This window comes from Microbacterium sp. 1S1 (assembly GCF_008271365.1).
In the GTDB taxonomy this organism is placed as follows: Bacteria; Actinomycetota; Actinomycetes; order Actinomycetales; family Microbacteriaceae; genus Microbacterium.
Genome location: NZ_CP043430.1, coordinates 1 through 113,193 on the forward strand (window position 1 = coordinate 1; position 113,193 = coordinate 113,193).

The following is a 113,193-nucleotide window of genomic DNA, read 5'->3' on the forward strand; positions in this document are numbered from 1 at the left end:
CGGCGGGTCCTACTCTCCCACAGGGTCCCCCTGCAGTACCATCGGCGCTGTGAGGCTTAGCTTCCGGGTTCGGAATGTGACCGGGCGTTTCCCTCACGCTATGGCCGCCGAAACACTATTGATGTTTCAATCAAACCTAAAGCAATGATGAATCATTGTTGAAGGTAGTTCTCGACCGTACATCGAGAACCACTCAGTGGACGCAAGCACCAACAAACGGTGTGTTATCAAGTCATCGGCTTATTAGTACCAGTCAGCTGCACACGTTACCGTGCTTCCACATCTGGCCTATCAACCCAGTAGTCTGGCTGGGAGCCTCTCACCCGAAGGTATGGAAGTCTCATCTTGAGGCCGGCTTCCCGCTTAGATGCTTTCAGCGGTTATCCATCCCGAACGTAGCTAATCAGCGGTGCTCCTGGCGGAACAACTGACACACCAGAGGTTCGTCCAACCCGGTCCTCTCGTACTAGGGTCAGATCCTCTCAAACTTCCTACGCGCGCAGCGGATAGGGGACCGAACTGTCTCACGACGTTCTAAACCCAGCTCGCGTACCGCTTTTAATGGGCGAACAGCCCAACCCTTGGGACCTACTCCAGCCCCAGGATGCGACGAGCCGACATCGAGGTGCCAAACCATGCCGTCGATATGGACTCTTGGGCAAGATCAGCCTGTTATCCCCGAGGTACCTTTTATCCGTTGAGCGACAGCGCTTCCACAAGCCACTGCCGGATCACTAGTCCCGACTTTCGTCCCTGCTCGACCTGTCAGTCTCACAGTCAAGCTCCCTTGTGCACTTACACTCGCCACCTGATTGCCAACCAGGTTGAGGGAACCTTTGGGCGCCTCCGTTACTTTTTGGGAGGCAACCGCCCCAGTTAAACTACCCACCAGGCACTGTCCCCTGAACCGGATTACGGTTCGAAGTTAGATATCCAGAGTGACCAGAGTGGTATTTCAACAATGACTCCACGGTAACTGGCGTCACCGCTTCAAAGTCTCCCACCTATCCTACACAAGCCACACCGAACACCAATACCAAGCTGTAGTAAAGGTCACGGGGTCTTTCCGTCCTGCTGCGCGTAACGAGCATCTTTACTCGTAATGCAATTTCGCCGAGTTCGCGGTTGAGACAGTTGGGAAGTCGTTACGCCATTCGTGCAGGTCGGAACTTACCCGACAAGGAATTTCGCTACCTTAGGATGGTTATAGTTACCACCGCCGTTTACTGGGGCTTAAATTCTCAGCTTCGCCTTGCGGCTAACCGGTCCTCTTAACCTTCCAGCACCGGGCAGGCGTCAGTCCGTATACATCGTCTTGCGACTTGGCACGGACCTGTGTTTTTAGTAAACAGTCGCTACCCACTAGTCTCTGCGGCCTCCAAACGCTTTCGGAGCAAGTCCTAATACGTCGAAGGCCCCCCTTCTCCCGAAGTTACGGGGGCATTTTGCCGAGTTCCTTAACCACGATTCTCTCGATCTCCTTGGTATTCTCTACCTGACCACCTGAGTCGGTTTGGGGTACGGGCAGCTAGAACCTCGCGTCGATGCTTTTCTCGGCAGCATAGGATCATCCACTTTTTATCCGCATCGTGTCTCAGCCTGTATGAGTCGCGGATTTGCCTACGACTCGGCCTACGCACTTGCACCAGGACAACCATCGCCTGGCTTGGACTACCTTCCTGCGTCACACCTGTTAATACGCTAACCGCACCAGCATGGGGTCACGTGCTCCCCTCCACGGTGTCACCCGAAGGCAACGATGTGAAGGCTCGGACGTTTAGCACCACTGGATTAGCTTGGGCGGTTCTTCGCCGGTACGGGAATATCAACCCGTTGTCCATCGACTACGCCTGTCGGCCTCGCCTTAGGTCCCGACTTACCCAGGGAAGATTAGCTTGACCCTGGAACCCTTGGTCTTTCGGAGGACGTGTTTCTCACACGTCATTCGCTACTCATGCCTGCATTCTCACTCGTGTAGCCTCCACGGCTGGTTTCCACCGCCGCTTCGCTGGCCACACGACGCTCTCCTACCCATCAACACGGCTGGACCACGAAGGCCTACCAATAATGTCAATGCCACAACTTCGGTGGCGTGCTTGAGCCCCGTTACATTGTCGGCGCGGAATCACTTGACCAGTGAGCTATTACGCACTCTTTCAAGGGTGGCTGCTTCTAAGCCAACCTCCTGGTTGTCAGAGCAACTCCACATCCTTTCCCACTTAGCACGCGCTTTGGGACCTTAGTTGGTGGTCTGGGTTGTTTCCCTCTCGACTATGAAGCTTATCCCCCACAGTCTCACTGCTGCGCTCTCACTTACCGGCATTCGGAGTTTGGCTGACGTCAGTAACCTTGTAGGGCCCATCGGCCATCCAGTAGCTCTACCTCCGGCAAGAAACACGCAACGCTGCACCTAAATGCATTTCGGAGAGAACCAGCTATCACGAAGTTTGATTGGCCTTTCACCCCTATCCACAGCTCATCCCCTCAGTTTTCAACCTAAGTGGGTTCGGTCCTCCACGACGTCTTACCGTCGCTTCAACCTGGCCATGGATAGATCACTTCGCTTCGGGTCTAGGACATGCGACTGAATCGCCCTATTCAGACTCGCTTTCGCTACGGCTACCCCACACGGGTTAACCTCGCCACATATCGCTAACTCGCAGGCTCATTCTTCAAAAGGCACGCTGTCACACCTACCAGGGGTGCTCCAACGGTTTGTAAGCAAACGGTTTCAGGTACTATTTCACTCCCCTCCCGGGGTACTTTTCACCTTTCCCTCACGGTACTTGTCCGCTATCGGTCATCTGGGAGTATTTAGGCTTATCAGGTGGTCCTGACAGATTCACACGGGATTTCACGGGCCCCGTGCTACTTGGGATACTCTCCACGCCAGAACACGCATTTCGACTACGGGGTTGGCACCCTCTATGACCGGCCTTTCAAGACCGTTCGTCTATACGCTTCTGTAACGTCGCCAGCTCGGCAGAACTGACTGGTGAGTCCCACAACCCCGAATATGCAACTCCTGCCGGATATCACACACACTCGGTTTAGCCTGATCCGGTTTCGCTCGCCACTACTAACGGAATCGCGGTTGCTTTCTCTTCCTGTGGGTACTGAGATGTTTCACTTCCCCACGTTCCCTCTACCCGCCCTATATATTCAGGCGGGAGTCACTAGGTCGGCACGCCGCCCAGCGGGGTTTTCCCCATTCGGACACCCTCGGATCAAAACTTGCTTATCAGTTCCCCGAGGGCTTATCGCAGATTGCTACGTCCTTCTTCGGCTCCAGATGCCAAGGCATCCACCGTTTGCTCTTAAAGACTTGAAATCACATGAGTTTGAATCAAAAACCCGACCAGTCCGAAGACTGAATCAGAAATTGACTAATGATCTTTAAGATCATCTTGCGCAACCAATCCGAAGATCAGTTGCAAGATGCTCGCGTCCACTGTGTAGTTCTCAAAGTACGGGCGGAACCCCCATCCACCTGCCCCCAACAGGGACAAACAGAAAGAGGTCCAGAGGTTCAGACCAGATCCCGAAAGATCCGCATCCGGTCCCTCAGGACCCAACAGCGTGCCGGCACCGAAACCCATCCCCCCAACGTTCCTGCAGCAAGCTGCGTACTAATCAGAGAAACAATCTCGATTCCATGTCAAATGTTCCACCCATGAGCTCCCAGCGAAGAACGTGCGCCTTCGATCTGGGTTCTGGACGCCGAAGCGTCAGATGCTCCTTAGAAAGGAGGTGATCCAGCCGCACCTTCCGGTACGGCTACCTTGTTACGACTTAGTCCTAATTACCGATCCCACCTTCGACGGCTCCCTCCACAAGGGTTAGGCCACCGGCTTCAGGTGTTACCGACTTTCATGACTTGACGGGCGGTGTGTACAAGACCCGGGAACGTATTCACCGCAGCGTTGCTGATCTGCGATTACTAGCGACTCCGACTTCATGAGGTCGAGTTGCAGACCTCAATCCGAACTGGGACCGGCTTTTTGGGATTCGCTCCACCTCACGGTATTGCAGCCCTTTGTACCGGCCATTGTAGCATGCGTGAAGCCCAAGACATAAGGGGCATGATGATTTGACGTCATCCCCACCTTCCTCCGAGTTGACCCCGGCAGTATCCCATGAGTTCCCACCATTACGTGCTGGCAACATAGAACGAGGGTTGCGCTCGTTGCGGGACTTAACCCAACATCTCACGACACGAGCTGACGACAACCATGCACCACCTGTTTACGAGTGTCCAAAGAGTTGACCATTTCTGGCCCGTTCTCGTATATGTCAAGCCTTGGTAAGGTTCTTCGCGTTGCATCGAATTAATCCGCATGCTCCGCCGCTTGTGCGGGTCCCCGTCAATTCCTTTGAGTTTTAGCCTTGCGGCCGTACTCCCCAGGCGGGGAACTTAATGCGTTAGCTGCGTCACGGAATCCGTGGAATGGACCCCACAACTAGTTCCCAACGTTTACGGGGTGGACTACCAGGGTATCTAAGCCTGTTTGCTCCCCACCCTTTCGCTCCTCAGCGTCAGTTACGGCCCAGAGATCTGCCTTCGCCATCGGTGTTCCTCCTGATATCTGCGCATTCCACCGCTACACCAGGAATTCCAATCTCCCCTACCGCACTCTAGTCTGCCCGTACCCACTGCAGGCCCGAGGTTGAGCCTCGGGATTTCACAGCAGACGCGACAAACCGCCTACGAGCTCTTTACGCCCAATAATTCCGGATAACGCTTGCGCCCTACGTATTACCGCGGCTGCTGGCACGTAGTTAGCCGGCGCTTTTTCTGCAGGTACCGTCACTTTCGCTTCTTCCCTGCTAAAAGAGGTTTACAACCCGAAGGCCGTCATCCCTCACGCGGCGTTGCTGCATCAGGCTTGCGCCCATTGTGCAATATTCCCCACTGCTGCCTCCCGTAGGAGTCTGGGCCGTGTCTCAGTCCCAGTGTGGCCGGTCACCCTCTCAGGCCGGCTACCCGTCGACGCCTTGGTGAGCCATTACCTCACCAACAAGCTGATAGGCCGCGAGCCCATCCCCAACCGAAAAATCTTTCCAAACGCAGACCATGCGGTCACGTCACATATCCAGTATTAGACGCCGTTTCCAGCGCTTATCCCAGAGTCAGGGGCAGGTTGCTCACGTGTTACTCACCCGTTCGCCACTGATCCCACAGAGCAAGCTCCGTGTTCACCGTTCGACTTGCATGTGTTAAGCACGCCGCCAGCGTTCATCCTGAGCCAGGATCAAACTCTCCGTAAAAAGAAATTGCATACGAACCGGGGAAAAACCGGAACGCAGCGAGTTTGATGCTGACCAAAGAGATAAATCATTGCTGACTATCCGTTGCCAACCCCACAAGGAGGTTGGTCTTTGATCCAAAGGAATCTCATCCAGCCGAAGCTGAATCGAGGTTACTTGGCATTTGACAAGTGCACGCTGTTGAGTTCTCAAGGATCGGATGCTCCCACGACCCAGCCATCACAACCAGGCCCGCAGGGCAACTTCTCTATCTTACCGATCTCGCTTCCTTTGTCAAATCGCCGTTCGGCGACCTGCTCGAGGGAACGAGTCAGCACCTTCGTCCGGATCGCTCTGCTGAGCTTCTCTGGATTCGGGAGGTGTTCGATGCTTGACGGGAGCCGGTCCGAGGACCTCCGCTCAACCGTTTGGGGCGAACAGGTAATAACTTACGTGGGTTCCGGGCATCGGGCAAATCACCGGCGACTCCCGGGCGTGTCGCGCCCTGTCCCCGATCTGTGCCCGCTGGCGAGGAGCGCAACGGCGCCGGATACGACGAAAGCCCCGGGTACATGACCCGGGGCTTTCGTGTTCTGTGGACCTAAGGGGATTCGAACCCCTGACCTCCTCGATGCGAACGAGGCGCGCTACCAACTGCGCCATAGGCCCGTGAACGACATCTACGTTATCACGCCGCGGGACGTGCTCTCACCGCGGGGCTCACCCGGCGGCGCGTCGCGCGAGAAGCTCCCGCACATGCGCCTCGATCTCGGCGTCGTCGACGAATCCCATCCGTGCATAGGGGGATTCCGCGGATGCCGCAGGAAGGCTGACCGGCGCTGCCGGCGCCATCTCTTCGGCGCGCGCGCGAAGGGCGGCGACACGGGCGGCCTTGCGGCGCTCCTCCTGCGCGTCGATCTCGGCACGGGCGGCCTGGGCGCGAGAGCCGGCCACCGACACCATGGGCTCGGGAAGCGGGCGAGGGGTCCACGTCGCGGGGCCCTGATCGTGAAGCGCAGGCGCGACGCGCTCCCCCACTGGCTCAGCGACCGCTGCGCTCGGACGGCGTGCGGCGCGGACGGCGACCGACGCCATGCGCTGGAGGATCATCGTCGCGACCAGCGCCGCGGTGCCACCACTCCAGAGGAGCACCGCGCCACCCGTGGCGAGGAGCTGCCAGATGCCGAGCCCCACGGCCACGAGACCCAGCAGCAGCATGGCGGTGGCCGCCATGCGCACGCGGCGGCGGGCACGGGCCTGGCGGACGACGGGGTCAGCGCGCGTGGCGGCGAGTTCCTGGCGCAGCGCCTCGAGCTCGGCGGCCTCGCGCTGGGCCTGCAGCCTCTTCGCGAGCTTCTGCTGCGCGACCACGGTTCGGGCGTTGAGCTCCATGTGCACCTCGCCGGGCGTCTCGCTCGTCTCGGCGAGGACGCGCAAGGCCTGGTTGAGGCGGACCGCATTGCGCTCGGCCGCGTTGTATTGGAAGCGTCCGCGCCACGAGGGCAGCAGATACAGCATCCAGAGGAGCACGGCGACGAGCACGATCACTCCCCCGCTCAGCACCGGCCCGTCCATAGGTCAACGGTAACGGGGCCGGAGCGGGCGCGCCGTGCAGTCGGGGCGCGTGTCGCGGCGAGTCTCCCGGCGGGTGGGGTTCAGAGGGCGAGGCGGTCGGCGGGAGGGATGGCCGCCGCATTCGGCGGAACCTGTCCGTGGACCCAACGGGCGAGGACGCCCTGCGGGACCTCCTCCTGCGTCAGCGCGAAGGCGTAGTGATCGCGCCAGTCCCCGTCGATGTGGATGTACCTGCGACGCAGCCCCTCGTAGCGGAAGCCCAGCTTCTGCACCACCCGCAGGCTCGCGGCGTTCTCGGGACGGATGCAGATCTCCATCCGGTGCAGCCCGTACTCCGTGAAGCAGGCGTCAGTGGCGAGGGCGACCGCGGTCGGGGTGATCCCCCGACCCGCGAACCGCTCGCTCACCCAGTAGCCGATCGTCGCGGAGCAGAGCGAACCGCGCGCTACACCCCACACGTTGAGTTGCCCCGCGATCTCACCGTCGTACTCCATGACGAACGGGTACCCGCCGCCGTCGCGGTACTGCTGGAGCAGCCGACGGATACCGACACGCATGTCGAAGGAGACGGCCCCGTGCGGGACCGTCGCCTCCCACGGCTGCAACCAGGAACGGTTCGCGAGCAGCTCCTGCTGGAGGGGCCGCGCGTCCTTCGTCCGGATGAGGCGCAGTTCGACCGGCCCGTGCTGCATTCCCGCCAACAGCTCCACGCCGTCCCTCCGCTGCCCGCGAGACGCCTAGAGGCGCTCCGCGAAGTCCTTGAGCCAGGGGCGCAGCTCGTCGCCCAGGTCGTCTCGGTCCGCCGCGAGCTGCACGATCGCCTTGATGTAGTCCACCCGGTCGCCGGTGTCGTAGCGGCGTCCACGGAAGATGACGCCGACCACGCCGGGTCCGCCGTCGGCGGTCGCGAGCTCCTGCAGCGCATCCGTGAGCTGGATCTCTCCGCCCTTCCCGGGTTCCGTGCGCTCGAGGATGTCGAACACGGAGGCCGGGAGCACGTAGCGACCGATGATCGCGAGGTTGGACGGGGCGTCCTCCTTCGCGGGCTTCTCGACGAGGTCCGTGACGCGCACGGCCGCGGATCCCTCGATCTCCTCCACCGCCGCGGCACCGTACATGTGGATGTTGTCCGGGTCGACCTCCATGAGGGCGATGACGGCCGCGCCGGTGCGCTCGTGCTCCGCGATCATCTCGGTGAGCAGCGGGTCGCGCTCGTCGATCAGGTCGTCCCCGAGCAGCACCGCGAAAGAACTGTCGCCGACGTGCGTCCTGGCACGGAGGACCGCGTGGCCGAGCCCCTTGGGCTCGCCCTGGCGGACGAAGTGGATGTCGGCGAGGTCGCTCGACTTCATCACGCGCTCCAGGCGGCCCGTGTCGCCCTTCTCCATGAGCTTCACCTCGAGCTCCGGCACCGAGTCGAAGTGGTTGGAGATGGCGTTCTTGTTGCGTCCGATGATCACGAGGATGTCCTCGATGCCGGCGTCCGCCGCCTCCTCGACGACGTACTGGATCGCCGGCTTGTCGACGACGGGGAGCATCTCCTTCGGCATCGCCTTCGTCGCGGGCAGGAATCGTGTCCCCAACCCTGCAGCGGGAATGACAGCCTTGATCTTCTCGTGAGCCATTCCCACAGCCTACCCGTGGGTGCCGCCCTAGACTCGGACCATGGCTACCGACGTCGAGCACGCCAAGCGAGCCCTCCGCGCGGAGCTGCGCGAGCGGCGTCAGCTTCTGTCCGATACGCAGCGCGAATCCGCTGCCGCCGCGATCGGAGAACGGCTCGACGCCCTGGTGGACGAGCTCGGTGCCCGCTCGGTCTCCTGCTTTCTCTCCACCACCACGGAGCCCGGCACGCGCGAGTTCGTGACGAGGGCCGTCCGGCGCGGGATCAGGGTGCTCCTCCCGGTCACCCGCTCGGACGGGCTGCTGGACTGGGCCGTCGCCGACGACACCGACGAGGTCTCCGAGGGACTGCACGGTCTGCCCGAGCCGACCGGCGAGGTGCTCGGGCCCATCGCAGTGAACGACGTGGACCTGATGATCGTGCCCGCCGCCGCCGTCGACCGCTCGGGCATGCGGATGGGCTGGGGCCGCGGCTACTTCGACAAGACCATCGGCTCCATGGAGAAATGCCCTCCGGTGTACGCGGTGATCTATGATTCCGAGGTACTCGACGAACTGCCGCGTGAGGTGCACGATCAGCCGGTCGACGGCATCGTGACCCCGTCGCAGACTCTGCACCTGTCGCCACGGCGACGCTGACCCGCAAGGACCGCCATGCCCACCTACGCCTATGCCTGCACCGCGTGCGGGCACCAGTTCGATGCCGTCCAGAGCTTCTCCGACGATGCGCTCACGGTCTGCCCCGAATGCGGCGGCGCGCTGCGCAAGCAGTACGGCTCCATCGGCGTGACGTTCAACGGCTCCGGCTTCTATCGCACGGACTCGCGCGCCAAATCCGGAGGTTCGAAAGAGGCTTCGGCATCATCGAAGTCGGATTCGACGACGAGCGCCAAACCGGCCGCTGCGTCGACTCCCGCCTCGAACTGAGGCGCCGTCGACTTGGGGGTTTCCATGCTCAAAGGTTTCAAGGACTTCCTGCTCCGCGGGAACGTCATCGATCTGGCCGTCGCGGTCGTCATCGGCACCGCCTTCACGGCCGTCGTGACGGCGGTGGTGAACAGCGTCATCAACCCGCTGATCGCGCTCTTCCTCAAAGCCGACGCCGCCGGCAAGTTCGGCATCCCCGTCACGAACATCTATGGCGAGACGGTCGTCTTCCCGATCGGCGACCTCATCTCGGCGATCATCAGCTTCCTCGCGGTCGCCGCGGTGGTCTACTTCGTGTTCGTGCTGCCGATGAACACCTTCAAGGCGCACGTCGAAGCGCGCAAGGGAACGCCGGCCGAGGAGCCGCAGGAGGAGCCGGCGGCCGCGACCGAGGCCGAGCTGCTCGTCGAGATCCGCGATCTGCTCAAGGCCCAGCAGGGGCCGCGCGGCGCCTGACCGCACCGAACTCACGACCCACGGCTCTCCTCGGAGGGCCGTGGGTCTTTCTCGTCGCGGACGCGGGCGCGTCAGTAATGCGGGGGCACGTCACGGAGGAGCTGATCGTCGTTGGGACCCTTCCGGCCGCCCGGGACGGATCGGCGCGGCGGCTCGGCCGCTGGGGCCTCGGGCGCCGGGTCGCTGCCGGGAACCGCGGTCAGTCGTGCGCGCCGCGAACCCGGCACCCGGACGACGCGCTGACGCGCCTCGTCCCGGTCCTCAGTCATTCCGGTGGTCGCCGAGGTCGAGAGGCTGCGTGTCGTTCTCCGCGCGCGGGGCCGTCTCTGAGATCCCGAGGACCGTCGCGATCCGCGACGCGACGGTGCGCGGGTCGCTGTAGAGGTCGAACGCGTGGACGCGGACGTAGTGCCAGCCGAGGCGGCGGAGGACGTGCGGACGCAGGCGCAGGGTCTCGCGCAACGACTCCCCGCGGGATTCCGGGTCGGGCTCGATCACCACGGCCTTGCCGTTGTGCTGTGCCACGAGGGGCAGGAGCCCCCGGTAGTCGACGTCGACGGAGGCACCAAGACGACGCAGCTCCCTGGCCAGCGCCAGGGTGAGCGGATCGGCCAGGTCCTCCAGTCGCGCGTCGCGGGCCCGCGCCGCGAGACCGCCGAGGATCGACATGAGCGTCGCCGCACCGTGCTCGAGACGACCGTCGTCGAACGCCGAGGGCCGGATCGACGACACGATCACCATCGAGCGCCGCGCGCGGGTCATGCTCACGGTCAGCAGTCGCTCGCCGTCGGGGGTCGACAGGTCACCGAAGTCGCTGAGCACCCGTCCGTGCTTCGTGAGCCCGAAGCCGAGGGAGAAGATCACCCGGTCACGGCTCTCCGCCACCGACTCCTCGAGCGTGAGCACGGCGAAGGGTTCCGCGGTGTCGCGGGAGACGAAGTCCGCCACATCGGAGCGCCCGGCGAAGGCGGCGGTCACCGCCGCGCGCACGCGCTCCGCGTGCCGCGCGCTCGCGGTCACGACCATGAGCGACTCGGCCGGACGATGTACCGCGTGCTCCACCACCAGGGTCACGACGCGAGCGACCTCGGCGTCGGGGCTCTCGACCGCCCCGGAGACCGGGTCCGGCGTTCCCGTCCCGCCCTCGACGTAGTCGACGGTCAGGCTGCCGCGCCCGAGGTAGGAGCCGGCCCAGGGCAAAGAGACGATCTCGCCGCCGTAGAACGCGTCGTTGATGAGTTCCGCGAGGTCCTCGCCCCCCGCCCGGTAGCTCCGGGTGAGGGTCATGACCGGGAGGAGCTCCGACAGCCGCTCGAAGACGGACACGTCGTCGAACGGGACCTCGGCCTCCCACTCCTCACCCGGGTCGACGGCGATGCGGAAGGGGGTGGGGCGCTGAGTCACCGGATCGCCGAAGGCGACGACTTGGCGAGCTCGCCGGATGGCCGGGGCCGCCTCGGCGAGGTTGATCGCAGCCGCGTCGACGAGCAGCACGGTGTCGAACTCCACCGCGTCCGGGATCTCGGGTACGCGATACGGCGACGAGATCCAGACCGGAGCCAGCACGTCCACGAGGGCGGGAGCGGCGCTCACGATCTCGGCGGCCGTCGTTGACGTCTGGGTGAGCGCACGGCGCAGGTGCTGCGACTGCTCAGGCTCGTCGACGATGGCGATGCGCCACTGGTTCGCGAGCTGCCACGCCAGCAGCGGTCCCGCCATCGCCGCGTGCGCCTCGTCCACGAGCCGGAAGTCACGCTCCAAGCGGTCGACCACGGCGGTGTTCGCGCCCAGCAACGCCCTGTTGTCCTGGAGCGCGCGCTCGAGGAGGGACTGCCACCAGGCGAACTCGAGCTCCTCCCCCACGCGCGCCTCGGACACGTGACGGACGGAGAGCTCGGTGAGCAGGGGCTCCAGGCCCAGCAGTGCGAGCTTGTCGCGCAGCTGCGCACGTTCGACGAGGTTCTCGAAGACGTCCGACTTCGCGGCGAGGCCGGCCAGCATCCGCACGAGTCGCGCAACGGGCAGCGACGACAGGGGCTCTCGGCGACCGAGTGCCGCATCCAGCTCCGCGAGCTCCGCTTCGACCCGCTGCCAGGCGGCGGAAACGTCGGCGAGGCCGAGGGGGATCTCCGGCGCGACGCCGGCGTCCACGTAGCGCTGCCACTGGGTGCGCTGCGTCTGGATGCGCAGCAGCGCCTCGTGCATCTCGGTCACGTGCACCCCGGGGCGCACGTACTCCTTCGCCAGCCGGCGGAGCCGTCGGCGGTTGGCCCCGGACATCCCGGGCGCATCGCGCCGCGAGCCGTGGGCCTGGATGAGCTCCCCGAGGGGGCGCTCGAAGACGGTAGGGCTGAAGCGGTCGAGGGTGTCCCGGATCCCCTGCAGCAGCCGGAGATACTCGCCGAGCTCGTCGATGGTGGAGAACGGCCGCATGTGCGTCTGCGCGATGAGTTCGTAACCGCGCTCCAGCAGGGCGGGCACGCTGTCGGCGTGGAGGCGTCCGGCGAGCTCGTGCGCAGCCCGCGCGGCTTCCGTGCTCCCGAAGCTGACTCCGTACCAGGGCGAGTCGTTCGGCCCGACGCGGAACTCGCCGAGCCGCGCAGCCTGCGCCAGCGTCGCCGCCGCCTCCGTCCGGTCCTTCGCCAGACGCCGCAGCGCGTCGACACTCAGCCGCGCCGTGGTCGACGGGGGGACCGGAAGCGAGGCGAGTCGGGTGAGCTCTCTGGTGGCGTCGAGGACGGAGGCGTCCAGGCCCGGGACCGGCACCGTCAGCGCGTCCCGGTAGTCGCGCAGCACCGTGCGCAGTCGGACGAGCGCGTCGTCGACCTCGCCGACCTTCGGAGCCGTCGCCTTCTCGTTCCGGCCGATCGCGCGGACGAGGTCGCGCCGCAGGCTCGTCGGGGACACGGCGAGACTGTCGAGGCCGATGCCGGCGAGGCGGTGGCGCACACCGTCCAACGTGGACCGGCGCGCGGAGACGACGAGCACCTTCTTGCCTGCGCGGACCAGCTCACCCAGGGCGTTGATGACGGTCTGCGTCCCTCCGGTCCCCGGGAGCGTCGCAACGGTGAGCGAATGCCCGGCGGCGACGCGGGCGAGAACCGCCTCCTGCTCCGCGTCGGCGTCGAGGAGCAGGTTGTCCGACGCGGGCGCGCGGTCGTCGGGACCCACATGGTGCGGGATCGCGCGGGCCGCCGTGACCTGCTCCCGATCGCCGACATGACCACCGAGCGCGTTCAGCATCACGTGGTCGAGTCCGCTCCCGTCGCGGGACATCGCGCCGGCGACGTCCGCGAACGTGGAGACGACGAGCCGGGGCTCGACGGAGAACGTGTCGATGGAGCGGGTGAGGGCACGCAGGCTGTCGATCACCGGCTGCGGCTTGAAGATGCCCCCGTCGTACGCGAGGGCAGCGAGCGCCGCTGCGTCGAGGGACAGCCCGAAATGCTCGCGAGTGATCCGGACGAGCTCGGGGTTGACTTCGAAAGTGCCCTGCAGCTTCAGCTCGAAATCGGTGTGATGGCGCCGGATCGCCAATGGCCGGAGCAGGACGGGCGCGGCGAACCCCGCTCCACCGATGCGCCAGCGGGCGACGCCGACGGCGAGGTGCACGGCTTCGATGCCGCGGACCGTGCGCAGTTCGGTGTTCTTGGCGGTGATCCGCTCGGCGGCCAGCCGTGCCGTGCGTAGTCCCACCTCGTCCCGGAAGAGGTTGGACAGGAGCGTCGACTTGCCGGTGATGAACTGAGGAAGGCTGCCGGGGTGCGCCTTGGAGATGTCGATGCCCGACTCCGGACCGTCACGGAAGCTGCTCAGCGGCGAGGGACCGCCGAGATCGGCCGCCTCCGCGCGCAGCCGTGTCCGCTCGGCCTCGGCCGCATGCGCGATGCCGACACCGGTGGATGCGTCGTGCAGGTCGCCGAGGGACACAGCGCTGTCCACCGCCGTGTCGTCCGCAGACCTGCTTTCCCGTCGCCACACACTCACACCCTAGGCGCGACACGGCCGGAGACCGGTATCCCCGGCGGGTTTCCGGTGAAAAACCGCACGTCGCACACGTCAGACTGCTCCTCCCCTTCTCGCCACCCATGCTCGTTGTCCACCGGACACGCGCAGAGCACCCCCGACGACGCCTTCCCTCTCGGTAAGGGCGGTCAGGATGGGGGCATGACCTTCCGCTACGACTTCGCTCCGACCCCGTTCGGTGACGCCCTCGCCGTGTTCTCCGACGACGGCATCGTGCGCTTCGACCTGTCCGAATCCGCCGATCCGCAGGTGCCGTGGCTGCTCGAAGGGGTGTCGCGGCAGCTCGGTGCCGTCCCGGACCCCGAGCCCGGCGCCGCCGACGACCTCGTTCGGCTCCTGGCCGCGTACTTCGAGGGTGAAGCCGTGCGCTTTGACGAGCACATCGCCCTCGACTGGCGCCTCGTCGACGGCTTCCACCGCGCGGCGCTGCGCACGGTGTGCGACATCCCGTGGGGCCAGACGATGAGCTACGGCGAGGTCGCCGCCATCGCCGGCCACCCCGGCGCGGCTCGCGCTGTCGGAACCGCGTGCCGGCTCACGCCTTTCTCGATCATCGTCCCCGTGCACCGCGTGGTGCGCTCCGACGGCTCCCCCGGCCACTACGGCGGCCACCCCGAACGGAAGCGGTTCCTGCTCGACCTCGAATCCGTCTGAGTCGCGAGTGTGCCACGCCTGGGGTGGGGGTCCGGCGAGTAGGCCGCCGGACCCGCACCCGAGGGAGGAGGCATCAGTGGTCGACGGCCTTCTCCGCGCCGAAGCCAGTGAGCGAACGCACCTCCATCTCGGCCGCGAGCTGCGGCGACTCCCTCCGCGTACTCGTGATGGTGCCGAGCCAGCCGAGGGCGAACCCGAGCGGGATCGAGACGATGCCAGGGTTGTTCAACGGCCAGACGGCGATGTCGATCCCCGGGATCATCGACGTCGGCGTACCGGAGAACACCGGCGACAGGACGATGAGGATGATCGCGGATCCGAGTCCGCCGTACATGCTCCACACCGCGCCGCGTGTCGTGAACCGGCGCCAGAACAGCGAGTAGAGGATCGTCGGGAGGTTGGCGGACGCCGCCACCGCGAACGCGAGGGCCACGAGGAAGGCGATGTTCTGCCCCTGCGCTCCGATGCCGCCGAGGATCGCCAGGATGCCGATCACGATCACGGTCCGCCGCGCCACCTTCACCTCGCCGTTGGGATCCGGGTCGACCGGCTTCCCTGCCGCGTCCTTCCGCCCCTTCTGGATGACGTTCGCATAGATGTCGTGGGCGAACGAGGCGGCGGCGGTGATGGTGAGTCCGGCGACGACCGCGAGGATCGTCGCGAAGGCGACGGCGGAGATGAACCCGAGGAGCACCGGCCCGCCGAGTTTCAGCGCCAACAGGGGCGCGGCGGAGTTCACGCCACCGGGCGCCGCAGCGATCACGTCCGCGCCGACGAGGGCCCCCGCGCCGTACCCGAGCACGAGCGTCAGCAGGTAGAAACCGCCGATCAGCCAGATCGCCCACACCACCGAACGGCGCGCCTCCTTGGCGGTGGGCACCGTGTAGAAGCGCATGAGCACGTGGGGCAGGCCCGCGGTGCCCAGAACCAGCGCCATCCCCAGCGAGAGGAAGTCCCACGGGTTGGCGCCGTACTGCAGACCGGGCGCGAGCACCGCCTCCCCCTTGTCGGAGTTCGCCACGGCAGCCTCCAGCAGGGTGTTCAGACTGAAGCCGTTGATCGCGAGGACCCAGATGGTCATGGCCAGCGCCCCGCCGATGAGGAGCACCGCCTTCACGATCTGCACCCATGTCGTGCCCTTCATGCCGCCGATCAGCACGTACACGATCATGAGGATGCCGACGACGGCGATCACGACCGATTGCCCGACGCGCCCATCGATTCCGAGGAGCAAGGACACGAGGCCACCCGCGCCGGCCATCTGCGCCAGGAGGTAGAAGAAGCACACCGCCAGCGTGGTGATGGCGGCCGCCATCCGCACGGGGCGCTGCTTCAGCCGGAAGGACAGCACGTCGGCCATCGTGAACTTGCCGGTGTTCCGCATGAGCTCCGCCACCAGGAGCAGTGCCACCAGCCAGGCGACGAGGAACCCGATCGAGTAGAGGAAACCGTCGTACCCGTTGATGGCGATCGCCCCGCAGATGCCGAGGAAGGAGGCCGCCGAGAGGTAGTCGCCGGCGATCGCGAACCCGTTCTGCGGCCCGGTGAAGGAACGACCGGCCGCGTAGTAGTCGGCGGCCGTCTTGTTGTTCCTGCTGGCGCGGATGACGATGAACAGCGTCACGGCGACGAACGCCAGGAAGATCGAGATGTTGAACACCGGGTTGATGTCGAGTGCGACATCTTCGGTGACCGTGCGGATGATGGTCATGCGTCGCCCTGCGCTTTCTCGAGTTCATCGCGGATCTCCGACGCCAAGGGGTCGAGTTTCCGATTCGCGAAGGCGACGTATGCCATGGTGATCGCGAATGTCGTCACGAATTGGCCGAGCCCGAACAGCAGCCCGACGGTGATATCCCCCCACACGCGCTGCGCCATGAAGTCACGGGCGAATGCCGCCAGCAGGACGTAGACGAAATACCAGACGAGGAAGAATGCGGCGAGGGGGAAGATGAATGATCGCTGCGTTCGTTTCAAACGCAGGAATCGAGGGGATCGCTCGACGGCGATGTAATCGATCGCGTCGCTGTGAGGGGTCGGAACCTGTTCGCTCATGGGGCCTCCTTGCCACATGTCCGCTGCACGCGCGGCCGTCGCCGCCCGAGTGGTAGGGTCGACGCTACGAAACGGGGAACGGCGCCGTCACCCCCGAAAGTAGGTATTCGTGAGCTCTCCGATCACCGTCGAATCCGAGGCGGAGCTCGTCGCCAACGCGGTGCGCGAGCTCGCGCGTCGCACGCGCTTCCCGGTCGCGTTCGGCGGGCTGATCGAGGAGGGCGTCGTGAGCGTCACGAGCATCGTCGGGGCTCGCACCCGTGCGCTCGACGGTCTTCGCGTACGACCGGAGCGGGGCCTGGGCGGTCGGGCCATGATGGAGTTGCGTCCCCGGATGACCAGCGACTACGGCTCCTCCCGTCAGATCACCCACGACTACGACGTCTTCGTCCTCGGGGAGGGCCTGCGGACGCTTCTCGCTCTGCCGATCGTGGTCCAGGGGCGCCCGCGTGGCGTCCTCTATGCGGGCGCCTGGGCGGAGGAGAGGATCGGCGGTGTCACGACCGCTCCGGCGATGCAGGTCGCCCAGTCCGTGGCCGATGAGCTGCGCATCAGGGACGAGGTGCAGCGCCGCCTCCGCACGGCTCCGCCGCCGGCGCCGACGGTCGCGCCGGCGCAGCGCGAGGAACTGCGGGAGAGCTTCGCCGAACTCCGCAGCATCGCCGCCACCGTCGACGACGTCGCTATCCGGGCGCGCCTCGCGCAGGTGGAGCGGCGCCTGCTGACCTTGGCGGGAGACGACCTCCCCGCGGCCACCGGCCCGGTCCCGGTCGTCCACCTCTCGCCGCGCGAGACCGACGTCCTCGCGTGCGCCGCCCTGGGATCCACGAACGCGGAGATCGCCTCGCACCTCGGTCTACGCGAAGGCACTGTCAAGGCCTATCTCGGGACGGCGATGTCGAAACTGGATGCCTCAACGCGGCATGCGGCCGTGACGAAAGCGCGGCGCGCGGGGCTTCTTCCCTGAGTTCCGGTTCTGCGGGCGGGGCGCTATTCGAAAACCCGCCGATCCTCATTGTTGTACGAATTGCATTGCGCGCGATAAAGTCGCCGTCATGGCGAGACGAATTGTGCACCAGCTGGTCGACGACATCGATGGCACCGTCCTGGAGGTCGGCGAGGGCGAGACCGTTCATTTCTCCCTCAACGGCACGTCCTACGAGATCGACCTGAATTCCGCACACGCCGAGGAATTGCGGCAGGCCCTCGAGCCGTACATCACGGCCGGCCGTCGGGCCGGCACGTCCACCTCCGCCGGAGGCCGGTCGTCGTCATCGTCATCCCGCAAGCGGCCGTCCCGCAACCCGGAGGTCGCGGCGATCCGCGCCTGGGCGAAGGAGAACGGCTACACGCTCTCCGAGCGGGGACGGGTCCCCGCCCCCATCCTCGACGCCTATCGCGCGGCACATTGATCCGGCCCCGCCCCTCCTCACGGTCGGGCGGGGTCTTTTTCTGCTCCCGGAGCCGCCCACGGCTCGTCACGCAGGGTGATCTCTTCCGTCATGTCGCGGAGGAAACGGATCACCACTTCGCGCTCCGCCGCCGAGAGTCGAGCGGCCGCATAGAAGCGCTTGGCCTGCTGACGCCCGACGGTCTCCATGGCGGCATGCCTGGTCTCCGGCGTGATGGTGATCGCGAGCGCCCGGCGATCCGTCGGATGCGGCGAGCGCCGGATGTGGCCACCCTTCTCCAGCCGGTCGAGGAGCTTCGTCGTCGCGGCGGTCGAGACCCCGAGATGATGGGCGATCCCGCTGGGAGTCGCCACCAACGAGCGGTTGGCGCACACGATCAGGTAGTGCAGCGCCCGCATGTCGGTCTCGTTCAGCTGCATGTATCGCCGGGAGGCCTGCGAGAGGCGCTGCTCAGCATCTCGAAGCCCCCCGAGCGCCTCCATGACGCGGGCGATCTGGCGCAGGTCCTCCGGCGCGACGCCGGAGCGATCGATCAGGGTGCTGCGCGGATCACTGGCCTCGACGTCGTAGATCGCGCCATGGGTCAGGGCGTCCGGCCCCGCGGTCGCCGGCGCAGGGGCGACCGGGGTGGTGCGGGGCTCTGTGGGCATGCGATCATGTTACACACCATGAGCTTCATGCTAAGTTGATATTTCGCCAGGTTAGCTAAAAGACGAGAGGACGCCATGGAGCACGTCACCCTCCTCGCCGAAGACGGGACGGCCGTCGGCGTCCTGCCCAAGAGCGAAGTCCACACGACCGACACACCTCTCCATCTGGCGTTCTCCTGCTATGTGCAGGACCGCGAGGGGCGGCTGCTCGTCACGCGACGCGCCCTCGGCAAGCGCACGTGGCCGGGCGTGTGGACCAACAGCTTCTGCGGCCACCCGCAACCGGGTGAGGACATGATCCAGGCGGTGACCCGTCGGGGGTTCGATGAATTGGGCCTGCGGATCACCGATATCCGGCTCGCCCTCCCCGACTACCGCTATCGCGCCGTCGATGCGAGCGGCATCGTGGAGAACGAGATCTGCCCGGTGCACGTCGCCGTGGTCGACGAACAACCCACGGCGAACCCCGACGAGGTGGCCGAGTGGGCGTGGGCCGACGTCGACGGTCTGCTCGAGGCGGTCGCGCGCGCCCCCTTCGCCTTCAGCCCCTGGCTCGCCGAACAGCTTCCGCTCCTTCGCCGACACGGAGAGGTCTGACCCATGGCCGTCACAGCGACAGAAGAGGACCTCGGCACCGGAGTCGAGGCGGTGCTGCGACGACGTTTCGCCGAGCGCACGGTCGCCGCCGAGCACTACGGTCCGGAGTTCGCCGCACTCTGGCACACCGCCGCGGAGCACGCGCTGGGCGGGAAGCTCCTCCGCCCCCGCATGCTGATGGACCTCCTTCCCGTACTCTCGTCGAATCCACTCACGGAGGCGGACACCGCCCGCGCGATCGACGTGGCAGCCCACGTGGAGCTGCTTCACTTCGCCTTCCTCCTTCACGACGACGTCATCGACGGCGACCTGACCCGCCGCGGCCGCCCGAATCTCATCGGTTCGCTGGTGGCGCGCCGACCCGAAGAGGCTGACGAGGCCGCCCTTCATTGGGCGCGGTCCAGCGCGATCCTTCTCGGTGACCTCCTCCTGTCCACCGCGGTGCTCGGGTTCGCGCGTGCCGACGTCGCCGCTGCGCAGCGAGAGCGACTGCTGTCACTGCTGGAGACGACCGTTTTCGAGACGGTGGCGGGCGAGCACTCCGATGTCGCGCTCAGCGACGGGATCCTCACGGCGGACCTCCGCACGATCCTCGCCACGAGCGCCTCCAAGACCGCCACGTACTCCTTCGTCCTCCCCCTGCGCGCAGCGGCGATCCTCGCGGATGCCACCCCCACTGCTGAGGACCATCTGACCGAGATCGGCAGCCACCTGGGCCTCGCCTACCAGCTTCAGGACGACCTGCTGTCCGTGTTCGGCGACCCGGACGCCCATGGTAAGGACCCCTTCTCCGACCTCCGTGAGGGCAAGGAGACCGCGATCATCGCCTACGCGCGGATGACCAGTCACTGGCCCAGCATCGAGCTCCGATTCGGCGAGACCGACCTCAGCATGGGCGACGCGGCCGAGATGCGGGACCGCCTGCGCGAGTGCGGCGCGGAGGGCTTCGTCCGCGGGCTCGTGGAGGAGCAGCTCGCCGCCGTGTCCGCCGTCCTCGCCGAGGCCGAGGAGGCCGGCACGCTCTCCGCGGACGCAGGACGCATCATCCTCGCGCTCGCCGACCGGATCGAGGGCCGCAGCCGATGACCGCGACCCCCGCCGAGCACCGCGGAGACGCGGCGCTGCGCCGCTTCAGCCGGACAGCAGAGATCGCCACCTCCGACGTGATCCGCACCTACTCGACGTCGTTCGGCCTGGCGACGCGACTCCTCGGGCGCCGCCATCGCCAGCATGTGCGCAACATCTACGCCATGGTGCGGATCGCCGACGAGATCGTCGACGGAGTCGCCGCCGAGGCGGGTCTCGACGCCGGCGCCCAGGCCGCCGCCCTCGACTCCTACATCGCGGAGACCCATCGGTCGATGCGCACCGGATACAGCAGCGACCTCATCCTGCACGCGTTCGCCCGGACGGCACGGGAGTGCCGGATCGGCGAGGACCTGACCCAGCCCTTCTTCGACTCGATGCGGGCTGACATCGCCGGCGAGTCCGGCTTCACCGCCTACGACGCGGACGCGCATGCTGCCTACGTGTACGGGTCGGCAGAGGTGGTCGGCCTCATGTGCCTGCAGGTCTTCCTCCGGGGCGCCACCCGAACGCCCGCGGAACTCGAGACCCTGCGCCGCGGCGCGCGGCGGCTGGGCGCCGCGTTCCAGAACGTGAACTTCCTGCGCGACCTCGCCGACGACACCGATCGGCTGCAGCGCGGGTACCTGGGCGGCTCCGCCCGCCTCACGGACGCCGACCGCGACGCCTGGGTCGACACCGTCCACCGCCAGCTCGCAGACGCCGCCGCGGCGATCCCGCTGCTCCCGAAGGACGCCAGAGCCGCCGTGCGCAGTGCGCTCGCCCTCTTCGCCGCGCTGACCCGGAAAGTCGCGCGGACTCCCGCCGCCGAGCTGTACCGGCGCCGCGTCCGCGTGCCGGATCCTCTCAAGGCACTGCTCGCGGCCCGAGCCGTCGTGGTCACCGCACTGGAGCGGGACCGATGAGCCGCGTCGTGATCATCGGTGCGGGCGTCGCCGGCTTGGCCACGGCGGGGCTGCTCGCCCGCGACGGGCATGACGTGGTGGTCCTGGAGAAGAACGACCGTGTGGGAGGACGGGCAGGGACCATCGAGCGCGACGGCTTCCGGTTCGACTCCGGCCCCTCGTGGTACCTCATGCCCGAGGTCTTCGACCACTACTTCCGGATGATGGGGACGACCACCGAGGAGCAGCTCGACCTGACCTTGCTCGACCCCGGATATCGGGTGTTCCGGTCCCCGGAGTCCGGCGACGCCCCGGTCACGGTGCCCGCCGGCCGTGAGGCGGTGGGGCGGCTGTTCGAATCGATGGAGCCGGGCTCCGCCGCTGCACTCGGCGCCTACCTCGCCTCCGCCCACGATGCCGGGGCGATGGCGCGGCGGTACTTCCTCTACAACCCGTTCACCCGGACCCGGACCCTGGCCGCCCCCGAGGTCGTGCGCGCCCTGCCGCGGTTGTTCTCGCTGCTCGGTACGCGCCTCCAGGCCTTCGCCGCCCGACGCTTCCGGCACCCGGTGCTGCGGCAGATCCTCGGCTACCCCGCGGTCTTCCTCGGAACCGACCCACGGACGGCCCCGGCGATGTACCACCTGATGAGCGCTCTCGACCTCGACCAGGGCGTGCTCTACCCCCAGGGCGGCTTCTGGCGCGTGGTCGAGCGACTGGAAGCGCTGAGCACGGCGGCCGGCGCACGGATCGTCACCGGTGCGGACGTCACCGGAATCCGCACCCAGGACGCCGACGGCGCGACGAGCGCGACGGGCGTCGGCTGGACGGACCGCGACGGCCATCAGCACGTGGAGGAGGCCGACATCGTCGTCTCCGCGGCGGATCTCCACCACACCGAGACGGCGCTGCTGCCACCGACTCTGCAGTCCTACCCGGAGTCCTGGTGGGCGCGGCGCACGAGCGGACCAGGTGGCGTCCTCGTGATGCTGGGGGTGCGCGGGACCCTGCCCGAGCTCCCGCATCACTCGCTGTTCTTCACCGACGACTGGGATGCGAACTTCGACGCGATCTTCGGCCGCACCCCCGCCGTTCCGACGCCCGCATCCACCTATGTCTGCCGGCCCAGTGCGACGGACGGGGACGTCGCCCCGGAGGGGCACGAGAACCTGTTCGTGCTGGTGCCCGTGCCGGCCGACGTCGCGCTCGGTCACGGCGGAAGCGACGGCGACGGCTCCCCGGAGGTCGAGCGAGCCGCGGACGCCGCGATCGACATGATCGCGACCTGGGCCGCGATTCCCGACCTCCGAGAGCGCATCGTCGTGCGGGAGACCATCGGCCCCGCCGACTTCCGCGACGACTACCACTCGTGGCGCGGCGGCATGCTGGGACCGGCACACATCCTCTCGCAGAGCGCGATGTTCCGCGCGCAGAACGCCTCGCGCCGCGTGCAGGGGCTGTACTACGCCGGGGCGACCACAGCACCGGGAGTCGGCGTCCCGATGTGCCTCATCAGCGCCGAGATCGTGCTCAAGCGCATCCGTGGCGACCACTCCCCCGGTCCGTTGCCGGAGCCGGCGACCCGACCGGCGAGCGCGGAGAAGGCGTGATGGGCGCGATCTACCTGACCGCCCTCCTCGTCTCCCTCGGCTGCATGCTGCTGCTGGACTGGCGGTTCCGGCTCTTCTTCTGGCGCGACGCCGTGGCCGCGGCCGTCGTCACCGTGGTCGGCCTCCTCTTCTTCCTGGCCTGGGACGTCGCCGGGATCGCGGCGGGGATCTTCTTCCGCGGTGAGGCGGCGATCGCCACGGGCATCGTCCTGGCGCCCGAACTTCCCCTCGAAGAACCGATCTTCCTGGTCTTCCTGGTCGTCTGCACGATGGTGATCTACGGCGGCGCCGTCCGCCTCCTGGAGCGACGGCGTGGGACTGCGGACGCGGAAGGAGCACTGCCGTGACCTACCTCCAGCTCTCGGCCGTCTTCCTCGCCGCCGCCGCTCTGATCGCGGTCGCCGTCGCCGTCACGGTGCGGCGTACTCCGCACCTCGGCGCCTTGACGCTGACGGCCCTCGCCCTCCTCGTGCTGACGGCCGTGTTCGACACCGTCATGATCGCCACCGGGCTCTTCCACTACGCCCCCGGCCCGCTCGCCGGCGTACACATCGGACTCGCCCCGATCGAGGACTTCGCCTATCCGCTGGCCGGGGTGCTGCTGCTGCCCGCGCTGTGGACCGCGCTGCGCGCGCGTCGATCCCGCACGAACCTGCCGCGGCAGGAGGAACGCCCATGACCGGCCAGACATCCCGCCGTGCTGGCGGCCTCGGCCGCGACATCGCTCAGATCGTCCTCTCCTCCCGGCCGATCAGCTGGATCAACACGGCCTTCCCGTTTGCCGCCGCGTACCTGCTGAGCACCAGGGAGGTCGACGCGACGTTCGTGATCGGGACCCTGTACTTCCTCGTGCCCTACAACCTCGCCATGTACGGCATCAACGACGTCTTCGACTACGCCTCGGATCTCGCCAACCCGCGCAAGGGCGGAATCGAGGGGGCGCTGCTGTCCCCGCGCATCCATCGCGCGACCCTGTGGGCGGCGGCGGCGACGAACGTTCCGTTCCTCGTCTACCTCTTCGCCGTGGGCACACCGGCGTCGTGGCTGTGGCTCGCCGTCAGCGTCTTCGCCGTCCTCGCCTACTCGGCACCGGTGCTGCGCTTCAAGGAGCGTCCTTTCCTGGACTCCGTGACCTCGAGCACGCACTTCGTGAGCCCCGCCCTCGTCGGCCTCACTCTGGCGGGTGCGCCGATCACCACGACCGGCGTCCTAGTCCTCGGCGCTTTCTTCCTGTGGGGCATGGCCGCCCACGCGTTCGGCGCGGTCCAAGACATCGGGCCCGATCGCGAGGGCGGGATCTCGTCCATCGCGACGGTGATCGGCGCGCGGGCGACCGTGCGCCTCTCTCTCGTGCTGTGGGTGATCGCCGGATGCGCGATGCTGCTGACCCCGTGGCCCGGCCCGCTCGCCGCCGTGCTGGCTCTGCCCTACATCGTCAACGCCGCGCCGTGGTGGAACGTCACGGATGAGACGTCGGCCACCACCAACCGCGCCTGGCGCCGGTTCATCGCGCTGAACTACATCGCCGGTTTCCTCGCCACGATGATCCTCATCCTCGCCTGGGTCTCCTGACCCGTCGAGCCCACCGTCCGACCGCCCTCCCGAAAGGACCTCGATGTCCCGCCCCGACACCGCATCGACGCCGCCGACCCGCGAGCGCACCCGTCGCCGTTCCTGGTTGCGTGTGTTCCTTCCCGTCGCCCTCATCCTGGTGTGGTTGGCGGGCGCCTCCTTCGGCGGTCCGCTCTTCGGCAAGGTCGACGAGGTGTCGTCGAACGACCAGACCACGTACCTGCCGGAGTCCGCGGACGCGACCACCGTGCAGCAGCTCCTCGGCGAGTTCACGGACAGCGACGCCATCCCGGCGATCGCGGTCTTCACCTCGGACGAGGAGCTGACGCCGTCCGAGCTCGAAGCCATCTCGGAGGCCGTCGCCGACGCACCCGACGTCGAGGGCGTCGCCGACGACGTCTCCCCGGCGCTCCCGTCCGAGGACGGCCGCGCCGTGCAGGCCTTCATCCCCATCGACGGAGACGCCGAGCTCAGCGACGCGACGACCGCCCTCGGCGACGAGCTGCGCGCCGCCGTACCCGACGGCATCACGGTCTACATCACCGGACCCGCGGGCTTCACCGCCGACCTCGCTGCCGGATTCGCGGGCATCGACGGCCTGCTCCTCGGCGTCGCCCTGCTCGCCGTGCTCGTGATCCTCGTGCTTGTGTATCGGTCGTTCCTGCTGCCGCTCGTGGTGCTCTCCACGAGCCTGTTCGCGCTGTGCGTCGCGCTCCTCGTGGTGTGGTGGCTGGCGAAGTGGGAGATCCTCCTGCTCAGCGGGCAGACCCAGGGCATCCTCTTCATCCTCGTGATCGGCGCCGCCACCGACTACGCGCTGCTCTTCGTCGCGCGCTTCCGGGAGGAGCTGCGGGTCGCGCAGGACAAGGGCGTCGCGCTCCTGGCCGCGTGGAAGGGGTCCGTCGAGCCGATCGTCGCCTCCGGCGGCACGGTGATCGCCGGCCTCCTGTGCCTCCTGCTCAGCGACCTGAAGTCGAACAGCACCCTGGGACCCGTCGCCGCGATCGGCATCGTGTTCGCCATGCTCTCCGCCCTCACGCTGCTGCCCGCGCTGCTGCTCCTGTTCGGACGGGCGGCCTTCTGGCCCCGGCGGCCCCGCTTCGAGCCGGACGTGGTCGCGGAGGAGCACGGCATGCGCACCACCGGTCTCTGGGCACGTCTCTCGGGTCTCATCAAGAAGCGCCCCCGTGTCATCTGGATCGTCACCACCCTGGTCCTCCTCGCCGGAGCAGCGGGCGTGACGCAGCTCGATGCGCAGGGGGTACCGCAGTCGGACCTCGTGCTGGGAGCCTCGGAGGCGCGCGACGGCCAGGTCGCGCTCGGCGAGCACTTCCCCGGCGGCTCGGGGAGCCCCGTCTCCGTGGTGGTGGACGAGGACCGGCTGCAGGACGCCGCCGACGTGCTCCTCGCGAACGACGGGGTCGACGGGGTGACCGTCACCGCGGCCGACGCTCCGAGCGGCTCCGCGCCGGTCACCGAAGACGGCATCGCCGCCGTGGGTCCGCCCGGTACTCCGGCGCCGGAGCCGACGACGGTCGACGGCCAGGTGCTCCTGCAGGGGACTCTGACGGACGCCGCCGACTCCGCTGCTGCGGCATCCACCGTGCGCGAGCTGCGCGGGGAACTCGACGACATCGGAGCCGTGGTGGGCGGGGTGACGGCCACTTCGATCGACACGAACGACGCGTCCATCCACGACCGCAACCTCATCATCCCGGTGATCCTCGTCGTGATCATGGTGATCCTGATGCTGCTGCTGCGTTCGATCCTCGCACCGGTGCTGCTGATCCTCACCACGGTGCTGTCGTTCGGCACGGCCATGGGCGTCTCGGCGCTCGTGTTCAACGGCGTCTTCGACTTCCCCGGCGCCGACCCTGCCGTCCCGCTCTACGGCTTCGTGTTCCTCGTCGCCCTCGGCATCGACTACAACATCTTCCTCATGACGCGCGTGCGCGAGGAGTCGAAGCAGCACGGCACCAGGGAGGGCATCCTCCGAGGGCTCTCCATCACGGGCGGCGTCATCACCTCCGCCGGGCTGGTGCTCGCGGCGACGTTCGCCGCGCTGTCCGTGATCCCGATCCTGTTCCTCGTGCAGCTCGCGTTCATCGTGGCGTTCGGTGTGCTGCTGGACACCTTCGTGGTGCGCTCGCTGCTCGTCCCCGCGCTGACGTACGACATCGGTAAGGCCATCTGGTGGCCGTCGAAGCTCTGGCGGAACGGCAAGAGCTGAGGCTTGCGGAAGCGGGGTGCCCTCGACAGGATTCGAACCTGCGACCTGCCCTTTAGGAGAGGGCTGCTCTATCCTGCTGAGCTACGAGGGCGCGCTGCCAGTCTACGGGACCACGGCCGCGCACCCTCGCGCCGGCACGGGTCAGGCGGCGAGAGCGAGGTAGGGCTCCCAGCGCGGGTCGCTGCGCTCCACGCCGCGCACCGTCCACGCCGTCCCGTGCGGCGGTCGCGGCGTGAACCGCAGCTGCCACCGCATCTCCTGCGGGGTCCGGTTGCTCTTGAGATTGTTGCAGCGCAGACAGCAGGCGACGAGGTTCTCCCAGGAGTCCGCACCTCCCCGAGAACGTGGAAGGACGTGGTCGATGGTCGCCGCGGTCTTGCCGCAGTAGCCGCAGCGATGCCCGTCCCGCCGCAGCACCCCGCGACGGGTCACCGGCACGCGCCGACTCGTGGGCACGCGCACGTAGCGGGAGAGGATGATCACCGCCGGGCGATCGTACGCGCCGTGGGTGCCCCAGACGGGGTCATCCTCGACGCGTTCGATGACCGTCGCCTTGTCGTTCATGACCAGGACGAGGGCCCGCTTGAAGGACACGATCGCCAGGGGCTCGTATCCGGCGTTCAGGACCAGTGTGCGCATTCGTCATCCTCTCGATCCGCCGGGACGGCTTCCCGGCACTCTCGACTCACACGACGTCGTGCAGGAGGAAGAGCGTTCGAAGGGACGAAAAAAGGCGCCGTCTACAGACGGCGCCTTTCGCGCGCGGCAGCGCGGCCTCCCTGCGGGCAATGCCGAAGGACGTGACGACCGAGAGCGTCCATGGTTCGGATGCTCGGTGTTCGCTCCATCAGCCTCTCCCGCCTGTATGACGACGGGTTCAGGCTAACCCATCCCGCGGGGACCGAGGCGGAACGGGAGATGAATGCTCGAGAACGTGTCCGGTCTCAGCCCGCGTTGACGGAGAGCCAGGACATCGGCTCGACGAGACCGCCGTTGATCCAGACCTCGAAGTGGAGGTGGTTCGCGGTCGAGCGCCCGGTGCTGCCCACGTAGCCGATCAGCTGGCCCGCGGCGACGGTCTGCCCGGCCTGCACCTGACGCGACCCGTAGAGCATGTGACCGTAGGTGGTCTGCACGCGCTGCCCGCCCACGACACTGTCCAGCATCACGGCGACGCCGTAGCCACCGATGCTCTCGGCGGATGCCCGGACGACGCCGGCGGCGGCGGCGTAGATCGGAGTGCCGGCCGGTGCGAGCATGTCGGCGCCGTTGTGACCGCCGCCGATGGTGCGGCTGACGTTCCACGAACCGAGCGGCAGCGGATAGCGGACCTGGCCGGAGCCGGGGGCCACGAGGGCGTAACCGGCGGTGTTGAAGTTGCCGGAGGACGGTGCGGAGGCGGACGCGGCGGCCGCGGCGGCGCGGGCCGCAGCAGCGGCTGCCTCTTCAGCCTTCTTCTTCTCGATCTCCTCGGGCGTCGTCGCGGTGAAGGTCCCGCGGACGAGCGGAGCGGCCGTGGCTTCGGAGGCGACGACGAGCGACTGCGCATCGACCGCGGCGAGCTGCTGGACCGTCTGCGCGGTCGCGTCGGTCGGCTTGGACGCCGCGTACGCGGGCAGGGCGACTGCGGCGACGAGGGCGCCGACGGCGCCGAAGATCGCCACCGACCGGAGAGGGGCTGCGATCTTCCGAGCGTTCACTCGTGCACCGGTGCGACGGGCGGGTACTCGATCTTCAGATGTCTTCGCGGTCGGTTCGATGTCTGCGGCCAAAACGTGGTCCTCCTGAGCCTTCGCACCTCGGGCGGCGCTGGCCCGTCGACATTCTCCCCAGGGCAGGGGTGCACTGCTCGGGTTCGAGTGCGTCCCTTTCGGGAAGACGACGAGCCGGAAGGCGGATCTTCGCGGTTCGCCCCCAGCGGGCTTCTTCGCTGAGGACCTGACCGAGGTTACCGGAAGATAACGATCGTGTCACCCTGAGAAACTGACAATCCCCGGTGAGGCCGTTCAGGCAGGCTCGCCGACGAGGAAGATGTGGGACGCCAGCTCCACGGGGAGCTCGAGGCCCTCGTCCTTTCCGTCCATCTGGATGAGCACGTAGCCCTCGTTGAAACGGAAGTCGCCGCGGGCGCCGGGGACGACGCCCGCGTCACGCAACTGCTCCAGGAGTTCGGGGTCGACCTGCGCCGGCTCCGCGAGGCGGCGGACCGTCCCCTCGACGGGCTCACCGGCGGCGTTCAGGCGCTGGACGAGCCCGACGACCCCCTCGTCGAAGGTGCGCGCAGGAAGGTCGCCGAGCTGGTCGAGGCCGGGGATGGGGTTGCCGTACGGCGACTCCGTAGGGTGCCCGAGCAATTCGACGAGACGGCGCTCCACCTGCTCGCTCATGACGTGCTCCCAGCGGCAGGCCTCTTCGTGCACGAATGCCCAGTCGAGTCCGATCACGTCGGACAGCAGCCGCTCGGCGAGGCGGTGCTTGCGCATCACGTCGACCGCCTTGCGACGGCCGGCGTCGGTGAGCTCGAGCGTGCGGTCCTCGGACACCACGACCAGACCGTCCCGCTCCATGCGTCCGACGGTCTGCGAGACGGTGGGCCCCGAGTGGCCGAGGCGCTCCGAGATCCGCGCCCGCAGCGGCACGATGTTCTCCTCCTCGAGTTCGAGGATGGTGCGGAGATACATCTCCGTGGTGTCGATCAGATCGGTCATGTGGGCCCTCCGAAGTTCTTAGGCAAGCCTACATTCCTCCGCGGACATCGGATCGGCGCCCCGACGAAGGAGGTCCGGCGCTCCCCTAGAATCAACCCATGGCGATCGAGATTCCCCGTGACCTCCTGCCCGCTGACGGCCGCTTCGGCTGCGGTCCTTCGAAGGTGCGCGGTGCGCAGCTCGAGTCGCTCGTCACGACGGGAGCCTCCATCCTCGGGACCTCGCACCGCCAGGCACCGGTGAAGAACCTCGTCGGGAGCGTCCGTGAGCAGCTCGCGGCGCTCTTCCGCCTGCCCGAGGGATACGAGATCATCCTGGGCAACGGCGGGTCGACCGCGTTCTGGGATGCGGCCGCCTTCGGCCTCATCGAGCACCGCAGCCAGAACCTCGTCTTCGGCGAGTTCGGCGGCAAGTTCGCCAAGGCCGCGGGAGCCCCCTGGCTCGAGGCTCCGGACGTGCGCTCCGCCGAGCCCGGCTCGCGGGTCGCGCCGGAGATCGTCGAGGGCGTCGATGTCTACGCCTGGCCGCACAACGAGACCTCCACAGGGGTCGCGGCGCCGATCGAGCGGGTCCGCGCGGAGGGCGCTCTCACGGTGATCGACGCGACGAGCGCCGCGGGCGGAATCGACTTCGACGTGACGCAGGCCGACGTCTACTACTTCGCCCCGCAGAAGAACCTCGGGTCGGACGGGGGCCTCTGGTTCGCCGCCGTCTCCCCTGCCGCGATCGACCGCATCGAGCGGATCGCGGCCTCCGGCCGATACATCCCGGAGTTCCTGAGCCTGAAGCACGCGGTGGACAACTCGCGGCTCAACCAGACCCTCAACACCCCGGCTCTGACGACGCTGCTCCTCCTGGACAGTCAGCTCCAGTGGATCATCGACAACGGCGGACTCGCGTGGGCGGCCGCGCGGACGGCCGAGTCGTCTTCGGTGCTGTACGACTGGGCAGAGGCCTCCGCGGTGGCGACGCCCTTCGTCGGCGATCCCGCCCACCGCTCCCCCGTGGTCGCCACGATCGACTTCGACGAGAGCGTCGACGCGGCGGCGATCGCCAAGGCGCTGCGCGCCAACGGGATCGTGGACACCGAGCCCTACCGCAAGCTCGGCCGCAACCAGCTCCGCGTGGCGACGTTCGTCTCGATCGAGCCGGACGACGTCCGTCAGCTCACCCGCGCCATCGACTTCGTGCAGGGGAATCTGGGCGGCTGACCGCCCGGATCACTCCTCCTCGTCGCCGGCGTCCGCATCGCGGGCGTCGGCGTCGTCGTCCTCAGCGTCGTCGTCCTCATCGGCGTCGACCTCAGCGTCGTCGTCCTCATCGGCGTCGACCTGGGCGGAGTCGTCCAGTTCGTCGATGTCGACGCCGTCGAGGTCACCTGCGTGGAGGATGTCGGACGTGTCGTCGTCCAGGTCGTCCTCGTCGAGGGAGTCCTCGTCCGTGAGCTCGTCGTCGTCGCTCTCCGCGGGCTCGCCGTCGTCCGCCGCGGCGGCCGCTTCGGCCAGCTCGGCCTGGTGCGCGCGGTATTCGGCGAGTCGCTCCGCCCACGGGACCCACTCCGGGGCGAGCAACGCGCCCTCGCCCGGCAGCAGTTCGACCTCCAGGACCGTGGGCTCCGCGTCCTCGACTCGGGCGACCGTCACGGTCCAGTACCAGCCCGGATAGCCGGGAAGGCGATTCACGAACCGGAGGGAGACGGACCCGTCGTCCTCCGGAAGGAAGCCGGCGGCCGGCCCGATGGTCGACGCAGGAGTGATCTCGCGCAGGGCGGCCAGCGCGAGATCGTGCGCCTCGACGAGACGGGCGTCGGCCTCAGGCTTCGAGGTCATCGGCGACCTTGCGAAGAACGGCGGCGATCTTGCGGCCGTGGCTGGAGGAGGGATAACGGCCGCGACGCAGATCGCCGCCGATGCCGTCGAGGAGCTTCACGAGGTCTTCGACGATGATGGCCATGTCGTCGGCCGGCTTGCGCTTCGCCTTCGCCAGGCTCGGCGGGGCTTCCAGCACCCGCACGGACAGCGCCTGCAGTCCGCGCTTGCCGTCGGCGACACCGAACTCCACGCGCGCGCCCGCCTTCACAGCGGTACCGGCCGGCATCGCGGAGGCGTGCAGGAAGACATCCTGGCCGTCATCGCTGGCGATGAAGCCGAAACCCTTGTCTTCGTCGTAGAACCTGACCTTGCCGGTGGGCATGGGAGAACCTCGCTGGGATCGAATGCAGAACGGAGCGCGCTCATGCGCGTGCCTCCAGCCTACCGCTCGCGGGCGGGTCGGAACCGCTGCCGCGCGTGCGAGTAGGCTGGGGCGGATGAGCACGAAGAGCCCCGGACCGGAGGTCCCCATCCGCCGGATCGACCGCATCCTGGCGTTCACCGCGCTCGGCATCGCCGCCGCCGCGGTGATCTGCTTCTTCATCATCATCATCGGCACGGCGCTCGGTATGGACCGGGCCGCGTTCGGCGAAGGACTGTGGCCGGTGATCGCGGCGATCCCCTACTGGGGCCTTCCGCTCGCGTTCGTGATGATCATCGTGCTGCTGGTGATGAGCTTCGTGCGGAAGGGGCGCGCCGAGTCGCGTCGCTGAGGCCGCACCCATGAGCACGCACGCACGACCGCTGGCCGATCACCTGGCCGCGGCGAGCGATGCCGAGCTGGCCGCGCTGTTCGCCGCCCGCGGTGTGCGCCCGGACGCCGGATGGCAGGACTTCTTCGACGCGGCCGAGTCGTTGCTCGATGTTGCCTCGGTGGCCCGCGCCCTTCCCTCGCTCACGGCATCCGAGGCGGCCGCGTTGGTCGATGCCGTCGCGGGGCACGACGCCGGCGCCGAGCGGGAAGCCCTCACGGCGCTCGGCCTGCTGCGCCACGACGGTGCACCGCACCCGCCCGTCGCGGAGGCCGCCGCGGGGAGGAGCCGCCCCACACCGCTCGACGAGGCGCCCGCGCCGACCGCGACGGAGACGGTGGCCGCCCACGCCGCGGAGCGCGCCTTCACCACCGTGGGTGTGCTCGCCGACATCCTGCTCCTCGCCAGGGAGCAGCCCTTCGCGCTGCTGATGGGCGGCGCGGTGAGCGCCGGGCAGAAGCGGCAGCTCGCTGAGGCCGGTGTGGACGTCGACGACGTGGACGCGCTCGTCGCGCTCGCGCTCCGCGCCGATCTGGCCACCCCCGTCGACCGGCTCCTGCGAACGACCCCTGTCGCCGAGGGATGGCTCCGCTCCTCCGCGGCCGAGCGCTGGGCGCACCTGGCGACGGCGTTCCGTGACACCCTCCCCCGTGGCGTGCGCTCGTCCGCGGGAGGCTGGGTGCCCCCGGCGGCGTGGCCACGCGCCCACCCGTGGGATCCGTCCTGGCCGGAGGAGGCAGCACGGCAGGTCGAGGCCGCCCGCCTCCTCGGACTCGTCGCCGAGGACGGCTCGGAGCCTCCCTGGGCGCACGCGCTCGGGCGCGGCGGCACCGCGGAGCCCTCCGCCCTGTCCGCCCTCCTGCCCGCGGAGGTCGACCGGATCTTCCTCCAGAACGACCTGACCGCGATCGCGCCCGGCCCGCTGCTGCCGTCGCTCGACGTGCGCCTGCGCACCATGGCTCGTCGCGAGTCCGCCGCGCAGGCCTCGTCGTATCGGTTCACCGCGGAGTCGGTGGCCCACGCTTTCGCGGCCGGAGAGGATGAGGGGTCGATCCTGGAGTTCCTCGGCGGCATCTCGCTCACGGGCATCCCGCAGCCGCTCGGCTACCTCGTCGCGCAGACCGCCCAGCGTCATGGCCTCGTGCGCGTCTCGGTGGACGAGGAGACCGGGCGCACACGGGTGGAGAGCTCGGACCCGCATCTCCTCGAGGCCATGGCCGTCGACCAGTCGCTGCGCCCGCTCGGGCTCACCGCGCACGTCGGTTCATTGACGACGAAGGTCGGACAGGACACCGTCTACTGGGCCCTCACCGACGCTCGTTACCCCGCGACGCTGGTCGACCGCGACGGCGCCGTCACCATACGGACACGCCATCCGGCGGCCTCCCCGGATCCCGTTGCGGCTCCCGATTACGGGCCGCTGATCGCCCGGCTCCGCGCGCACCAGGGCCCCGACGCCGATGCCGCGTGGCTCGGCCGCGAGCTGGAGGCGGCCGTCCGGGCGAAAGCGGTGCTCCGGGTGACGGTCGGCATGCCAGACGGGTCCACCAGGGATCTCCTGCTCGAGGCCACCGGTCTCGGCGGCGGACGGCTGCGCGGGAGGGACAGGGCGGCCGACGTCGAGCGCACCCTGCCCGTGTCGAGCATCAGGGCCGCGACCGTCGTCCCGACCTAGGCCCCGTGGCATCGAGGGCCGGTAGACTGGTCTGCTATGTCTGATGGCCCCCTGATCGTCCAGAGCGACCGCACCGTGCTGCTCGAGGTCGCCCACGCCGACGCCGAGAGCGCCCGGCACGAGCTCGCGATCTTCGCAGAGCTGGAGCGCGCCCCCGAGCACATCCACACCTACCGGATCACGCGGCTCGGGCTGTGGAACGCCCGTGCCGCCGGGCACACCGCCGAGGACATGCTCGAGACACTCGACCGCTGGTCCCGTTTCCCGGTCCCGCCCTCGGTCGCCGTCGACCTGCGCGAGACGGTCAATCGCTATGGGCGCCTCGTCATCGAGCGCGACGAGGAGGGCGTGCTCATCCTGCGCTCCTCCGACCCCGCGGTGCTGGCGCAGGTCGCGAACAACAAGCGCATCCAGCCGCTGCTCATCGGGCACCCGACGCCGGAGACCTTCGTCGTGGATGCGTGGGCTCGCGGTCAGATCAAACAGGAGCTGCTGAAGATCGGATGGCCGGCCGAGGACCTGGCCGGCTACACCCCGGGTACTCCGCACGAGATCGAGCTGGCGGAGGACGGTTGGGCCATCCGCCCGTACCAGCAGGATGCCGTCGACGCCTTCGCCAAGGACGGGTCCGGCGTGGTGGTGCTCCCCTGCGGTGCGGGCAAGACGATCGTCGGTGCGGGGGCCATGGCCGCCACCAAGACCACGACACTGATCCTCGTGACGAACACGGTCTCCGCGCGACAGTGGCGGGACGAGCTCCTCAAGCGCACGAGCCTGACCCCCGAGGAGATCGGCGAGTACTCCGGGCAGGCCAAGGAGGTCAAGCCCGTCACGATCGCGACCTATCAGATCCTCACGGCGAAGCGGAAGGGCGAGTACGCCCACCTCGCCCTCCTGGATGCCCTCGACTGGGGGCTCATCGTGTACGACGAGGTCCACCTGCTCCCGGCGCCGGTGTTCAAGCTCACGGCCGATCTGCAGGCGCGGCGCCGGATCGGACTGACCGCGACCCTGGTCCGCGAGGACGGGCGTGAGGGCGACGTGTTCAGCCTCATCGGCCCGAAGCGCTTCGACGCGCCCTGGAAGCAGATCGAGGCACAGGGCTTCATCTCGCCGGCGGCCTGCTTCGAGGTGCGGGTCGACCTGCCCCCGGCCGACCGGCTGGAGTACGCCGCCGCGACGGACGACGAACGCTACCGCCTGGCGGCCTCGGCGCCCGCGAAGATCGAAGCGGTGCGCGAACTGATCGCCGCCCACCAGGGTGAGCAGATCCTCGTGATCGGTCAGTACCTCGACCAGCTCGACGCGCTCTCCCAAGCGCTCGACGCCCCGCAGATCACCGGGTCCACCCCGGTCGAGGAGCGGGAGGAGCTGTACCGGGCCTTCCGCGAGGGCGACATCTCCCTGCTCGTGGTGTCGAAGGTCGCGAACTTCTCCATCGACCTCCCCGAGGCGTCGGTCGCCATCCAGGTATCCGGCTCGTTCGGCTCCCGGCAGGAGGAGGCCCAGCGGCTCGGGCGGCTGCTCCGTCCCAAGCAGTCCGGCCACACCGCGAGCTTCTACACGCTCGTGGCCCGCGACACGATCGACCAGGACTACGCGCAGAACCGGCAGCGGTTCCTCGCGGAGCAGGGGTACAGCTACACGATCATGGACGCCGAGGCGATCGCCGCCTGACGCACGAGGCGGCGCTCAGCCGCGCAGCACCCGCGGAAGTCGATGCGTCCCCGGCGCGCGCTCCGTGAGCGGCGCGGTCCGGGCGATCCCGCGGCGACGCGCCCAGCGGTCCGCGACGACGGCGAAGACGATCATCGCGAGGGCGGAGCCGAGCAGGTCGACCGGCGTTCCGGAGGTCGCGTTCGCGTCGACCAAGGCGACGGAGCCCAGCAGGAAGATGAGCAGATTGTTCACGATGTGCAGCGCGATCGCCGCCTCCAGGCCGCCCGTGCGCCACGTGAGCCAGGCGGCGACGACGGCGAAGAGCCCGACGCTCGCCGCGCCCCACACGTCGTAGCCGTGCCCCAGGACGAACAACGGGACGGGAAGCAGGATCGCGAAGGCCGGATGGCGCAGCCAGCTCCCGACGAGCTGCATCAGATACCCCCGGAAGACGTACTCCTCAGCGGCCGCCTGGAACGGGATGAGCACGAGCAGGAGCACCACCATGAGGAGGAGCCCGGGGTGGGAGAAGTCCGGCCGCACCGGGTCCCCCGTCGCCGCCGACCAGCCCAGCACCACGGCGAAGTACACGACGAACACCCCGAACGCCAGTCCGAGGGACCGCCAGAGCCACCCCATGCGCAGCCGGCCCGTGACCGACGACAGGAAGCCGACGCCCCGTCCCTGTACCACCCGCGAGGCCAGCAGCAGGGCGGGGATCATGAGGATGAGCGGCAGCACCAGCGCCACGAGGAGCCACGGTCGATCCAACTGGAAATACGCGGTGGTCCGGAACAGCATCTGCAGCTCGGCACCCCACCCCGGGACGAGGGCCGCCACCATCGCGAGCGGCGCGATGACGAGCACGAGGATCGCGAGGTAGAAGGCGATGCCGAGAAGACCGGTGAGAAGCGGCTTCCACCACCGAGGGCGGGGGCGGAGCGACGCGAGGCGGTGGTACTCGAGCCCGGCGTCCGGGGCCGGGGACGGCGGGGCGGACGGGGGGACGGGGGCGGCGACGGCGTCCTCGATCGAGCTCATACCTCGATCCTCCCCTGCGCGGCTCTGCGGCGCATCCACCCGTCGACGGACTGCCGACTCGGCGCCGTTCCGCAGGATAATCAGCCCGCGCATGGCCGGAGTCACCATAATGGGGTCATGACTGCTGCGCGCATCCTGGTCGTCGACGACGAACCCAACATCCGCGACCTGCTCTCCACGGGTCTCAGCTTCGCCGGGTTCCAGGTGAAGACGGTGGCCAACGGCGCCGCCACGATCTCGGCCGTCCTCGAGGAGGAGCCGGACCTCATCATCCTCGACGTCATGCTCCCCGACATGAACGGGTTCAGCGTGACCAAGCGCCTCCGCGGCGCCGGGTTCACCGCGCCCATCCTCTTCCTCACGGCGAAGGACGGCACCGAGGACAAGATCGAGGGGCTGAACGCCGGCGGCGACGACTACGTCACGAAGCCCTTCAGCCTGGACGAGATCGTCGCGAGAGCCCAGGCCATCCTCCGCCGCACGATGCAGGCCGACGAGGAGTCGATCATCCGCGCCGGAGAGCTCTCGATGGACCAGGACACGCACGACGTCCACGTCGGCAAGGAGCCCATCGACCTGAGCCCCACCGAGTTCAAGCTGCTCCGTTACCTCATGCTCAACCCGAACCGGGTGCTGTCGAAGGCGCAGATCCTCGATCACGTCTGGGAATACGACTTCAACGGCGATGCCGGCATCGTCGAGAGCTACATCTCGTACCTGCGCCGCAAGATCGACCCGCACACCGAGGAGTCGCTGATCCAGACGAAGCGCGGCTTCGGGTACATGCTCAAGGTGGGCAAGACGGTCTGAGACCGCCCCACCACCGCCGTTCGTCGACGGCACCGCCGCCGCAGCAGGGAGGACCGCATGGCGCACAAGCCGGATGCGGTCACCGCGTGGTGGCGGCGCATCAGCCTGCGCGCCAAGGTCACCGGGGTCACCGTGGCGGTGCTCGCGCTCGGCCTCCTCGTCGCCGGCATCGGCACCGTACCGCTCCTGCGGAACGCGCTCGTCGAGAACATCAACGCGCAGCTCCCTGCGCTCGTGACCAGCGACCTCGTCAACCGCTACTTCGACACGACGACGATCGACGGCGTCACGACCTACACCCCGCGCGACGAGAAGCCCCGTGACTTCTCCTTCGCCGTCTACGACGCCGAGGGCTCCCTCCGCGCGACCGCTCCCAGCGCGTCCGGCCGGGCACCGGTCTTCCCCGCGGAGTACTCGCTGTCGGACGCGCAGGCCAACGAGGATCAGGTGCTCGCGCTCGAGGACGCGAACGGCGGCGTGTACCACGCGGCCGCCGCGGTGGTGCAGCAGGAGGGCGACCCGCTCAGCATCCAGATGGTCGCGCTCCCCCTCGCTGAGGCGGACCGCATCATCAGCCAGTACTTCGGGATCTACATCACCATCGCGCTGATCACGATCTTCGTCGCCGCTCTGCTCACCCGAGGTCTCGTGACACTGACCTTCCGCCGGCTCGGACAGGTGGAGCAGACCGCCATGTCGATCGCCGCCGGCGACTTCCGCCAGAGGCTCACCGACCTCGAGCCGACGACGGAGGTCGGCCGGCTGAACGCGGCCATCAACACGATGCTGGACCGCGTCGATCGATCGTTGGCTCAGCGCGACCGTACGGTGCAGCACATGCGGCGGTTCATCGGCGATGCCAGCCATGAGCTGCGGACGCCCCTCGTCAGTGTTCGCGGGTACGCGGAGCTCTACCGCATGGGCGCGATCAAGGGCGAGGAGGACACCGCGCGGGCGATGGAGCGCATCGAGAAGGAGGCGATCCGGATGGGCGTCCTCGTCGAGGACCTGCTCGCCCTGGCCCGGCTCGACGAGGAGCGGGAGCCGCAGATCGTCCCCCTCGACCTACGCCCCATCGCCCGCGACGCCGCCCTGGACGTGCGTGCCGCCGCACCGGGACGCACGATCTCCGTCATCGACAGAACGCTGGAGAGCGTGCCGACCGCCCCCATCCGGACGACCGTCGTGCCGATCGAGCCCGAGCCCGCCCCGAAGGCCCGCCCGCGGGCCACTCTGTCGCGGCTGCGCCGCCGCGCCCGCCAGCCGGAGCAGCCCCCGGCGATCGACTTCAGCGAGGTGCCCGACATCCCCGTCCGCACGCCGCCGATCGTGCTCGGCGAGGAGAACAAGGTCCGCCAGGTCGTCACGAACCTCCTCGGCAACGCGCGACGCTTCTCCCCCGAGGACAGCCCCATCGAGATCGTCGTGGACTCGGATCGCGTCGCGGGCACCGCGAGCATCTCCATCGTCGACCACGGCGAAGGGGTCCCCCCGCAGATCCGCGAGCAGATCTTCGAGCGATTCTGGCGTGCCGACACCTCGCGTGCTCGCGAGACCGGAGGCTCTGGCCTCGGACTGGCGATCGTCGCCTCCATCCTGAAGGCGCTGAACGGCGACATCGCGGTGTCGGAGAGTCCCGGTGGCGGAGCGACCTTCACCGTGACGTTGCCCCTCGCGCCGGCTCGGTCGACGCCGGAGCACCTGCTGGAGGACACGCAGCCGCTGTACCCTCTCGACCTGCCGTAGGCAGCGCTCCTGCACCGAAGCTGCGACCGCGACCTTCTCCCCTGCATGCGGGACATCGTGCCGGCATCTCTCCGGCCGCACCCGCGCGGGACGTAGCCTCGAAGCTCCTCGGAAGGAGTTCCCATGACCGTCTTCACCGTCGACACCGACGCCGTCCACGCGGCAGAGGCCGCCACCCGTGCCACGATCGAGCGGCTGCGCACGGAGTCCGCCACTCTCATGTCGCAGCTCAGGCAGCTGCAGACCGTGTGGGTCGGTACCGCCTCCACCGCGTTCCAGGGGTGCGCTGAGCAGTGGCAGGGTGCCCAGCAGCACGTCGAGCTCGTCCTCGACGGGATCGGTACCTCGCTCGGGGCAGTAGCCACCCAGTACGCCGAAGCGGACCAATACTCGGCGAGCCTGTTCCGCTGACGGCACGCAGAAAGCCCCCGGCCGGAGCCGGGGGGCTTTCTGTGCGGAGACCGGAGTCCCTGATCCTGTCGAAGGATCAGAAGTCCATGCCACCCGTGGGGTCACCAGCGGGAGCAGCGGCCTTCTCCGGCTTGTCCGCGACGACGGCCTCCGTCGTCAGGAACAGGCCGGCGATCGACGCGGCGTTCTGCAGCGCGGAGCGCGTGACCTTGGCCGGGTCGATGATGCCCTGTGCGAACATGTCGCCGTACTCGCCGCTCGCGGCGTTCAGGCCCTGGCCCGCGGGGAGCTCGGAGACCTTGTTCGCCACGACACCCGGCTCGAGACCGGCGTTCAGAGCGATCTGCTTCAGCGGAGCCTCGATCGCGACGCGGACGATGTTCGCACCGGTCGCCTCGTCGCCCTCGAGCGACAGGGCGTCGAGCGCCTTCGTGCCGGACTGGATGAGCGCGACGCCACCACCGGGGACGATGCCCTCCTCGACGGCCGCCTTCGCGTTGCGGACGGCGTCCTCGATGCGGTGCTTGCGCTCCTTGAGCTCGACCTCGGTCGCGGCGCCCGCCTTGATGACGGCGACGCCACCGGCGAGCTTCGCCAGGCGCTCCTGCAGCTTCTCGCGGTCGTAGTCGCTGTCGGTGTTCTCGATCTCACGACGGATCTGCGTGACGCGACCCTCGATCTGGTCGGCCTCACCCGCACCCTCGACGATCGTGGTCTCGTCCTTGGTGACGATGACCTTGCGCGCACGACCGAGGAGGTCGAGCGTGGCGTTCTCGAGCTTGAGGCCCACCTCTTCGGTGATGACCTGGCCGCCCGTGAGGATCGCGATGTCCTGCAGCTGCGCCTTGCGGCGGTCGCCGAAGCCGGGGGCCTTGACGGCGACCGACTTGAAGATGCCCTTGAGCTTGTTCAGCACGAGCGTCGCGAGGGCCTCGCCCTCCACGTCCTCGGCGATGATGACGAGCTCCTTGCCGTCCTGGATCACCTTGTCGACGATGGGCAGCAGGTCCTTGATGTTCGAGACCTTCTGGTTCGCGATGAGGATGTACGGGTCCTCGAAGACGGCTTCCTGGCGCTCCGGGTCCGTGACGAAGTACGGGTTGAGGTAGCCCTTGTCGAAGCGCATGCCCTCGGTGAGCTCGAGCTCGGTGCCGAACGTCTGCGACTCCTCGACGGTGACGACGCCTTCCTTGCCGACCTTGTCGATCGCCTCGGCGATGAGCTCGCCGATCGCGGGGTCAGCGGCGGAGATGGACGCGGTCGCGGCGATCTGCTCCTTGGAGTCGATCTCCTTCGCGGTGCTCAGCAGCTCCTCGGTGATCGCGGCGACGGCCTTCTCGATGCCGCGCTTGAGCGAGATGGGGTCGGCGCCGGCAGCGACGTTGCGCAGACCTTCGCGGACCAGGGCCTGGGCGAGCACCGTGGCGGTCGTCGTGCCGTCACCGGCGACGTCGTCGGTCTTCTTGGCGACCTCCTTGACGAGCTCCGCACCGATCTTCTCGTACGGGTCGTCCAGCTCGATCTCCTTGGCGATGGAGACACCGTCGTTCGTGATCGTGGGGGCGCCCCACTTCTTCTCGAGCACGACGTTGCGACCACGCGGGCCGAGGGTCACCTTGACCGCGTCGGCGAGGATGTTGAGGCCACGCTCGAGGCCGCGGCGGGCCTCCTCATCGAAGGCGATGATCTTTGCCATGAGTTTTGTCGTCCCTCCTGGACGTAGACGGTGGGTTTAGCACTCAGAGTGAGAGAGTGCTAACGCCATTCTGGCACTCGACACCATCGAGTGCAAGCCGCGCGATCCGTCGGGGAGAGAGGCGTCAGGGCGCCGGAGTCTCGGGTGCCGACGCGGAGCGGTCGAGGCCGATGACGACGGTGAGCTGCTTCTGCCCATCGTCCGTCTGCCCCTCGTAGTAGTCGCTCTGCTGCACCTGGGCACCGCCGATGACGCCCGCCAGCCCCATCGCCGCCTCCTCGTCCTCGGCGCTGACGTAGTAGACGGTCGTCGTCTCGAAGTCATTGCTGGCGCTGTCGCTGGCGAGCACGGCTTCGGCCGGCCACCCGGCATTGACGAGGGTGTCCCGCATCTGCTCGTCCAGTCCGCTGTCCGGGGTCGCGTTGAGGATCAGCACGGAGTAGGCGGTATCGACCACGCCCGTCTCCTCCGGCGTCGGGGCCGCCGACGGGGCGGCCTCAGGGAAGAGCTCGATGCGACCCATCACGGCCAGAGAGCCGAAGATGCCGGCCACGATGAGCACGAGCGCGGCGACGAAAGACCACAGCAGCACGATCCAGCCGTTCATGCCCGGGGCTTCCGCGCGGTGTGCTCCTACGCGTCCGGTGGAACGGGGGACCTCGTCGAAACGGTCACGGGGGGGCTTGGACACCCCTCGATGCTAGCGGCACGTCCCTGGCAATCCGTTCCGCATGCCCCGCTTCCCGTCGCGCGGAGTCCGCTCACCCGGTGAAGCCGGGGATCCGCGCGGCGCGCCTGGCACCACGCGCGTCGCGGAGCCGTCGCAGGCGCCGGACGAGCATGGGATCGAACTCGAGGGCCGCCTCGGAGTCGATCAGCCGCCCGAGGAGCTGGTAGTACCGCGCCGCGCTCATGCCCAGCCGCGCCCGGATGACCTCCTCCTTCATGCCGCCGTGGCGCGGCCAGGCGGCCTCCAGGGCGAGGATCGCGCGATCGCGTTCCGTCAGGTGGTCTGCGGGCATGCCCTCAGGTTAGGTCGCCGATGCCCGATCGCCCGCGCGCCACTCCCAGCGAGCGCCGAGCGGATCGGCTGCAGTGAGGACTCGTCCGTCGAGCGCGACGACGAAACCGGGCCACGTCTCCGCCTCGACCGGGGGCTTCCACACGTCGAGCAGGGCAGGTGGGTCGATCGTGACCCATCGCGCCGGAAGCGCCGTGATCCGGGCGACCAGCTCCTCCCGGTCCGCCCGCGGGATGTGCACGAGCACGCCCGGCGTCGTGATCACCAGCGCCGCGTCCGGCGGGGCGGATCGTGCGAGGCGCTCCAGATGAGCGGCGGCATCGCCGGCGACGAGCAGCGGAGGATCGGCCGCGGCGATGTCGAGGGCGGCCGTGATGCGCTGCTCCCTCCCCTGCTCGCCCGGCCAGACGAGCGCGCGAAGCCAGCGCCGGTCCTCGTCGTCCGCGGCGTCCAGCGGAGCCAGGTCGATCCCCGCGCGCCAGACGACCTCGGGCATCCGCAACGGCGGCAGGTCGCCGGAGACGACGCACTCGAGCACCACCGGCGACGGACCGGCGACGGGATCGAGGGCGCGGCGGAGGGTGCCGTCCTCGTCGGTGAAGCGGTACGAGTAGCGGTCCGGATAGAGGCAGAGCCCCGCGGAGGCGCCCACTTCCAGCAGGGCGAGCGGCCCGTCGATCTCCGAGAGCGCGGGCAGCAGGGCCGCTGTCCGGAGGGGCTCGTTCGTCTGGAGCGCGCGTCTCGTGCACTCGTCGACGAACCGGTCTCCCGCCGCGAGGACGAACCGGCGCCACTCCCCGTAGGGCCCGTTTCCGGCACCGAGCAGGCGGGAGACCGCGAAGACGAGGGGAGGCTGCCTCCGGGTGGCGGGGATCCGCCGGAGTAGGTCACGGAGTTCCTCGTCCTCGGCGATGCCCGCAGCCCACTCGGCGTACAGGGCGCTGCGCCCCGGCGCTTCCTCCACCGCGAATCGGGCGTAGCGCTCCTGTACGGCGTCCGTCATGCGTCCATTCTGTCGCGGGGCGCCACCACGGCCCCACACGAGGGAGAATGGAGGGGACTCAGGAGGACACGATGCCCTACAGCGTGAACAAGACCGAAGACGAGTGGCGCGAAGAGCTCGGGGAAGAGCAGTACGCCGTGCTGCGCCAGGCTGCCACCGAGCGCGCCTGGACCGGCGAGCTGCTCGACGAGGAGCGTGCCGGCCTCTACACCTGCGGTGCATGCGGGGCCGAGCTGTTCAAGAGCGGCACCAAGTTCGATTCCGGATGCGGCTGGCCGAGCTTCTACGAGTCTGTGCGTCCCGACGCCGTCGAACTGCTCGAGGACGACAGTCTCGGCATGGTCCGTACCGAGGTCCGCTGCGCCACCTGCGGCTCGCATCTCGGCCACGTCTTCCCCGACGGCTTCGGCACCCCCACCGGAGACCGCTACTGCATGAACTCGATCGCGCTGAACTTCACGCCCGACGAGTCGTGAGCGCCCTCGACGCCGTCCGCGCACGGCAGTCCTGGTCGAAGGTCGGAGACACCGCGCCGGGGCGCGAGGAGCTGGTGACGCTCGTGGGAGCGGCCGGTCGTGTCGCCGACCACTCCTCCCTGCGCCCGTGGCGGCTGATCGAGCTCCGGGGCGCCGACCGTGAGGCGCTCGGCGCCGCGATCGCGGAGGCGCAGGGCGATGCCGAGCCGTCGACGAAGCCGCTGCGCGCCCCGCTCCTCATCGCCGTGGTCGCCAGCTATCGCGCCAGCGAGAAGGTCCCGCGCTGGGAGCAGGAGGCCGTGGCCTCCGGGGTCGCCCACATGCTGAGCCTGCTGCTCGACGAAGCCGGGTGGGGGGTCATCTGGCGGACCGGACACTACACCCGGTCGGAACCGGTCGCGCGCATGCACGGGCTGGGGCCGCACGAGGAGCTGCTCGGCTGGCTGTACGTCGGCGCGAAGCCCGAGGGCAAGAGCCCGGGCCGCCGCAAGACCGTCGACGCCCGCGCCCTGCTGACCCGCCCGCCGAAGCTCACCGCGGAGGCGCGGGCGGCCGCGGAGGCGGCGGCGCAGGAAGCCGAGAAGAGGAAGGCCGTGAAGGCCGAGAAGAAGGCTCGCAAGAAGGCCGAGAAGAAGGCTCGCAAGAAGGCGAAGAAGAAGAAGGACTCCTAAAGGCGGCGGCGGCGCCAGGGCACCGCGACGAGGACCGAGCCGACCGCGACGACCACCATCGCCATCACCTGCCACAGCGCCGGCCCCGCCTGTGCCGGCCAGAGCAGGTCGATCACGACCGACGTGACGAGCTGCCCGAGCACCGAGCCGAGGCCCATCAGCAGCACGCCGGTGTGCGCGACGATGAACGCGCCGAGCAGGATGTAGCCCGCCCCGAGGAAGCCGCCGAGGTACAGCCACGGTTCCGCGGGCAGCGCCGCCGGCCAGCCGCGAACGGCGATACTCGTGCCTGCGGCGAGCGCGAGCACCAGCGTTCCCGCGATGAAGCTCATCAGGGTCGCGGCGATCGGCGACTGCACGCGCTGCGCGAGCCGGCCGTTCGTCGCAGCCTGCCATGCGATGCCCACACCGGCGGCGAAGGGCAGCAGCAGCATCCACAGCGGCGCGTTCGTCAGCACGTCGCCGGAGAGCGAGATGCCGACGGCGGCGAGGGCGAGCAGCCCGCCCAGCACGCGGCCGGGAGTCACGGCCACGACTCCGGCGGGTCCGAACCCGATGCGGTCGAGGACGAGACCGTGCAGCGTCTGCCCCGCCACCACACCGACCGTGAACAGCGAGACGCCGAGGATCCCGGCGGTCAGCCCCTGGGTGGAGACGGTGAGCGCACCGCAGGCGCCACCGAGGAGCATCCAGAACGGGATGCTCCTGTCTCGGACCCCGCGGCCGAGACGCGCCGCCCCCCGGCGTGCAGAGGGCAGGAAGGAGATGACGGCGGCGAGCGCGACGAGTCCGACGGCGAAGGACAGGAATCCGGCGACGATGCCGTTGTCGACCCGCACGCCGAGGACGCCGTTGATGCGCGCCTGGATCGCGGTCATCACCCCGATCGCGACGGCTCCACCGAGCGCCAGCGGGGCGGGGAGTCGGCGGGCGGGGGTCACCTGTCGACACTATCGGAGCGGCACCCCGCGGCCGTCCTCCACAGCGCCGTCCTTCCCGAGGACGATCACGACGCCCGTGGGAATCGTCCTCCGGGAGGACGCGCCGAGGCTCCGCGATCCGTAGCGTGGAGCCCATGATCACCGCAGAAGGCCTCACCAAGAGATTCGGGGACAAGACCGCCGTGGACGGCGTGTCCTTCACCGTGCAGCCCGGCAGCGTCACCGGCTTCCTCGGGCCGAACGGCGCAGGGAAGTCGACGACCATGCGCATGATCGTCGGGCTGGACCGCCCGACGGCGGGGAAGGCGACCGTGGCCGGGCGGGAGTACCACAAGCTTCGCGCGCCCCTCACCGAGGTGGGCGTGCTCCTCGACGCGAAGGCCGTGCACACCGGGCGGACGGCGCGCGACCACCTGCGCGCCATGGCCGCCACACACGGCATCCCGAACTCCCGGGTCGACGAGGTCATCGAGCTCGCCGGGATCGGCTCGGTCGCCCGCAAGCGCGCCGGGAAGTTCTCCCTCGGGATGGGGCAGCGTCTGGGGATCGCGTCCGCTCTGCTCGGCGACCCGCACACCCTCATCCTCGACGAACCGGTCAACGGCCTCGACCCGGAGGGTGTCCGCTGGGTGCGGCAGTTCGTTCGGCATGCCGCATCCGAAGGTCGGACGGTGCTGCTGTCCAGCCATCTCATGAGCGAGATGGCGCAGACGGCCGACCACGTCATCGTGATGGGACGCGGCAAGGTGCTCGCCGACGCCCCGCTGGCGGACCTCGTCCGCTCCTGGACGACGAACCGCGTGCGGGTGCGCACGCCCCGCCCGACCGACCTCGTGGCGGCAGTGGGCGGGCCCGACGTGGAGATCATCAGCGCCGCCCCCGATCTGCTCGATATCGCCGGACTCCCGGCCGCACGCATCGGGGACCTCGCCGCGGAGCGCGGGATCCCGTTGCACGAACTCACCCCGACCACCGGGTCCCTCGAAGAGGCGTACCTCGCCCTCACCGGCGATGCCGTCGAGTACCGCACGAAGGAGCTCTCATGACCGCCACCCCCGCCGTGACGACCTCCGCCGTCGCACATCCCGCCACCAACTCCGGTCACCGCCTCACCTTCGCCCGTGCGGTGCGTGGCGAGGCCATCAAGCTCACGACGCTCCGCTCGACCTGGTGGTCGATCGCGATCGTGGCCGTGCTGACGGTCGGCATCGCCGTCCTCATCGCCCAGGCGATCGATGCCCCCGGCTTCGAGCCGATCCAGGCCGTGGTCATGCCCATCCAGTTCACGATGCTGCTTGCCGGCATCATCGGTGCCATCTCCGTGACGGGCGAGTACTCCACCGGGATGATCCGTTCTACGCTGACGGCCGACCCGATCCGCGGCTCCGTCCTGCTGGCGAAGTCGCTCGTCCTCGCGGCCTTCCTGTTCCTTTCCTCGCTGGTGATCTTCGGTGCCGCCGCCGCGGCCGTCTCCGTGGTGGTCGCCGGTCGCGACCAGGGCATCGACTGGGCCGACCCCGCGACGTCGGTGCTGCCCATCGTCGTGGCGTCCTTGGCGATGGCGGTCTTCGCTCTCATCGGCGTGGCGTTCGGCTTCATCCTGCGGTCGGGAGCCGGGGCGATCGCGGCGACGGTCGGCCTGTTGTTCGTCCTCCCCATCGTCGCGAGCTTCTTCTCGATGGCCGGAGAGGCCTGGGCCTGGGTGATCGACGCCTCCGCCTACCTGCCGGTCTCCGCCGCGCAGAACGCGATCCTCCCCAGCGACTCCGCGACTCTGGAGGCTCCCGTCGCCTTCCTCACCCTGGGCTGCTGGGCGATCGGCGGGCTGCTGGCCGCCTGGGCCGTCCTGCGCACTCGCGACGCATAGGCGGTCCGGTGCCGGCGAAGCGACGCGGACCGGACACGGTCCGGGAGGACGAGGGGCTACGGCTCCCTCGTCCTCCCGGCGTGTTCCGGCGCTTCTGGGCGCGCCATCCGGTTCTCGCCGACGTCCTGCTCACGCTGCTCTGCATCCTCCTGACGATCACTCCTGCCGCGCGGATCGATGAGACCGACCTCGGCCCCGTCCCTCTCGCGCCGGCCGCGCTGGTGCCGGTGTGGGTGATCGCGGCCTGTGCCACCCTGCTCTGGCGCCGGCGGAAGCCCTGGCTCCCCGCGATCGCGGCGATTCTGCTCGAGGTCTTCCTGCTGTTCTCCGCGCTGCCGGGGAGCAGCCCGCTGCTGCTGTTCGCCGGTTACTCCCTCGCCGTCCACCGCTCCACCCGCGCCGCGTGGACTGCTTTCGGCATCGGGGTCGCAAGCACCGCCACCGGAGCCGGACTCCTGCTCTGGGCGGGCGTCTTCACACTGCAAGAGGCGGCCAACGCCCTGCTCGGCACGGTCGTGCTCGGCCTCATCGGCACTCTGATCGGCGCGAACGTCGGGAGCAGGAAACGCTATCTGGACGCACTGATCGATCGCTCACGCCAGCTTCTCGTGGAGCGCGACCAGCAGGCGCAACTGGCCGCTGCCGCGGAACGGGCCCGCATCGCCAGGGAGATGCACGACATCGTGTCACACTCCCTCACGGTGGTCGTCGCGCTGTCCGAGGGAGCCGCGGCCACGCCGGACCGCGAGCAGGCCCGCGCTGCCGCCGCCTCGGCCGCGGACACCGCCCGCAGCGCGCTCGCCCAGATGCGCGCGATGCTCGGCGTCCTCCGGGACGACGACGCCCCGCTCCTTCTCGCACCGGTGTCTCCCGCCTCGCCGCAGGAGACCGTCGCGGCGGCACAGCGGACGGGATACCCGGTCACCCTCACCACGACGGGTGAGGCGGAGGTCTCGTCCGACGTCGCCCATGCGCTCGGCCGGATCGTGCAGGAGGGGCTGACGAACGCGATGCGGCACGCCCCGGCCGCGACGACGGCGTCCGTGCGGCTGACGTATGCGCCCGCTACCGTGGTCGTGGAGATCGTCAACGACGGAGTCGTGGGCTCTCCCGGGCAGGACGGCTTCGGTCTCCGGGGGCTCCTCGAGCGCGCCGCCCACGTCCGCGGCACACTGGAGTCACGGCCGGACGGTGCGGGCCGCTGGCTCCTGCGCGCCGTCCTGCCGACATCATCCGAGGCCCCGGCCGTGTCGCCGGGCGGAGAGGGGAACGCATGACATCGCCCATCCGTGTGCTCCTGGTCGACGACCAGGAGCTGATCCGACTCGGCTTCCGGATGGTCCTCGAGGCGGAGCCGGACATCGTCGTCATCGGGGAAGCCGCGGACGGGAAGGCGGCCATCGCCCAGAGCGCCGCACTCGCCCCCGACCTCGTGCTCATGGACATCCGCATGCCGGAACTCGACGGCATCGGCGCGACGAAGGCCATCGTCGACGCGCACCCCGAGACCCGGGTGCTCGTCCTGACGACGTTCGACCTGGACGAGTACGCCTTCGGCGCGATCCGTGCCGGCGCCAGCGGCTTCCTCCTCAAGGACGCCCAGCGGCACGAGATGCTCTCCGCGGTACGCGCCGTCCACCGCGGGGACGCGGCCCTGGCGCCGCGGGTCACCCGCATGCTGCTGGAGCACGTCGGCCCGCAGCTCACGGATCCCGGGACGGCCGCCGCGGCTGTGGACGACGCCGGATACCGTTCCCTGACCGACCGCGAGCGCGAGGTGTTCCTCGCGATAGGGCGGGGCCTCAGCAACACCGAGATCGCTGCCACGCTCTATGTCGGCGAGTCCACGGTCAAGACGCACGTCGGCCGCATCCTGGCCAAGCTCGGGGCGCGGGATCGGATCCACGCCGTGATCCTCGCGCACCGGCTCGGCCTGGTCGGCCGGTGAGGTCCGGTCAGCGCTGCGGCGGCGTCCAGGCGGAGACGCGGTTCAGGCGCTCGACCTCCTCGGATGACAGCTCCAGCCGCGCGCCCGCGAGCAGGTCCGGGACCTGGTCGACGGTCCGGGCGCTGGCGATGGGCGCGACCACGGTCGGCTGCGCGCGCAGCCAGGCCAGGGCCGTTGCGGCGACCGAAGCGCCATGTGCACGGCCGATCTCGTCCAGCGCGTCGATGATCCGCAGGCCCGCCTCGGTGGCGTACTTCGACGCACCGGCCGCCCGGGGAGAGCTCTCCCCCGCGGGCTCCGTGGAGCGGTACTTGCCGGTCAGGAATCCGCTTGCGAGCGCGTAGTACGGCACGAGACTCAGTCCGAACTCCTCGGCGACGGGGATGACGGTGTCCTCGACCTCGTTGCGGTGCACCAGGTTGTAGTGCGGCTGGATGGCGACGGGACGTGCGACGCCGAGGCGGTCGGCGATGTCGATCCACTCGCGGATCCGGTCGGCCGTGTAGTTCGACACCGCCACGTGCCGGACGAGTCCGTCCGTGACGAGCGCACCGAACGCCGCGACCGTCTCCTCGAGCGGCACGGACTCGTCGTCGAAGTGCGCGTAGTAGAGATCGATCTCGTCCACTCCGAGGCGAGCGAGCGACGCCTCCGCCGCACGGCGGACGTTGTCGGCCGAGAGACCACGGAACGCCGGGTGCTGGCTCACCTTGGTCGCGACGACAACGCCCTGGGGCTTCCGCGCCGCGAGCCACGCTCCGATGATCGTCTCGCTCTCGCCGCCCTCGTTGCCCGGCACCCATGAGCTGTAGGAGTCCGCCGTGTCGATGAAGTCGCCACCCCCATCGAGGAAGGCGTCGAGGACGGCGAAGGAGGCGTCACGGTCGGCGGTCCAGCCGAACACGTTGCCGCCGAGGGCGAGGGGGAAGACGTCGAGGTCACTGGTGCCGATGCGGGTCATGTTCGTGACAACCGCCAGGGGCGGTCCGGACATTCCCGCGGGGGTGAAGAGATGCGCAGGTGGCCGGGGCGGGGTGCCGACCACCTGCACCTCAGTAACATAACACTCTCCAAAGTGATACGCGACCACCGATCGCGCGCCCGCCGCGCGGCCCCCGTCGGATCCGACAAGGGCCGCGCCGCGCGTGACGCGCTACGAGATCAGCGGGTACGCACCCCAGCCGGATCCGATCTGAGCACCATTGCCGAAGGTGCCTGCGCCGTTGCCGGGGTAGAGCCAGAGCGTCTGGTCGCTTGCTCGGCGGGCGATGATGTCGGGGTTGCCGTCGCCGTTGTGGTCGCCGTTACTCAGGATGGTGGTGAATCCACTCCACCCCTGGCCGATCTTCTGTCCGGCGGACAGACCCGTCGCCGTGCCGTAATACGCCCACAGCTCCCCGGCGGTGTTGCGCGCGATCAGGTCCCCCCGGCCGTTCTTGTCGAAGTCGCCCGCGATCAGCTTGTCGAAGGCAGACCAGTTCACGCCGATCTGGGTCGGCGCTCCGAAGCTCCCCTGCCCGTCGCCGGGGTAGAGGTACAGGTTCGAGTTCGAGCCTCGGGCGACGATGTCACGTCGGCCATCGCCGTTGAAGTCGACGCCACCGGTGACCAGGGAGTAGGTGTTCCACCCGGGGCCGAGATAGGTCGGCGTGAACGTGCTCGTGTGATTGCCCTTGTAGAAGTACAGGCCTCCGTCCGTACGGGTCTGCATGAAGTCCCCGGCACCGTCACCGTTGAAGTCTCCGGTGACCAGAGCCGCGGTCGTCGCCCATCCCGGACCACCGACGTGCGTGAGCATCGTGCCTCCGGCACCATCTCCGAAGTAGATGACGAGGTAGCCGTCGTTCCGAACGGCCAGCATGTCGGCCTTCACGTCTCCGTTGATGTCGAACTTGACGCTGGAGGGCCCGGCCGGTCCGCCGAGACCGGGAAAGTCCATCGGGATCGGCGTGCCGCGGGTGACCGTGGACTGGCAGGTGAACCCCAGGTTGGCGATGGACTTGTCGCCGTTCCGACGCATCTCGAAGTGCAGGTGCGGCCCCGTCGAGTTTCCGGTACTGCCGACGACGCCGATCTGCTGTCCGGTGGAGACCGTCTGCCCTTCGGCGACCAGCCCCGCTGTAGCCATGTGCGCGTACAGGGTGGTGTACCCGCCCGAGTGCTCGATCACCATGTAGTTCCCGTAACCGGCGCTGAACGCTCGGGTGATCACCTTGCCTGCATAAGCGGCGACCACGGGCGTGTTCGCGTTGTACGAGATGTCGATACCGGCGTGGGTGCGCGGATTCCCGCAGCCGTCGTCGACGCGCGAGAGGATCGTGCCGGAAGCCGGGTGCACCATCGCCCCGTAGTCCGCCTGGGCCGGCGCACCATCTGCGGCGAGGGGGACGAGCGCGCCCGCCACCACGGCAAGTGCGGCAAGGATCCCGAATCGGGCGCGTCGTCGCGCCAGAGTTCTCTTCATCAATAGTCCTTCGTTCGGTGAGAGAAACCCGCGGCCGTGGGTGTTTCAGCGTCAAGCTATCAACGTCTCCGCGCGGACTTCTGTCCCCTCTTCGGCCTACAGACGCGCTCGTCGCGTCACCGCTAGGCTCCGCCCCGACAAACAGAAAACCCTCACTCGCTGGTGGCGGAGTGAGGGTTTTCCTACGGAGGGCTCGGCGAGCGGGGCTCCGACAGAGAGCCGACTACGGGACTCGAACCCGTAACCCCCGTATTACAAGTACGGTGCGCTACCAATTGCGCCAAGTCGGCGGATGCCATCACAGCTTAGCGATGACAGGGAGGTGCGACGGACTACTCCGCCGGCGCCGACGTGGCGGTCGGGCTCGGCGTCGGGGTCGCCGACTCGTAGTACGCCTCGCTGGCCGCGGACATGACGAAGGTCGACAGCTCCTGCGGGTCGTCCAGCGCTCCGACGTAGGCCTCGCCGTTCACGACGATCATCGGAGCGGCGGTGAGAACGAGGTCATCGGAGCCGGGAAGCGGCCCCTCGAGCGCCCGCGCGGTCGCTTCCTTCGCCCAGCTGACGTAGTCGCCGTCCTGGATGCAGGAGCGCACGGTCTTCACGTTGTCGACGCCGACGGCGCCCGCGAGGTTGGCGAGCTCCTCATCCGACATCCCGTCGCTGCCCACCTCGGGCTGGTCATCGAGCAGGTCGTGGTTGAACGCGTAGAACTGGTCCGGCGAGTGCGTGGCGACGCAGGCGGCCGCGGCGGCAGAGCGCAGGGAGTACTTCGTCCCGTTGGAGCTGGCGGTCAGCAGCGCGACCGGGTGATAGCTGACGGTGGCGGCACCGTCCTCGATCCACTGCGAGAGCAGGCGCGCGTTGGCACGCTCGAACTTGCCCGCATCGGGCGACAGGTAGTCGACGTACACGTGCACCTCGACGGTGCCGGCGGCGGTGGGTTCCGGCGAGGGGGTCTCGGTAGCGCCCGCCTCGGAGGGCTCGGGATCGGGCGTGCCCGAGGCGGAGCCGGCGATCGCGGCGGAGGCGATGTCCGTCACGACGACGCCGTCCGCCTCCATGCCGCTCGGGCTGAGCTGCGGTTTGGACGTCTGGGACGTCACGGCGAGCGTCACGGCGGTCCCGATCGCGCCGACCGCGATGATCGCGACCACCCCGATGATGATCCGTCGCATGAGACGCGCCCGCGACTGCTGGGCGTGCACCTTCTGTGCCTTCTCCCGCACGACCTCGCGGGAATTGCGAGGTGCGGGGACGTTCGGCGTTTCGTCGCTCGACATCGTTCCTCTTGAGTCTCAGGGGGTCCGGGTTGGCCCCGATCGCCGTCGGGCGGCGATCGCCGCTGCGCACGGCCGGATTCGATGCTAACGAGTGAGGCTGAGAAATACCCAGGTGCTGGCGATCGTGCCATACTGATCCCGACCCGATGGCGGGTCACGGCGGGTCGCTCCGCCGCTTCATTCACTACGGATCGTCCGGCACGTACCTGCCGGTGAAGGAGAAACACGATGGCATCTGTGACTTTCGACGAGGCCACCCGCCTGTACCCCGGTGGCACCCGTCCGGCTGTCGACAAGCTCAACCTCGAGGTGGGAGACGGCGAGTTCCTCGTCCTGGTCGGTCCCTCCGGTTGTGGTAAGTCCACCTCCCTTCGCATGCTCGCCGGCCTCGAAGAGGTCAACTCCGGCCGCATCCTCATCGGCGACCGCGACGTCACCGACGTGCCGCCGAAGGACCGCGACATCGCGATGGTGTTCCAGAACTACGCCCTGTACCCGCACATGACCGTCGCCGAGAACATGGGCTTCGCGCTCAAGATCGCCGGCGTCGGCAAGGAGGAGCGCGCCGCCCGCGTCCTCGAGGCCGCGAAGCTCCTCGACCTCGAGCAGTACCTGACCCGCAAGCCGAAGGCCCTCTCCGGTGGTCAGCGTCAGCGTGTCGCCATGGGTCGCGCGATCGTCCGCCAGCCCCAGGTCTTCCTCATGGACGAGCCGCTGTCGAACCTCGACGCGAAGCTCCGCGTGCAGACCCGTACGCAGATCGCGTCGCTGCAGCGTCGCCTCGGTGTCACCACCGTCTACGTCACGCACGACCAGACCGAGGCGCTCACCATGGGCGACCGCATCGCCGTGCTGAAGGACGGCCTGCTCCAGCAGGTCGGCACTCCGCGCGACCTGTACGAGAAGCCGAACAACGTGTTCGTCGCCGGCTTCATCGGCTCCCCCGCGATGAACCTGTTCAGCGCTGACCTCGCCGAAGGCGGCGTCCAGTTCGGCACCGAGGTCGTGCCGCTCGACCGCGACACCGTCGGCCGCGCGACGGGCTCGCAGGTCACGGTCGGCGTCCGCCCCGAGGACATCACCGTCGGCCCCGCCGACGGTCGCGGCCTCTCGGTCGTCGTCGACCTCGTCGAGGAGCTCGGCGCCGACGGCTACCTGTACGGCCACACGGAGATCAACGGCAAGCGCACCGACCTCGTCGCCCGCGTCGACGGCCGCAACCACCCGAACGCCGGCGAGACCGTCACCCTCGCCGCGAACCCGGGCCACGTGCACGCGTTCGACCTCGAGTCCGGCGACCGTCTGAACGACAAGCCGGTCGTCTCCGCCTGATCGGAGAGCACCATCCGCGGCGCGGGCTGACTTCGGTCGCCCGCGCCGCGTCTTTTCCCCGGAACCCCTCAGGAGCATCCATGCAGGAATCCCTCCGGATCACCGCCAAGACGGTCGACCCCGGGCTGCTCGCGCTGCCCTGGTCGACGCCTCTGGAGAAGTGGCCGTCCGAGCACATCGTCTCGCTTCCCAAGGGTCTGTCGCGACACCTCGTCCGCTTCGCCGACCTCTCCGGCCGGGTGGTGGCGGTGAAGGAGACGACGGCGGAGATGGCGCGACGGGAGTACGAGATGCTGGGCAATCTGTCCCGACTCGACGTGCCGTGCGTGGAACGCGTCGCCGTGATCGCCGGCCGCACGGACTCCTCCGGTGCCCCGCTGCCCGCCGCGTTGGTGACCTCGCACCTGCGCTTCTCCATGCCGTACCGCGCGCTGTTCACGCGGGTCCTCCGCCCGGACACGGCCACCCGCCTCGTGGACGCGCTCGCACTCCTGCTCGTGCGGCTGCACAACGTCGGCTTCTACTGGGGTGACGTCTCGCTCTCCAACACCCTGTTCAGACGGGACGCGGGTGCGTTCGCGGCCTACCTGGTGGACGCGGAGACGGGGGAGCTGCACGAGGAGGGGCTGACCGACGGACAGCGCGCCTACGACCTCGACCTCGCCCGGACGAACGTCGCCGGCGAGATCATGGACCTCGCCGCGGGCGGACGGCTGGAGCACGGGGTCGACGCCGTCGCGATCGCGGACGGCATCGTGTCCTCCTACCGCTCGCTGTGGGCGGAGCTGACCGCCCAGGAGTCCTTCTCGGCGGCAGAGACCTGGCGCATCACGGAGCGCGTCGAACGGCTCAACGCCCTCGGCTTCGACATCGACGAGATGTCGATGTCGACGACCGCAGACGGTACGGTCGTCGAGATCCAGCCGAAGGTCGTCGACGCCGGCCACCATCAGCGGCGCCTCATCCGGCTGACCGGCCTCGACGTCGAGGAGAACCAGGCGCGGCGGCTCCTCAACGATCTCGACGAGTTCCGCGCCCGCTCGACGAAGCAGTGGGCGGACGAGGAGATGTACGCGCACGAGTGGCTCACGCGGGTCTTCGAGCCGGTCGTCAGGGCGATCCCCTACGACCTGCGCGCCAAGCTGGAACCGGCCGAGGTGTTCCACCAGGTGCTTGAGCACCGCTGGTATCTGTCCCAGGCGCAGGGCCGCTCGGTCGCACTGGCCGAGGTGCTGACGAGCTACATCAACGACGTGCTCCGCCACCGCCGCGACGAAGCCACCATCATGGGGCCCCCGACCGAGACGATGAGCCTCCCGGTCGTGACGGGCACGCTGTCACTCGCCGACGACGAGGACGACGACGTGGACTGGCGCGACCTCGTCTGAGGCCCGTGCCCGACGGACGGGTGGGATGCGAGACCGCGCGTCAGTACCCGACGGTGAACCGCTCGCGGTGATGGTTGCCCTGCTCGATCTCGTCCACGATCGCCACGGCGAAGTCCGCCCCCGAGATGAAGGAGTTGCCGTCCTCGTCGCGGACGAGCACGTCACCGCCGTCCCGGTAGTGTCCGGTGCGCTCCCCTTCGGCCCACGGGCCGAAGACCTCGGCCGGGTGCACGAAGAACCAGTCCAGCCCCTCCCCGGTGCGCTCGAGGAGCGCGAGCGAGTCGATGCCCACCTGCGCCTCGTGCTTGTACTCCTCCGGGAAATCCTGGTCGAACAGCCGGGGGCCGCCCGGCGCGACGAGACTCCCGCCGGCGCCGCCGACCACGCCGAGCCGGGTCTCCGTGCCGTCGAGCAGCGCGACGACGTTCGTCAGGGCGTCGAGGACACGGTCCTCCATGTCTCCGCGCGGCGAGAGGGCGGAGACGACCGCGTCCGCGCCGGCGAACGCCTCGGACAGTGACGCCGGGTCGAGCGCCGACCCCTGGACGTACGCGGCCCCGGCGACCGGGTCCGCGGGGGTCGATCGGGAGATGGCGACGACCGCATGGTCGCGGCTCACCGCCTCTGCCACGATGTGACGTCCGGCGTAGCCGGTTCCTCCCAGGACGATGATGCGGGCCATGCGGGGTTCCTCTCGATCAGTTCGCGGCGCGGACCGTGGCGACCTGGTACAGCGCGACGGAGGCCGCGATGCCGGCGTTCAGCGACTCGGTCGCGCCGGAGATGGGGATGGAGACGATCTGGTCGCAGGTCTCGGTCACGAGGCGGGACAGCCCCTTGCCCTCGGAGCCCACGACGATGACCACCGGGCGATCCGCCAGCTCCAGGGCGGGCAGCGAGACGTCGCCGTCACCGTCGAGCCCGAGCACGAACACGCCCTGCTTCTTGAACTCCTTGAGCTGGGTGGTGAGGTTGGTGGCGAGCGCGACCGGGATCCGGGCAGCCGCTCCTGCGCTCGTCTTCCACGCCGCGGAGTTCACTCCGGCGGAGCGGCGCTGCGGAAGAATGATGCCGTGACCGCCGAATGCCGCGGTGGAACGGATGATCGCTCCGAGGTTGCGCGGGTCGGTGATGCCGTCGAGGGCCACGAACAGCGGCGTCTCGCCGCGGTCGATGACCTCCTCCAGCAGATCCTGCGGGTGCGCGTACTCGTAGGGCGGGACCTTGAGCGCCACCCCCTGATGCACGCCGTCAAAGCCGGCCATCCGGTCGAGCTCCTGGCGGGTGACCTCGAGCACGGGAATGTCGCGGTGCGTCGCGATCGACAGCATCTCCTTAACGCGGTCGTCCATCTCGACGCGCTGAGCGATGTACATCGCCGTCGCCGGGATCTTCGCCCGCAGCGCCTCGAGCACCGAGTTACGCCCGGTGACCGTCTCCGTGTCGTTCGTGTTGTCCTTCGACCGGGCCGTGCGGTTCGGGTTGCCGCCGGAAGCGGGACGGCCGCCCGGCTTGCCCTTGCCCCCGGCCGCCGCGTAGCGCTCGGCCGCGGCCTTGCGCTTGCCGGCGGGGTGCCAGGCGCGGTCCTCCGCCTTCGGCGTGGGGCCACGCCCCTCGAGCGCCTTGCGCCCGAGGCCGCCGGTGCCCTTCGTGGGGCCCTTCTTGTTTCCCTTGCTCGCGCCGGGGCGCCCTGGCTTAGCCATCGATACTCCAATGAGTTCCGGCCGGAGTGTCCTCCAGCGTGATTCCTGCGGCGGCGATCGCGTCGCGGATGCGATCCGCCGCCGCCCAGTCCTTCTCCGCGCGCGCGGTCGCGCGCTGCGCGATCATCTCCTGCACCAGCGCATCCAGCGCCGCCGCCTGCGCGCCCCCGGCAGTTCCGGAATCCGCGCCCGGGTCGAGACCGAGGATCCGCGTCATCCCCAGCACGGCCTTCGCGGCCTCGATCGCCGCGACCGTATCGCCGGCGTCGAGAGCCGAGTTCCCGGCCCGCACGCTGTCATGCACGACGGCCAGAGCCTGCGGCACGCCCAGATCGTCGTCCAGCGCATCGGCGAAAGCCGCAGGCAGGTCCTGCACGTCGGCGTCATCGACGCCGTCGCCGGCAGCTCGGAGTGCACGCTCCAGGAAGGAGCGGATGCGGCCGAGCGCGGCCTCCGCCTCCGCCCAGGACGACTCCGACAGGTCGAGGCTCGACCGGTAGTGGGCAGCGGCGAGGGCATAACGCACGACGAGCGGGTCCCGTTCAGCGAGCACGTCCCGCGCAAGCGTGAAGTTGCCGAGGGACTTCGACATCTTCTGGCCGTCGACGGTGACGAGGCCGTTGTGGACCCAGTACCGGGCGAAGGCGTCACCCGCGGCCGTCGACTGCGCGAGCTCGTTCTCGTGATGCGGGAAGCGAAGATCCAGTCCCCCGCCGTGGATGTCGAACTCCGCCCCGAGATACCGCTTCGCCATGGCCGAGCACTCGATGTGCCAGCCGGGACGACCGCGACCCCACGGCGAGGCCCAGACGGCGTCCGCGGGTTCCTCGGGCTTCGCGCCCTTCCAGAGCGCGAAGTCCTGCGGGGTGCGCTTCCCGCGCGGATCGGCGTCCTGAGCGGCTTCCATCGCGTCCACCGACTGATGCGTGAGGTCGCCGTAGGACGGCCAGGAACGCACGTCGAAGTACACGTCCCCCGAATCGTCGTCGGCGGGGTAGGCGTGCCCGCGCTCGATGAGCAGGCCGATGAGCTCCTGCATCTGTGGGACTGACGCGGTGGCTCGGGGCTCGTAGGTCGGCGGGAGGATGCCGATGCCGGCGTAGGCCGCGGCGAACTCCTGCTCCATGCGGTACGCGAGTGCCCACCATGGCTCGGTCGGCGTGGCGTTGGCGAGCACCTTGTCGTCGATGTCGGTGACGTTGCGCACGAAGGTCACCCGCCCGTACCGATAGGTCAGCCACCGGCGGAGGAGGTCGAAGCTGAGAGCCGCCCGGACGTGACCGATATGGGGACCGGACTGCACCGTGGGTCCGCACACGTACATCGTGATGTTCTCGGGATCGAGAGGCACGAAGTCGCGCAGGAGCTGTGCGCGGGTGTCGTAGAGGCGGAGAGTCACCGCTCAAGCCTACTCGGCGGGCGCTGAGAGACTCCGCTCCGGTCGCGGGATGACGATGGCGACGGCCGTGACGGCGATGCCTTCGCTTCGTCCGGGGAACCCGAGCCCGTCGGTCGTGGTGGCCGTGACCGACACCGCGGCTCCCCCGAGGGCCGCCGACAGCACGGCCTCGGCCTCCGCGCGGCGCCCGCTGAACCGCGGGCGATTGCCCTGGAACTGCACCGACACGTTGCCGATCGCGAATCCGGCCTCGGCGAGGAGCTCGCCGGTCCGAGAGAGGAAGACGTCCGCGTGGGCCCCCGCGTACTCGGGGTGGGCCATGCCGAAGTGCTGGCCGATGTCGCCGAGTCCCGCCGCTCCGAGCAACGCGTCCACGATGGCGTGCGCGACCGCGTCGCCGTCGGAATGCCCGGAGAGCGCCGGCTCTCCCGGCCACTCCAGACCCGCAAGCCAGAGCGGCCCGTCGCCGCCGAAAGCGTGCACGTCCGTGCCGATCCCCACGCGGGGCGCAGCGATGACGGCCGCCGGAAGCCGGTCGGCCGCAGCCGGAGCCGCGGACGACGCGGCGATCACCAGGCGGGCGCGCTCGAGGTCGGCGGCCGTCGTGATCTTGAAGGATCGTTCGGATCCCGGCACGAGTCGGACGAGGTGTCCTGCCGCGGCGAAGACGGCCGCGTCATCGGTGTACTCCGTGCCCTGGGCGCGGGCCTTCTCGTAGGCCGCTTCCAAGAGCGCACGGGGAAAGCCCTGGGGAGTCTGCGCCGCCGCGAGCTCCGCACGGTCGACCGCGCCGGTGACGAGACCGTCCGCGACCCGCTTGAGCGTGTCGACCACGGGAAGGCTCGGCACCGCGCCCGCGTCGTCGACGACTGCGGCGGCGACGGCGTCGATCACCTCGGGCGGGGTGAGGGCTCGAGCGGCATCGTGCACGAGAACCGTCGCCACATCGCCCCAGAGGGCGGCAAGCCCCGCCGCGACGGACTCCTGCCTCGTCGCTCCGCCCGTGACCACCCGGCCGAGATCGGCGCGGTCGCCGGCGGCCGCGTGCAGTTCCGTCAGCGCATCGCCCTCGTAACCCTCAGGAGCGACGACCACCACCTGCATGGGCTCCGCCGCGAACACGCCGTCGAGCGCGTGCCGGAGGATGGTGTGGCCGTCGATGCCGACGAAGGCCTTGGGTGCCCCGGCATCGAGACGGGTACCGGAACCGGCGGCGACGACGATGACGGCGGTGTGCGGGACGGGAAGGATGCTCACAGGTTCACGTTACCTGCGGGAACGACGAAAGGCGGGTGCCGCAGCACCCGCCTTCCGTGAGGATCGTCTCAGGACGCGAGGACCTCGTCGAGCAGCGCGCCCGCCTTGTCCTCGTCGATCTTCTCGGCCAGAGCCAGCTCGGAGATGAGGATCTGCCTCGCCTTGGCCAGCATCCGCTTCTCGCCGGCCGACAGGCCGCGGTCCTGGTCACGGCGCCACAGGTCGCGCACGACCTCGCTCACCTTGATGACATCGCCGGACGCGAGCTTCTCCAGGTTCGCCTTGTACCGGCGCGACCAGTTGGTGGGCTCCTCGGTGAAGGGGGCGCGCAAGACCTCGAACACGTGGTCGAGGCCCTCCTTGCCGATCACGTCGCGAACGCCGACGAGGTCGACGTTCTCGGCGGGGACCTCGATGATGAGATCGCCCTGCGTGACGTTGAGCTTCAGGTACTTCTTCGTCTCGCCCTTGATGATGCGCTCCTTGACCTCGATGATGGTCGCAGCGCCATGGTGCGGATAGACGACGGTCTCGCCAACCTCAAAAAGCATAAAAACATGTCCTTTCGGCAACCTCAAGGATACCACAGGGGATATGCGCTAAGGTTCGCGCTTCCCGTTCCCAGCGTCCTCGCGACTTACCCATAGAATGGGGAGGGATATCCCGTCGGACCTCAGGAGGACCCGTGAAATCGCGCCTTGTCGCGTCTGCCGCCATCAGCGCCCTCGTTCTGCTCGGCGCGACCGGGTGCACGTTCATCACGCCGCAGTCGACGAAGATCGAGTACGCGGCCTCCGACGGCGTCAACATCTCGGACGAAGACGGCCCCGTCGCCGTGCGCAACGCCCTCATCATCGCGAACGAGGACGGCACGGTCGGCAACTTCGTCGGCGCGATCGTCAACCCGACGCAGGACCGCGGAACGCTGACCATCTCGCTCGAGGGCAGCGATCCGTTCATGATCACGGTGCCCGCCGGCGGCTCGATCAGCCTCGGTGCCGACGAGGAGCCGCTGCGCATCGTCGACCTCGACGCGATGCCAGGCGCGACCGTCGCGATGCACTTCCAGTCCGGCGACTCCGCCGGCGTGACGACCGAGGTGCCGGTTCTGGACGGCACGCTGCCGTACTACGCGGACCTCGCTCCGGAGGACTGAGCCCCCTGACATCGCGAGAGGCCGGCACCCTCGGGTGCCGGCCTCTCGCGTGTGCGGTCAGCCCTCGAAGCGATATCCCAGGCCACGGACCGTCACGAGCATCACGGGCTCGCTCGGGTTCTCCTCGATCCGGGAACGGATGCGCTTGATGTGCACGTCGAGCGTCTTCGTGTCGCCGAAGTAGTCACTCCCCCACACGCGATCGATGAGCTGACCGCGCGTGAGCACACGGCCCGAATTGCGCATGAGCACCTCGAGAAGCTCGAACTCTTTCAGCGGCATGTTGATCTGCGTGCCTGCGACGGACACCGTGTGCCGATCGATGTCGAGAGAGACCCGACCGCCCTCCAGGATCCGCTCGTCGAGCTCGCCCTCTGCCTGCACCACCCGCCGGAGCACTGCCCGCATCCGGGCGAGCAGCTCCCGCGAGGAGTATGGCTTGGTGATGTAGTCGTCCGCACCGAGCTCGAGCCCCACGACGATGTCGACCTCGGAATCCTTGGCGGTCAGCATGATGATGGGCACCGCCGAGGTGGAACGGATCTGACGGCACACCTCCGTCCCCGGCATGCCCGGCAGCATGAGGTCGAGCAGCACGATATCGGCACCGCGCTCTCGGAATGCCGTCAGGGCGCCGGGGCCGTCCTCGGCGATCTCCACCTCGTAGCCCTCCCGGCGCAGCAGGTACGCGAGGGGGTCGGCGAGGTCGGGCTCGTCTTCGACCAGAAGGATGCGGGTCATGCGGTCTCTCCGTTTCGGACGCGCGATGCCCCGGTCACCGAGGCGGTCTTGCGCGTGCGCTTCTTCTTGCTCTTCTTGCCCTGTCCGGCATTCGCGGGGGCGTCGATACGGGGCAGGCGGATGGTGAAGGTGGAGCCCCGCCCCGGGCGGGACCACAGCCGGACCTCTCCCCCGTGCCGCTGGGTCGCGTGTTTGACGATCGAGAGCCCGAGGCCGGTGCCGCCGGTGCGCCGCGAGCGAGCCTCGTCGGCGCGGTAGAACCGCTCGAAGATCCGCTCGCGGTCGGCCTCGGCGATCCCGATGCCCTGGTCGGACACGGCGATCTCCACGACGTCGTCGTCGGCCTTCACGCCCACGCCGACGCGGGAGCCGCGGGGCGAATAGACGATGGCGTTCGCGATGAGGTTCCCGACGGCCTCGATGAGGATCTGCGCATCCCCGCGAACCCACACGCCGCGATCGCCACCGCGGGCCAGCTCGACACCGGCGGAGTCCGCCTGTACGACATGCGCCTCGATCGAGGAGGCGATGACCTCGTCGATCGCGACCGGGGCGACCTCCGTCAGCCCGTCCTCCGCCTGCAGGCGGGACAGGCTCATGATGCGTCCGGTGAGCTGGCCGAGGCGGCCGGCCTCCGCAGAGATCCGGGAAGCGAACACTCGCACCTGCGCAGGGTCGTCGGCGGCGGATTCGATCGCCTCGGCGAGCAGACTGACGGCACCGACGGGAGTCTTCAACTCGTGGCTCGTGTTGGCCACGAAGTCGCGGCGCATCTGGTCCAGACGCTCCTGCTCCGTCACGTCGCGGATGATGAGGAGCACGAGCCGTGCGCCGATCGCACTCGCCCTGGCCGAGACGAGGCGGGGATCGAGGCTGAGACCGCCCCGGGTGATGCGCATCGACTCGGTCGCCGTATCCCCGGTCGACCGGACGCCACGGACGAGCTGCCGCAACTCCGGGTTCTCGAGTGTCGACCCCACCTCGATGCCGAACCGCGCGGCGGCCTTGGAGGTGGCGAGTACGAGACCGGAGACGTCCACGACGCACGCGGCATCGTCCATGCTCCGCAGCACGTCGGTGATCCCGGGTGGGATGGCCATCGACGTCTCCTCCTCTGCCCGCGCCCGCGCCCGGTAGGCCCAGACGACGAGGAGCGAGAGGCCCACCCCGATCGCCAACCCGATGGCGAGGGAGGACAGCGCGAGCTGCGGCAGGGTCATGACTCCAGCGTAGAGCGCGTTCACCGTCGATCCGGCGGGTTTCCGCGCCATCGCGGGGAGCGGAGACGTACTATTCACTCGCTGGGCACCGTTCGTTAACCTTCGGAGCACACAATCGCTTCAGGCCTGCGCGCGCGCAGTCCTTCCCCATGCGGACGCCCCGCCGCCCCGTGCTGGACCATCAGCCGGGATCCGAACGAAAGGTTGCGCCCACCATGCGCGAAGTCTTCCATCAGTCCCTCGAGGACCTGCAGGCTCGGCTCGTCGAGATCGCCGACCTCGTCACCGTCTCCATCGACAAGGCGACCCGCGCGTTCGCGACGAGCGACGTCGCGCTGGCCGAGGAGGTCATCGCCGACGACGCCAAGATCGACGAGCTGGCCGTCGCCCTCGACGAGCAGGCCATCGAGATCCTCGCCCGGCAGCAGCCGGTCGCTCGCGACCTCCGTATCGTCGTCACCGCGCTCCGCGTCAGCGCGTCTCTGGAGCGGATGGGCGACATGTCCGAGCACATCGCCCAGCTCGCCCGGCTGCGCTTCCCGGAGCGCGCGATCCCGCGGGGCCTCAAGGGCACCTTCGTGAGGATGGGCGAGCTGGACGTCGAGATCTCCCGCACGCTCACCGAGCTTCTCCGCACGCAGGATCTGAAGTTCGCGGACGCCATCCGCAATGCGGACGACGATGTGGACGAGCTGCACGCGAGCGTCTTCGAGAAGGTCCTCAGCGACAACTGGAAGGGCGAGGCCGTGGCCACGGTCGATGCGACCCTCGCCAGCCGGTACCACGAGCGGTTCGCGGACCACGCGGTCGCCGTCGCCAAGAAGGTCGTCTACCTCTCGACGGGCGACTGGCACGTCGAGGAGGAGGACATCGCGCTGGCGGTGGAGCAGCAGGAGCAGCTCGGCCACGCCTGAACCGAAACCCCGTCTTATCGCCGAGACCCCCTGCCGCAGTCGCCTGCGGCAGGGGGTCTCGGCGTGAAACCGGGGTCTCGGTTACTTCTTGCCCTGGGCGGCGACGGCCGCGGCACCGGCGGCGGCGGCCTCCGGGTCGAGGTATCGACCGGCACCGGTCGGCACGTTGTGCTCGTCGAGCTCATACACGAGCGGGATGCCGGTCGGGATGTTGAGGCCGGCGATGTCGTCGTCGCTGATCCCCTCGAGGTGCTTCACGAGGCCGCGCAGCGAGTTGCCGTGCGCCGTCACGAGCACGGTCTTACCTGCTTCCAGGTCGGGGACGATCTCGGACTCCCAGTACGGCAGGAGGCGGTCGATGACGAGCTTGAGGGACTCCGTGCGCGGCACCTCGCCGTCGATGCCCTCGTAGCGGGCGTCGCCCACCTGGCTGAACTCGCTCGCGTCGTCCAGCGGGGGCGGCGGAACGTCGAACGAGCGGCGCCACAGCTGGAACTGCTCGGGGCCGAACTCCTCGAGCGTCTGCGCCTTGTCCTTGCCCTGCAGAGCGCCGTAGTGGCGCTCGTTGAGACGCCACGACCGCTTCACCGGGATCCACAGCCGGTCGGCGGCGTCCAGCGCGATGTCCGCCGTCTGGATCGCGCGGCTCAGCAGCGAGGTGTGCAGGACGTCGGGAAGGATGCCGGACTCGGCGAGGAGCTCGCCGCCGCGACGGGCCTCGCCCTTGCCCTGCTCGGTCAGGCGGACGTCCACCCAGCCGGTGAAGAGGTTCAGTTCGTTCCACTCGCTCTGGCCGTGGCGGAGCAGGATCAGGGTGCGCTTCGCAGTCATGTCGCCAGTTTATCCGGGGCGCCGAGCGGGCACAGCGACGGAGGAGGGAGGATGGACGTATGGCGTCATCTCCTCTCGGCCGGCCGACCCGCGGCACGACCGGGACGAATCGGTTGCGCCGGAACGACCGATGGATCGCCGCGTCCCCCGCTTTCCGTCGTGCCGCCGACCCGCTCGTCGTCGATCTCGGCTTCGGTGCCAGCGGCGTCACCGCCTTCGAGCTCGCCGCCCGGCTCCGACGGGTTCGTCCCGACGCCGAGGTCCGTGGCCTCGAGCTCGATCCGGAGCGGGTCGCGCGGGCCGAGCAGCAGCGCAGCGAGGTCCGAGCCGGCCGGACCCCGTTCCCCCCGGACCTCCGGGTCTCCTTCGGCCGCGGCGGCTTCGAGGTGCCGCTGCCGGGCGGGAGGCGCCCCGCCGTGATCCGGGCCATGAACGTCCTCCGTCAATACGACGAGACCGAGGTCGCCGCCGCGTGGCGCACCATGGCAGGCCGCCTCGCACCGGACGGGCTGCTCGTGGAGGGCACCTGCGACGAGATCGGACGTGTCGCGAGCTGGGTCGACGTCGACCCCGGCGGCGCGCCCCGACGCTTCACGATCTCGCTCCGGCTCCGGGGGCTCGAGCAGCCGAGTATCGTGGCGGAGCGCTTGCCCAAGGCTCTCATCCACCGGAACGTCCCCGGCGAGCGCGTCCACGCGCTGCTCGTCGATCTCGACCGCGAATGGGAGCGTGCCGCACCGCTGTCCGCCTTCGGCGCCACGCAGCGCTTCCTCGCGGCGGTCGCCGCACTGCGAGACCGCGACTGGCCCGTGCAGGGCGGGCGGAGCCGCTGGCGGCTCGGCGAAGTCACGCTGCCCTGGGATGCCGTGTCTCCGGCGTGAGGCTTCCGATTCCTCCTGCTGTATACCGGTGCACACCCGGCCGCCGTCCCGCTAGCCGCTAGCGTCGTACGCGGCGGGCCGTACCCACGCGTGCGCCGAGCCGATCGCCATGCGTCCCGAGGGCAGGAGAGACCATGGCGACCGAGCGAGAACACACGGCGGCCGGACCGGCGGAGGCCCGGGAGAACGAACGGGAACGGCTCGGCGACATCCTGACGTCGGCGCAGGACTTCGCGCACGAGCAGTCCGGCTACCGGACGGCGCTGAAGGCGCGGCATCTCCAGATGATCGCCCTCGGTGGCGCGATCGGTACGGGGCTCTTCATGGGGGCCGGCGGACGGCTGAATGCGGCGGGGCCGCTGCTGGCCGTCTCGTACCTCGTGTGCGGCGTGTTCGCGTTCTTCATCCTCCGTGCCCTCGGCGAGCTGGTGATCCACCGGCCGTCCTCCGGGTCGTTCATCTCGTATGCGCGGGAGTTCTCCGGCGAGAAGCTGGCTTTCGCCGCCGGCTGGCTCTATCTGCTGAACTGGGGCATGGTCGCGATCGTCGACTCCACCGCCGTCGCGCTGTACGTCCACTACTGGTCGGCGTTCCGCGTTGTTCCGCAGTGGCTCCTCGCGCTGATCGCCCTGGTGGTCGTCGTCGGTCTCAACCTCGTCTCCGTCCGGTTGTTCGGGGAGATGGAGTTCTGGTTCTCCCTCGTGAAGGTCGCCGCGCTCGCCCTCTTCCTTGTGGTCGGCGTGGTGTTCCTCGCGGCCGGCTGGGAGACCGATCGGGGCCCCACCGGGATCGCGATGCTCGCCGCGCACGGAGGCTTCGCACCAGAAGGCGTCCTCCCCGCTGTGATCGTCATGCAGGGGGTCGTCTTCGCCTATGCCTCGATCGAGCTGGTGGGCACCGCTGCGGGCGAGACGGAACACCCGGAGAAGGTGATGCCCCGGGCCGTCAACGCGGTGATCCTGCGCATCGCCGTGTTCTACGTGGGGTCGGTGCTGCTCCTCGCCCTCCTCCTCCCCTCCACGGTGTACCGCGCGGGGGAGAGCCCGTTCGTGACATTCTTCTCGCACGTGGGCGGACCCGACGTGGCGGCGGTGGCGGGCAGTGCCATGAACTTCATCGTGATCACCGCCGCGGTCTCCGGCCTCAACGCCGGCCTGTACTCCACCGGCCGGGTGTTCCGGGCGCCGCTCCGCGTGCGACCGGACGCATGAGCCGGCGCGGGGTACCCGTCGTCGGCATCCTCGTCACGGCCGTGTTCGCCCTCGCGGGGGTGCTCCTCAATGCCGTGGTGCCCGAAGAGGCGTTCGAGATCGTGCTGAACCTGAGCGCCATCGGGATCATCGCCGCGTGGGCGACCATCATCATCTGCCAGCTCCGCCTCTACCGGCTGTCGAGACGCGGTCTGCTCGAGCGCCCGGCGTTCCGGCTGTTCGGCGCCCCGTACACGTCGTACCTCACGTTGGCGTTCCTGGCGTCGGTCATCGTGCTCATGGCCTTCGACTACCCCACCGGCACCTGGACGGTCGCGAGCCTCGGCATCCTGATCCCCGCTCTCATCGGCGGCTGGTTCCTGGCCCGCAGACGCATCGCGGAGCTCGCCGCGCAGCGAGCGACGTCCGGATCGGACGACGAGGTCTGACGGTCCCCGGCCTGCTCAGGCTCCGGTATCGCGCGGATCAGGCGCCGTGGGGCGGCGAGACAGCCGTGTCAGTCGCGGGATGTCCGCGGTGGCGCCGGCGTCGGCCGGGACGATGATCTGCTGGGACGCGGCGATGTCGATCCCCTCGGCCCGGACGACGAGGTCGCCGACGGGAGCCCGGCGGGAGAGCAGGGCGAGCGCGATGGGACCGTCCTCGTGATGGCGCGCGGAGGAGGTGACACGTCCGACCTCGTCCTCGCCCGCGAACACCGGGGATCCGGGTTCCGGCAGGACGGCGTCGCTCCCGTCGAGCTGGAGCAGGGCGAGCCTCCGCGGCGGGTGCCCGAGGTTGTGCACCTTGGCAACGGTCTCCTGCCCGCGGTAGCAGCCCTTGTTCAGATGAACGGCGCTGCGCAGCCAGTCCGACTCGTGCGGCAGCGACCGCTCGTCCACCTCGGCCGCCCACCGCGGTCGCCAGGCGGCGATGCGCAGCGCCTCGGCGGCGAGGAGTCCGGCGGCGGCGTCCCGATCGAGCTCCGCGGCGAGCGCACGCGCCGCGGTCTCGGACACGATGCCGATCCGCCAGGCGAGGTCCGCCCCGGGGTGGGCGGCCACGTCGGCGTACTGATGGCCACCGGCGGCGACCTGCTGCCAGGGGTCGACCCAGATCCGCACACCGTCCAGGCCGCGCACGCGCTCGGCCGCGGGACCGCCGTCGACGAACCCGAGGAGCACGAGGTCGGGACGCAGCTCCACGGTGGCCTGGGTACGGAACTTCATCCTCGTCAGCCAGGTCGCGAGAGCCTCCGCGTCGCCGGCGTCCGCCAGGAGCCAGGTCGAGGTGCCGTCGTCGAGGACACCCGCCGCGTGCTCCACTCGCCCCTGCGGATCGAGGACGAGGAGCTCGGTGCTCTCCCCGCGCGCAGGCCGCCCACGGCCTGCGATGTGATGGAGTCGAGCCAGGAGAGGCGTTCGGGGCCGGAGACCTCGATGACCGTCCGGTCGTCCAGGGGGACGATCGCTGTTCCGGCCGCGAGGTGGCGCTGCTCCCGGAACGGATCGCCGAAGTGAGCGATCCCCTGCTCCCCCGCGGTCGCGCCGGGCACGCGGTCGAAGATGCTGCTGCTCACGGTGTCCTCTCGTTCAGACGCGGGCGAGACGCGCCGAGGCGTGCGCCCGCAGCGGCGTGCCGAGCGCGGCGACGTCCCACGCCCACAGCAGGTGCCCGTCGACGAGGCCGTACATCCGCGAGGCCGAGCCGTAGTCCTTGGCGCCCGCGCCCCGCACGATCGCGTCGGACGAGAGGTCGACGCGCGGGCCGTTGATCTCGCCGAGGTAGTACTCGAGCATGCCGTCCGAGCGGGCCAGGGACACCTCGAGCGGGAAGGCCCCGTTCGGCGACCGCAACGCCTCCACGTCGTCGACCGTCCGGGCGACCGGAGCCACGGTGGGCGGGAGCAGCGCCGGTCCGGCGTCCGTGGCAGCGGCTGGACGCGCCAGGCGCCAGAACCCGGATTCCGCTGTCAGCGGGACCGCGGGCGTGTGCTCGCCGCCCGCGAAGGTGGCGGTGGCCGCGTAGTTGAGGAACGGCCCGCCGTCGTGGCTGAAGCTCACGCGATGCGTGAACTCGCCCTGCAGACGCTCCTCGCCGACCGGGTAGTCGATGACACCGGTCCCCTCCCACACGCCGATCAACCACGCCAGCGGGGCGAGGTCGGCGGGAAGGTCGGTGGGGAGCTCGATCACGATGTCGTCAGCGCTGGCCGCGGAAGAGGTTGCGCAGCACGACGGCCGAGACGAAAACGATCGCGAGGCTCGCCAGGCCCAGCAGGCCGATGAAGAAGATTTCGAGCGCCATGATGTCCATGCCTCCACCTTACCCCCGGCGATACGGCTCAGGAGGGGATGAGAGCGGCCAGGCCGAACCCGATGGAGATGAGGCCCATCAGCAGCAGCGATCCGGTCACGCTGCTCGCGATACGGAAGATGAAGCCCTGGGTGCGCCCGTACCAGAGCTGCACGGCGAAGGACAGCAGGACGACGGCGCCGAAGCCCACGAGCATCCATTGGATGCGCCACTCCTCGGGTGTGAGGATCCCGATGACGACGCTGCCGACGAACGCGGTCGCCCAGACCGCGATCACGCCGGTGAAGGCGTTGCGGGGTGCGAGTGCCGGTTCTGACATGTCTCCATTCTTGCGCATCGGTGGCCGCTATCATGGCGGCACGGCGTCGATCCCCCCGCCGGTGAGGAGTGCGCGTGGCCCTGGTGCTGGTTCTGACCAATGCTCCGCTCTCGGAGCAGGTGCTGCCCGCCCTCGAGCTGCTGAGCCACCGTGCACGGCAGATCCCCGCGGAACCGGCTCAGCTCGTCAACGCCCCCGAGTACGACATCGTGATCGTCGACGGTCGGCACGACCTCGTCGGGGCGAAGTCCCTCTGCCGTCTGCTGCGGGCGACCGGACAGGATGCGCCTCTCCTGCTCGTGGTCACCGAGGGCGGCATGAGCGCGCTGTCGGGCGAATGGGGCATCGACGACGTCCTGCTGGCCACTGCCGGCCCCGCCGAGATCGACGCCCGCGTGCGTCTGGCGCTCGCGCGACGGGACGAGGTCGCGGAGCCGGCGCGCGTGCAGGCCTCCGGCGTCACGATCGACGAGCAGTCGTACTCCGCCAAGCTGCACGGGCGTCCTCTCGACCTCACGTACAAGGAGTTCCAGCTCCTGCACTTCCTCGCCACGCACCCGTCCCGGGTGTTCACGCGCGAGCAGCTGCTCAGCGAGGTGTGGGGCTACGACTACTTCGGCGGCACCCGCACCGTGGACGTGCACGTGCGGCGGTTGCGGGCCAAGCTCGGCGATCAGGAGCAGATCATCGGCACGGTGCGCAACGTCGGGTACCGCTTCAACGTCTACGAGGACGACAGCCTGGTCGGCTCCCGCTGACCGCCGTTCACACGCGCGACACCTGCCGGTGCTTAGATGTACCCCATGATCGATCCCGCACTCGCCGACGCCGGACTCGGTGACGCCGAAGACGACGACTTCGACGACGCCGTCGAGGCGCCGGACTCCCAGCTCCCCGACCACCGGTACCTGGATCGCGAGCTGAGCTGGCTCGCGTTCAACCAGCGGGTACTGGAGCTCGCGGAGGATCCGTCCCTGCCGGAGCTGGAGCGGGCGAACTTCCTGGCGATCTTCGCCAGCAACCTGGACGAGTTCTTCATGGTGCGCGTCGCGGGGCTCAAGCGGCGCATCATGACCGGCCTCGCCGTGCCGACCAACATCGGCCGGTCCCCCGTGGACGCCCTCGCCGACATCTCGCGCGAGGCTCACGCGCTGCAGTTGCGCCATGCGGACGCGTGGACCAACCTCGTCCGCCCGGCCCTCGCCGACTCGGGCATCGAGATCACGGAGTGGCCCGACCTCACGGACGACGAGCGCTCCGCCCTGTCCGATTACTTCCAGGCGCAGGTCTTCCCTGTGCTGATGCCCCTGGCGGTCGACCCGGCACACCCATTCCCGTACATCTCCGGGCTCTCCCTGAACCTCGCCATCCGCATCCGCAACGCGCGGACCGGACGGCAGGAGTTCGCGCGCCTGAAGGTGCCGCCCATGCTGCCGCGTTTCGTCGAGGTGCCCTCGACGGGCGAGATCAAGCGCTTCCTGCGCCTCGAGGAGCTGATCGCGAACCACCTCGGCGACCTCTTCCCCGGCATGGAGGTGCTCGACCACCACGCGTTCCGCCTCACCAGGAACGAGGACGTGGAGATCGAGGAGGACGAGAGCGAGAACCTCATCCAGGCGCTCGAGGCCGAGCTGCTGCGGCGCCGGTTCGGTCCGCCCATCCGACTCGAGATCACCGACGACATGGACGAGGTCACGATGGACCTCCTCGTGCGCGAACTCGACATCACCGACCAGGAGGTCTACCGCCTCCCGGGGCCGCTCGACCTTCGCGGACTGTTCGATCTGTCTCGCATCGACCGCCCCGACCTGCGGTATCCGCCGCATCTGCCGACCACCGCCGTGGCGTTCCAGCCGACGGGCTCCAACAGCCGTGCGGACATCTTCAAGGCGATCCGCAAGTCCGACGTCCTGGTGCACCACCCGTACGAGTCGTTCACGACCAGCGTGCAGGCGTTCCTCGAGCAGGCGGCGCGCGATCCGCACGTGCTCGCGATCAAGCAGACGCTCTACCGCACCTCGGGCGACAGCCCCGTCGTGCAGGCGCTCATCGACGCCGCCGAGGCCGGCAAGCAGGTGCTCGCGCTCGTCGAGGTGAAGGCGCGGTTCGACGAGGCGAACAACATCGTCTGGGCACGCAAGCTGGAGAAGGCGGGCGTGCACGTGGTGTACGGCCTCGTCGGGCTCAAGACGCACTGCAAGCTCGCGCTCGTGATCCGCGAGGAGGACGGCATGCTCCGTCATTACTCCCACGTCGGCACCGGCAACTACAACCCGAAGACCAGCCGCATCTACGAGGACTTCGGGCTGTTCACCGCGGACGCCCAGGTGGGCAAGGACCTCACCCGGCTGTTCAACGAGCTCAGCGGCTACGCGATCGAGAAGAAGTTCAAGCGGCTGCTCGTCGCTCCGCTGCACCTCCGCAAGGGTCTCGTCCGGTTGATCGACGCCGAGCGCCGGATCGCCGAGGCGGGCAAGCCCGCACACATCCGGATCAAGGTCAACTCGATGGTCGACGAGGAGATCATCGACGCCCTGTACCGCGCCAGCGCTGCGGGCGTGAAGGTGGACGTGTGGGTGCGCGGCATCTGCAGCCTGCGGACCGATCTCGACGGGATCAGCGACAACATCACGGTCCGCAGCATCCTCGGCCGCTACCTCGAGCACTCCCGCATCTTCACGTTCGAGAACGACGGAGATCCGCAGGTGTACATCGGCAGCGCCGACATGATGCACCGCAACCTCGACCGTCGCGTCGAGGCCCTCGTCCGGGTCACCGACACCGCGCACCTCAAGGAGCTCACCGCCTTCTTCGACCTGGCGATGGACGACCGGACCTCGTCGTGGCATCTGGGCCGCGACGGCGTGTGGGAGCGCCACGCCGTGGATGCCGACGGCAAGCCGCTCGTGGACCTGCAGGATAAGACCATGGGCATGATCCAGCGACGCCGCCGGGCGCGGGCGGTTCGATGACGGCGCGGCAGGTCCAGCTTCCGGAGCCCGCCACCGACGCGAAGTGGGCGAGCAAGGCCGTGTACGCGGCCGGGGCGGTCGTGTGGCGACTCGTCGACGGCAAGCTTCGCATCCTGCTGATCCATCGCACCAAGTACCGGGACGTCACCCTGCCGAAAGGCAAAGTCGACCCCGGGGAGATGCTCGCCGAGACGGCGGTGCGCGAGGTGCACGAGGAGACCGGCATCCGCGTCGCCCTCGGGGTTCCCGTCGGGATCAGCCGCTACCACCTCGCCTCCCGGAAGCAGAAGGTCGTCCACTACTGGGCTGCGGAGGCCACCGACGCGGCGATCCGCGCCTCGACGTTCGTGCCCAACCGGGAGATCGCCGCACTGGAGTGGGTCAGCGTCAAGAAGGCTCGTGCCGCGCTGAGCTATCCCGTGGACCACGAGATCCTCGATGCGTTCGCTGCCCTCGTGGAGGACGGTGTGCTGCGGACCTTCCCGGTGATCGCTCTCCGCCATGCGAAGGCGCTGCCCCGATCGGAATGGGACAAGGCCGACGCCGCGCGTCCGCTCACCGACCGCGGCAAGCGCCAGGCCAAGGCCATCGTCGGTCCTCTCCGAGCCTTCGGCGTACGGAAGATCGTCACGAGCGACGCCGTGCGCTGCGTCCAGACCGTCGCCCCGCTGGCCAAGGCGCTGGACCGTAAGCCGGTCCTGACCGAGAAGATCAGCCAGGACGCCTGGGAGGACGGCGTCGCCGATCTGCGTTCCGTCGTCGGCCGCCGCATCCGCGCCGGGAAGCCCGCGGTGCTGTGCAGCCACGGCCCCGTGCTCCCCGGACTGCTCTCGGAGATCGCCCTCGCGACGGGCACCCTCCGCGGCTCGTACGTCAGCAGCGCCGCCGATCTGGAGACCGGTGCGTTCTCCATCGTCCATGTCTCCGCGACGAACCCGGGCTCAGGGATCATCTCGATCGAGACCCACGCGCCGAAGGTCTGACGCGTCGACCGGCTCAGCGCGCTTCGAAGGGCTCAGCGACCCAGGCGGCGACTGGGATCGTCCCCAGAGAGTCGCCGGTCGTTCACCTGCCGTTCACCTGCTCGGGAGAGTCTCGTTAACCGTCGCCCCTAGCGTCACTGTGTGCCCTGCACCGGGCCCCACCCCTCCAAGATCGAAGGATCCACAGTGAAGATCTCCCGAATCGCACGAATCGGCGCCATCGGCGCCGTCGCCGCTCTCGCCCTCGCCGGCTGTGCCGCGAACGAAGGCGGAGCCGGCGGCTCCAGCGAAGAGCCCTCGGAGTCCACGCTCTCCGGCACGATCGACGCGACCGGCGCGTCCTCGCAGACCGCGGCCCAGGAGGCCTGGGTCGCCGCCTTCCAGACCGCCAACCCGGACGTGACCGTCAACTACGAGCCCACGGGTTCCGGCACCGGACGTGAGAACTTCCTCGAGGGCGGCAGCAACTTCATCGGCTCCGACCGCGCGTTCAACGACGAGGAGATCGCTGCCGGCGGCTTCGGCGCCTGCGCCTCCGACGACATCGTCGAGGTCCCCCTCTACATCTCCCCCGTCGCCGTCGCGTTCAACCTCGAGGGCATCGACACCCTGAACCTCGACGCCGCCACGATCGCGGGTATCTTCGCCGGCACCATCACCAACTGGAACGACGAGGCCATTGCGGCCCTCAACGACGGTGTCGAGCTCCCGGACCTCGCCATCTCGCCCGTGCACCGCTCCGACCCCTCGGGTACGCAGGAGACCTTCGCCAAGTACCTCAGCGCGACGGCTCCCGATGTCTGGACCTACGAGGTCTCGGACGAGTGGCCGATCCAGGGCGGCGAGGCCGCTCAGGGCACCTCGGGCGTGAAGCAGGCTCTCACGGCCGGCAACGGCGCCATCGGCTTCCTCGACGCGTCGCAGGCCGAGGGCCTCGGCCAGGTCGCGGTCGGCGTGGGCGAGGAGTTCGTCTCCTACTCGGCCGAGGCTGCCGCGAAGCTCGTCGAGGGCTCGCCGCTCGCCGAGGGCCGCGGCGAGGGTGACCTCGTCTTCGATGTCGACCCGGCCGCCGCCGCGGACGGCGCCTACCCGATCGCCCTGGTCAGCTACCTCATCGGCTGCGAGCAGTACGAGGACAGCAACGTCGCGGAGCTCGTGAAGGAGTACTTCACGTACATGGCGAGCGCCGAGGGCCAGGACGCCGCCGCCGAGAACGCCGGCAGCGCCCCGATCTCGGACGGCCTGCGCGAGCAGGTCCAGGCCGCGATCGACCTGATCCAGGTCGGCTGATCCTGCCGATCCACTGACGACGGTGCCCCCGCGTCCCCGAGCGGGCGCGGGGGCTCCGCCAGGTCAGCACCCGATCCATCTCCACCCGGCCCGAAACAGGGAGATCATGAGCACGACCGCGCAGGAGCCGACAACGGCACCGGCACCGACACCGGCGCCGCCCACACCGATCAAGGCCAAGCAGCGTCTCGGCGACCGGGTCTTCTCCGGCACCGCACTGGCGGCCGGCATCATCATCCTGGTCGTGCTGGCGCTCGTCGCCGCCTTCCTCATCATCCAGAGCCTGCCGGCGTTCCAGCTCGACACCACCGACAACCACATCCTGCGTGGCCAGTCGTTCTGGGAGTACGTGTGGCCGCTCGTCTTCGGCACCCTCTGGGCGTCGTTCATGGCCCTGCTGATCGCCGCGCCCATCGCCATCGGCATCGCGCTCTTCATCTCGCACTACGCCCACCGCCGGCTCGCGGCGTTCCTCGGCTACATCATCGACCTGCTCGCGGCGGTGCCGTCCGTGGTCTTCGGCCTCTGGGGCGGCCTCGTGCTCGCCCCCCTGCTGCAGCCGATCTACGTGTGGCTCAACGAGAACGCCTCGTGGGTGCCCTTCTTCGGCGGTCAGGTCTCCGCGACCGGGAAGACCATCCTCACCGCCGCCCTCGTGCTCGCCGTGATGTGCATCCCGATCATGACCGCCATCTGCCGCGAGGTCTTCCTGCAGACTCCGAAGCTGCACGAGGAGGCCGCCCTCGCCCTGGGTTCGACCCGGTGGGAGATGGTGCGCATGGCCGTGCTCCCCTTCGCCCGCGGCGGCATGGTGTCGGCCGCGATGCTCGCCCTCGGCCGCGCGCTGGGCGAGACCATGGCCGTGACGATGGTGCTCTCCCCGTCCGCGGTCGTCAGCTTCCTCGTGCTCACCGCCACGAACCCCACGCCCATCCCCGCGAACATCGCCCTCGCCTTCCCCGAGGCGCACGGCACCGGCGTGAACACGCTGATCGCGACCGGCCTCATCCTCTTCGTCGTGACCTTCGCGGTCAACGCGCTGGCGCGCTGGATCGTCGCCCGCCGCGCCGAGTTCTCGGGAGCGAACTGACATGTCCGTCCTCACCACCGCGCCTCCCGCCGCGAGCGCCACCGCCCTCACCTCCGGCCGTCTGCCCAAGTGGGCACCGTGGGCCCTCCTCGGCGTCTCGTTCGTCGTCGCTGCCGCCGTGTTCGGCGTCGCCGCGGCCGGCTCCGACACACCGCTCGCCGACTTCAACATCGCGGGCACCGTCATCGTCGGCATCCTGCTCTACATGGTGATCATCACGGTCATCTCCTCGATCGCCGAGAGCCGCCGCAAGGCCGTCGACCGTCTGATGACGGCCCTCGTCGCCACCGCCTTCCTCATCGCCCTGCTCCCGCTGGTCTCGCTGCTGTGGACCGTGGTGGCGAACGGCATCGAGCGTTTCGACGCCGAGTTCTTCTCCTACTCCATGCGCAACGTCGTCGGCGACGGCGGCGGTATCGTGCACGCCATCTGGGGCACGGTCCTCATCACCTTGACGGCCACGATCATCTCGGTGCCGGTCGGGCTGATGACCTCCATCTACCTCGTCGAGTACGGCCGCGGCAAGATCGCCAAGGCCATCACGTTCTTCGTCGACGTCATGACGGGCATCCCCTCGATCGTCGCCGGTCTGTTCATCTACGCCGTGTTCGCGCTCCTGATCCGTCCCGGCATCTCGATGGGCTTCATGGGCGCGCTCGCCCTCGCCGTGCTGATGACGCCGGTCGTCGTCCGCGGCAGCGAAGAGCTGCTCCGGATCGTCCCGAACGAGCTGCGCGAGGCCTCCTACGCCCTCGGCGTGCCGAAGTGGCTGACGATCCTCAAGGTCGTGCTCCCCACCTCCATCGCCGGCATCATGACCTCGGTCATGCTCGCCATCTCCCGGGTGATCGGCGAGACTGCCCCGCTGCTGCTCACCGCCGGATTCACGCAGAGCCTCAACACGAACATCTTCGACGGTCAGATGATGACCCTCCCGGTGTTCGCCTACAACCAGTACATGAACCAGGGCACGAACCCCGATGCCGCGGTCGCACGCGCCTGGGCCGCTGCCCTCACCCTCATCCTCATCGTCATGGTGCTGAACCTGCTCGCCCGCCTGATCGCGAAGCTGTTCGCCCCGAAGGTCAACGGCCGCTGAGCCCCCGACCACTCAGAATAGGAATCCACGTGTCCAAGAGCATCGAAGTCAACGACCTCAACGTCTACTACGGCAACTTCCTCGCGGTCGAGGGCGTCTCCCTCGACATCCAGCCGCGCAGCGTGACCGCCTTCATCGGTCCCTCCGGCTGCGGCAAGTCCACCTTCCTCCGCACCCTCAACCGCATGCACGAGGTCATCCCCGGCGCCCGCGTCGAGGGCGAGGTGCTGCTCGACGGCAAGGACCTCTACGGTGCCGGCGTCGACCCGGTGCTCGTGCGCCGTCAGGTGGGGATGGTCTTCCAGCGTCCCAACCCGTTCCCCACGATGTCGATCAAGGAGAACGTGCTCGCGGGCGTGAAGCTCAACAACAAGCGGATGGCGAAGAGCGAGCAGGACGACCTGGTCGAGAAGTCGCTCACCGGCGCGAACCTGTGGAACGAGGTCAAGGACCGCCTGGACCGTCCGGGCTCCGGGCTCTCGGGCGGCCAGCAGCAGCGCCTCTGCATCGCCCGCGCCATCGCGGTCTCGCCGGAGGTGCTCCTGATGGACGAGCCGTGCTCGGCCCTCGACCCCATCTCGACCTACGCGATCGAGGAGCTGATCGGCGAGCTCAAGAACGAGTTCACGATCGTGATCGTCACGCACAACATGCAGCAGGCCAGCCGCGTCTCCGACAAGACCGCGTTCTTCAACATCGCGGGCACCGGCAAGCCCGGCAAGCTCATCGAGTACGACGACACCACGAGCATCTTCACGACCCCGTCCGTACAGGCCACCGAGGACTACGTCTCCGGCCGCTTCGGCTGAGCCCTGCCCCCTCGACTTTCGGGCCCGGCCGCGTCGCGTCCGGGCCCGCTCCTCTTGCCCCCGTGCATAACTCCGGAGATCGGGGGGGCACGCCGGCGTCCGGACCCGCTCACGGCGTGTCGCGCGGCATCTCCGGAGTTGTGCACAGGGAGCCGGAGCACCTCAGTCGCGCGGGGAGAGGAGGTAGCCGTTCAGCTCGTCCGTGAGGGCGGTGTCGACGGGAAGAGGGGTGCCGTCGATCGCGGTGATGGCGGTGGCGAGGCGCACGCTCGACACGAGCCACGCGGCGTCGGCCCGCGTGAGGTCGCCGGCCGGGATGCGGTCGTAGCCGACCTCGAAGCCCCGCGCGAGGAGGTGGTCGTACACGCTGAGCTGGGTGGTTCCGTGGAGGATGCCGCCGTTCGGGGCCGGAGTCGTGAACCGGTCCCCGAAGCGCAGGATGAGGGAGGCCGTCGGAGCCTCCAGCACGAAGCCGTCGCTGGACACGAAGATGGCATCGTCGGCTCCGCGGCGCTTGGCCTCGCGCAGCGCCGCCATGTTCACGGCATAGGACAGCGTCTTGGCCCCGAGCAGCAGCCAGGGAGCACGCTCCGCGGCGCCGAGGTCGTAGCCGCGGTCGAGGGTGACGACCTTGACGCCGTTCCTCCGGACGGCCGCGAAGTCCGCGGCCGGGGCGGCCGTGACCCAGGCGGTCGGCGTCGGGCCGTGCTCGACGCCGCGGCTGAGGATGAGCTTGATGACCCATTCCCCCTGGTCGAGCTGCGCCGCGGCCTGCTGGATCGCCTGGCGCCACTGCTCCTGGTTCGGCACAGGGAGGTCACAGAGCCGCGCCGAGTGCGCGAGTCGCTCGAGGTGTGGAACGACCTCCTGCGCATGCCCGCCGACGACCCCGATGGACTCGAACACGCCGTCGCCCCGTTGCGTGCTCAGCTCCCCGACGCTGAGGGCGGGGGCGGCGGCATCCACCTGGGTGAAGGTGTCGGCGTAGTCGGCGCGCTGCTCGTCGGCGGCGGCGGGGTCGATCATGAGGGCGAAGCGACGGGTCATGCCACGAGCCTAGAACGCGGGGAATACCTGCCGCCTCCTCGCGTTACACTGGAGTGGCCGGGCCGCATAACCCCGGGCTCCAATTTTCGCCGCTGCGAGCGGCCTTCCGCCGAGAGGCGTTCTTGCGGCCCGGTCTTTCTCTGTCCGGACTCGGCCGGGTTCAGGCCAGGGCGCCGGTGCGCCAGAGGGCCGCCGACGCCGCGAGATCCTGGGCGTAGCTGCTCAACCGCAACGCCCGCGTGGTGAGCTCGCTGGCACGGGCCGGTTCCGTCGGCTCGTAGTCGTCCGCCGTGTGCGTCGCGCCCGAGGCCTGCACGCGGCAGAACGCCGCCGCCCGCTCCAGTGCCACGGCGAAGTCACCGCGGAAGGCCCCGCGGAGGATGGTGTCGATGAGCGTGACGAGTTCCTCGGGGCTCGCCGGCACCGGTGCGCCGGCGACGACGGCATCGGCCGACGGCAGCTCGACCCGCCCCCGGTCGTAGAGGAGCGCCGCGGTACGGGGATCGCCGTGGATGGCGAGCTGGAGGACGTACAGCCGCCACAGCGAGCCGGGGAGGGTGCGCGACGGCGCCTTCGACCACAGCTCCGCGATCTCGTCGATGCCGTGCTCGCTCGTGAACGCGATGAGCCGCTCGACACTCGCCCCGCTCTCGTCCTCGCGGACGCGGGTCAGCAGCGCAGAGGCCGTCGCGTGCGCGACCCGCGTCTCCTCGGCGGGATCATGCCCGCCGACGATGTTGTCGAAGGCACTCGTCGGACGACGCACGGGGCGGTGATGCTGCTCGGGCATCCCTCCAGGGTACGCCCCGCTTCGGGCGCTCAGGCCGTGGGGATGACGATGACGGGATCCGTCGTGGGCAGCCCGGACGGCGATCCGCCCTCCTGCTCGACCGTCACCGCGATGGCGTCGCCGGCATGCATCTCCCCTTCGAGAAGCGCCGTGGCCTCTCCGCCGTCGACGTCGAACACGCCGGCCGGGATCGGATCCTCGCCACGCACGAACCACAGCTCGTAGGTCTTCCCGTCCGCCGCCTCGGGCAGGCCGTCCGTGACGAGCACCGCCTTGCCGACGGAACCCGACCAATGCGCCGTCGCGGTCGCGCCGTCGTCGAGCTCCACCGTGGCCTTCTGCGCGTCGCCGGCGGATTCGATCTCTTGCAGCGCCACGACACTCGCCGGCCGATTCAATCGGTCATTCAGGGCCACGGCCCCGATGCCCACGCCGACGAGGAGCGCCAAGCACGCGGCGAGCGCGAAGGCGAGTCGAGTCCAGCGGCGAGCCGGGCGCACCGCCGGCTCATCGGCAGCGGGAGCACCCATCGCGGCGGCCTGGTCCGGCGCGGGGTCCGGTGCGGGGCCGTCCTGCTGCGGGGTCTGGGCGATCTGCGCGAGCAGCGCGGCGCGGACACCGGCGGGCGGAGTCACCGGGGCCACGCCGTCGGCGAGGAGAGCCGCCGTCTCATCGTCGGCGTCGCGCTGGGCCGCCCACTCCGGATGCTCGGTGAGGGCACGCCGGTAGCGGCGCTCGTCGTCCGCCGACAGCGCGTGGAGCGCGGCACCTGCCGCGAGCTCTGCGAAGTCCTTCTCGTTCATGCCGTCACCCCCATCGCCGTGCGGAGACGGGTCAGCCCGTCTCTCATCCGTGTCTTGATCGTCCCCAGCGGTGCCCCCACGAGCGCCGCGATCTCGTTCTGACTGTAACCGCCGTAGTAGGCGAGGACGAGCGCCTCCCGCTGCGCTTCGGGAAGCCCCGTCAGCGCGGCGACGACCCGCTCTCCCTCGATCTCCAACTCGACCCGTTCCGCCACGCTGTCATGCGCGACGCCGAGGTCCTTGTATCCCGCGCGCACGTCCCGGTCCGCACTCGACTGCGACGCTCGCACCCGATCCACGGCCCGGCGATGCGCGATCGTCATCACCCAGGTTCGCCCCTGTCCCTTGTTCGGAGCGAACCGGGAAGCGGATTGCCAGATCTCGAGGAAGACCTCCTGGAGCACTTCCTCGCTCTGCGCGCGGTTCACGAGCACGCGGAGGATCAAGCCGAAGACACGGGAGGAGAGGGAGTCGTACAGCGCGGCGAAGGCAGCCTGATCACCGGAGGCGACGCGGACGAGGAGGTCGGCGACAGCATCCTGCGGCGCCGTCCCGTCCTCGGGGACGTCCATCCCATCGATGACCATCTCCATAAGCATGCCGTATCTCCTCCCTCTTCCCGTGCAGACGTCACCCGAATGTGAACGAATACACCTCGACGCCGGACGGGACGTCGAGCGTGAACGTGCCCTTCTCGATGTCGCTCTCCTCCCTGAGGCCGTAGGAGCGCGGAGTCCCGTCGACCGTGATGGTCTGTTCCTTCCCGTCGGCGTCCGTCACCACCACCTCGCCCGATCCGGCGACGACCATGCGTACCTCGGCGGCTCGGTACTCCAGCCGGATGCGTCCCTCGTCCGCCGTCGGCGTCACGTACTGGGTCTCCACGGTCCAGTCGCCGTCCAGCGCGAAGCTGTCGTCGGGCTGGTCCTCCGGGAACGTGAAAGTCCCGTCGCCTCGCCGGTACTCGTCGCCGCCGCCGTAGTTGACGTCCTTCGAGGAGCCGAGGAACGTCTCCCGTGTCGTGGCGCCCACCTCGGGTGTCTCATCCTTCACGTCCGTGGCGGCGGGGAGTTCGACGTCGGGGTCGGCGTCCTCCAGCAGCTCCCTGATCATCGCCTCCGTCGCGGCGTAGTTGCCCTCACCGAAGGAGATGTGGCGCACGGTGCCCTCCGCGTCGATGAGGTAGTGCGCGGGCCAGTACCGGTTGCGGTAGTTCGTCCAGGTGGAGAGCGTGTTGTCGAGGGCGACCGGATACTCGATGCCGAAGTCACGCGCCCCGGCCGCCACGTTCCCCGGATCCTTCTCGAAGGCGTACTCGGGCGAGTGGATGCCGATCACCCGCAGGCCCGCATCGCGATAGGCCTCGTCCCAGGCCACGACGTGCGGGATGGAGCGCTGGCAGTTGATGCAGGAGTATGCCCAGAAGTCGATGAGGACCACCTGTCCGCGCAGGTCTTTCAGGTCGACCGCCTCCCCGTCCGGCGTGTTGAGCCACTGCTGGATGCCCTTGATCGACGGCGCGGTGCCGCAGGACTCGAGTTCGGTCGCGCCGTTCGTGCATTGGTCGAGGTCCTTGTTCTCCTCGTTCACCAGACCACCGAGGTCGAGCGCGTCCTGCACCTGCTCCGAGTCGGCGATCTGCTCCTGCAGGGGCGCCGTGTAGTCCGGCAGCAGCCGCTGCAGCGCCTGGGGGACGTTGAACACCAGACCGACGGCGAGCGCGATCATCGCCACGCCGGCGGCGATCCGCAGCGCGCGCTCCTTCGTCCGGAAGGCCCGGATGCGCTCGACGACGCTGCGACCGGCGAGAGCGAAGATCAACAGGGGCACGGCGACGCCGATCGCGAAGGAGACGGTGAGCAGCACGGTCCCCACACCGATCTGGCCCGTGGAACCGGCGACGATGATGGCTGCGAGCACCGGGCCCGCGCAGGGGACGAACACCGCTCCGAGGGCGAGGCCGACACCGAACCCGTTGCCGCGGTTCTTCACCTCGCGCTGGCCGAAGCGCTGGAACGGCCGCTCCAGGATGTGCTGGAACCGCGGCACGATGAGTCCCACGCCGATGATGACCAGGACCGCGATGCCGACCCAGCGGATGATGTCCTGCGGCAGGTTCAGCAGGCCGAGGATGAGCGACCCGGCGAGCGTCACGAGCGTGAAGCTCAGCACGAGCCCCGCGATGACGAAGTAAGGACGGCTGCGTTTCGCGGGCACCGCCTCCCCCTCGTAGGACGCCGACTGGGCGCCGCCGGTCAGGAAGATCACCGGCAGCACGGGCAGGATGCACGGCGAGATACCGGTGATGAGCCCGCCGAGCAGGCCGATGATGATCAGGTCCATGAGGTCCTCGTCTCTGTCGGGTGCTGTTCGCGCCGACCCCCTGCAACGGATTGGATTCGACCCGATTCCGAGGAATCTCGAATTTTCTCCCATCCGATTCCGCAGGGCTTCCGAACACCTCTCGACGCCACGGAGAGGCCGTGGCCGGAGTTTCGAAGGAGCTCGACATGTTCAGCACCAAGAAGAAGGTCACCGCAGCAGTCACCCTGGGTCTGGCGAGCGCATTCCTGCTCTCGGCATGTTCCATGGGCAGCGGAACGAGCACGGAGGAGTCGTCGGAGCCGACGACCCCGGAGACGTCGGAGTCGACGCCGATGGAGATGGACCCCGCCGCGAACCTCGTCGGCCCCGGCTGCGAGGCGTACGCCGAAGAGGTCCCGGACGGCGCCGGTTCCATCCAGGGCATGTCCCAGGACCCGGTGGCGGTCGCCGCCTCGAACAACCCCATGCTGAAGACCCTCGTGTCGGCGGTGAGCGGCGAGCTCAACCCGGACGTGAACCTCGTCGACACTCTGAACGGCGATGAGTTCACCGTCTTCGCCCCGGTCGACGACGCCTTCGCGAAGATCGACGCCGCGACGATCGAGACCCTGAAGACCGACAGCGACCTGCTGACGTCGATCCTCACCTACCACGTCGTCCCCGGCCAGATCGAGCCGTCCGACATCGAGGGCATGCACACGACCGTGCAGGGCGCCGACGTCGAGGTGACCGGCAGCGGCGACGAGTGGATGGTCAACGACGCCAACGTCATCTGCGGTGGCGTGCAGACCGCGAACGCGACCGTGTACCTCATCGACTCGGTCCTGATGCCCCCGGCTGAGTAAGCCAGGGACGGTGCCGGCGACCCGACCGGCACACGGCCTCCCCCGGTTGTCAGGAGGGACACGGGGCAGGTGAAGGGGCCGTCGGCGAGCTGTGGCGCCGACGGCCCCTCGTCGTGCGCCCTAGACTGGGAGCACGGGCCTCTAGCTCAGTTGGCAGAGCATCGGACTTTTAATCCGCGGGTCGTGGGTTCGAGCCCCACGGGGCCCACCGCATCCTCAGTCGTGACCACCCGTGTTCCCGGCGATCAGGTCGTCACGGATTCCGGCGACGCCACCGGGCAGCGTCTCACCGTGCATGACGAAGTCCGGGGCGTCCGGGCTCCCCCCGATGCCGCAGACGGCGACGTTGTCCTGGCCGTCGATCGTCTCCGGCACGGCCACGAACCACACTCCGGACTGCTCCAGCCACTCGGTGGTCGCCATGTCGGCGAAGAACGTCGCGTTCGGTGAGATCGTGCGGATCTTGTCCGTGCAGAGGGAGACGAGCTCCCCCTTCGTGAAGGCGCCGGCGGACGGTGGGGCCGACGTCTCGGTGGGCGTCGGGGTGATCGTGGGGGCGGGCGAGGTCGACGGCGTCGCGGAGCTGCTGGAGGTCGCCGTCGGCGTCGGTTCCGGAGACGGGGTGCAGCCGGCGAGGACGATGAGCACCGGAACGAGGAGGAGGGCGGGACGGAGGCGCATGCCTGGATCGTATCGAGGACGTGCCGGGGTTTCGCGCAGCGCGGCCGTGCCCTGTATCACCGCCGCAGCCGAGTGGCCACCCCCTGGCGGGACTCGGAACGCGGCGAGAAGGTCGAGGAGTGCCCGGAACAGGGCGATCCCCCACCGAAAGGACGGACCATGACTCTCACCGGAAACCGTGTGGCATTCCTGGCGACGGACGGCTTCGAGGATAGCGAACTCACGAGCCCGTGGGAGGCGGTGACGACCGAAGGCGCCAGCGCCACGCTCATCGCCCCGGACGGTGCGGCCATCACCGGCAAGAACGGTCACGAGCAGGCCGTCGACCTGAAGTCCGCCGACGCCTCCGCCGATCAGTTCGATGCGCTCGTGCTGCCCGGCGGTGTGGTGAACGCCGATCACCTCCGCATGGACCAGGCCTCCATCGACCTTGCCCGCGCCTTCTTCGAGCAGCACAAGCCCGTCGGTGTGATCTGCCACGGTGCCTGGATCCTCATCGAGGCCGGAGTCGTGGACGGCCGGACGATCACGAGCTACCCGAGCCTGAAGACCGACCTCCGCAATGCTGGCGCGAGCTGGGTGGACGAGGAGGTCGTCGTCGACGAAGGCCTCGTCTCGAGCCGCACGCCCGACGACCTGCCGGCGTTCAACGCCAAGCTCGTCGAGGAGATCGGCGAAGGCAAGCACGCCGGCCAGACCGCGTGACGCTCAGCTGACGCGCGCCCGATGGCGCCGCACGGCCGCCCGGTTCGCGCACCTCACGGAGCAGAACCGCTGGCGGCCGTTGCGCGTCACGTCCGCGACGACGTTCGTGCACGGGGCGGCCTCGCAACGGCCGAGCCTGCTCATACCCCGGGTCACGAGGTGCAGTGCCGTGCCGAGGTTGATGATCGCGCGGAGGACGAACGGCAGCGACCGCACGTCGTCCCGGTAGTGGAGGTGCCATCCCTCGTCGTCGTGATTGGTGAGGCGAGGATAGGCGCCCGCGGCGGCGAGCTGGGCGTTGAGAAGTGTCGCGCGCGCGTCCGGGTCCGCCTCGTCGACGATGGCGAGCCAGTCGTCGATCACCGCGCGCACCTCCGCGTGATCGTCGGGCGCGGGAGGGAAGGTCTGCGTCATACCGAGAGCGAGCGTGCGCTCCTCGATGCCCGCCCGGTCCTCCGGCCAATCGTTCGCGAGAGAAGCGGCGAGGAGGACCGCGTACTCGCCGTAAGGGTTGAGATGCATAAGACCATTACATCACCCTGGGTCCATGACCTCACCCGACACCCTCCCGATCCCCCGCCTCTCGTCCCCCGCCGAGACCCACGAGCACGCCTGGCTGGTCGAGTCGCACCATCCCACGAGCGAGGGCATGGTGCTGTACGTCCGCTGCACGGGGTGTGCGAGCAGACGCGTCGACCTCGCCGGCCACCCGCAGACCCCGCCGACGGCGCTGAGCCGCGCGGTCAGTCCGTCAGCGTGAGGAGCTTCCGGACCGTGCGCAGATTCCGTGCCGTCCCGGCGACTCCGAGCGCCCTGTCCAGCACCGCCTTCGTGAGCTTCGTGGTGTGCACTCCGCCGGCGGCGTAGTCGATCCAGAGATCCTCGCCGATGAGGGCGACACGCTCCCCCGGGACCAGCCGCTCGCCGAGGACGTCGAGGGCACCGGTCGCCGGCGGACCCTCGAGGAACATCGCGTGCACGAGCTTCAGGTCCCCCTCCGGGAAGGGCTGCGCTGCTTCCGAAGCCGCGAGCTGGGCATGGGTGCGATGGATCACGGGGGTGTCCACGCCGAACTCCGCCGCGATGAGCGCCCGCACCGTCCCACAGGCGGCCGCCGGGTCGGACGGGGTCGCGCAGAGGATGTTGCCGCTGGCGATGTAGGTGGAGACGTCCTCCAGGTCGGTCGCGGCGGTGAGCACCTCACGCAGCCGCGCCATGGGCACGCTGTTGCGTCCACTGACGTTCACGGCGCGGAGAAGGAGGACGCTGCGACTCATGCCTCCGCGCTCTCGAGGAGTTCGGCTCCCGCGTGTGCGAGTTCCGCGAGAGCGGCAGCGCTCGGTTCCGGTGCGACCCCGGCGACCAGGTCGGTGAGCACCCGGACGTGGACGCCGTGGGCGATGGCATCAAGAGCGGAAGCCCGGACGCAGTGGTCCGTGGCGATGCCGACGACGTCGGCCGTGACGACGCCGGCCGCGCTCAGGACCGCGGCGACCGTCGCCCCATCGTCGGTGACACCCTCGAACATCGAATAGGCCGGGCGCCCCTGACCTTTGCGTACGTGGTGCGTGACGCTCTCCGTCGTCAGCAGCGGGTCGTAGTCCGCTCCCGCGGTCCCGGCGACGCAGTGCGCCGGCCAGGAGTCGGAGTAATCGGGGGTTTCGGAGAAATGCCCGCCGTTGTCCCCCTCGGCGTCGTGCCAGTCCCGGGACGCCATGATGACCTCGTAGTCCGCGGCGTGCGACGAGAGGTAGGCGGAGACGGCGGCAGCCACCGCATCGCCGCCCTCCACCGCGAGGGCTCCACCCTCGGTGAAGTCGTTCTGCACGTCGACGATGAGAAGCGCTCTGCTCATTCCTCGAGCGTACGCCCGCCTCCCCGTACGCCGGAACGGCGAAACCCCCGGGATCACGGGGATCCCGGGGGTTTTCCTGAGCCGCTTGTCAGAATCGAACTGACGACCTTTTCATTACGAGTGAAATGCTCTGCCGACTGAGCTAAAGCGGCGTGCGACGCGTGAGCGGCGCGATCACCGATATTACCCTGTCTCGCGCTCACTCGCGAATCGAGCCCCGCTCACTCGCAGCGCAGGCCGTCTTCCGGCACCACGTCCTCGAGCAGGAACGCCTCCACCGCCTCGTCGACGCAGACGTTGCCCTTGTTGTAACCGGTGTGTCCCTCGCCCACGCGGGTGATGAGGACCCCCTCGGCGAGCTGGTCGGCCAGCGACTCCGACCACTCGTACGGGGTCGCCGGGTCGTTGGTGGTGCCGACGACGACGATCGGGCCCGCACCCTCCGCCGTGATCTTCTCGCGGGTCCCGGTCGGCGGATACGGCCACACCTCGCACGGATCCGGTCCCGACCAGTACGGCGCGATGGTCGGAGCACCCTCCGCGATCTTCTTCTCGGTGGCGGCCTCGGCGGCGGGGTCGTCCTCGACCGGGTAGTCCATGCAGTTGTACGCACGGAACGCCTCGGTCGAGTTGTCGATGTAGGTCCCGTTCTCACGGCCGTTGTAGTAATCCGCGAGCACGAACGCGGTCGTCGGATCACCCTGCAGCGCCTCGTCGAGCGCCTGGGTGAGGATCTCCCAGCTGTCCTGGGAGTACAGCGCCGCGATGATCGCGGTCATCATCGCATCGGCGCCCATGAGTCGCCCGTCGCCGTTCTCGAGGGGCGTGCGGTCGGCGCTCGCGAGCAGAGCGCCGAGGTCGGCCATCGCCTCGTCGACCGTGCCGTTGAAGGGGCACGAGCCGGAGTCGAGGCAGTCCTGCATGTAGGCCCGCAGCGCCGACTCGAAGCCGAGGGCCTGCGTGGCGCCGACCTCGAGTCCGGGCACGGAGGGGTCGATGGCCCCGTCGAGGACGAGCCGGCCGGCCTTCTCCGGGTACAGCTTGGCGTAGGTCGCGCCGAGGAACGTGCCATACGAGTACCCGAGGTAGTTGAGCTCCTTGTCGCCCAAGACGGCGCGGAGAAGGTCCATGTCCCTGGCCGCGTTCACCGTGGTGATGAAGGGCAGAATCCCCTCGCTGTTGACGTCGCACGCCTCGCCGAAGGCGCGTGCCGAGTCGAGCAGCTCGGATTCCCACTCCGGGGTTCCCCGGGGCGCGGCGGGGATGCCGTACAAGTACTCGTCCATCTCCTTCGCGTCGTAGCAGGTGACGGCAGTCGAGGAGCCGACGCCACGGGGATCGAAGCCGATGACGTCGTAGTTCTCGATGAGGGCCGGGCCGACGGCGTAGTCGAGGGACCCCTGGATGAGGTCGACGCCGCTGGCGCCCGGCCCGCCGGGATTGGTCAGCAGGGAGCCGACCGCCTCACCCTGGGCACGATGCCGCACGACAGAGAGTTCGATCTCGCCCGCGCCGGGGTCTTCCCAGTCGAGCGGCGCGGTGACGGTGGTGCAGTCGAAGCCCTGACCGCAGTCCGTCCACTCCAGCTCCTGGGAGTAATAGGGCAGCAGATCTTCGGCGACGCCCTCGGTGTCCGGCGTCTTCTCCACGGCCGGGCGCGACGACTGCTCCGGGATCATGGCGTACAGGCACCCGGACAGCGCGACCGAGGCCGCCGCAAGGCCGGCGACGATCGCCGCAGTGCGGCGGAGGCGGGGCAGGGATCGAGTCTTCACGGTTTCCTCCCGCTCGTGACGGTCACGAGCAAACTCTCGAGCGCGAGAAGCGGGGCGACGTTGCGCTCCAACGCCTCACGGGTCTCGGCCAGATGATCGAGCACGATGAGCGTCCGCTCCACGCTCCAGGCGGCCGCGAGGTCGGTCAGCTCGGTCTGCAGCTCGCGGTTGATGAGATCGTCCCCTCGGCCGTACTGCAGCATCACCACGTCCCGGAAGAGCGACTGCAGATCGGTGAGGACGCGGTCGATGCCGTCGCGGAGACTCCGCGTCGCGCGCTTCTTCTGCTCGTCTTCGAGTGCCGACACCTGCGCCCGCAGAGCTGGGGGCACCGCCTGCCCCTCGGCGACGCCGACGGTGCGGAGGAGCGCGGCCCGTTCGCTCGCATCCCGCTCCGCCGTGAGCGCCTTGGCGTCTTCCGTCGCGGCCTGGATGATGCGTCCGGCGACCTCGACGGCGTCGTTGACCCCGCGCACCCCCAGCACGGCCCGGAGCGTCTCGTCGCGGCGGCGCCGTGCGGCGTCGTCGGTGGCGAGGCGCTGCGCCATTCCGATATGGCGCTGCGCGTGGCGTGCGGCCTGCTCGGCGACGGCCTCGTCCACCCCCGTACGGAGGCTGATGAGGCGGGACACGTCCGCCACGTCGGGCTCGCGGAGCCGCAGCGACCGCACGCGGGAACGGATCGTGGGCAGGAGGTCGGCCTCGCTCGGAGCGCAGAGGATCCAGACCGTCTGCTCGGGCGGCTCCTCCAGCGCCTTGAGCAGCACGTTGGAGGTGCGCTCGACCATGCGGTCGGCGTCTTCGACGACGATGACCCGGTACCGACCGGCGGACGGGGCGAAGTACGACCGCTCCACGAGGGCCCGCGCCTCGGCGATGGTGATGATCACCTTGTCGGTGCGCAGCGCGGTGACGTCCGGGTGGGTCCCGGCGAGGACCTGACGCATGGTGGCCTCGTCGTCCGGCCCCTCCGCGATGAGAGCGGCGGCGAACGCATAGGCGAGTGTCGAGCGACCGGACCCTGGCGGGCCGGTGATGAGCCAGGCGTGCGAGAGCGCCGCCGGATCGGACGAGGCGGCGCGGAGCGTATCGATCGCGGCTTCCTGCCCCCAGACGTCGGCCCACGGAAACGGTGCGGCGAGGGTCGAGGGCATGCACTCAGCCTAATCGGGACCGCCGACGCCCTCGCCACCGGCTCGGCCCCGTGCACCGACCGCGGGAACGCGATCGCCGGGGAGGATCAGTCGAGGAGAGCGGAGACGCGGCCGCGGATGCGGTCGGCGATGCGCTCCGGCGCCTCAGCGGCGTCGAGCACCAGGAAACGCTCGGGCTCAGCCCGGGCGAGCTCGAGGTACGCCTCCCGCACGCGGGCGTGGAAGGACTCCTGCTCCGCCTCCAGCCGATCGAAGGGCTTGTCGGCGGAGTCGAGGCGGGTGCGCGCCGCGGCGGGATCGAGATCGAGGAGGACGGTCAGCGCCGGCAGAGCTCCTTCCGCCGCCCACAGGGACAGGTCCCGGATCTGCGCGGCGTCGAGCACGCGCCCGGCCCCCTGGTACGCCACGGAGGAGTCGAGGTAGCGGTCCTGCAACACGATCTCTCCGCGCGCGAGGGCGGGGCGTACGACGGTCGCCACGTGATGGGCGCGGTCGGCCGCGTAGAGCAGAGCCTCGGCGCGAGGGGCGATGTCGCCCCGATGGTGGAGCACGATGTCGCGGATGAGCTGACCGACCTCGGACCCTCCGGGCTCCCTGGTGCGCACGACCGTTCGACCGCTCTGCTCGAGCCAGGTGGCCAGGAGATCCGACTGGGTGGTCTTCCCGGAACCGTCCCCGCCTTCCAGCGTGATCCAGAGGCCGGGGCCTGCCGTCACGAGTCCGCCTTCTCGGCTGCCTTCGCCGCCGCGTTCGCCGCCCTGGTCGCCGCCGCCTTCTTGGCCGCGGCCGAGCGTGCCGCCGATGTGGTCGAGGTCTTCGCCGCCGTGGACTTCTTGGCGGTGGAGGCCGTCTTCGTGGCCGGAGCCTTCTTCGCAGGCGCCTTCTTGGCCGGAGCCTTCTTCGCCGGAGCCTTCTTCGCCGCTCCCCGCTTGGGCGCCGGTCCCTTGGCGCGCTTGTCGGCGAGCATCTGCACGGCGATCTCGAACGTGATGTCGTCCGGGGTCTGCCCGCGCGGGATCGTGACGTTCGTCTCACCGTCGGTGACGTACGGGCCGAATCGGCCGTCACGCACGCGGATGGGCTTGCCGCTCACCGGGTCGGCGTCGAACTCCGCGAGCGCGCTCGACGCCCGGCGAGCGCCGTACTTGGGCTGCTGGTAGATCTCCAGCGCCTGTTCCAGCGTGACGTCGAAGATCTGCGACTCGCTCTCCAGTGACCGCGAGTCGGTCCCCTTCTTCAGATACGGACCGAAGCGGCCGTTCTGCGCGGTGATCTCGTCACCCGTCTCCGGGTCGACTCCGACCACGCGCGGCAGGCTCAGCAGCTGCAGCGCGGTGTCCAGGTCGATCGTGTCGACGGACATGGAGCGGAACAGCGATGCGGTGCGGGGCTTGGGCGCCGCTTCCTTCTTCGAGCCGCGCTTCGGCTTGGGCGCCTCGACGACCTCGCCGGTGGCCTCGTCCACCGCGGCGTCGTCGGACACCGGGTCGTTCTCCTGCACGTAGGGACCGAACCGTCCGTCCTTGACGACGACGACCTTGCCGTTCTCCGGGTTCACGCCCAGGACCCGATCGCCGGCAACAGGCGCGTCGATGAGTTCCTGCGCCTTCTCCGGCGTGAGCTCGTCGGGGGCGAGGTCTTCTGGGACGTTGACGATCCGGGGCTTGGCCTCCGGGTCCGCCGGGTCGGCGACTTCGAGGTAGGGACCGTACTTGCCGAAGCGGAGGGTCGCGGTGTCGGTGATCCGCGTCGAATTGAGTGCGCGGGCGTCGATCTCGCCGAGGTTGTCCACGACCTGCCGGAGTCCCACGTGCGAGTCGGAGCCGAAGTAGAACGACTTCAGCCACTCGACGCGGTTCTGCTCGCCGCGCGCGATGGTGTCGAGGTCGTCCTCCAGCGCCGCTGTGAAGTCGTAGTCGACGAGGTCGGCGAAGTGCTCCTCGAGCAGCCGGACCACGCTGAACGCGAGCCACGTCGGCACGAGGGCCTGGCCGCGCTTGACCGCATACCCGCGGTCGAGGATGGTCTCCGGGATCGTGGCGAACGTCGAGGGGCGTCCGATGCCCTTCTCCTCGAGCACCTTCACCAGGGAGGCCTCGGTGTAGCGCGGCTTGGGCGTCGTGCGGTGACCCTTCGCCTCCGCGGCGGACACGGCCAGCTCGTCGCCGACGGCGACAGCGGGAAGGGACTGGTTCTCGGCGGCGTCGGCGTCGCTGCGCTTCTCGTCACGGCCCTCTTCGTACGCCTCGAGGAAGCCCTTGAACGTGTAGACCGTGCCGGAGGCGGTGAACTCGGCCGTCTGGCCGTCCGCCTCGACCGCGATGGTGACGGTCGTCGTCTCGTACTTGGCATCCGACATCTGGCTCGCGACCGTGCGCTTCCAGATGAGGTCGTACAGCCGCTGCTCCTCGCGGTCGAGCTCGCCGGACAGCGAGGACGGGGTGCGGAAGTTCTCGCCGGAGGGACGGATCGCCTCGTGCGCCTCCTGGGCGTTCTTGCTCTTCGACTTGTAGACCCGCGGCTTGAGCGGCACCGCGTTGTCGCCGTAGAGAGCGACGGCTTGGCTCCGCGCCGCCTGCACCGCCTGGGTGCTCAGCGCCGTGGAGTCGGTACGCATGTAGGTGATGTACCCCTTCTCGTAGAGGCGCTGGGCGACGCTCATCGCCTGCTTCGCGCTCATCGAGAGCTTGCGTCCGGCCTCCTGCTGCATGGTGGAGGTGGTGAACGGGGCGTAGGGGCTGCGGGTGCCCGGCTTGGCCTCGACCTTGGTGACGGTTCCCGCACCCGCGGCATCCACGGCGCGGGCCAGGGCCGACGCCTTGGCCTCGTCGAGAACGACGACCGCCTTCTTGAGCTTCCCGGTGTCGTCGAAGTCGGACCCGCGGGCGAGCTGCCCCCCGTCCACGCGCACCAGGCGGATGCGGAAGGACGTACCGGTCGCAGCGGCATCGGCGTCGACGTCCCAGTACTCCGCGGAGACGAAGGCCATCCGCTCGCGCTCGCGGTCGACGATCAGGCGGGTCGCGGCGGACTGCACCCGGCCGGCCGAAATCCCCGTCTTGACCTTGTACCAGAGCACGGGCGAGACGTCCCAGCCGTAGAGGCGGTCGAGGATGCGCCGGGTCTCCTGCGCGTCGACGAGGGCGTGGTCGAGTTCACGGGTGTTGCCGACCGCGGCCTGGATCGCGTCCTTGGTGATCTCGTGGAACACCATGCGCTTGACGGGGACCTTGGGCTTCAACGTCTCCAGCAGATGCCAGGCGATGGCCTCCCCTTCGCGGTCCTCATCAGTGGCGAGCAGGACCTCGTCGGCGTGCTTCAGGGCGCGCTTGAGTTCGGCGACCGTCTTGGTCTTGCGGTCCGAGACGACGTAGTAAGGGTCGAAGCCGTTGTCGATGTCGATGGAGTACTTGCCGTAGGCCTTCTTCGCCTCGGCCGGGATGTCCTTCTTGTCGGCGAGGTCGCGGATGTGGCCGACGGAGCTGAGCACCTCGTAGCCGTCGCCGAGGTATCCCTGAATAGACCGCATCTTCGTCGGGGACTCGACGATGACGAGCTTCTTGCCTTCAGCCAAGGGGCGTCCTTTCTTCGAAGCACACCATACACACCGCTGTTCTGGGGTCGTTCACAGCGGGCGAGGGGTAGAGCCGCCGTCATGGTTCCTCGGGTGGCCCAGCGCGGGCTCGGGAGACAGCAGCGAGTCCAGCGTACGCCGCCTCCACCGACACGGTCGCCACATCCCCTTCCAGCGAACAGCGCGTCAGCGCTGCACCGTTGGCCGCGGCGACCGTCGCGGCCAACGCGCACGGCTCCTCAGCCGTCGGCACGGCTCCGCTGGCGGCGTCGGCCGCGGCCAGCGCGGCGGCGTCCGACGCTCCGGCCGTGCGCTGAGCGGTGACCGCTGCCCCGCCGACAGCCGCGAGCCCGAGGGACAGGGTGCCGCTCACGACGAGGAGGGCGGCTGCGAGCGCCGACCCGGCCATCAGCGTCCTCCGTCGAGGGCGCAGCTCGATGCCCGCAGGGGGAACCCGATGACGGCGCCGACCGAGACCCGAACGGTCGCCGTCGTGCACACGAGGCCGTCGGACTCCGTGAACGACGCTCTGGCGCCGGGGACGGCTCGGTCCACGACGCGCACCGCCGCGGCCGTGTCCTCACCACGACCCAGGAGACGAGCCGCGTCGGCAACGGCGTCCTGGAGCGCCACCTGTCGGGATGCCGCCCCAAGAGCGCCGACGCCGAGCAGCAGAACGAGCAGCACGGCGGGCAGTGCCACGGCGAGCTCCGCGGCGACGCCCCCGCGATCGTCGCACCCTGCTCGGCGCACCGATGCCACCGGGAGACGGGGAACGCCCTGCGCGCTCATGAGACCGTCAGGGCTCGACGGACGAGGCCCGTGAGGATCCCGCGCACCTCGTCCGAGCGCATGATCGCCACCAGCAGACCCGCGAACGCGACGGCCGCCATCGTGGTGATGGCGTATTCCGCTGTCGCAGCTCCGGTGTCATCGCCGAAGAGGGCGCGGGCACGGCGGCGGTCCAGGGTGGGCAGGGTCTCGGTCATGTTCGTACCTCTTTCTTCTCGGGGATCTCGGTCGGTCAGGTCGGCAAGGGCGTCGCAGCGAGCACGCTGAGCAGGAGGGGCGCGACGCCGAGCAGGAGGAACGCCGGCAGCGTGCAGACGCCCAGCGGGAGCAGCAGTCGAGTGGAGAGCCGAGCGGCACGGAGGCGTCCGCCGACCCTCGCTCGGTGACGGTCCTGCGCCGCGGCGGCGCGCAGCAGCTCCACGGCGGGAACACCGGCGGCGCGGGACAGGTCGAGCACCTGACGCACCCGCTCCTCGCCCAGGGGATCGACCACGCGCGTCTCGGCCACGAGCCGGCGGGCGCGGTCGATCGGGACACCACCCGAGAGCGCCACGGCCATGAGCTCTGCCGCCATCCCCGGGGTGCGCGGATCGGCAACCGCCCGACGCAGCAGTCGCCGTGTCCAGAGCCGGGCGGCGAGGACGAGCAGCAGACCTGCGACCGCGCACGCGGTCCCCAGCGGGTTCTGCACCACCACGCCGAACGTGTCGAATCCGAGCGCGACTCCGAGCAGCAGACCGGAGAGCGGCATCCAGAGCAGCAGCCGCGCCGTGCCCGCCGGCTCGGCGAGGGCCACCCGCACGTCGTCCGCCGCCGACGCCGCGTCACGGAGCGCCTCGGCGACACTGCGGAGCACGTCCGCGAGGGGGGCGCCCACCGTCGTGGCGATCTCCCATGCGGCCGCGAGCTCGACCCACATCCCTCCCTGCGCCTCGAGCGCGGAGACCAGCGGCATGCCGTCGTCCGTGCGCGCGAGAACCGCCGCTGCGACGTCGTCCCCGGTACTCGCCAAGTGGCGCCAGGCGACGAGAGGGGTGGCCCCCGCCTGGAGCAGCACGGCGAGCGTCTGTACGGAGTCGGCCGCCTCCGGCGCCGTCGCCTGACGGCCGAAGCGCCTCACCACGGGCGCACCTCCTCGAGCGCCAGGCGGTCCCGCGCGATGAGGAAGCGTCCCGCGCTGCGGATACGGCGTATGCCGTCCGTGGTCCTCTCGAGATGCAGCACGACGGTGAACGCGCTCACGGCCTGGCGCGCGAGGGCGACAGCGTCCATGCCTGCCAGGGCGCCCAGCGCCTCCAACCGCGCCGGAACGTCCGACAGGCCGCTGGCGTGCAGGGTGCCGGCCCCTCCGTCGTGCCCGGTGTTGAGGGCGGCGAGCAGTTCGCGGACCTCTTCACCGCGGCACTCGCCGACCACGAGGCGGTCCGGTCTCATCCGTAGCGACTCCCGGACCAACCGGGCGAGATCGATTCCGCCTGCCCCTTCGAGGTTCGGCTGACGCGCCTCCAACGCCACGTGGTGCGGATGGCGGGGCCGCAGCTCGGCGACGTCCTCGATCGTGACGATGCGCTCGTCGTGCGGAACGGCGGACAGTAGAGCCGACAGCATCGTCGTCTTGCCGCTGCCCGTGCCTCCCGTGAGGAGGACGTTGGCGCGGGAGTGCACCAGCCCCCTGAGCCACCGTTGCTGGCGAGCGTCGAACGCACCGCGCGCGGCGAGCCCGTCGAGATCGGCCGCGTGCACACGGGGGATCCTGATCGAGAGAGCCGTCCCCTGCGCAGCCACGGGGCCGAGCACCGCATGCACGCGCACGCCAGAGCCGAGCCGCACGTCGACGCAGGGCGTCTGGTCGTCGAGGTGACGACCACCGAGCGCCACGAGAGCGACCGCGAGGTCGCGGACCTCGCGCTCCGTGCCCCGCCACGCCGCGATGTGCTCCGCGCCGTTCCCCCGGTCGACGAACAGGGCGTCCGCACCGTTCAGGAACACATCGGTGACCGCCTCGTCGACGAAGGCTGCGAGGGGCGCGAACGCCGGTTCCGCTCTGAGCGCCGCCTGCGGGGAGGCAGGCGCCTCGCCGGAGGGCCCGGACAGGCGGGGCTGGATGACGAATCGATCGGTCATACCGGGACAGTAGGGACGTCTCGATGCTCAGCGGCCGGGGGTCCCGGCGTCCTGCCGGCGGCTGTGCACAACACCGACCCCCTGAGACCGGTGCAGGACGAGGCTGGCGCGAAGGCGAAGGGAGCGCTCCCACGAGAAAGGGCGGCATCTCACGGGGGGAATGAGATGCCGCCCACGGCGGCTCTCGATCCGGGGGAATCGGGCTCGCCAGGGCCGGAATGAGATCTCGGCTGCCGTCGAGTGTACGCAAGGCGACCGTCCTGACAAAACCCGTGTCACTACCGACTTTCGGCAGTATTCGGCGGTCTGGGCCGAGGATAGATTCACCCTGACCTGGTCGCACTCCCCCTGCGCCCATGCCTGAACGACCCGAACGCCGCAAAGGAGCGCCTGCCGATGAGCAGTCAGATCGATCATCTTCTCGACGAGACCCGGCGATTCGCGCCGTCGGAGGAGTTCGCCGCCCAATCCGTCGCTTCCCGGGAACTCTACGAGCGGGCCGCCGCCGACCGCGAGGGGTTCTGGGCCGACCAATCCCGTGAGCTGGTGCACTGGCACAAGCCGTTCTCGAACGTTCTCGACTGGAGCAACCCGCCCTTCGCCAAGTGGTTCGACGACGGCGAGCTCAACGTGGCGTACAACTGCCTCGACCGGCACGTCGAGGCCGGCAACGGCGATCGCGTCGCGCTCTACTGGGAGGGCGAGCCCGGCGACAGCCGCCGGATCACCTACGCCGAGCTGACCGACGAGGTCAAGCGCGTCGCCAACGTGCTCGAAGGCCTCGGAATCGGCCAGGGCGACCGCGTCGCGATCTACCTGCCGATGATTCCCGAGGCCATCGCCGCCATGCTCGCCGTCGCACGCGTCGGCGCCATCCACTCCGTCGTGTTCGGCGGCTTCAGTGCGGACAGCCTGCGCTCCCGGATCGACGACGCGGGCGCCAAACTCGTCATCACAGCGGACGGCGGCTACCGCAAGGGTCGGGTCTCCGCTCTGAAACCGGCGGTCGACCAGGCCCTGGCCGACCGTGGCGACGGCGAGCAGCAGACGGTCGAGCACGTGCTCGTGGTCAAGCGGGGCGAGAACGAAGTGGAGTGGATCGAGGGGCGGGACCTCTGGTGGCACGACGTCGTCCCTGCGGCCTCCGCCGAGCACACCGCACAGGCCTTCCCGGCCGAGAACCCGCTCTTCATCCTCTACACCTCCGGAACGACCGGGAAGCCGAAAGGCATCCTGCACACGTCCGGCGGCTACCTCACGCAGGCCGCGTACTCGCACAAGAACGTCTTCGACCTGAAGCCGGAGACGGACGTGTACTGGTGCACCGCCGACATCGGCTGGATCACCGGCCACAGCTACGTCACCTACGGCCCCCTGGCGAACGGGGCCACCCAGGTGCTGTACGAGGGCACGCCGGACGCCCCGCACCCCGGTCGCTGGTGGGAGCTCATTGAGAAGTACAAGGTGTCGATCTTCTACACGGCCCCGACCGCGATCCGCTCCTTCATGAAGATCGGTCGCAGCGTCCCGCAGAAGTTCGACCTCTCGTCGCTGAGGGTCCTCGGCTCGGTGGGCGAGCCCATCAACCCCGAGGCCTGGATGTGGTACCGCGAGGTCATCGGCGCCGGCAAGACCCCGATCGTCGACACCTGGTGGCAGACCGAGACCGGCGCGATCATGGTGTCGGCACTCCCCGGCATCACCGCCACGAAGCCCGGGTCGGCGCAGGTGCCGCTGCCCGGGATCTCGATCGACGTGGTGGACGAGCAGGGAGTCGAGGTCGGCAACGGCAACGGCGGCCTCCTGGTGATCACCGAGCCGTGGCCGAGCATGCTCCGCGGCATCTGGGGAGACCCGGAGCGGTTCCGCGAGACCTACTGGGAGAAGTTCGAGAAGCAGGGCTACTACTTCGCGGGCGACGGTGCCCGCCTCGACGAGGACGGCGACCTGTGGCTGCTCGGCCGGGTCGACGACGTCATGAATGTCTCCGGCCACCGGCTGTCGACCGCGGAGATCGAGTCCTCGCTGGTCGCGCACGAGGCCACCGCGGAGGCTGCGGTCGTCGGCGCCTCGGATGAGACCACCGGTCAGGCCGTCGTGGCCTTCGTCATCATCAAGGAGAGCTACCTCTCCGCCCACGACCCGGCCGGACTCGCCCAGCAGCTCAGGCTCTGGGTGGGCGAGCAGATCGGCGCGATCGCGCGTCCCCGTGACGTGTACATCGTCGGCGAGCTGCCGAAGACGCGCTCCGGCAAGATCATGCGGCGTCTGCTGCGGGACGTCGCGGAGGGCCGTGAGGTGGGCGACACCACGACGCTCGCGGACACCGCGGTGATGAGCATCATCTCCGCCCAGGTCAAATAACGAGAAGACCCCGGGTTCACGCCGAGACCCCCTGCTGCGGATGCCTGCAGCAGGGGGTCTCGGTGATTGTGCGGGGTCTCGGCGACCCGGGCGGACCTACGCGAGGCGGAAGGTGACCTCGACCTCGACGGGGCTGCCGAGCGGGAGCTCGGCGACCCCGACGGCCGCGCGCGCGTGCCGGCCCTCTTCGCCGAAGATCTCCCCGAGGACCTCGCTCGCGCCGTTGACGACGCCCGGCTGGCCGGTGAAGCCCTCCGCGGAGCCGACGAACCCGCCGACCCGGACGACGCCGGCGAGACGATCGACACCGCCCGCGACGTCGGCGGCAGCGGCAAGCGCGTTCAGGGCGCAGGTGCGGGCGTACCCCTTCGCGTCTTCGGCGGAGACCTCCGCACCGACCTTGCCGGTCGCGGGCAGAGCGCCGTCGACGAACGGGAGCTGACCCGACGTGTAGACGAGCCCGCCGTGCACGACGGCGGGGACGTAGGCGGCGACCGGGGCGGCGACGGCGGGCAGCTCGATGCCGAGCTCGGTGAGACGGGCGGCGACGCTCATGCCTGGCCTCCCTCGAACTGGCGGGCGGCCTCGGCGGCGGCCGCGAGACCGGCGTTGGACGAACCTTCCGTCGTGACGGGGCGCTTGAAGTAGGCGACCAGCCCGCCCTCGGGCCCCTGCACCACCTGGACGAGCTCCCAGCCCTGCTTTCCCCAGTTGTTGAGGATGGCCGCGGTGTTGTGGATCAGCAACGGCGTGGTGAGGTACTCCCACGTGGTCATGGCACTCCTGTCGATCAGGGCGCGTCCAGGGCAGACCGGGCCGCGCTCGTCAAAGCCGGTATTCAGGGAACTCCCCTACGATCAAGCGTATGCCCCAAAAGAACCGCACGGTGAAGGGCGTGCTCGGCGGTCTCGTCGGGCTCGTCGGACTGAGCGCCATCGCCGGTCTGCTGGTCACCGCCAGCGTCACCCCCGTCCTCGCGATGACCGGCGTCGCCGGCTCCACGGCGCTGACCATCTTCGATGAACTGCCCGAGGTGCTCAAGGTCGACACCCCCATGGAGCAGTCGACGATCTACGCGACGAACCCCGAGGGCAAGCCGGTCGTGCTGGCCTCCTTCTACGAGCAGAACCGCGTCCCGGTGACCTACGAGCAGGTCGCCCCCGTCCTCTACGACGCGATCCTCTCCAGTGAGGACAAGAGCTTCTACACCCATGGCGGCGTGAACCTCGGCGCGACCGTGAAGGCCCTCGTTGACAACGTGCGGGGGACGTCGAGCCGTGGCGCCTCGACCATCAGCCAGCAGTTCGTGAAGAACGTGCGCATCCAGCAGTGCGAGCAGAACGTCAACACGGCCTCCGAGACCTACGCGGACGACCTGGAGCAGTGCTGGAAGGATGCGACGAACGCCACCGGGGTGGACGGCATCGAGCGCAAGCTCCAGGAGATGCGCTACGCCATCCAGATCGAGAAGGACTACTCGAAGAACGACATCCTCCTCGGCTACCTGAACATCGCGAACTTCGGTGGCACGGTCTACGGCATCGAGGCCGCCGCGCGGTACTACTTCTCCACCACCGCGAGCAAGCTCACCGTCGGGCAGGCGGCGACGCTCGCCGGTATCGTGCAGAACCCGAACACGTACCGCATCGACAAGCCCGGCGGCACCTACACGACCGACGACGGCGTGGGCCACAACTCCGCCGATGACGGCTACAAGGACACCAAGGACCGCCGCGACTACGTGCTCGGCCGCATGCTCAAGGACGGCAAGATCACGCAGGCGCAGCACGACGAGGCGAAGGCCGCGGCGATCGAGCCCGACATCACGGTCCCGACGCAGGGGTGCGCGGCTGCCGGCCGCAACGCCTACTTCTGCCAGTACGTGAAGTCGATCGTCGAGAACGACGAGGCGTTCGGAGCGGACCGCCAGGAGCGCCGCGATCTGCTCCGCCGCGGCGGCCTCAAGATCTACACGACGCTCGACTTCCGCGTGCAGGACCCGGCGGCCGAGGAGATGGCCAACGTCGTCCCCGCGAACTTCGACAACAAGTACTTCGGCGCCGCCGGCGTCTCGATCGAGGTCGGCACCGGCCGGATCCTCTCGATCACCCAGAACACGAAGTTCGCGGAGACTCCCACGACGGACCAGGCGTACTCGTCGCTCGTGTTCGCGGGCGACCAGAAGTACGGCAACTCCGGGGGCTTCCAGGTCGGCTCGACCTACAAGCTCTTCACCCTCATCGACTGGCTCGAGAAGGGCCACTCCGTGCGGGAGAACCTGAACGGCACCGTGCAGACCAACCTGCAGATCCCGGTGTGCGGCAGCCCGCAGCCGACGAACACCGCGGAGATCGGCAACTTCGGGGGAGGGCGCGGGTTCGGCGGAACCCCGATGACGTTCACCGCGCAGTCGCTCAACAGCGGCTACTTCGCCATGGCCTCCAAGCTCGACGTCTGCGACATCAACAAGGTCGCCGACAAGATGGGCGTCACGCTGGCCAGCGGTGACAAGGTCACGGAGGAGAACGTCCCCTACGACGTCCTCGGTCCGAAGAACATCTCCCCCCTCGCCATGGCCAATGCCTATGCGACGGTCGCGAGCGGCGGCACGTACTGCACGCCACGAGCCATCGACAAGGTGATCGATGCCGAGGGCAAGGAGCGCCCGCTTCCCAAGGCCTCCTGCACCGAAGGCGTCCTGTCCAAAGAGGTCGCGGCGACCGCGGCCTATGCGCTGCAGGGCGTGATGGCCAACGGAGGCACGGGCGCGCGAGCCAACCCGTTCGACGGCACCCCGCTGATCGGCAAGACCGGAACCCACGATCGCTGGTCGACCATGATGATCGAGTCCAGCACCAAGGTCGCGACCGCGGTCTGGGCCGGTCGCTCGAACGGAAACCACGACAACGTGTTCAACGTCTGGGCGGGGAGCGACACCCTCAACAACCTGCGGTACCCGCTCGCACGAGCCGCACAGCACGCCGCGAACCAGGCGTACGGCGGGGACCGATTCCCGGAGCCGGACGGCAACCTCATCCGGCAGATCCGTGTCGACGTGCCCGACGTGGTCGGGCAGACCGTCGACGAGGCGACCGCGACGCTCAAGCGCGCCGGCTTCGGCGTCGCCGTCGGTGCCCCCGTGGACAGCGACAAGGCGACGAACATCGTCGTCGAGCAGAGTCCGTCCGGTCAGGCGACCGCCGGAGCAACAATCACGATCTCGCCCAGCAACGGCAATGGCGCGACGGTCCCCGACGTGACGGGACAGAGCCCGACCGACGCCAACGCGGCGCTCATCGCGGCGGGCTTCACCACGGTCGAACGCGAAGGTTCCTGCAACGCAGAAGGGGCGACCGTAACCGCGACGACGCCCGCTGCGAACTCCGCGGCCACCAAGGCCACACCGATCCGAGTGTCGTGCAAGTAGGCGCGTCCCGCGCGGCGCACCCGGCCCTCATCGCGCTCGGCGCGGTGGGGGCCGTCGGTGCGGCTGCCGCGGTCTGGGGCATCGGTATCGAGCGCTACCTCTTCACCGTGCGGGAGGTGTCTGCCGAGGCCCTTCCGGCGGGGGCTGCTCCCCTGCGCATCCTGCACCTCTCCGACGCCCATATGGCGCCCTGGCAGCATCGGAAGCAGGACTGGCTCGCATCCCTCGCCGACCTGAAGCCGGACCTCATCGTCAACACCGGCGACAACCTCGGGCACGAGGACGGCCTCCAGGGCATCCGCCGAGCCTTCGCCCCGTTCGCCGGCATCCCCGGTGTGTTCGTGCACGGCTCGAACGACGTGAACGGCCCCTCGCCGCGGAATCCGCTTCGCTACTTCGCCGGTCCCTCACAGAAGCATCGCGAGCCCACGCTGCTCGACACGGCCGCCATGGACCGCTACTTCACGGACGAGCTCGGGTGGGCAGACCTCAACAACGCGGCCACGCGACTCACGGTGCGCGGCGCCGCGGTGGACCTGTTCGGGGTGGACGATGCGCACCGCGACTGGGAGCGCCTCGACGTCCTGCCCGCCGCCCTCGACGCCCTCGGACCGCGCGCCGAGACGACGCCGTTGCTCGGCGTCACCCACGCGCCGTATCAGCGAGTGCTCAACGGCTTCGTCGACCTGGGCGCGGACGCCATCCTCGGCGGACACACGCACGGTGGGCAGGTCTGCCTCCCCTGGTTCGGTGCGATCGTCGCCAACTGCGACATCCCCCTGAAGCAGGCCAAGGGGCTCAGCACCTGGACGCACGGCGGCCGCTCGGCGCCCCTCAACGTCAGCGCCGGCTGCGGACACTCGATCTACGCCCCCGTGCGTTTCGCGTGCCGCCCGGAGGCGACACTGCTCACGCTGACGCCGCGCGTCTGACCGCGGCGCAGCCCGCGCCACGCGGTGCGAGCGCTCGATTCGGTGCTAGGGACATTTCGCTGTAGACTCGGAGGGTTGCAAAACGGGGTGTGGCGCAGCTTGGTAGCGCGCTTCGTTCGGGACGAAGAGGTCGCAGGTTCAAATCCTGTCACCCCGACCAGTGACACGAGAAGGCCGCCCGCAGGGGCGGCCTTCTCTGTATCGGGACGACGTGCGAGAGGGGAACGCATGGGGAGGCTCCTTCCGCCGCCACGCCGTTCGACGCGCGTGTGGGCCCTGGCTCTCGGACTTCCCTTCCTGGCCGCCGTCGCTCTCCTCACCCTCACGCCCGCGCGCGTGGAGCAGGCGATGCCCAATCTCCTCGATCTGCTCCTCCACGCGATCCAGCGGCTCGGCTGGACGAGCCTGGACTTCACGCGCCTCGAGGTGCTCGCGAACGTCGGCGTCTTCATCCCCGTCGGAATCCTCGCGTTCCTGCTCCTCCCGCGCCAGGCCTGGCCCCTGTCGCTTCTCGTCGGTCCCGCGATCTCGGTCGCGATCGAGACGGCGCAAGCCATCGGCCTCCCGCATCGTGCCGCCACCCTGAGCGACGTGCTGGCCAACTCCACCGGTGCGACGATCGGCGTCGTCCTCGCGATCTTCTGCACGCTGCTGACCGCCACACCGTCCTCCCGGCCGGGAACGCCTAGGGTGGAGGCATCATGACATCGCCCTCTCTCGTCGCCTTCGACCTCGATGACACGCTCGCCCCGTCCAAGGGCACGATCGACCCGCAGATCGCCGCGCTCCTCAGCGAGCTGCTGCGCTCGGTCGACGTCGCGATCATCTCCGGAGGCAACGAGGCGCAGTTCCGTACGCAGGTGGTGGCTCAGCTCGCCGACGTCGACCCGGCAGCCCTCGCCCGCCTTCACCTGCTGCCGACCTGCGGTACGCGGTACCTGCGCCACGACGGCACCGATTTCGTCGCGGTGTACGCACACGACCTGAGCGCCGACGAGAAGTCCGCCGCCCTCACCGCTCTCCGCGAGGAAGCCGAACGTCTCGGACTGTGGGAGGCGGAGCCCTGGGGCGAGATCCTGGAAGACCGCGGCTCGCAGATCACGTTCTCCGCCCTGGGCCAGCAGGCACCGCGAGACGCGAAGCACGCCTGGGACCCGACGGGCTCCAAACGCGGGGCCCTGCGCGACGCCGTGGCGGCGCGCCTCCCCGGTCTCGAGGTGCGTTCCGGCGGCTCGACCTCGATCGACATCACCCGCGCCGGGATCGACAAGGCCTTCGGCATGCGGCAGCTCGCCACGCACACGGGAATCGATCTGTCCGCGATGCTCTTCTACGGCGATCGCCTGGACGAAGGCGGCAACGACTACCCCGTCCTCGCGCTCGGCGTGCCCTCGGTGGCCGTGGAGGGCTGGGAGGACACGGCGGCGCGCCTGCAGGAGCTCCTGCCGACGCTGACCTCCCGGGTCTGACCCCGGCACGCCTGCACGACCCCGGCACGCCCGCACGACACAGGAACCGAATCCGTCGTGCAGGCGTCGCCGTGTCGTGCGGGAGGGGTCAGCGCACCTCGACGCCGGCGGCGCGGGTGACGGGGACGAGCCGGGTGAGCTGGGTCACGTGCCCGGGCTCGAGCTCCGCGAGGGAGGCGACACCCAGCAGGCGCATCGTGCGCTCGATCTCACCGCGGAGGATCGCGATCGTACGGTCCACGCCCTGGCGGCCACCGGCCATCAGCCCGTAGAGGTAGGCCCGACCGATCAGCGTGAAGTCGGCACCGAGCGCGACGGACGCCACGATGTCGGCGCCGTTCATGATGCCCGTGTCGATCATGACGGTGAAGTCGTCCCCGACCGCCCGACGCACCTCGGGCAGGAGGTGGAACGGGATCGGTGCGCGGTCGAGCTGGCGGCCGCCGTGGTTCGACAGGACGATGCCGTCCACGCCGGCGTCGCGCAGCCGGACCGAGTCCTCGACGTTCTGCACGCCCTTGATGACGATCTTCCCCGGCCAGATGTCACGGATGACCGCGAGATCGTCGTAGCTGATGGTCGGGTCCATCGCTGCATCCAGCAGCTCGCCGACGGTGCCTCCGGTCGAACTGAGCGACGCGAACTCGAGCTTCGGAGTCGTCAGGAAGTCGAACCACCACCAGGGCCGCGGGATCGCGTTGACGATCGTGCCCAGAGTGAGCTGCGGCGGGATGCTGAAGCCGTTGCGCTTGTCGCGCAGTCGCGCACCGGCGACCGGCGTGTCGACCGTGAACTGGAGGGTGTCGAAGCCGGCGGCCGCGGCACGACGGGCCAGCTCGTAGGAGATCTCCCGGTCGCGCATCACGTAGAGCTGGAACCAGTTCCGCCCGGGAACCGCACCCTGCGGCTCGCGGACGGTCGCGGCCTTGACGTCCTCGATCGACGTGGTGCCGAGCGTGGACAGCGTGAAGGGGATGCCCGCCGCGGCGGCGGCCCCGGCGCCGGCGACCTCGCCCTCGGTCTGCATGAGCCGGGTGAATCCGGTCGGTGCGATACCGAACGGGAGCGCCGAGGGCCCGCCGAGGATGTCGACGGCCGTGTCCACGTCCGGCGCCGGCTTGAGGATGCCGGGGTGGAACTCGACGTCCTGGAACGCCTGGCGAGCCCGGCTCAGCGAGAGCTCTCCCTCTGCCGCGCCGTCGGTGTAGTCGAAGGCGGCCTTCGGCGTCCGGCGCTTCGCGATGGTCCGGAGGTCGTCGATCGTGAGCGCGGCATCGAGACGGCGCTTGCGGCCGTCGAGCTCCGGCTTCTTGAACTTCATGAGCTCCAACAGCTCGGCGGGATTGGGGAGCTGGCGCTGGACCATGTTCTGCCTCTCAGTTCTGCGGGGGGATGGCGCGGGTGAGGCCCGCGGCGGTGTAGTAGCCGGTGATGTGGGCGCGGACGAGCCGACGGGCGGTGGCGGCGTCGCCCTCGTCGATCGCTGCGACGAGGGCGCGATGCTCGGCCCGGAGGCGGTCGGCCATGCGGTCCCAGTCGTCCACGGTCTCGGCGCCGGCGAGCACGTACGACTCGATGGCGGAACGGAGACCCGCCATCATCGCCGCGATGACGGTGTTGCCGCTCCCCTCGGCGAGCGACAGGTGCAGCTGCGCGTCGAGGGCGAGGAACTCCGACGGTGTCAGCGCCTCGGTGTCCATCGCCGCCAGGAGTTCGTGCGCCCGGGCGGTGTCGCGATGGTCGGCTTCGGCCATCGCCTCCACGACAGCGTCCTCGAGCACCAGACGCGTGCGGACGACGTCGTCCAGCGGGAAGCCCTGCGCGGCGACCTGCAACCGCAGCAGCGCGGACATGCCGCCGGTGGGCGTGGCGATGACGATGGCACCCGCCTGCGGACCGGATCCGGTGGCCGTGCGGATGAGGCCGAGCACCTCGAGCACGCGGAGGGCCTCCCGCACGCTCGATCGTCCGACCCCCAGGTCGCTGGCGAGGTCGCGCTCCGAGGGCAGCCGGTCGCCCGGGCCGAGGCGCCCGTCGAGCAGATCACGCTCGATGTGCTCGAGCACAACCCGCCATGCGCGCGCCGGCTGCTCCATCATCCCGCCTCCTGTGGTCTGACCACAGAGTAGCGCGTGTGGTCAGACCACGCAAAGCCCCCGCGAGATATGCCCACCCACCCCCTTCTGTGCCTCCCGGCCCGCTGCGGGCGCGCGGAGCGGGTGGGTCGACCGGAGCGGGGTGGGTCGACGGTCGGGTCAGCCGAGACGGCCGCCGGACTCCTCCAGGTAGCACGTCCCGCACAGCGACTCGTAGGTGGTGAGCTCCGGGGACGCCGAACCGTCCGCACCCTCGTCGATGGCCACCTGGTCGCCGTCGAACACGAAGCGGCCGCCGACCACGCGGCCGTTGAACACCGCCTTCCGCCCGCAGCGGCAGATCGTCTTGAGCTCCTCCAGGGAATGCGCGATCGCGAGGAGCCGAGCCGAACCGGGAAAGGCGTGGGTGCGGAAGTCGTTCCGGATGCCGTAGGCCATGACCGGGATGCCGTCCTCCACCGCGATCCGGAAGAGATCGTCGATCTGCGACGGCGTCAGGAACTGCGCCTCGTCGACGAGGAGACAGGCGACGTCGACAGGGCCGGTCGGGATGAGCTCCTCCTCCGTCGAACGACGCATCCGATCACGGTGGGCGGCGAAGAGCGCACGCGCGTCGTCCTCGGGGCCGATGAGGAAGTCCACGGGGCGCGTGACGCCGAGGCGGCTCTCAATCTCCCCCGCACCCTTGGTGTCGATCGCGGGCTTGGCCAGCAGCACATGCTGGCCGCGCTCCTCATAGTTGTAGGCGGCCTGCAGCAGGGCGGTCGACTTGCCCGAGTTCATCGCGCCGTAGCGGAAGTAGAGCTTCGCCACGGTCCGACGTCAGGCGTTGATGCCGAGGACGGCGGCGGTGGCGCTGGTGGACTCCTCCGCGAGCTCCGCGTTGCCGTTGAGCTTCCGGCCGAAGGTGGGGATGAGCTCGCGCAGCTGCGACTCCCAGCCGGGGTACTCGCCGGGGAAGCACTTCTTCAGCAGGTCGAGCATGATCGGCACGGCCGTCGAGGCCCCGGGGGACGCACCAAGGAGCCCCGCGATCGACCCGTCACCAGCCGCGACGACCTCGGTTCCGAACTGGAGCACCCCGCCCTTCTTGGGGTCCTTCTTCATGACCTGCGCGCGCTGACCGGCGTTGATGAGCGTCCAGTCCTCGTCCTTCGCGGTGGGCATGAACGTGCGGAGACTGTCGACCTTCTTGCGGTGGTTCTTCATCAGCTCGCTGATGAGGTATGTGATGAGGTCGGGGTTCGCGAACGCCACGCGCAGCATCGGCCACAGGTTGTGCGGACGGACCTGCGTGACGATGTCGAGCATCGAGCCGTTCTTGAGGAACTTGGGGCTGAACGTCGCGAACGGGCCGAACATGAGCGACGCCTCGCCGTCGACGACGCGGGTGTCGAGGTGCGGCACGGACATGGGTGGCGCGCCGACGGAGGCCTGCGAGTACACCTTCGCCTTGTGCTGCGCGACGATCTTCGGGTTCGTCGTCTTGAGGAACTGACCGCCGATCGGGAAGACGCCGTACCCCTTGATCTCAGGGATGCCAGAATTCTGCAGAAGCTTGAGCGCCCAGCCGCCGGCACCGACGAAAACGAACTTCGCCTTGATCTCGTTCGGCGTACGGCCCACCGTCGTGCGGTACTTGATGAGCCAGGTGCCGTCCTTCTGGCGCTTGAGCGACTTGACCTCGTGATTCGTCCGTACCGAGACGCCCGACGAGCGGAGGTGGTCGAACAGCTGATGGGTCAGCGCACCGAAGTCGACGTCGGTCCCGGCGGGCACCCGGGTCGCCGCGAACGGCTCCCCCTTGCGACGCTTCTGCATGAGCAGCGGCGCCCACTGGTTGATGACACGGGAGTCTTCGCTGTACTCGATGCCCGCGAACAGCGGCTGCTCCTTGAGCACCTCATAGCGCTTCTTGAGGTACGCGACGTCCTTCTCGCCACGCACGAACGTCATGTGCGGGGTGGCGTTGATGAACGTCGAGGGCTCGTCCAGCACACCCTTCTCGACGAGCGACGACCAGAACTGGCGGCTCTGCTGGAACTGCTCGTTGATCGAGATGGCCTTCGCGGGGTCGAGCGGCGCGTCGCCCTGCTGCGGCATGTAGTTCAGCTCACACAGTGCTGCGTGCCCGGTCCCGGCGTTGTTCCAGGGGTTCGAGCTCTCCTGCGCCACGTCCGACAGTCGCTCGAACGCGACGATCTTCCAGTCCGGCTGCAGCTCGTGCAGCAGGGTACCCAGGGTGGCGCTCATGATGCCACCGCCGATCAGGACGACATCGACGTTTTCAGTCACCCGACCAGTCTAGTTCGCGGGCAGGACACCGCAGACCATGCGGCCGTCAGGACACCGGGGCGAGACGCTCCGCCAGCACCTCGGCGATCTGGACCGCGTTCAGGGCCGCGCCCTTGCGGAGGTTGTCGTTGCTGATGAAGAGCACGAGGCCCTTGCCCTCCGGAGCGGACTGGTCGGCGCGGATCCGGCCGACGAAGCTCGGGTCCTTGCCCGCGGCCTGCAACGGCGTCGGAACCTCGTCCAGGACGACGCCGGGTGCGGCACCGAGGACCTCGCGGGCACGCTCGGGAGTGATGTCCCGCGCGAACTCGGCGTGGATCGAGAGGGAGTGTCCGGTGAAGACCGGGACCCGGACGCAGGTACCCGCAACGCGGAGGTCGGGGAGCTCGAGGATCTTCCGGCTCTCGTTGCGGAGCTTCTTCTCTTCGTCCGTCTCGTTCAGGCCGTCGTCGACGAGGTTGCCCGCGAGCGGGATCACGTCGAACGCGATCGGTGCCACGTACTTCTCGGGCTCGGGGAAGTCGACCGCCGATCCGTCGTGCACCAGACGCAGCGTGTCCCCCTGCGCGAGCACACCCTCGACCTGACCCAGCAGTTCCTGCGCCCCGGCGAGGCCGGAACCGGAGACCGCCTGATACGTCGACACGATCAGCCGTTCGAGTCCCGCTTCGGCATCCAGGACCTTGAGCACCGGCATCGCGGCCATCGTGGTGCAGTTCGGGTTCGCGATGATGCCCTTGGGGCGGTCGTCGATGGCGTGCGGGTTGACCTCGCTGACGACCAGCGGCACCTCGGGGTCCATGCGCCAGGCGCTGGAGTTGTCGACGACCACGGCACCGGCGTCCGCGAACCGCGGGGCGTAGGCACGGCTGGCCGTGGCACCGGCGGAGAACAGGGCGATGTCGATGCCCGACGGGTCGGCCGCCTCGACGTCCTCCACGATCACCGTCTGCCCGCCGAACTCGAGCGCCGTCCCCGCCGACCGCGCCGACGAGAACAGGCGCAGCTCGCGAATCGGGAACGAACGCTCCGCGAGAATCTCGCGCATCACGGTGCCCACCTGGCCGGTGGCGCCGACGATGGCGACGGAGAGTCCTGATTCGGAGATGCGGGTCATGATGTTCCTTGGCTTCGTGCGGTACGGCGTACGAGGCTCCGGGCGCGGCGTCGGGATGCTGATGCTGCGCCTGGCGCCGATGTCAGGGTTTCGGCGAGTCTATCGCGCCGCGACGACCCCGAAGCCCGTCGGTTTCACGAGGGCAGCACCCCCGGGCGATCAGGCGAACGCGGGACAACAGGCACGCGTGCACAGCACCGCCTGAACCCGCGCGAACGCCTGAGCTGGCGTGGGCCCCGGGAAACAGGCAGACCCGCGAGAACAGGCGAACGCGGGACAACAGGCACGCGTGCACAGCACCGCCTGAACCCGCGCGAACGCCTGAGCTGGCGTGGGGCGCTCTCGTGGGGCGGGGTCAGCGCCCGGTGCCGGCGTGGACGGTGGCTTCCGCGTCGCCGTCGAGACCATAGGCCGTGTGCACGGTGCGGGCGGCCTCGGTGAGGTCGGTGTCACGGAGCACGACGGAGATGCGGATCTCCGAGGTGGAGATCATCTCGATGTTGATGCCTCCTGCGGACAGGGCCTCGAACAGGGTCGCGGAGACGCCGGAGTGCGTGCGCATCCCCGCACCGACCACCGACAGCTTGCCGATCTGGTCGTCGTGGATCAGGTTCTGGAAGCCGACCTCGGTCTGCTCACCGGCGAGCGCCTTGAGCGCGGCGGCGGCGTCGGCCTTGGGAACCGTGAAGGAGATGTCCGTGCGCCCCGTCGCCGAGACGTTCTGCACGATCATGTCGACGTTGGCGCCGGACTTCGCGACGATCTTGAAGATCTCGGCCGCCTTCCCCGGGACATCCGGCACCCCGGCGACGGTGATCTTGGCCTGGCTGAAGTCGGTGGCGACGCCGGCGACGATCGGTTCTTCCATGACTGCTCCCTCGGCTTCGCGAGGGTTCTTCATGCCCTCGCCCAGAACGTACGTGCCCTCCGCCGACGAGAACGTCGACCGGGCGTGGATCAGGACGCCGTGCCGACGGGCGTACTCGACGGCGCGGATGTAGAGGACCTTGGCGCCGTTCGCCGCGAGCTCCAGCATCTCCTCGCTGGAGACGTGGTCGAGCTTCTGCGCCTTCGGGATCACCCGAGGGTCGGCGGTGAAGATGCCGTCGACGTCGCTGTAGATCTCGCAGACGTCGGCCGACAGCGCTGCAGCCAGGGCGACGGCGGTCGTGTCCGAGCCGCCGCGGCCGAGCGTGGTGATGTCGCGGGTGTCGCGGTTGAATCCCTGGAAGCCCGCGACGATGACGATCGCCCCCTCGTCGAGCGCCTCGCGGAGCCGGACGGGCGTGACGTCGACGATACGAGCGGCCCCATGCTGCGAGTCGGTGATCATGCCGGCCTGGCTGCCGGTGAACGACCGCGCCTCGAAGCCCATGGAGTGGATGGCCATCGCGAGCAGCGCCATCGAGATGCGCTCACCGCTGGACAGGAGCATGTCGAGTTCGCGCGGCGCCGGGATCGGCGCGACCTCGTTCGCGAGGTCCAGCAGTTCATCGGTGGTGTCGCCCATCGCGCTGACCGCGACGACGACGTCGTGACCGGCGCGACGCGTGTCCACGATGCGCTTGGCGACGCGCTTGATGCTCTCTGCGTCGGCGACCGACGAGCCGCCGTACTTCTGCACGATGAGGGCCACGTTCACTCCCTGGGATGTCGGGCGGATCCGCCCACGGTCATTCTACGATCGGCGCGCATGCCGCCTCGCGCATGTGACGACTCACGCGGGGGCGGGAGGAACGGGGGTCACCGGACGCAGGCGTCCTCCGGTCGCGGCGAACCAGCAGCCGATGATGATCAGCGGAAATCCGAGGAGGAGACCGGGCGTCAGGGGCTCGGCCAGCACGATCGCCCCGAGCACGATCGCCACGACCGGGTTCACATAGGTGAACAGCGGCGCCCTGACCGGCCCGACCTCGCGAATGAGCGCGAAGAACGCCAGGAAGGCCACGGCCGTGCAGATGACGGCGAGAGCGAGCAGGGCACCGATGGACGGGAGCGTCGGGACCTCGTGCTGCGTGAGCAGGCCGATCGGGAGGTAAAGGATCCCGATCATGAGCAACGAGAGCGTGATCGTCCCGAGCGAGGGGACGTCGTTCAGCTTGCGGGCCACGATGAAGGGCGCGATCGCGTAGAGCACCGCCACGAGCAGCACCTCCACCGCGGCGAGCAGGCTCACCTCTCCCCCGAAGAGTCCAGGCCCCGCCACCACGACGGCCACGCCGACGAAGCCGACGAGCAGGCCGATGCCGCGGGCGGGGCGCAGCACCCCGCGGTCACCGCCGCCCAGCGCGATGAGAGCCGCGAACAGCGGTACGGTCGCGACCAGAAGGCCCGTCATGCCGGACGGGAGGGTCATCTCGGCATGACCGAGGAGGAGGAAGGGCCCGGCCATCTCGACCGCCCCGAACGCGAGCACCCACGGCCAGTGCCGGAGCGCGGCGCGAAGGGCGCCGCTGCGCAGTGCGAACGGCAGCAGGAGGAGGGCCGCGATGAGCGTGCGACCCGCGACGACCGCCGGTGGGGAGATCGACTCCACCGCGACGCTGATGAAGAGGTAGGGCACGCCCCACAGCAGGGCCATCGCCCCGAAGAGCAGCCAGCCCCGCCGCGAGAACCCGGACTGCGGGGTCACAGCACGCGCCGGCCTTCGAAGGCTCGGCCCAGCGTCACCTCGTCCGCGTACTCGAGGTCGCCGCCGACGGGAAGGCCGGAGGCGAGCCGGGAGACCGTGACCTGCATCGTGGTGAGCAGGCGACTCAGGTAGCTCGCCGTCGCCTCCCCCTCCAGGTTGGGGTTCGTGGCGATGATGACCTCCTGTACCGTGCCGTCGGCGAGGCGGGTCATGAGCTGAGCGATCCGCAGGTCGTCCGGGCCGATGCCGGCGATCGGGCTGATCGCTCCACCGAGCACGTGGTACAGGCCGCGGAACTCGCGGGTGCGTTCGATCGCGGCGACGTCCTTCGCATCCTCGACCACGCAGATCAGGGCCTGGTTGCGGCGGGGATCACGGCAGATGGCGCAGCGCTCCTGCTCCGCGACGTTGCCGCAGATCTCGCAGAAGCGGACGCGGACGCGGATCTCGGTCAGCAGCTCAGCGAGCCGGGCAACGTCGAACGTCGGGGTCTGCAGGATGTGGAACGCGATGCGCTGCGCCGACTTCGGACCGATCCCGGGAAGGCGACCGAACTCATCGATCAGCTCTTGGACGATGCCGTCGTACATCAGGAGAACCTCGTCGGGGGCTCGTAGGGCTCTTCGCGAAGGAACGTCGCGCCGAGCACCTGGCGGATCACGGCCTCACCGTAGCGCTGCACGCCCCCGGCGGGGTGCGCTCGATGACGACCGGCGGCGCGGCGGCGGGAGCCGCGCGCCCGGCAGCCTGCGGGGCTGGGGTCGGTGTCGCTCGGGGGAGGGAGGGCCGTCGTACGGAGCCGATGGCTCGTAGGCCGGATCGTACGGCGGCTCCTCGTCGAACGCGGGCGCGTC

General features: G+C 69.2%; 106 protein-coding genes, 6 tRNA genes, 3 rRNA genes and 3 pseudogenes (1 of these 118 only partly in view). 50 read left to right on the forward strand and 68 right to left on the reverse strand.

The features are described 5' to 3' along the window. From rrf to galU, 7 genes are all read right to left on the reverse strand, one after another. Positions 1–112, reverse strand: a 5S ribosomal RNA gene (gene rrf / locus FY549_RS00005). A gap of 111 nt (positions 113–223) precedes the next feature. Continuing rightward, a 23S ribosomal RNA gene (locus FY549_RS00010) occupies positions 224–3,331 on the reverse strand. 412 nt (positions 3,332–3,743) lie between these two features. Beyond that, positions 3,744–5,268 (reverse strand): 16S ribosomal RNA (locus tag FY549_RS00015). Together the 16S, 23S and 5S rRNA genes form the textbook arrangement of a ribosomal RNA operon. Before the next feature lie 575 nt (positions 5,269–5,843). Beyond that, positions 5,844–5,916, reverse strand: a tRNA-Ala gene (locus FY549_RS00020). Between the two features lie 51 nt (positions 5,917–5,967). Further along, positions 5,968–6,822 carry a hypothetical protein gene (locus FY549_RS00025; RefSeq protein WP_149083279.1) on the reverse strand — a complete coding sequence of 285 codons (855 nt, stop codon included), beginning with the start codon at positions 6,820–6,822 and terminating at the stop codon, positions 5,968–5,970. 80 nt (positions 6,823–6,902) lie between these two features. After that, positions 6,903–7,514 (reverse strand): GNAT family N-acetyltransferase, encoded by a 612-nt coding sequence (locus FY549_RS00030; RefSeq protein ID WP_149085923.1) that lies wholly within the window; start codon positions 7,512–7,514, stop codon positions 6,903–6,905. A 45-nt stretch (positions 7,515–7,559) separates the two neighbouring features. Next, entirely contained in the window at positions 7,560–8,447 is an 888-nt protein-coding gene (gene galU, locus FY549_RS00035) for a UTP--glucose-1-phosphate uridylyltransferase GalU (protein WP_149083280.1), read from the reverse strand. Between the two features lie 40 nt (positions 8,448–8,487). Between galU and FY549_RS00040 the strand changes: the two genes are divergently transcribed. The 3 genes from FY549_RS00040 to mscL are packed head-to-tail and all read left to right on the forward strand — an operon-like array spanning position 8,488 to position 9,828. After that, positions 8,488–9,084: a 5-formyltetrahydrofolate cyclo-ligase gene (locus FY549_RS00040; RefSeq protein ID WP_149083281.1), complete on the forward strand. Its 597-nt coding sequence runs from the start codon at positions 8,488–8,490 to the stop codon at positions 9,082–9,084. Positions 9,085–9,099: 15 nt separating this feature from the next. Beyond that, a complete protein-coding gene (locus FY549_RS00045) occupies positions 9,100–9,372 on the forward strand; it encodes an FmdB family zinc ribbon protein (RefSeq protein WP_149083282.1) in 273 nt (90 codons plus the stop codon). Between the two features lie 24 nt (positions 9,373–9,396). Then, entirely contained in the window at positions 9,397–9,828 is a 432-nt protein-coding gene (gene mscL / locus FY549_RS00050; protein WP_149083283.1) for a large conductance mechanosensitive channel protein MscL, read from the forward strand. A gap of 261 nt (positions 9,829–10,089) precedes the next feature. Here mscL and FY549_RS00060 read toward each other — a convergent pair whose 3' ends face one another. Beyond that, positions 10,090–13,770 (reverse strand): AAA family ATPase, encoded by a 3,681-nt coding sequence (locus tag FY549_RS00060; RefSeq protein ID WP_259614198.1) that lies wholly within the window; start codon positions 13,768–13,770, stop codon positions 10,090–10,092. A gap of 225 nt (positions 13,771–13,995) precedes the next feature. On the opposite strand from FY549_RS00060, the gene FY549_RS00065 reads away from it, so the two are divergent. Then, the gene (locus FY549_RS00065) at positions 13,996–14,508 is read left to right on the forward strand and encodes a methylated-DNA--[protein]-cysteine S-methyltransferase (RefSeq protein WP_149083285.1); all 513 of its coding nucleotides are present in this window, start codon (positions 13,996–13,998) and stop codon (positions 14,506–14,508) included. Between the two features lie 73 nt (positions 14,509–14,581). Here FY549_RS00065 and FY549_RS00070 read toward each other — a convergent pair whose 3' ends face one another. After that, on the reverse strand, positions 14,582–16,219 hold the full coding sequence (locus FY549_RS00070) for a cation acetate symporter (protein WP_149083286.1): 1,638 nt from the start codon (positions 16,217–16,219) through the stop codon (positions 14,582–14,584). After that, a complete protein-coding gene (locus tag FY549_RS00075) occupies positions 16,216–16,563 on the reverse strand; it encodes a DUF485 domain-containing protein (protein ID WP_149083287.1) in 348 nt (115 codons plus the stop codon). The genes FY549_RS00070 and FY549_RS00075 overlap by 4 nt, the downstream gene beginning before the upstream one ends. A gap of 109 nt (positions 16,564–16,672) precedes the next feature. Between FY549_RS00075 and FY549_RS00080 the strand changes: the two genes are divergently transcribed. Beyond that, positions 16,673–17,530: a LuxR C-terminal-related transcriptional regulator gene (locus FY549_RS00080; RefSeq protein ID WP_149083288.1), complete on the forward strand. Its 858-nt coding sequence runs from the start codon at positions 16,673–16,675 to the stop codon at positions 17,528–17,530. An 88-nt stretch (positions 17,531–17,618) separates the two neighbouring features. Further along, a complete protein-coding gene (locus tag FY549_RS00085; protein ID WP_149083289.1) occupies positions 17,619–17,975 on the forward strand; it encodes a histone-like nucleoid-structuring protein Lsr2 in 357 nt (118 codons plus the stop codon). Between the two features lie 17 nt (positions 17,976–17,992). On the opposite strand, the gene FY549_RS00090 is transcribed toward FY549_RS00085, so the two are convergent. Continuing rightward, entirely contained in the window at positions 17,993–18,625 is a 633-nt protein-coding gene (locus FY549_RS00090; protein WP_149083290.1) for a MarR family winged helix-turn-helix transcriptional regulator, read from the reverse strand. A gap of 75 nt (positions 18,626–18,700) precedes the next feature. On the opposite strand from FY549_RS00090, the gene idi reads away from it, so the two are divergent. The 8 genes from idi to FY549_RS00130 are packed head-to-tail and all read left to right on the forward strand — an operon-like array spanning position 18,701 to position 26,604. After that, the gene (gene idi, locus FY549_RS00095; RefSeq protein ID WP_149083291.1) at positions 18,701–19,222 is read left to right on the forward strand and encodes an isopentenyl-diphosphate Delta-isomerase; all 522 of its coding nucleotides are present in this window, start codon (positions 18,701–18,703) and stop codon (positions 19,220–19,222) included. A gap of 3 nt (positions 19,223–19,225) precedes the next feature. Next, positions 19,226–20,308 (forward strand): polyprenyl synthetase family protein, encoded by a 1,083-nt coding sequence (locus tag FY549_RS00100; protein ID WP_149083292.1) that lies wholly within the window; start codon positions 19,226–19,228, stop codon positions 20,306–20,308. Continuing rightward, positions 20,305–21,213, forward strand: coding sequence for a phytoene/squalene synthase family protein (locus tag FY549_RS00105; protein ID WP_149083293.1), 909 nt, complete (start codon positions 20,305–20,307; stop codon positions 21,211–21,213). Before FY549_RS00100 ends, FY549_RS00105 begins: the two co-directional genes overlap by 4 nt. Beyond that, entirely contained in the window at positions 21,210–22,802 is a 1,593-nt protein-coding gene (gene crtI, locus FY549_RS00110; protein WP_149083294.1) for a phytoene desaturase family protein, read from the forward strand. Before FY549_RS00105 ends, crtI begins: the two co-directional genes overlap by 4 nt. Beyond that, the gene (locus tag FY549_RS00115; protein WP_149083295.1) at positions 22,802–23,149 is read left to right on the forward strand and encodes a lycopene cyclase domain-containing protein; all 348 of its coding nucleotides are present in this window, start codon (positions 22,802–22,804) and stop codon (positions 23,147–23,149) included. Before crtI ends, FY549_RS00115 begins: the two co-directional genes overlap by 1 nt. Beyond that, entirely contained in the window at positions 23,146–23,481 is a 336-nt protein-coding gene (locus FY549_RS00120) for a lycopene cyclase domain-containing protein (RefSeq protein ID WP_149083296.1), read from the forward strand. The genes FY549_RS00115 and FY549_RS00120 overlap by 4 nt, the downstream gene beginning before the upstream one ends. Next, on the forward strand, positions 23,478–24,374 hold the full coding sequence (locus FY549_RS00125) for a prenyltransferase (RefSeq protein ID WP_149083297.1): 897 nt from the start codon (positions 23,478–23,480) through the stop codon (positions 24,372–24,374). Before FY549_RS00120 ends, FY549_RS00125 begins: the two co-directional genes overlap by 4 nt. 43 nt (positions 24,375–24,417) lie before the next feature. Beyond that, complete coding sequence (locus FY549_RS00130) at positions 24,418–26,604, forward strand: MMPL family transporter (protein ID WP_149083298.1); 2,187 nt, start codon at positions 24,418–24,420, stop codon at positions 26,602–26,604. A 17-nt stretch (positions 26,605–26,621) separates the two neighbouring features. Here the strand turns inward: FY549_RS00130 and FY549_RS00135 are convergent. The 4 genes from FY549_RS00135 to FY549_RS00150 form a co-directional block, all read right to left on the reverse strand. After that, a tRNA-Arg gene (locus FY549_RS00135) sits at positions 26,622–26,695 on the reverse strand. A gap of 50 nt (positions 26,696–26,745) precedes the next feature. Beyond that, positions 26,746–27,243, reverse strand: coding sequence for an HNH endonuclease (locus FY549_RS00140; RefSeq protein WP_149083299.1), 498 nt, complete (start codon positions 27,241–27,243; stop codon positions 26,746–26,748). 305 nt (positions 27,244–27,548) lie between these two features. Next, positions 27,549–28,304 carry a M23 family metallopeptidase gene (locus tag FY549_RS00145; RefSeq protein ID WP_259614196.1) on the reverse strand — a complete coding sequence of 252 codons (756 nt, stop codon included), beginning with the start codon at positions 28,302–28,304 and terminating at the stop codon, positions 27,549–27,551. Positions 28,305–28,610: 306 nt separating this feature from the next. Continuing rightward, entirely contained in the window at positions 28,611–29,312 is a 702-nt protein-coding gene (locus tag FY549_RS00150; RefSeq protein WP_136031553.1) for a metal-dependent transcriptional regulator, read from the reverse strand. A gap of 98 nt (positions 29,313–29,410) precedes the next feature. Between FY549_RS00150 and serC the strand changes: the two genes are divergently transcribed. After that, entirely contained in the window at positions 29,411–30,523 is a 1,113-nt protein-coding gene (serC, locus tag FY549_RS00155; RefSeq protein WP_149083301.1) for a phosphoserine transaminase, read from the forward strand. Between the two features lie 9 nt (positions 30,524–30,532). Here serC and FY549_RS00160 read toward each other — a convergent pair whose 3' ends face one another. Next, on the reverse strand, positions 30,533–31,141 hold the full coding sequence (locus FY549_RS00160; RefSeq protein ID WP_149083302.1) for a DUF3027 domain-containing protein: 609 nt from the start codon (positions 31,139–31,141) through the stop codon (positions 30,533–30,535). Further along, positions 31,125–31,505, reverse strand: a complete 381-nt coding sequence (locus FY549_RS00165) for a cold-shock protein (RefSeq protein WP_149083303.1) — start codon at positions 31,503–31,505, stop codon at positions 31,125–31,127. Before FY549_RS00165 ends, FY549_RS00160 begins: the two co-directional genes overlap by 17 nt. A 115-nt stretch (positions 31,506–31,620) precedes the next feature. Between FY549_RS00165 and FY549_RS00170 the strand changes: the two genes are divergently transcribed. Genes FY549_RS00170 through FY549_RS00180 form a run of 3 tightly spaced genes read left to right on the forward strand, consistent with a single transcriptional unit; the run spans position 31,621 to position 35,287 of the window. Continuing rightward, positions 31,621–31,896 carry a multidrug ABC transporter ATPase gene (locus tag FY549_RS00170; RefSeq protein ID WP_149083304.1) on the forward strand — a complete coding sequence of 92 codons (276 nt, stop codon included), beginning with the start codon at positions 31,621–31,623 and terminating at the stop codon, positions 31,894–31,896. A 10-nt stretch (positions 31,897–31,906) separates the two neighbouring features. Further along, entirely contained in the window at positions 31,907–33,610 is a 1,704-nt protein-coding gene (locus FY549_RS00175) for a helicase-associated domain-containing protein (protein ID WP_149083305.1), read from the forward strand. A gap of 36 nt (positions 33,611–33,646) precedes the next feature. Then, positions 33,647–35,287, forward strand: coding sequence for a DNA repair helicase XPB (locus FY549_RS00180; protein WP_149083306.1), 1,641 nt, complete (start codon positions 33,647–33,649; stop codon positions 35,285–35,287). A gap of 15 nt (positions 35,288–35,302) precedes the next feature. Here the strand turns inward: FY549_RS00180 and FY549_RS00185 are convergent, their stop codons facing one another. Then, on the reverse strand, positions 35,303–36,310 hold the full coding sequence (locus FY549_RS00185) for a CPBP family intramembrane glutamic endopeptidase (RefSeq protein WP_149083307.1): 1,008 nt from the start codon (positions 36,308–36,310) through the stop codon (positions 35,303–35,305). Between the two features lie 117 nt (positions 36,311–36,427). Between FY549_RS00185 and FY549_RS00190 the strand changes: the two genes are divergently transcribed. From FY549_RS00190 to FY549_RS00200, 3 genes are all read left to right on the forward strand, one after another. After that, positions 36,428–37,120, forward strand: coding sequence for a response regulator transcription factor (locus FY549_RS00190; protein ID WP_025105529.1), 693 nt, complete (start codon positions 36,428–36,430; stop codon positions 37,118–37,120). A 57-nt stretch (positions 37,121–37,177) separates the two neighbouring features. After that, on the forward strand, positions 37,178–38,866 hold the full coding sequence (locus FY549_RS00195) for a sensor histidine kinase (RefSeq protein WP_149083308.1): 1,689 nt from the start codon (positions 37,178–37,180) through the stop codon (positions 38,864–38,866). A 123-nt stretch (positions 38,867–38,989) separates the two neighbouring features. Then, positions 38,990–39,277, forward strand: a complete 288-nt coding sequence (locus FY549_RS00200; protein WP_149083309.1) for a WXG100 family type VII secretion target — start codon at positions 38,990–38,992, stop codon at positions 39,275–39,277. A gap of 76 nt (positions 39,278–39,353) precedes the next feature. Here the strand turns inward: FY549_RS00200 and groL are convergent, their stop codons facing one another. The 4 genes from groL to FY549_RS00220 all read right to left on the reverse strand — a co-directional run bounded on the left by groL (position 39,354) and on the right by FY549_RS00220 (position 42,997). Next, positions 39,354–40,973, reverse strand: coding sequence for a chaperonin GroEL (gene groL / locus FY549_RS00205; RefSeq protein WP_025105526.1), 1,620 nt, complete (start codon positions 40,971–40,973; stop codon positions 39,354–39,356). A gap of 124 nt (positions 40,974–41,097) precedes the next feature. Beyond that, positions 41,098–41,664 carry a LytR C-terminal domain-containing protein gene (locus FY549_RS00210; protein ID WP_200838986.1) on the reverse strand — a complete coding sequence of 189 codons (567 nt, stop codon included), beginning with the start codon at positions 41,662–41,664 and terminating at the stop codon, positions 41,098–41,100. A gap of 70 nt (positions 41,665–41,734) precedes the next feature. After that, positions 41,735–41,995: a DUF3263 domain-containing protein gene (locus FY549_RS00215; protein ID WP_149083310.1), complete on the reverse strand. Its 261-nt coding sequence runs from the start codon at positions 41,993–41,995 to the stop codon at positions 41,735–41,737. Between the two features lie 9 nt (positions 41,996–42,004). Continuing rightward, positions 42,005–42,997 carry a DUF2332 domain-containing protein gene (locus FY549_RS00220; RefSeq protein WP_149083311.1) on the reverse strand — a complete coding sequence of 331 codons (993 nt, stop codon included), beginning with the start codon at positions 42,995–42,997 and terminating at the stop codon, positions 42,005–42,007. A gap of 71 nt (positions 42,998–43,068) precedes the next feature. Between FY549_RS00220 and msrB the strand changes: the two genes are divergently transcribed. Both msrB and FY549_RS00230 read left to right on the forward strand, forming a co-directional pair. After that, positions 43,069–43,473 carry a peptide-methionine (R)-S-oxide reductase MsrB gene (msrB, locus tag FY549_RS00225; RefSeq protein ID WP_149083312.1) on the forward strand — a complete coding sequence of 135 codons (405 nt, stop codon included), beginning with the start codon at positions 43,069–43,071 and terminating at the stop codon, positions 43,471–43,473. Next, positions 43,470–43,994, forward strand: a pseudogene (locus FY549_RS00230) (nitroreductase family protein); the annotation flags it as partial. The gene msrB and the pseudogene FY549_RS00230, both read left to right, overlap by 4 nt. 146 nt (positions 43,995–44,140) lie before the next feature. On the opposite strand, the gene FY549_RS00235 reads toward FY549_RS00230, so the two are convergent. Further along, the gene (locus FY549_RS00235; RefSeq protein ID WP_149085926.1) at positions 44,141–45,055 is read right to left on the reverse strand and encodes a DMT family transporter; all 915 of its coding nucleotides are present in this window, start codon (positions 45,053–45,055) and stop codon (positions 44,141–44,143) included. A gap of 164 nt (positions 45,056–45,219) precedes the next feature. Here FY549_RS00235 and FY549_RS00240 point away from each other — a divergent pair, with 164 nt between their 5' ends. From FY549_RS00240 to FY549_RS00255, 4 genes are read left to right on the forward strand one after another with little or no spacing between them, the layout of a single operon-like run. After that, positions 45,220–46,131, forward strand: coding sequence for an ABC transporter ATP-binding protein (locus FY549_RS00240; protein ID WP_149083314.1), 912 nt, complete (start codon positions 45,220–45,222; stop codon positions 46,129–46,131). Continuing rightward, positions 46,128–46,952: an ABC transporter permease subunit gene (locus FY549_RS00245; RefSeq protein ID WP_149083315.1), complete on the forward strand. Its 825-nt coding sequence runs from the start codon at positions 46,128–46,130 to the stop codon at positions 46,950–46,952. Before FY549_RS00240 ends, FY549_RS00245 begins: the two co-directional genes overlap by 4 nt. 8 nt (positions 46,953–46,960) lie before the next feature. Beyond that, on the forward strand, positions 46,961–48,229 hold the full coding sequence (locus tag FY549_RS00250) for a sensor histidine kinase (protein WP_200838988.1): 1,269 nt from the start codon (positions 46,961–46,963) through the stop codon (positions 48,227–48,229). Next, the gene (locus FY549_RS00255; protein WP_149083316.1) at positions 48,226–48,900 is read left to right on the forward strand and encodes a response regulator; all 675 of its coding nucleotides are present in this window, start codon (positions 48,226–48,228) and stop codon (positions 48,898–48,900) included. The genes FY549_RS00250 and FY549_RS00255 overlap by 4 nt, the downstream gene beginning before the upstream one ends. Positions 48,901–48,907: 7 nt before the next feature. Here the strand turns inward: FY549_RS00255 and FY549_RS00260 are convergent, their stop codons facing one another. The 4 genes from FY549_RS00260 to FY549_RS00275 all read right to left on the reverse strand — a co-directional run bounded on the left by FY549_RS00260 (position 48,908) and on the right by FY549_RS00275 (position 52,647). Next, positions 48,908–49,861: an aldo/keto reductase gene (locus FY549_RS00260; RefSeq protein WP_149085928.1), complete on the reverse strand. Its 954-nt coding sequence runs from the start codon at positions 49,859–49,861 to the stop codon at positions 48,908–48,910. A gap of 192 nt (positions 49,862–50,053) precedes the next feature. Further along, the gene (locus FY549_RS00265) at positions 50,054–51,364 is read right to left on the reverse strand and encodes a VCBS repeat domain-containing M23 family metallopeptidase (RefSeq protein ID WP_149083317.1); all 1,311 of its coding nucleotides are present in this window, start codon (positions 51,362–51,364) and stop codon (positions 50,054–50,056) included. Between the two features lie 217 nt (positions 51,365–51,581). Further along, positions 51,582–51,654 (reverse strand) — tRNA-Thr (locus tag FY549_RS00270). Positions 51,655–51,696: 42 nt separating this feature from the next. Further along, the gene (locus tag FY549_RS00275; RefSeq protein ID WP_149083318.1) at positions 51,697–52,647 is read right to left on the reverse strand and encodes a DsbA family protein; all 951 of its coding nucleotides are present in this window, start codon (positions 52,645–52,647) and stop codon (positions 51,697–51,699) included. Positions 52,648–52,875: 228 nt separating this feature from the next. Here FY549_RS00275 and FY549_RS00280 point away from each other — a divergent pair, with 228 nt between their 5' ends. Together FY549_RS00280 and FY549_RS00285 are read left to right on the forward strand one after the other, a co-directional pair. Beyond that, on the forward strand, positions 52,876–53,979 hold the full coding sequence (locus tag FY549_RS00280) for an ABC transporter ATP-binding protein (RefSeq protein ID WP_149083319.1): 1,104 nt from the start codon (positions 52,876–52,878) through the stop codon (positions 53,977–53,979). Between the two features lie 80 nt (positions 53,980–54,059). Beyond that, the gene (locus FY549_RS00285; protein WP_149083320.1) at positions 54,060–55,367 is read left to right on the forward strand and encodes a DUF4032 domain-containing protein; all 1,308 of its coding nucleotides are present in this window, start codon (positions 54,060–54,062) and stop codon (positions 55,365–55,367) included. Positions 55,368–55,407: 40 nt separating this feature from the next. On the opposite strand, the gene FY549_RS00290 is transcribed toward FY549_RS00285, so the two are convergent. The 5 genes from FY549_RS00290 to FY549_RS00310 form a co-directional block, all read right to left on the reverse strand. Further along, the gene (locus FY549_RS00290; RefSeq protein WP_149083321.1) at positions 55,408–56,049 is read right to left on the reverse strand and encodes an NAD(P)-dependent oxidoreductase; all 642 of its coding nucleotides are present in this window, start codon (positions 56,047–56,049) and stop codon (positions 55,408–55,410) included. Between the two features lie 16 nt (positions 56,050–56,065). Then, entirely contained in the window at positions 56,066–57,070 is a 1,005-nt protein-coding gene (gene rlmB, locus FY549_RS00295) for a 23S rRNA (guanosine(2251)-2'-O)-methyltransferase RlmB (RefSeq protein WP_149083322.1), read from the reverse strand. Further along, positions 57,063–58,469 carry a cysteine--tRNA ligase gene (gene cysS, locus FY549_RS00300; RefSeq protein ID WP_149083323.1) on the reverse strand — a complete coding sequence of 469 codons (1,407 nt, stop codon included), beginning with the start codon at positions 58,467–58,469 and terminating at the stop codon, positions 57,063–57,065. Before cysS ends, rlmB begins: the two co-directional genes overlap by 8 nt. A 9-nt stretch (positions 58,470–58,478) precedes the next feature. Further along, the gene (gene ispD, locus FY549_RS00305; protein ID WP_149083324.1) at positions 58,479–59,726 is read right to left on the reverse strand and encodes a 2-C-methyl-D-erythritol 4-phosphate cytidylyltransferase; all 1,248 of its coding nucleotides are present in this window, start codon (positions 59,724–59,726) and stop codon (positions 58,479–58,481) included. 68 nt (positions 59,727–59,794) lie between these two features. Continuing rightward, complete coding sequence (locus tag FY549_RS00310) at positions 59,795–60,277, reverse strand: CarD family transcriptional regulator (RefSeq protein WP_050722636.1); 483 nt, start codon at positions 60,275–60,277, stop codon at positions 59,795–59,797. Positions 60,278–60,411: 134 nt separating this feature from the next. On the opposite strand from FY549_RS00310, the gene FY549_RS00315 reads away from it, so the two are divergent. After that, positions 60,412–60,882, forward strand: coding sequence for a DNA modification methylase (locus tag FY549_RS00315; RefSeq protein ID WP_149083325.1), 471 nt, complete (start codon positions 60,412–60,414; stop codon positions 60,880–60,882). 57 nt (positions 60,883–60,939) lie between these two features. Here the strand turns inward: FY549_RS00315 and FY549_RS00320 are convergent, their stop codons facing one another. Together FY549_RS00320 and FY549_RS00325 are read right to left on the reverse strand one after the other, a co-directional pair. Next, on the reverse strand, positions 60,940–61,623 hold the full coding sequence (locus FY549_RS00320; protein WP_149083326.1) for a response regulator transcription factor: 684 nt from the start codon (positions 61,621–61,623) through the stop codon (positions 60,940–60,942). Then, positions 61,620–62,843, reverse strand: a complete 1,224-nt coding sequence (locus FY549_RS00325; protein WP_149083327.1) for a sensor histidine kinase — start codon at positions 62,841–62,843, stop codon at positions 61,620–61,622. The genes FY549_RS00320 and FY549_RS00325 overlap by 4 nt, the downstream gene beginning before the upstream one ends. A gap of 215 nt (positions 62,844–63,058) precedes the next feature. Here FY549_RS00325 and phoU point away from each other — a divergent pair, with 215 nt between their 5' ends. Then, complete coding sequence (gene phoU / locus FY549_RS00330) at positions 63,059–63,757, forward strand: phosphate signaling complex protein PhoU (RefSeq protein ID WP_149083328.1); 699 nt, start codon at positions 63,059–63,061, stop codon at positions 63,755–63,757. Between the two features lie 81 nt (positions 63,758–63,838). On the opposite strand, the gene FY549_RS00335 is transcribed toward phoU, so the two are convergent. Beyond that, positions 63,839–64,588 carry a phosphoglyceromutase gene (locus FY549_RS00335; protein ID WP_149083329.1) on the reverse strand — a complete coding sequence of 250 codons (750 nt, stop codon included), beginning with the start codon at positions 64,586–64,588 and terminating at the stop codon, positions 63,839–63,841. Positions 64,589–64,647: 59 nt separating this feature from the next. Between FY549_RS00335 and FY549_RS00340 the strand changes: the two genes are divergently transcribed. Continuing rightward, the gene (locus FY549_RS00340; protein ID WP_149083330.1) at positions 64,648–65,469 is read left to right on the forward strand and encodes a class I SAM-dependent methyltransferase; all 822 of its coding nucleotides are present in this window, start codon (positions 64,648–64,650) and stop codon (positions 65,467–65,469) included. A gap of 134 nt (positions 65,470–65,603) precedes the next feature. After that, positions 65,604–67,108: pseudogene (locus FY549_RS00345) on the forward strand (amino acid permease). A gap of 15 nt (positions 67,109–67,123) precedes the next feature. Here FY549_RS00345 and FY549_RS00350 read toward each other — a convergent pair. The 3 genes and pseudogenes from FY549_RS00350 to FY549_RS00360 form a co-directional block, all read right to left on the reverse strand. Continuing rightward, positions 67,124–68,238 (reverse strand): annotated as a pseudogene (locus FY549_RS00350) (YgfZ/GcvT domain-containing protein). Positions 68,239–68,251: 13 nt separating this feature from the next. Then, positions 68,252–68,854 carry an FABP family protein gene (locus FY549_RS00355; protein ID WP_149083331.1) on the reverse strand — a complete coding sequence of 201 codons (603 nt, stop codon included), beginning with the start codon at positions 68,852–68,854 and terminating at the stop codon, positions 68,252–68,254. A gap of 149 nt (positions 68,855–69,003) precedes the next feature. Then, positions 69,004–69,294, reverse strand: a complete 291-nt coding sequence (locus FY549_RS00360) for a hypothetical protein (RefSeq protein ID WP_149083332.1) — start codon at positions 69,292–69,294, stop codon at positions 69,004–69,006. A gap of 74 nt (positions 69,295–69,368) precedes the next feature. On the opposite strand from FY549_RS00360, the gene FY549_RS00365 reads away from it, so the two are divergent. From FY549_RS00365 to pstB, 7 genes are all read left to right on the forward strand, one after another. After that, positions 69,369–70,052 carry a winged-helix domain-containing protein gene (locus tag FY549_RS00365; RefSeq protein WP_149083333.1) on the forward strand — a complete coding sequence of 228 codons (684 nt, stop codon included), beginning with the start codon at positions 69,369–69,371 and terminating at the stop codon, positions 70,050–70,052. Positions 70,053–70,097: 45 nt separating this feature from the next. Next, a complete protein-coding gene (locus tag FY549_RS00370; RefSeq protein WP_149083334.1) occupies positions 70,098–72,266 on the forward strand; it encodes an RNA degradosome polyphosphate kinase in 2,169 nt (722 codons plus the stop codon). Beyond that, on the forward strand, positions 72,263–73,249 hold the full coding sequence (locus FY549_RS00375) for an NUDIX hydrolase (protein ID WP_149083335.1): 987 nt from the start codon (positions 72,263–72,265) through the stop codon (positions 73,247–73,249). The genes FY549_RS00370 and FY549_RS00375 overlap by 4 nt, the downstream gene beginning before the upstream one ends. Positions 73,250–73,435: 186 nt before the next feature. After that, positions 73,436–74,539, forward strand: a complete 1,104-nt coding sequence (locus tag FY549_RS00380) for a phosphate ABC transporter substrate-binding protein PstS (RefSeq protein ID WP_149083336.1) — start codon at positions 73,436–73,438, stop codon at positions 74,537–74,539. Positions 74,540–74,645: 106 nt separating this feature from the next. After that, positions 74,646–75,629, forward strand: coding sequence for a phosphate ABC transporter permease subunit PstC (gene pstC / locus FY549_RS00385; RefSeq protein WP_149083337.1), 984 nt, complete (start codon positions 74,646–74,648; stop codon positions 75,627–75,629). 1 nt (position 75,630) lies between these two features. Continuing rightward, entirely contained in the window at positions 75,631–76,728 is a 1,098-nt protein-coding gene (gene pstA / locus FY549_RS00390) for a phosphate ABC transporter permease PstA (RefSeq protein WP_149083338.1), read from the forward strand. Positions 76,729–76,757: 29 nt separating this feature from the next. Beyond that, positions 76,758–77,537: a phosphate ABC transporter ATP-binding protein PstB gene (gene pstB, locus FY549_RS00395; protein WP_149083339.1), complete on the forward strand. Its 780-nt coding sequence runs from the start codon at positions 76,758–76,760 to the stop codon at positions 77,535–77,537. Between the two features lie 162 nt (positions 77,538–77,699). Here the strand turns inward: pstB and FY549_RS00400 are convergent, their stop codons facing one another. The 5 genes from FY549_RS00400 to FY549_RS00420 form a co-directional block, all read right to left on the reverse strand. Then, on the reverse strand, positions 77,700–78,584 hold the full coding sequence (locus FY549_RS00400) for an aminotransferase class IV (protein WP_149083340.1): 885 nt from the start codon (positions 78,582–78,584) through the stop codon (positions 77,700–77,702). A gap of 160 nt (positions 78,585–78,744) precedes the next feature. Further along, positions 78,745–79,374: a DNA-directed RNA polymerase subunit beta gene (locus FY549_RS00405; RefSeq protein WP_149083341.1), complete on the reverse strand. Its 630-nt coding sequence runs from the start codon at positions 79,372–79,374 to the stop codon at positions 78,745–78,747. 29 nt (positions 79,375–79,403) lie between these two features. Continuing rightward, positions 79,404–80,177 carry an anti-sigma factor domain-containing protein gene (locus tag FY549_RS00410; protein WP_149083342.1) on the reverse strand — a complete coding sequence of 258 codons (774 nt, stop codon included), beginning with the start codon at positions 80,175–80,177 and terminating at the stop codon, positions 79,404–79,406. Beyond that, positions 80,174–80,776: an ECF RNA polymerase sigma factor SigK gene (gene sigK, locus FY549_RS00415; RefSeq protein WP_187614889.1), complete on the reverse strand. Its 603-nt coding sequence runs from the start codon at positions 80,774–80,776 to the stop codon at positions 80,174–80,176. The genes FY549_RS00410 and sigK overlap by 4 nt, the downstream gene beginning before the upstream one ends. Before the next feature lie 31 nt (positions 80,777–80,807). Continuing rightward, the gene (locus tag FY549_RS00420) at positions 80,808–82,520 is read right to left on the reverse strand and encodes a cytochrome c biogenesis protein DipZ (protein WP_149083343.1); all 1,713 of its coding nucleotides are present in this window, start codon (positions 82,518–82,520) and stop codon (positions 80,808–80,810) included. 167 nt (positions 82,521–82,687) lie between these two features. On the opposite strand from FY549_RS00420, the gene FY549_RS00425 reads away from it, so the two are divergent. Continuing rightward, entirely contained in the window at positions 82,688–83,347 is a 660-nt protein-coding gene (locus FY549_RS00425) for a fasciclin domain-containing protein (protein ID WP_149083344.1), read from the forward strand. A 135-nt stretch (positions 83,348–83,482) separates the two neighbouring features. After that, positions 83,483–83,555, forward strand: a tRNA-Lys gene (locus tag FY549_RS00430). Positions 83,556–83,563: 8 nt separating this feature from the next. Here the strand turns inward: FY549_RS00430 and FY549_RS00435 are convergent. Next, a complete protein-coding gene (locus FY549_RS00435) occupies positions 83,564–84,028 on the reverse strand; it encodes a hypothetical protein (RefSeq protein ID WP_149083345.1) in 465 nt (154 codons plus the stop codon). Positions 84,029–84,187: 159 nt separating this feature from the next. On the opposite strand from FY549_RS00435, the gene FY549_RS00440 reads away from it, so the two are divergent. Next, complete coding sequence (locus FY549_RS00440) at positions 84,188–84,733, forward strand: type 1 glutamine amidotransferase domain-containing protein (protein ID WP_149083346.1); 546 nt, start codon at positions 84,188–84,190, stop codon at positions 84,731–84,733. 3 nt (positions 84,734–84,736) lie between these two features. Here FY549_RS00440 and FY549_RS00445 read toward each other — a convergent pair whose 3' ends face one another. Beyond that, positions 84,737–85,255, reverse strand: a complete 519-nt coding sequence (locus FY549_RS00445; protein WP_149083347.1) for a CGNR zinc finger domain-containing protein — start codon at positions 85,253–85,255, stop codon at positions 84,737–84,739. A 25-nt stretch (positions 85,256–85,280) separates the two neighbouring features. On the opposite strand from FY549_RS00445, the gene FY549_RS00450 reads away from it, so the two are divergent. Next, positions 85,281–85,493: a hypothetical protein gene (locus FY549_RS00450; protein WP_149083348.1), complete on the forward strand. Its 213-nt coding sequence runs from the start codon at positions 85,281–85,283 to the stop codon at positions 85,491–85,493. Here FY549_RS00450 and FY549_RS00455 read toward each other — a convergent pair. From FY549_RS00455 to FY549_RS00510, 12 genes are all read right to left on the reverse strand, one after another. Next, entirely contained in the window at positions 85,477–86,010 is a 534-nt protein-coding gene (locus FY549_RS00455; protein WP_149083349.1) for a DUF1697 domain-containing protein, read from the reverse strand. The genes FY549_RS00450 and FY549_RS00455 overlap by 17 nt on opposite strands. Next, positions 86,007–86,588, reverse strand: coding sequence for an isochorismatase family protein (locus FY549_RS00460; protein WP_149083350.1), 582 nt, complete (start codon positions 86,586–86,588; stop codon positions 86,007–86,009). The genes FY549_RS00455 and FY549_RS00460 overlap by 4 nt, the downstream gene beginning before the upstream one ends. Before the next feature lie 79 nt (positions 86,589–86,667). Then, positions 86,668–86,740, reverse strand: a tRNA-Thr gene (locus tag FY549_RS00465). Between the two features lie 69 nt (positions 86,741–86,809). Beyond that, positions 86,810–88,363 carry an alpha/beta hydrolase gene (locus FY549_RS00470; protein ID WP_187614890.1) on the reverse strand — a complete coding sequence of 518 codons (1,554 nt, stop codon included), beginning with the start codon at positions 88,361–88,363 and terminating at the stop codon, positions 86,810–86,812. Further along, positions 88,360–89,517 (reverse strand): DNA polymerase III subunit delta', encoded by a 1,158-nt coding sequence (locus tag FY549_RS00475; RefSeq protein WP_149083351.1) that lies wholly within the window; start codon positions 89,515–89,517, stop codon positions 88,360–88,362. The genes FY549_RS00470 and FY549_RS00475 overlap by 4 nt, the downstream gene beginning before the upstream one ends. Before the next feature lie 86 nt (positions 89,518–89,603). Further along, positions 89,604–90,233: a dTMP kinase gene (tmk, locus tag FY549_RS00480; protein ID WP_149083352.1), complete on the reverse strand. Its 630-nt coding sequence runs from the start codon at positions 90,231–90,233 to the stop codon at positions 89,604–89,606. After that, a complete protein-coding gene (gene topA / locus FY549_RS00485; RefSeq protein WP_149083353.1) occupies positions 90,230–93,091 on the reverse strand; it encodes a type I DNA topoisomerase in 2,862 nt (953 codons plus the stop codon). The genes tmk and topA overlap by 4 nt, the downstream gene beginning before the upstream one ends. Positions 93,092–93,170: 79 nt before the next feature. Continuing rightward, the gene (locus FY549_RS00490; RefSeq protein WP_149083354.1) at positions 93,171–93,500 is read right to left on the reverse strand and encodes an Rv3654c family TadE-like protein; all 330 of its coding nucleotides are present in this window, start codon (positions 93,498–93,500) and stop codon (positions 93,171–93,173) included. After that, positions 93,500–93,793, reverse strand: a complete 294-nt coding sequence (locus FY549_RS00495; protein WP_259614194.1) for a TadE family type IV pilus minor pilin — start codon at positions 93,791–93,793, stop codon at positions 93,500–93,502. The genes FY549_RS00490 and FY549_RS00495 overlap by 1 nt, the downstream gene beginning before the upstream one ends. An 86-nt stretch (positions 93,794–93,879) precedes the next feature. Then, positions 93,880–94,080 (reverse strand): DUF4244 domain-containing protein, encoded by a 201-nt coding sequence (locus tag FY549_RS00500; protein WP_149083356.1) that lies wholly within the window; start codon positions 94,078–94,080, stop codon positions 93,880–93,882. A gap of 35 nt (positions 94,081–94,115) precedes the next feature. Further along, positions 94,116–95,006 (reverse strand): type II secretion system F family protein, encoded by an 891-nt coding sequence (locus FY549_RS00505; protein WP_149083357.1) that lies wholly within the window; start codon positions 95,004–95,006, stop codon positions 94,116–94,118. Continuing rightward, positions 95,000–96,007 carry a TadA family conjugal transfer-associated ATPase gene (locus tag FY549_RS00510; RefSeq protein WP_149083358.1) on the reverse strand — a complete coding sequence of 336 codons (1,008 nt, stop codon included), beginning with the start codon at positions 96,005–96,007 and terminating at the stop codon, positions 95,000–95,002. The genes FY549_RS00505 and FY549_RS00510 overlap by 7 nt, the downstream gene beginning before the upstream one ends. Before the next feature lie 396 nt (positions 96,008–96,403). Here FY549_RS00510 and acs point away from each other — a divergent pair, with 396 nt between their 5' ends. Then, a complete protein-coding gene (gene acs, locus FY549_RS00515; RefSeq protein ID WP_149083359.1) occupies positions 96,404–98,371 on the forward strand; it encodes an acetate--CoA ligase in 1,968 nt (655 codons plus the stop codon). A 96-nt stretch (positions 98,372–98,467) separates the two neighbouring features. On the opposite strand, the gene FY549_RS00520 is transcribed toward acs, so the two are convergent. Both FY549_RS00520 and FY549_RS00525 read right to left on the reverse strand, forming a co-directional pair. Beyond that, positions 98,468–98,926, reverse strand: coding sequence for a RidA family protein (locus FY549_RS00520; protein ID WP_149083360.1), 459 nt, complete (start codon positions 98,924–98,926; stop codon positions 98,468–98,470). Further along, positions 98,923–99,147, reverse strand: a complete 225-nt coding sequence (locus FY549_RS00525; protein WP_149083361.1) for a hypothetical protein — start codon at positions 99,145–99,147, stop codon at positions 98,923–98,925. The genes FY549_RS00520 and FY549_RS00525 overlap by 4 nt, the downstream gene beginning before the upstream one ends. Before the next feature lie 89 nt (positions 99,148–99,236). Between FY549_RS00525 and FY549_RS00530 the strand changes: the two genes are divergently transcribed. The 5 genes from FY549_RS00530 to FY549_RS00550 all read left to right on the forward strand — a co-directional run bounded on the left by FY549_RS00530 (position 99,237) and on the right by FY549_RS00550 (position 104,199). Beyond that, positions 99,237–101,798 carry a transglycosylase domain-containing protein gene (locus FY549_RS00530; protein WP_200839003.1) on the forward strand — a complete coding sequence of 854 codons (2,562 nt, stop codon included), beginning with the start codon at positions 99,237–99,239 and terminating at the stop codon, positions 101,796–101,798. Continuing rightward, positions 101,789–102,730: a metallophosphoesterase gene (locus FY549_RS00535; RefSeq protein WP_149083362.1), complete on the forward strand. Its 942-nt coding sequence runs from the start codon at positions 101,789–101,791 to the stop codon at positions 102,728–102,730. The genes FY549_RS00530 and FY549_RS00535 overlap by 10 nt, the downstream gene beginning before the upstream one ends. Before the next feature lie 83 nt (positions 102,731–102,813). Continuing rightward, positions 102,814–102,890 (forward strand) — tRNA-Pro (locus FY549_RS00540). Positions 102,891–102,958: 68 nt separating this feature from the next. After that, complete coding sequence (locus tag FY549_RS00545; RefSeq protein ID WP_149083363.1) at positions 102,959–103,435, forward strand: VanZ family protein; 477 nt, start codon at positions 102,959–102,961, stop codon at positions 103,433–103,435. Further along, positions 103,432–104,199 (forward strand): HAD-IIB family hydrolase, encoded by a 768-nt coding sequence (locus tag FY549_RS00550; protein WP_149083364.1) that lies wholly within the window; start codon positions 103,432–103,434, stop codon positions 104,197–104,199. Before FY549_RS00545 ends, FY549_RS00550 begins: the two co-directional genes overlap by 4 nt. An 88-nt stretch (positions 104,200–104,287) precedes the next feature. Here the strand turns inward: FY549_RS00550 and FY549_RS00555 are convergent, their stop codons facing one another. The 9 genes from FY549_RS00555 to FY549_RS00595 form a co-directional block, all read right to left on the reverse strand. Continuing rightward, positions 104,288–105,565 (reverse strand): alpha-hydroxy acid oxidase, encoded by a 1,278-nt coding sequence (locus FY549_RS00555; RefSeq protein WP_149083365.1) that lies wholly within the window; start codon positions 105,563–105,565, stop codon positions 104,288–104,290. A 10-nt stretch (positions 105,566–105,575) separates the two neighbouring features. Further along, entirely contained in the window at positions 105,576–106,298 is a 723-nt protein-coding gene (locus FY549_RS00560) for a FadR/GntR family transcriptional regulator (RefSeq protein ID WP_149083366.1), read from the reverse strand. 156 nt (positions 106,299–106,454) lie between these two features. After that, positions 106,455–107,108, reverse strand: coding sequence for a thymidine kinase (locus FY549_RS00565; protein ID WP_149083367.1), 654 nt, complete (start codon positions 107,106–107,108; stop codon positions 106,455–106,457). Between the two features lie 9 nt (positions 107,109–107,117). Beyond that, positions 107,118–108,548: a malate dehydrogenase (quinone) gene (mqo, locus tag FY549_RS00570; protein WP_200839111.1), complete on the reverse strand. Its 1,431-nt coding sequence runs from the start codon at positions 108,546–108,548 to the stop codon at positions 107,118–107,120. An 88-nt stretch (positions 108,549–108,636) separates the two neighbouring features. Further along, complete coding sequence (locus tag FY549_RS00575) at positions 108,637–109,707, reverse strand: aspartate-semialdehyde dehydrogenase (RefSeq protein WP_149083369.1); 1,071 nt, start codon at positions 109,705–109,707, stop codon at positions 108,637–108,639. 355 nt (positions 109,708–110,062) lie between these two features. Then, positions 110,063–111,343 carry an aspartate kinase gene (locus tag FY549_RS00580; RefSeq protein ID WP_025104257.1) on the reverse strand — a complete coding sequence of 427 codons (1,281 nt, stop codon included), beginning with the start codon at positions 111,341–111,343 and terminating at the stop codon, positions 110,063–110,065. 81 nt (positions 111,344–111,424) lie between these two features. Further along, positions 111,425–112,339 carry a DMT family transporter gene (locus FY549_RS00585; protein ID WP_149083370.1) on the reverse strand — a complete coding sequence of 305 codons (915 nt, stop codon included), beginning with the start codon at positions 112,337–112,339 and terminating at the stop codon, positions 111,425–111,427. Beyond that, the gene (recR, locus tag FY549_RS00590; protein WP_149083371.1) at positions 112,336–112,929 is read right to left on the reverse strand and encodes a recombination mediator RecR; all 594 of its coding nucleotides are present in this window, start codon (positions 112,927–112,929) and stop codon (positions 112,336–112,338) included. Before recR ends, FY549_RS00585 begins: the two co-directional genes overlap by 4 nt. Then, positions 112,929–113,193 carry the 3' portion of a DNA polymerase III subunit gamma and tau gene (locus FY549_RS00595; RefSeq protein ID WP_410428257.1) on the reverse strand. It continues 1,976 nt past the right edge of the window, so the window shows 265 of its 2,241 coding nt (coding positions 1,977–2,241); its start codon lies off the right edge, out of view; the stop codon is at positions 112,929–112,931. Before FY549_RS00595 ends, recR begins: the two co-directional genes overlap by 1 nt.

Coding starts and splice junctions, on each gene's coding strand:
- FY549_RS00425 (WP_149083344.1), top strand. CDS start 82,688: ATGTTCAGCACCAAGAAGAAGGTCACCGCAGCAGTCACCCTGGGTCTG.
- FY549_RS00180 (WP_149083306.1), top strand. CDS start 33,647: ATGTCTGATGGCCCCCTGATCGTCCAGAGCGACCGCACCGTGCTGCTC.
- FY549_RS00520 (WP_149083360.1), bottom strand. CDS start 98,926: ATGAGCGTCGCCGCCCGTCTCACCGAGCTCGGCATCGAGCTGCCCGCC.
- FY549_RS00275 (WP_149083318.1), bottom strand. CDS start 52,647: ATGTCGAGCGACGAAACGCCGAACGTCCCCGCACCTCGCAATTCCCGC.
- FY549_RS00260 (WP_149085928.1), bottom strand. CDS start 49,861: ATGACCCGCATCGGCACCAGTGACCTCGACGTCTTCCCCCTCGCCCTC.
- FY549_RS00335 (WP_149083329.1), bottom strand. CDS start 64,588: ATGACTGCGAAGCGCACCCTGATCCTGCTCCGCCACGGCCAGAGCGAG.
- FY549_RS00410 (WP_149083342.1), bottom strand. CDS start 80,177: ATGAACGAGAAGGACTTCGCAGAGCTCGCGGCAGGTGCCGCGCTCCAC.
- idi (WP_149083291.1), top strand. CDS start 18,701: ATGGAGCACGTCACCCTCCTCGCCGAAGACGGGACGGCCGTCGGCGTC.
- FY549_RS00130 (WP_149083298.1), top strand. CDS start 24,418: ATGTCCCGCCCCGACACCGCATCGACGCCGCCGACCCGCGAGCGCACC.
- FY549_RS00220 (WP_149083311.1), bottom strand. CDS start 42,997: ATGACGGACGCCGTACAGGAGCGCTACGCCCGATTCGCGGTGGAGGAA.
- galU (WP_149083280.1), bottom strand. CDS start 8,447: ATGGCTCACGAGAAGATCAAGGCTGTCATTCCCGCTGCAGGGTTGGGG.
- crtI (WP_149083294.1), top strand. CDS start 21,210: ATGAGCCGCGTCGTGATCATCGGTGCGGGCGTCGCCGGCTTGGCCACG.
- FY549_RS00310 (WP_050722636.1), bottom strand. CDS start 60,277: ATGCTTTTTGAGGTTGGCGAGACCGTCGTCTATCCGCACCATGGCGCT.
- FY549_RS00475 (WP_149083351.1), bottom strand. CDS start 89,517: ATGCCCTCGACCCTCGCCGCACCGTTTCCGTGGGCCGACGTCTGGGGG.
- FY549_RS00550 (WP_149083364.1), top strand. CDS start 103,432: ATGACATCGCCCTCTCTCGTCGCCTTCGACCTCGATGACACGCTCGCC.
- FY549_RS00175 (WP_149083305.1), top strand. CDS start 31,907: ATGAGCACGCACGCACGACCGCTGGCCGATCACCTGGCCGCGGCGAGC.
- FY549_RS00455 (WP_149083349.1), bottom strand. CDS start 86,010: ATGAGTCGCAGCGTCCTCCTTCTCCGCGCCGTGAACGTCAGTGGACGC.
- FY549_RS00160 (WP_149083302.1), bottom strand. CDS start 31,141: ATGACCTCGAAGCCTGAGGCCGACGCCCGTCTCGTCGAGGCGCACGAT.
- pstC (WP_149083337.1), top strand. CDS start 74,646: ATGAGCACGACCGCGCAGGAGCCGACAACGGCACCGGCACCGACACCG.
- FY549_RS00555 (WP_149083365.1), bottom strand. CDS start 105,565: ATGGTCCAGCGCCAGCTCCCCAATCCCGCCGAGCTGTTGGAGCTCATG.
- FY549_RS00325 (WP_149083327.1), bottom strand. CDS start 62,843: ATGACCCTGCCGCAGCTCGCGCTGTCCTCCCTCGCCATCGGGTTGGCG.
- FY549_RS00440 (WP_149083346.1), top strand. CDS start 84,188: ATGACTCTCACCGGAAACCGTGTGGCATTCCTGGCGACGGACGGCTTC.
- FY549_RS00575 (WP_149083369.1), bottom strand. CDS start 109,707: ATGACCCGCATCTCCGAATCAGGACTCTCCGTCGCCATCGTCGGCGCC.
- FY549_RS00285 (WP_149083320.1), top strand. CDS start 54,060: ATGCAGGAATCCCTCCGGATCACCGCCAAGACGGTCGACCCCGGGCTG.
- FY549_RS00045 (WP_149083282.1), top strand. CDS start 9,100: ATGCCCACCTACGCCTATGCCTGCACCGCGTGCGGGCACCAGTTCGAT.
- FY549_RS00460 (WP_149083350.1), bottom strand. CDS start 86,588: ATGAGCAGAGCGCTTCTCATCGTCGACGTGCAGAACGACTTCACCGAG.
- sigK (WP_187614889.1), bottom strand. CDS start 80,776: ATGCTTATGGAGATGGTCATCGATGGGATGGACGTCCCCGAGGACGGG.
- FY549_RS00085 (WP_149083289.1), top strand. CDS start 17,619: ATGGCGAGACGAATTGTGCACCAGCTGGTCGACGACATCGATGGCACC.
- FY549_RS00100 (WP_149083292.1), top strand. CDS start 19,226: ATGGCCGTCACAGCGACAGAAGAGGACCTCGGCACCGGAGTCGAGGCG.
- FY549_RS00075 (WP_149083287.1), bottom strand. CDS start 16,563: ATGAGCGAACAGGTTCCGACCCCTCACAGCGACGCGATCGATTACATC.
- FY549_RS00185 (WP_149083307.1), bottom strand. CDS start 36,310: ATGAGCTCGATCGAGGACGCCGTCGCCGCCCCCGTCCCCCCGTCCGCC.
- FY549_RS00190 (WP_025105529.1), top strand. CDS start 36,428: ATGACTGCTGCGCGCATCCTGGTCGTCGACGACGAACCCAACATCCGC.
- phoU (WP_149083328.1), top strand. CDS start 63,059: ATGCGCGAAGTCTTCCATCAGTCCCTCGAGGACCTGCAGGCTCGGCTC.
- FY549_RS00490 (WP_149083354.1), bottom strand. CDS start 93,500: ATGGCCGGGTCGGCGCTCGCAGCCGCCCTCCTCGTCGTGAGCGGCACC.
- pstA (WP_149083338.1), top strand. CDS start 75,631: ATGTCCGTCCTCACCACCGCGCCTCCCGCCGCGAGCGCCACCGCCCTC.
- FY549_RS00545 (WP_149083363.1), top strand. CDS start 102,959: ATGGGGAGGCTCCTTCCGCCGCCACGCCGTTCGACGCGCGTGTGGGCC.
- FY549_RS00420 (WP_149083343.1), bottom strand. CDS start 82,520: ATGGACCTGATCATCATCGGCCTGCTCGGCGGGCTCATCACCGGTATC.
- FY549_RS00025 (WP_149083279.1), bottom strand. CDS start 6,822: ATGGACGGGCCGGTGCTGAGCGGGGGAGTGATCGTGCTCGTCGCCGTG.
- FY549_RS00090 (WP_149083290.1), bottom strand. CDS start 18,625: ATGCCCACAGAGCCCCGCACCACCCCGGTCGCCCCTGCGCCGGCGACC.
- FY549_RS00030 (WP_149085923.1), bottom strand. CDS start 7,514: ATGCAGCACGGGCCGGTCGAACTGCGCCTCATCCGGACGAAGGACGCG.
- mqo (WP_200839111.1), bottom strand. CDS start 108,548: ATGAGCGCCACCCTGGGTACCCTGCTGCACGAGCTGCAGCCGGACTGG.
- FY549_RS00530 (WP_200839003.1), top strand. CDS start 99,237: ATGCCCCAAAAGAACCGCACGGTGAAGGGCGTGCTCGGCGGTCTCGTC.
- acs (WP_149083359.1), top strand. CDS start 96,404: ATGAGCAGTCAGATCGATCATCTTCTCGACGAGACCCGGCGATTCGCG.
- FY549_RS00105 (WP_149083293.1), top strand. CDS start 20,305: ATGACCGCGACCCCCGCCGAGCACCGCGGAGACGCGGCGCTGCGCCGC.
- FY549_RS00500 (WP_149083356.1), bottom strand. CDS start 94,080: ATGACCGAGACCCTGCCCACCCTGGACCGCCGCCGTGCCCGCGCCCTC.
- FY549_RS00360 (WP_149083332.1), bottom strand. CDS start 69,294: ATGTCAGAACCGGCACTCGCACCCCGCAACGCCTTCACCGGCGTGATC.
- FY549_RS00400 (WP_149083340.1), bottom strand. CDS start 78,584: ATGACCCGTCGCTTCGCCCTCATGATCGACCCCGCCGCCGCCGACGAG.
- FY549_RS00280 (WP_149083319.1), top strand. CDS start 52,876: ATGGCATCTGTGACTTTCGACGAGGCCACCCGCCTGTACCCCGGTGGC.
- rlmB (WP_149083322.1), bottom strand. CDS start 57,070: ATGGCTAAGCCAGGGCGCCCCGGCGCGAGCAAGGGAAACAAGAAGGGC.
- FY549_RS00140 (WP_149083299.1), bottom strand. CDS start 27,243: ATGCGCACACTGGTCCTGAACGCCGGATACGAGCCCCTGGCGATCGTG.
- FY549_RS00320 (WP_149083326.1), bottom strand. CDS start 61,623: ATGACCCGCATCCTTCTGGTCGAAGACGAGCCCGACCTCGCCGACCCC.
- FY549_RS00445 (WP_149083347.1), bottom strand. CDS start 85,255: ATGCATCTCAACCCTTACGGCGAGTACGCGGTCCTCCTCGCCGCTTCT.
- msrB (WP_149083312.1), top strand. CDS start 43,069: ATGCCCTACAGCGTGAACAAGACCGAAGACGAGTGGCGCGAAGAGCTC.
- FY549_RS00370 (WP_149083334.1), top strand. CDS start 70,098: ATGATCGATCCCGCACTCGCCGACGCCGGACTCGGTGACGCCGAAGAC.
- FY549_RS00525 (WP_149083361.1), bottom strand. CDS start 99,147: ATGACCACGTGGGAGTACCTCACCACGCCGTTGCTGATCCACAACACC.
- FY549_RS00195 (WP_149083308.1), top strand. CDS start 37,178: ATGGCGCACAAGCCGGATGCGGTCACCGCGTGGTGGCGGCGCATCAGC.
- FY549_RS00450 (WP_149083348.1), top strand. CDS start 85,281: ATGACCTCACCCGACACCCTCCCGATCCCCCGCCTCTCGTCCCCCGCC.
- FY549_RS00200 (WP_149083309.1), top strand. CDS start 38,990: ATGACCGTCTTCACCGTCGACACCGACGCCGTCCACGCGGCAGAGGCC.
- FY549_RS00240 (WP_149083314.1), top strand. CDS start 45,220: ATGATCACCGCAGAAGGCCTCACCAAGAGATTCGGGGACAAGACCGCC.
- FY549_RS00245 (WP_149083315.1), top strand. CDS start 46,128: ATGACCGCCACCCCCGCCGTGACGACCTCCGCCGTCGCACATCCCGCC.
- mscL (WP_149083283.1), top strand. CDS start 9,397: ATGCTCAAAGGTTTCAAGGACTTCCTGCTCCGCGGGAACGTCATCGAT.
- FY549_RS00435 (WP_149083345.1), bottom strand. CDS start 84,028: ATGCGCCTCCGTCCCGCCCTCCTCCTCGTTCCGGTGCTCATCGTCCTC.
- FY549_RS00340 (WP_149083330.1), top strand. CDS start 64,648: ATGGCGTCATCTCCTCTCGGCCGGCCGACCCGCGGCACGACCGGGACG.
- FY549_RS00510 (WP_149083358.1), bottom strand. CDS start 96,007: ATGACCGATCGATTCGTCATCCAGCCCCGCCTGTCCGGGCCCTCCGGC.
- serC (WP_149083301.1), top strand. CDS start 29,411: ATGGCGATCGAGATTCCCCGTGACCTCCTGCCCGCTGACGGCCGCTTC.
- FY549_RS00170 (WP_149083304.1), top strand. CDS start 31,621: ATGAGCACGAAGAGCCCCGGACCGGAGGTCCCCATCCGCCGGATCGAC.
- groL (WP_025105526.1), bottom strand. CDS start 40,973: ATGGCAAAGATCATCGCCTTCGATGAGGAGGCCCGCCGCGGCCTCGAG.
- FY549_RS00560 (WP_149083366.1), bottom strand. CDS start 106,298: ATGATGGAGCAGCCGGCGCGCGCATGGCGGGTTGTGCTCGAGCACATC.
- FY549_RS00375 (WP_149083335.1), top strand. CDS start 72,263: ATGACGGCGCGGCAGGTCCAGCTTCCGGAGCCCGCCACCGACGCGAAG.
- FY549_RS00070 (WP_149083286.1), bottom strand. CDS start 16,219: ATGACCATCATCCGCACGGTCACCGAAGATGTCGCACTCGACATCAAC.
- FY549_RS00290 (WP_149083321.1), bottom strand. CDS start 56,049: ATGGCCCGCATCATCGTCCTGGGAGGAACCGGCTACGCCGGACGTCAC.
- recR (WP_149083371.1), bottom strand. CDS start 112,929: ATGTACGACGGCATCGTCCAAGAGCTGATCGATGAGTTCGGTCGCCTT.
- FY549_RS00115 (WP_149083295.1), top strand. CDS start 22,802: ATGGGCGCGATCTACCTGACCGCCCTCCTCGTCTCCCTCGGCTGCATG.
- FY549_RS00125 (WP_149083297.1), top strand. CDS start 23,478: ATGACCGGCCAGACATCCCGCCGTGCTGGCGGCCTCGGCCGCGACATC.
- FY549_RS00165 (WP_149083303.1), bottom strand. CDS start 31,505: ATGCCCACCGGCAAGGTCAGGTTCTACGACGAAGACAAGGGTTTCGGC.
- FY549_RS00150 (WP_136031553.1), bottom strand. CDS start 29,312: ATGACCGATCTGATCGACACCACGGAGATGTATCTCCGCACCATCCTC.
- FY549_RS00065 (WP_149083285.1), top strand. CDS start 13,996: ATGACCTTCCGCTACGACTTCGCTCCGACCCCGTTCGGTGACGCCCTC.
- FY549_RS00040 (WP_149083281.1), top strand. CDS start 8,488: ATGGCTACCGACGTCGAGCACGCCAAGCGAGCCCTCCGCGCGGAGCTG.
- FY549_RS00255 (WP_149083316.1), top strand. CDS start 48,226: ATGACATCGCCCATCCGTGTGCTCCTGGTCGACGACCAGGAGCTGATC.
- FY549_RS00265 (WP_149083317.1), bottom strand. CDS start 51,364: ATGAAGAGAACTCTGGCGCGACGACGCGCCCGATTCGGGATCCTTGCC.
- FY549_RS00405 (WP_149083341.1), bottom strand. CDS start 79,374: ATGCCCGAGCAGCATCACCGCCCCGTGCGTCGTCCGACGAGTGCCTTC.
- FY549_RS00215 (WP_149083310.1), bottom strand. CDS start 41,995: ATGCCCGCAGACCACCTGACGGAACGCGATCGCGCGATCCTCGCCCTG.